80 protein-coding genes and 4 tRNA genes are annotated in these 84,013 nt (G+C 66.5%); 61 read left to right on the forward strand and 23 right to left on the reverse strand.

Annotated features, from left to right (window positions below; all coding sequences use genetic code 11):
- Positions 1-115: 115 nt before the first annotated feature.
- Positions 116-925 (reverse strand): IclR family transcriptional regulator, encoded by an 810-nt coding sequence (locus WT97_RS26195; RefSeq protein ID WP_060354662.1) that lies wholly within the window; start codon positions 923-925, stop codon positions 116-118.
- 183 nt (positions 926-1,108) lie between these two features.
- Here WT97_RS26195 and WT97_RS26200 point away from each other — a divergent pair, with 183 nt between their 5' ends.
- The 12 genes from WT97_RS26200 to iscX all read left to right on the forward strand — a co-directional run bounded on the left by WT97_RS26200 (position 1,109) and on the right by iscX (position 10,227).
- Positions 1,109-1,831: a (Fe-S)-binding protein gene (locus WT97_RS26200; RefSeq protein WP_060354663.1), complete on the forward strand. Its 723-nt coding sequence runs from the start codon at positions 1,109-1,111 to the stop codon at positions 1,829-1,831.
- A gap of 35 nt (positions 1,832-1,866) precedes the next feature.
- Entirely contained in the window at positions 1,867-3,279 is a 1,413-nt protein-coding gene (locus WT97_RS26205) for a lactate utilization protein B (protein ID WP_060354664.1), read from the forward strand.
- A 128-nt stretch (positions 3,280-3,407) separates the two neighbouring features.
- On the forward strand, positions 3,408-3,635 hold the full coding sequence (locus tag WT97_RS26210) for a hypothetical protein (protein ID WP_034207755.1): 228 nt from the start codon (positions 3,408-3,410) through the stop codon (positions 3,633-3,635).
- A 95-nt stretch (positions 3,636-3,730) separates the two neighbouring features.
- Positions 3,731-4,213, forward strand: coding sequence for a low molecular weight protein-tyrosine-phosphatase (locus WT97_RS26215; protein WP_059505757.1), 483 nt, complete (start codon positions 3,731-3,733; stop codon positions 4,211-4,213).
- Between the two features lie 114 nt (positions 4,214-4,327).
- Complete coding sequence (gene iscR / locus WT97_RS26220) at positions 4,328-4,867, forward strand: Fe-S cluster assembly transcriptional regulator IscR (protein WP_009691731.1); 540 nt, start codon at positions 4,328-4,330, stop codon at positions 4,865-4,867.
- A gap of 64 nt (positions 4,868-4,931) precedes the next feature.
- Positions 4,932-6,155 carry an IscS subfamily cysteine desulfurase gene (locus tag WT97_RS26225; RefSeq protein ID WP_059505759.1) on the forward strand — a complete coding sequence of 408 codons (1,224 nt, stop codon included), beginning with the start codon at positions 4,932-4,934 and terminating at the stop codon, positions 6,153-6,155.
- Between the two features lie 67 nt (positions 6,156-6,222).
- Positions 6,223-6,630, forward strand: coding sequence for a Fe-S cluster assembly scaffold IscU (gene iscU, locus WT97_RS26230; RefSeq protein WP_006478389.1), 408 nt, complete (start codon positions 6,223-6,225; stop codon positions 6,628-6,630).
- Between the two features lie 67 nt (positions 6,631-6,697).
- Complete coding sequence (iscA, locus tag WT97_RS26235; RefSeq protein WP_011885413.1) at positions 6,698-7,021, forward strand: iron-sulfur cluster assembly protein IscA; 324 nt, start codon at positions 6,698-6,700, stop codon at positions 7,019-7,021.
- A gap of 96 nt (positions 7,022-7,117) precedes the next feature.
- Positions 7,118-7,645 (forward strand): Fe-S protein assembly co-chaperone HscB, encoded by a 528-nt coding sequence (gene hscB / locus WT97_RS26240; protein ID WP_059506084.1) that lies wholly within the window; start codon positions 7,118-7,120, stop codon positions 7,643-7,645.
- A 54-nt stretch (positions 7,646-7,699) separates the two neighbouring features.
- A complete protein-coding gene (gene hscA / locus WT97_RS26245) occupies positions 7,700-9,568 on the forward strand; it encodes a Fe-S protein assembly chaperone HscA (protein ID WP_060354665.1) in 1,869 nt (622 codons plus the stop codon).
- A gap of 88 nt (positions 9,569-9,656) precedes the next feature.
- Positions 9,657-9,998: an ISC system 2Fe-2S type ferredoxin gene (fdx, locus tag WT97_RS26250; protein ID WP_059506086.1), complete on the forward strand. Its 342-nt coding sequence runs from the start codon at positions 9,657-9,659 to the stop codon at positions 9,996-9,998.
- A 19-nt stretch (positions 9,999-10,017) separates the two neighbouring features.
- Positions 10,018-10,227, forward strand: a complete 210-nt coding sequence (gene iscX, locus WT97_RS26255; RefSeq protein ID WP_059505763.1) for a Fe-S cluster assembly protein IscX — start codon at positions 10,018-10,020, stop codon at positions 10,225-10,227.
- Between the two features lie 153 nt (positions 10,228-10,380).
- Here the strand turns inward: iscX and WT97_RS26260 are convergent, their stop codons facing one another.
- The 5 genes from WT97_RS26260 to WT97_RS26275 all read right to left on the reverse strand — a co-directional run bounded on the left by WT97_RS26260 (position 10,381) and on the right by WT97_RS26275 (position 17,101).
- Entirely contained in the window at positions 10,381-11,109 is a 729-nt protein-coding gene (locus tag WT97_RS26260; protein WP_060034456.1) for a glycine zipper 2TM domain-containing protein, read from the reverse strand.
- Positions 11,110-11,454: 345 nt separating this feature from the next.
- A complete protein-coding gene (gene lysS, locus WT97_RS26265) occupies positions 11,455-12,981 on the reverse strand; it encodes a lysine--tRNA ligase (RefSeq protein WP_059790490.1) in 1,527 nt (508 codons plus the stop codon).
- A gap of 73 nt (positions 12,982-13,054) precedes the next feature.
- Positions 13,055-14,159 (reverse strand): peptide chain release factor 2 gene (gene prfB / locus WT97_RS33560; protein ID WP_108041952.1). Its coding sequence is split into 2 segments (ribosomal slippage): positions 13,055-14,077 and positions 14,079-14,159, totalling 1,104 coding nucleotides; the frame shifts between segments, so codons are not numbered across the junction.
- Between the two features lie 153 nt (positions 14,160-14,312).
- A complete protein-coding gene (gene recJ / locus WT97_RS26270; protein ID WP_059505768.1) occupies positions 14,313-16,010 on the reverse strand; it encodes a single-stranded-DNA-specific exonuclease RecJ in 1,698 nt (565 codons plus the stop codon).
- A 14-nt stretch (positions 16,011-16,024) separates the two neighbouring features.
- Positions 16,025-17,101 carry a hypothetical protein gene (locus WT97_RS26275; protein ID WP_060354666.1) on the reverse strand — a complete coding sequence of 359 codons (1,077 nt, stop codon included), beginning with the start codon at positions 17,099-17,101 and terminating at the stop codon, positions 16,025-16,027.
- A gap of 149 nt (positions 17,102-17,250) precedes the next feature.
- Between WT97_RS26275 and WT97_RS26280 the strand changes: the two genes are divergently transcribed.
- The 9 genes from WT97_RS26280 to ftsB all read left to right on the forward strand — a co-directional run bounded on the left by WT97_RS26280 (position 17,251) and on the right by ftsB (position 28,286).
- Positions 17,251-18,504 carry a lipoprotein-releasing ABC transporter permease subunit gene (locus WT97_RS26280; protein WP_059505772.1) on the forward strand — a complete coding sequence of 418 codons (1,254 nt, stop codon included), beginning with the start codon at positions 17,251-17,253 and terminating at the stop codon, positions 18,502-18,504.
- A complete protein-coding gene (lolD, locus tag WT97_RS26285; RefSeq protein ID WP_077175848.1) occupies positions 18,497-19,255 on the forward strand; it encodes a lipoprotein-releasing ABC transporter ATP-binding protein LolD in 759 nt (252 codons plus the stop codon). The genes WT97_RS26280 and lolD overlap by 8 nt, the downstream gene beginning before the upstream one ends.
- A gap of 66 nt (positions 19,256-19,321) precedes the next feature.
- Positions 19,322-20,110 (forward strand): TatD family hydrolase, encoded by a 789-nt coding sequence (locus WT97_RS26290; RefSeq protein ID WP_059505774.1) that lies wholly within the window; start codon positions 19,322-19,324, stop codon positions 20,108-20,110.
- Positions 20,111-20,167: 57 nt separating this feature from the next.
- Positions 20,168-22,666 (forward strand): DNA internalization-related competence protein ComEC/Rec2, encoded by a 2,499-nt coding sequence (locus WT97_RS26295; RefSeq protein ID WP_060354667.1) that lies wholly within the window; start codon positions 20,168-20,170, stop codon positions 22,664-22,666.
- A gap of 187 nt (positions 22,667-22,853) precedes the next feature.
- Positions 22,854-23,699 (forward strand): alpha/beta fold hydrolase, encoded by an 846-nt coding sequence (locus tag WT97_RS26300; protein WP_059505778.1) that lies wholly within the window; start codon positions 22,854-22,856, stop codon positions 23,697-23,699.
- A gap of 180 nt (positions 23,700-23,879) precedes the next feature.
- Positions 23,880-25,538, forward strand: coding sequence for a CTP synthase (locus WT97_RS26305; protein ID WP_059790498.1), 1,659 nt, complete (start codon positions 23,880-23,882; stop codon positions 25,536-25,538).
- Positions 25,535-26,389: a 3-deoxy-8-phosphooctulonate synthase gene (gene kdsA, locus WT97_RS26310; protein WP_047898480.1), complete on the forward strand. Its 855-nt coding sequence runs from the start codon at positions 25,535-25,537 to the stop codon at positions 26,387-26,389. Before WT97_RS26305 ends, kdsA begins: the two co-directional genes overlap by 4 nt.
- Before the next feature lie 106 nt (positions 26,390-26,495).
- Positions 26,496-27,779 carry a phosphopyruvate hydratase gene (gene eno / locus WT97_RS26315; protein ID WP_006478406.1) on the forward strand — a complete coding sequence of 428 codons (1,284 nt, stop codon included), beginning with the start codon at positions 26,496-26,498 and terminating at the stop codon, positions 27,777-27,779.
- 81 nt (positions 27,780-27,860) lie between these two features.
- Positions 27,861-28,286 (forward strand): cell division protein FtsB, encoded by a 426-nt coding sequence (ftsB, locus tag WT97_RS26320; protein ID WP_059505783.1) that lies wholly within the window; start codon positions 27,861-27,863, stop codon positions 28,284-28,286.
- 89 nt (positions 28,287-28,375) lie between these two features.
- Here ftsB and WT97_RS26325 read toward each other — a convergent pair whose 3' ends face one another.
- From WT97_RS26325 to WT97_RS26335, 3 genes are all read right to left on the reverse strand, one after another.
- Complete coding sequence (locus WT97_RS26325) at positions 28,376-28,741, reverse strand: hypothetical protein (protein WP_059790502.1); 366 nt, start codon at positions 28,739-28,741, stop codon at positions 28,376-28,378.
- Between the two features lie 137 nt (positions 28,742-28,878).
- Entirely contained in the window at positions 28,879-29,829 is a 951-nt protein-coding gene (gene hslO / locus WT97_RS26330) for an Hsp33 family molecular chaperone HslO (RefSeq protein WP_034207735.1), read from the reverse strand.
- Between the two features lie 25 nt (positions 29,830-29,854).
- Positions 29,855-30,379, reverse strand: a complete 525-nt coding sequence (locus WT97_RS26335) for a gamma carbonic anhydrase family protein (RefSeq protein WP_059505788.1) — start codon at positions 30,377-30,379, stop codon at positions 29,855-29,857.
- Positions 30,380-30,523: 144 nt separating this feature from the next.
- On the opposite strand from WT97_RS26335, the gene WT97_RS26340 reads away from it, so the two are divergent.
- The 11 genes from WT97_RS26340 (at position 30,524) to WT97_RS34680 (ending at position 39,898) form a co-directional block, all read left to right on the forward strand.
- A complete protein-coding gene (locus WT97_RS26340; protein WP_060354668.1) occupies positions 30,524-31,381 on the forward strand; it encodes a ferritin-like domain-containing protein in 858 nt (285 codons plus the stop codon).
- A 180-nt stretch (positions 31,382-31,561) separates the two neighbouring features.
- A complete protein-coding gene (locus WT97_RS26345; RefSeq protein ID WP_060354669.1) occupies positions 31,562-32,452 on the forward strand; it encodes an alpha/beta fold hydrolase in 891 nt (296 codons plus the stop codon).
- An 82-nt stretch (positions 32,453-32,534) separates the two neighbouring features.
- The gene (locus WT97_RS26350; RefSeq protein ID WP_034207938.1) at positions 32,535-33,365 is read left to right on the forward strand and encodes a 3',5'-nucleoside bisphosphate phosphatase; all 831 of its coding nucleotides are present in this window, start codon (positions 32,535-32,537) and stop codon (positions 33,363-33,365) included.
- Positions 33,366-33,437: 72 nt separating this feature from the next.
- Positions 33,438-34,070 carry an L-threonylcarbamoyladenylate synthase gene (locus WT97_RS26355; RefSeq protein WP_006478414.1) on the forward strand — a complete coding sequence of 211 codons (633 nt, stop codon included), beginning with the start codon at positions 33,438-33,440 and terminating at the stop codon, positions 34,068-34,070.
- A gap of 47 nt (positions 34,071-34,117) precedes the next feature.
- Positions 34,118-34,780, forward strand: coding sequence for a site-2 protease family protein (locus tag WT97_RS26360; protein ID WP_034207732.1), 663 nt, complete (start codon positions 34,118-34,120; stop codon positions 34,778-34,780).
- Positions 34,781-34,788: 8 nt separating this feature from the next.
- Positions 34,789-35,991 carry a tryptophan--tRNA ligase gene (locus WT97_RS26365; protein ID WP_006487046.1) on the forward strand — a complete coding sequence of 401 codons (1,203 nt, stop codon included), beginning with the start codon at positions 34,789-34,791 and terminating at the stop codon, positions 35,989-35,991.
- Positions 35,992-35,999: 8 nt separating this feature from the next.
- A complete protein-coding gene (locus WT97_RS26370) occupies positions 36,000-36,602 on the forward strand; it encodes a bifunctional 2-polyprenyl-6-hydroxyphenol methylase/3-demethylubiquinol 3-O-methyltransferase UbiG (RefSeq protein WP_059790507.1) in 603 nt (200 codons plus the stop codon).
- 46 nt (positions 36,603-36,648) lie between these two features.
- Positions 36,649-37,554: a 4-hydroxy-tetrahydrodipicolinate synthase gene (dapA, locus tag WT97_RS26375; RefSeq protein ID WP_060354670.1), complete on the forward strand. Its 906-nt coding sequence runs from the start codon at positions 36,649-36,651 to the stop codon at positions 37,552-37,554.
- A gap of 111 nt (positions 37,555-37,665) precedes the next feature.
- Entirely contained in the window at positions 37,666-38,811 is a 1,146-nt protein-coding gene (gene bamC, locus WT97_RS26380; RefSeq protein WP_059505797.1) for an outer membrane protein assembly factor BamC, read from the forward strand.
- Positions 38,812-38,815: 4 nt separating this feature from the next.
- On the forward strand, positions 38,816-39,592 hold the full coding sequence (locus WT97_RS26385; protein ID WP_060354671.1) for an MBL fold metallo-hydrolase: 777 nt from the start codon (positions 38,816-38,818) through the stop codon (positions 39,590-39,592).
- 102 nt (positions 39,593-39,694) lie between these two features.
- The gene (locus tag WT97_RS34680) at positions 39,695-39,898 is read left to right on the forward strand and encodes a hypothetical protein (protein ID WP_006487056.1); all 204 of its coding nucleotides are present in this window, start codon (positions 39,695-39,697) and stop codon (positions 39,896-39,898) included.
- On the opposite strand, the gene WT97_RS35230 is transcribed toward WT97_RS34680, so the two are convergent.
- Together WT97_RS35230 and WT97_RS26390 are read right to left on the reverse strand one after the other, a co-directional pair.
- On the reverse strand, positions 39,899-40,144 hold the full coding sequence (locus WT97_RS35230) for a hypothetical protein (RefSeq protein WP_011657350.1): 246 nt from the start codon (positions 40,142-40,144) through the stop codon (positions 39,899-39,901). It abuts the gene before it with no gap.
- A 56-nt stretch (positions 40,145-40,200) separates the two neighbouring features.
- Positions 40,201-41,421: a cupin domain-containing protein gene (locus WT97_RS26390; protein WP_059505800.1), complete on the reverse strand. Its 1,221-nt coding sequence runs from the start codon at positions 41,419-41,421 to the stop codon at positions 40,201-40,203.
- Positions 41,422-41,453: 32 nt separating this feature from the next.
- Between WT97_RS26390 and WT97_RS26395 the strand changes: the two genes are divergently transcribed.
- Entirely contained in the window at positions 41,454-41,996 is a 543-nt protein-coding gene (locus WT97_RS26395) for a peptidylprolyl isomerase (protein ID WP_034207726.1), read from the forward strand.
- Here the strand turns inward: WT97_RS26395 and WT97_RS26400 are convergent.
- From WT97_RS26400 to WT97_RS26410, 3 genes are all read right to left on the reverse strand, one after another.
- Complete coding sequence (locus tag WT97_RS26400; protein WP_179949813.1) at positions 41,976-43,247, reverse strand: hypothetical protein; 1,272 nt, start codon at positions 43,245-43,247, stop codon at positions 41,976-41,978. The two genes, WT97_RS26395 and WT97_RS26400, sit on opposite strands and share 21 nt — an antisense overlap.
- A complete protein-coding gene (gene mutS / locus WT97_RS26405; RefSeq protein WP_059790511.1) occupies positions 43,228-45,885 on the reverse strand; it encodes a DNA mismatch repair protein MutS in 2,658 nt (885 codons plus the stop codon). Before mutS ends, WT97_RS26400 begins: the two co-directional genes overlap by 20 nt.
- Positions 45,886-46,002: 117 nt before the next feature.
- Complete coding sequence (locus WT97_RS26410; RefSeq protein ID WP_156440326.1) at positions 46,003-46,494, reverse strand: hypothetical protein; 492 nt, start codon at positions 46,492-46,494, stop codon at positions 46,003-46,005.
- 378 nt (positions 46,495-46,872) lie between these two features.
- Here WT97_RS26410 and WT97_RS26415 point away from each other — a divergent pair, with 378 nt between their 5' ends.
- Together WT97_RS26415 and WT97_RS26420 are read left to right on the forward strand one after the other, a co-directional pair.
- Positions 46,873-47,199, forward strand: a complete 327-nt coding sequence (locus WT97_RS26415; RefSeq protein ID WP_034207723.1) for an EthD family reductase — start codon at positions 46,873-46,875, stop codon at positions 47,197-47,199.
- A 238-nt stretch (positions 47,200-47,437) separates the two neighbouring features.
- Positions 47,438-48,133, forward strand: a complete 696-nt coding sequence (locus WT97_RS26420) for an isoprenylcysteine carboxylmethyltransferase family protein (RefSeq protein WP_060354673.1) — start codon at positions 47,438-47,440, stop codon at positions 48,131-48,133.
- A gap of 117 nt (positions 48,134-48,250) precedes the next feature.
- Here the strand turns inward: WT97_RS26420 and WT97_RS26425 are convergent, their stop codons facing one another.
- Positions 48,251-49,873, reverse strand: coding sequence for an NAD(P)/FAD-dependent oxidoreductase (locus WT97_RS26425; RefSeq protein ID WP_059505806.1), 1,623 nt, complete (start codon positions 49,871-49,873; stop codon positions 48,251-48,253).
- Between the two features lie 304 nt (positions 49,874-50,177).
- Positions 50,178-50,981: an inositol monophosphatase family protein gene (locus tag WT97_RS26430; RefSeq protein WP_059505808.1), complete on the reverse strand. Its 804-nt coding sequence runs from the start codon at positions 50,979-50,981 to the stop codon at positions 50,178-50,180.
- A 281-nt stretch (positions 50,982-51,262) separates the two neighbouring features.
- Between WT97_RS26430 and WT97_RS26435 the strand changes: the two genes are divergently transcribed.
- Positions 51,263-52,087, forward strand: coding sequence for an RNA methyltransferase (locus WT97_RS26435; protein WP_060034479.1), 825 nt, complete (start codon positions 51,263-51,265; stop codon positions 52,085-52,087).
- A gap of 306 nt (positions 52,088-52,393) precedes the next feature.
- On the forward strand, positions 52,394-53,167 hold the full coding sequence (gene cysE, locus WT97_RS26440) for a serine O-acetyltransferase (protein ID WP_257127380.1): 774 nt from the start codon (positions 52,394-52,396) through the stop codon (positions 53,165-53,167).
- A 48-nt stretch (positions 53,168-53,215) separates the two neighbouring features.
- Here cysE and WT97_RS26445 read toward each other — a convergent pair whose 3' ends face one another.
- From WT97_RS26445 to WT97_RS26460, 4 genes are all read right to left on the reverse strand, one after another.
- A complete protein-coding gene (locus tag WT97_RS26445) occupies positions 53,216-54,016 on the reverse strand; it encodes a UDP-2,3-diacylglucosamine diphosphatase (protein ID WP_060354674.1) in 801 nt (266 codons plus the stop codon).
- A gap of 26 nt (positions 54,017-54,042) precedes the next feature.
- Positions 54,043-54,534 (reverse strand): peptidylprolyl isomerase, encoded by a 492-nt coding sequence (locus tag WT97_RS26450; RefSeq protein WP_006483987.1) that lies wholly within the window; start codon positions 54,532-54,534, stop codon positions 54,043-54,045.
- Positions 54,535-54,622: 88 nt separating this feature from the next.
- Positions 54,623-55,198: a peptidylprolyl isomerase gene (locus tag WT97_RS26455; protein ID WP_059505814.1), complete on the reverse strand. Its 576-nt coding sequence runs from the start codon at positions 55,196-55,198 to the stop codon at positions 54,623-54,625.
- A gap of 40 nt (positions 55,199-55,238) precedes the next feature.
- Positions 55,239-55,961 (reverse strand): tetratricopeptide repeat protein, encoded by a 723-nt coding sequence (locus tag WT97_RS26460; RefSeq protein ID WP_060034481.1) that lies wholly within the window; start codon positions 55,959-55,961, stop codon positions 55,239-55,241.
- Between the two features lie 234 nt (positions 55,962-56,195).
- Between WT97_RS26460 and cysS the strand changes: the two genes are divergently transcribed.
- From cysS to WT97_RS26490, 6 genes are all read left to right on the forward strand, one after another.
- Positions 56,196-57,593, forward strand: coding sequence for a cysteine--tRNA ligase (gene cysS, locus WT97_RS26465; protein ID WP_059505818.1), 1,398 nt, complete (start codon positions 56,196-56,198; stop codon positions 57,591-57,593).
- Between the two features lie 43 nt (positions 57,594-57,636).
- Positions 57,637-58,464: a DNA-3-methyladenine glycosylase gene (locus WT97_RS26470; protein WP_060354675.1), complete on the forward strand. Its 828-nt coding sequence runs from the start codon at positions 57,637-57,639 to the stop codon at positions 58,462-58,464.
- Positions 58,465-58,567: 103 nt separating this feature from the next.
- Positions 58,568-59,539, forward strand: coding sequence for an acetyl-CoA carboxylase carboxyltransferase subunit alpha (locus WT97_RS26475; RefSeq protein WP_006478433.1), 972 nt, complete (start codon positions 58,568-58,570; stop codon positions 59,537-59,539).
- 46 nt (positions 59,540-59,585) lie between these two features.
- Positions 59,586-61,007 (forward strand): tRNA lysidine(34) synthetase TilS, encoded by a 1,422-nt coding sequence (tilS, locus tag WT97_RS26480; protein ID WP_060354676.1) that lies wholly within the window; start codon positions 59,586-59,588, stop codon positions 61,005-61,007.
- A 342-nt stretch (positions 61,008-61,349) separates the two neighbouring features.
- Entirely contained in the window at positions 61,350-62,603 is a 1,254-nt protein-coding gene (locus WT97_RS26485; RefSeq protein ID WP_011549493.1) for an aspartate kinase, read from the forward strand.
- Between the two features lie 110 nt (positions 62,604-62,713).
- Positions 62,714-62,807: transfer RNA gene (locus tag WT97_RS26490), tRNA-Ser, on the forward strand.
- 127 nt (positions 62,808-62,934) lie between these two features.
- On the opposite strand, the gene WT97_RS26495 is transcribed toward WT97_RS26490, so the two are convergent.
- Positions 62,935-63,336 carry a cupin domain-containing protein gene (locus tag WT97_RS26495; protein WP_059506093.1) on the reverse strand — a complete coding sequence of 134 codons (402 nt, stop codon included), beginning with the start codon at positions 63,334-63,336 and terminating at the stop codon, positions 62,935-62,937.
- 911 nt (positions 63,337-64,247) lie between these two features.
- Here WT97_RS26495 and WT97_RS26500 point away from each other — a divergent pair.
- The 5 genes from WT97_RS26500 to cyoD all read left to right on the forward strand — a co-directional run bounded on the left by WT97_RS26500 (position 64,248) and on the right by cyoD (position 69,894).
- The gene (locus WT97_RS26500; RefSeq protein ID WP_059505824.1) at positions 64,248-65,777 is read left to right on the forward strand and encodes a NuoM family protein; all 1,530 of its coding nucleotides are present in this window, start codon (positions 64,248-64,250) and stop codon (positions 65,775-65,777) included.
- A gap of 278 nt (positions 65,778-66,055) precedes the next feature.
- Positions 66,056-66,943 (forward strand): ubiquinol oxidase subunit II, encoded by an 888-nt coding sequence (cyoA, locus tag WT97_RS26510; RefSeq protein ID WP_034207708.1) that lies wholly within the window; start codon positions 66,056-66,058, stop codon positions 66,941-66,943.
- 3 nt (positions 66,944-66,946) lie between these two features.
- The gene (cyoB, locus tag WT97_RS26515; RefSeq protein WP_059505828.1) at positions 66,947-68,953 is read left to right on the forward strand and encodes a cytochrome o ubiquinol oxidase subunit I; all 2,007 of its coding nucleotides are present in this window, start codon (positions 66,947-66,949) and stop codon (positions 68,951-68,953) included.
- Complete coding sequence (gene cyoC / locus WT97_RS26520) at positions 68,953-69,561, forward strand: cytochrome o ubiquinol oxidase subunit III (protein WP_059505830.1); 609 nt, start codon at positions 68,953-68,955, stop codon at positions 69,559-69,561. The genes cyoB and cyoC overlap by 1 nt, the downstream gene beginning before the upstream one ends.
- Complete coding sequence (gene cyoD / locus WT97_RS26525) at positions 69,562-69,894, forward strand: cytochrome o ubiquinol oxidase subunit IV (protein WP_034207706.1); 333 nt, start codon at positions 69,562-69,564, stop codon at positions 69,892-69,894. It begins immediately after the preceding gene.
- Positions 69,895-70,005: 111 nt separating this feature from the next.
- Here cyoD and WT97_RS26530 read toward each other — a convergent pair whose 3' ends face one another.
- Positions 70,006-70,305, reverse strand: coding sequence for a DUF4148 domain-containing protein (locus tag WT97_RS26530; RefSeq protein ID WP_059790524.1), 300 nt, complete (start codon positions 70,303-70,305; stop codon positions 70,006-70,008).
- 219 nt (positions 70,306-70,524) lie between these two features.
- On the opposite strand from WT97_RS26530, the gene WT97_RS26535 reads away from it, so the two are divergent.
- From WT97_RS26535 to WT97_RS26575, 9 genes are all read left to right on the forward strand, one after another.
- On the forward strand, positions 70,525-71,199 hold the full coding sequence (locus WT97_RS26535; protein WP_060354677.1) for a response regulator transcription factor: 675 nt from the start codon (positions 70,525-70,527) through the stop codon (positions 71,197-71,199).
- Between the two features lie 11 nt (positions 71,200-71,210).
- On the forward strand, positions 71,211-72,602 hold the full coding sequence (locus WT97_RS26540; RefSeq protein ID WP_060034487.1) for a HAMP domain-containing sensor histidine kinase: 1,392 nt from the start codon (positions 71,211-71,213) through the stop codon (positions 72,600-72,602).
- Between the two features lie 19 nt (positions 72,603-72,621).
- Positions 72,622-73,287, forward strand: coding sequence for a response regulator transcription factor (locus WT97_RS26545; RefSeq protein WP_059790529.1), 666 nt, complete (start codon positions 72,622-72,624; stop codon positions 73,285-73,287).
- A gap of 235 nt (positions 73,288-73,522) precedes the next feature.
- Positions 73,523-73,879, forward strand: coding sequence for a hypothetical protein (locus WT97_RS26550; protein WP_027808916.1), 357 nt, complete (start codon positions 73,523-73,525; stop codon positions 73,877-73,879).
- 143 nt (positions 73,880-74,022) lie between these two features.
- Positions 74,023-75,897: an extracellular solute-binding protein gene (locus tag WT97_RS26555; protein WP_060354678.1), complete on the forward strand. Its 1,875-nt coding sequence runs from the start codon at positions 74,023-74,025 to the stop codon at positions 75,895-75,897.
- A gap of 52 nt (positions 75,898-75,949) precedes the next feature.
- Entirely contained in the window at positions 75,950-76,993 is a 1,044-nt protein-coding gene (locus WT97_RS26560) for a microcin C ABC transporter permease YejB (protein WP_034207700.1), read from the forward strand.
- 48 nt (positions 76,994-77,041) lie between these two features.
- Entirely contained in the window at positions 77,042-78,139 is a 1,098-nt protein-coding gene (locus tag WT97_RS26565) for an ABC transporter permease (protein ID WP_059505839.1), read from the forward strand.
- The gene (locus tag WT97_RS26570) at positions 78,136-79,758 is read left to right on the forward strand and encodes an ABC transporter ATP-binding protein (protein ID WP_059505841.1); all 1,623 of its coding nucleotides are present in this window, start codon (positions 78,136-78,138) and stop codon (positions 79,756-79,758) included. Before WT97_RS26565 ends, WT97_RS26570 begins: the two co-directional genes overlap by 4 nt.
- Before the next feature lie 128 nt (positions 79,759-79,886).
- A complete protein-coding gene (locus tag WT97_RS26575; protein ID WP_059790537.1) occupies positions 79,887-80,561 on the forward strand; it encodes a C40 family peptidase in 675 nt (224 codons plus the stop codon).
- A gap of 153 nt (positions 80,562-80,714) precedes the next feature.
- On the opposite strand, the gene WT97_RS26580 is transcribed toward WT97_RS26575, so the two are convergent.
- Positions 80,715-81,632, reverse strand: coding sequence for a patatin-like phospholipase family protein (locus tag WT97_RS26580; RefSeq protein WP_059505844.1), 918 nt, complete (start codon positions 81,630-81,632; stop codon positions 80,715-80,717).
- Positions 81,633-81,910: 278 nt separating this feature from the next.
- Here WT97_RS26580 and gltX point away from each other — a divergent pair, with 278 nt between their 5' ends.
- From gltX to WT97_RS26600, 4 genes are all read left to right on the forward strand, one after another.
- Positions 81,911-83,320, forward strand: coding sequence for a glutamate--tRNA ligase (gltX, locus tag WT97_RS26585; RefSeq protein WP_060354679.1), 1,410 nt, complete (start codon positions 81,911-81,913; stop codon positions 83,318-83,320).
- Between the two features lie 127 nt (positions 83,321-83,447).
- A tRNA-Ala gene (locus WT97_RS26590) sits at positions 83,448-83,523 on the forward strand.
- 137 nt (positions 83,524-83,660) lie between these two features.
- Positions 83,661-83,736: transfer RNA gene (locus WT97_RS26595), tRNA-Glu, on the forward strand.
- A gap of 77 nt (positions 83,737-83,813) precedes the next feature.
- Positions 83,814-83,890 (forward strand) — tRNA-Asp (locus WT97_RS26600).
- Positions 83,891-84,013 lie beyond the last annotated feature (123 nt).

Below are 84,013 nucleotides of genomic sequence, written 5' to 3' on the forward strand. Positions count from 1 at the left end.
ACCGCCCGGTGCGGACCCGCATGCCGGGTGGTGTGGGAGGGGATCGGTCAGACTCTCTGACCGCCCCTATCCCGATCCGGTGAAACCGGAGTCGGAAGCGGGTCGATGGCGCCGCTTACGCCTGCCGCTGCAGCGCGTCCATGTCCTTCGCGGGCGCCGGCCGGTAGCCGAGCGATTCCGAGATGGTGAGCGCTGTCCGGCTCAACTGGCCGAGCCACGCATCCTGCAGGCGGTCGGCCGGTGCCGACAGCGACAGGCCCGCGACGAGCTTGCCCGAATCGTCGTAGATGCCGGCCGCGATACAGCGCACGCCGAGTTCGAGCTCCTCGTTGTCGCGTGCGCACGATTGCTGGCGGACGAGGGTCAGTTCGCGCTCGAGCTTCGCGATATCGGTGATGCTGTTCTGGGTATGGCCGGACAGCCCCGTGCGCGTCGCATAGGCACGCACGCGTGACGTTTCGTCGGCCGCGAGGAACAGCTTGCCGACCGACGTGAGGTGCAGCGGTGCGCGGCCGCCGATCGCGCGGACAACCTGCATCCCCGAGCGCTCCGAGTACGCGCGCTCGATGTAGACGATCTCGTCGCCCTGGCGTACCGACAGGTTCACGGTTTGCCCGGTGAGGCGGTGCAGCTCGCGCATCGGCATCAGCGCCGCGTCGCGCACCGACAGGCGCGCCTTCACGAGATTGCCGAGCTCGAGCAGCCGCATGCCGAGGCGGTAGGTGCCGGGATCGGAGCGGTCGACGAGGCGGCAAGTCACCATGTCGTTGAGGATGCGGTGCGCGGTCGACGGGTGCAGCTCGGTGCGCTGCGCGAGTTCCTTCAGGCTGACGGGGTCACTGTGCGCGGCGAGCGCGTCCAGCAGCCGCATCATGCGTTCGATCACCTGGATCGACGTTTTTGAATCCGGGGTGAGTTGGCTCATGTCGGGGGAGGAATCAGTTGACGCGTCAAGCGGTGTTGGATCGATTGTATCTCGTATCGTGAAAAAAGCGAACGCCGTTCGAGGAAGTCCTCGCTTCGCGCGCTGCGGGCTTGCGCGCAGGCCGGCGTTGGTCTTGCCGGCCAAACGTCGGATAATGAGGGCCGTTTTCTCGAAGGAGCACGTATGCGAGTCGGTTTGTTCGTGACCTGCCTGGTTGACCTGATGCGCCCCGAAATCGGTTTTTCGGCGCTCAAGCTGATTCGCGACGCCGGCTACGAAGTGATCGTGCCGCCCACGCAGACCTGCTGCGGTCAGCCGGCCTACAACTCGGGCGACCGCGCGCTCGCGCGCGACCTCGCGGAAAAGACGCTGCGCGAGTTCGAGCAGTTCGATTACGTCGTCGCGCCGTCGGGTTCGTGCGGCGGGATGATCCGTGCGCACTACGGCGGCCTGTTCCGCGACGATCCCGAGCTGATGGGGCGCTACGTGCGGTTCCAGCAGAAAGTCCACGAACTGACCGATTTCCTCGCGAACGTCGCGAAGGTGTCGCTCGCGCCGGGCGAATTCGCCGGCCCGGTCACCTATCACGACGCGTGCTCGGGCCTGCGCGAGCTCGGCGTGAAGGCGCAGCCGCGCGCGCTGCTCGCGCAGCGCGGCGTGACCGTCACCGAGATGAAGGACTGCGAGCATTGCTGCGGCTTCGGCGGTACGTTCGCGGTCAAGTACGGTGACATCTCGGCGGCCATCGCGGACGAGAAATGCGCGAACGTGCGCGCGTCCGGCGCGGGCGCTGTCGTGCTCGGCGATCTCGGCTGCATGCTGAACATCGAAGGGCGGTTGCGCCGCACCGGCGACCGCGACACGCGCGTGCTGCACGTCGCGCAGGTGCTGGCGGGCGACGTCTGACACCCGGCTCCGCTCACTTTTCCCCCGATACCGCGATGCAAGTCCAATCGATGCATTTCAAGGCGCGCGCCGGCCAGAAGCTGGCCGACCAGCGCCTGCAGCAGAACCTGAAGAAGCTGTCGACGAAGTTCGTGTCCGCACGCGCCGATGCGATGACCATGATCGACTTCCCGGCCACGCGCGCCGCGCTCAAGGCGCGCCGCGACCGTGCGCTGGAAAATCTCGACGTGTGGCTCGAGGCGTTCGAGCGCGAGGCGACGCGGCGCGGCACGACGGTGCTGTTCGCCGAAACGACCGCGGACGCCGCCCGGCTCGTGGCCGACATCGCACGCCGCCACGATGTGAAGAAGGTCATCAAGACCAAGTCGATGGTGTCCGAGGAAATGCGTCTGAACGCGGTGCTCGCCGAGATGGGCGTGCAGTCGATCGAGACGGACCTTGGCGAATACATCCTGCAGATCAACGACAACGAGCCGCCCAGCCACATCATTGCGCCCGTCGTGCACAAGGACAAGGACGAGATCGCCGATCTGTTCGCGCGTACGCATCAGCGCGAGCGACTCACCGAGATTCCGGACATGACGCGCGAGGCGCGCGAGGTGCTGCGTCCGCATTTCATGTCGGCCGACATGGGCGTGACCGGCGGCAACTTCGTGATCGCGGAAACGGGCTCGGTCGCGATCGTGACGAACGAAGGGAACGAAGGCATGTGCACGGTCATGCCGCGCGTGCACGTCGCGGTGACGGGCATCGAGAAGGTGTTGCCGACGCTCGAGGATCTCGCGACCGCGATGCGCTTGCTGCCGCGTTCCGCGACAGGGCAGAAGACGTCGAACTATTTCTCGCTGCTGACCGGGCCGCGCGCGCCGGGCGATGAGGACGGCCCCGAGCACAACTACGTGGTGCTTGTCGACGGCGGCCGCACCGGCCTGATCGGCGGCGAATTCCAGGAGATGCTGCGCTGCATCCGCTGCGGCGCGTGCATGAACCATTGCCCGGTGTACCAGAAGGTCGGCGGTCATGCGTACGGCTGGGTCTATCCGGGCCCGATGGGATCGGTGCTGACGCCGAGCTACGTCGGGCTCGACCGCGCGCTCGACCTGCCGCAGGCGGCGACGCTGTGCGGCGAATGCGACAGCGTATGCCCGGCCGGGATTCCGTTGTCGCACCTGTTGCGCACGCTGCGCGAGAAGCAGGTCGAGCGCCACCTGCGGCCGTGGCGCGAGCGGGCGGCGCTCGCCGCGTGGGGCTTCTTCGCACGGCGGCCGATGCTGTATGCGCTGACGACGAAGCTCGCGGTGCGCATTCTCGAGCGGCTGGGCGGCGATGCAGGCACGCTGCGACGCCTGCCGATGATGGGCGGCTGGATGAATACGCGCGATATGCCGACGCCGACCGGGCGCACGTTCCGCGAGTTGTACGCGGCGTCGCAAAGCCACCTCGGCTGACACTGTTCAGCGGGCGGCAACAGTGCGTTCGCTATTTGCATATTTATCTCGATAGATGCGATCTATAGAATCTCGTCTGTAGTCCCCGGAATCGGGTTTCGGGGTACGAGGTCAAGGAGGTCCGCATCATGAAAAAGACAATATCGATGTACTGGCCGCTGGCAATCGTGGTTCCGCTGGCAGCGGTTGCCTATCTGCATGCGATGGACGGTGCGCCGTCGCGCGGCCCGCTCGCGGTTCACCAGGCGTCCGCCGAGCTGGCGCGCGCGGTATCGTTCGGGCTGGTCGGCGACGCGGCGCAGCCGCTGCCGGCAGCGTCCGGCGACATTGCGCTCGCTGCGCCGAAGGCGCTGTAAGGCAGGGCGCCGTCGCTTCGCGCGACGGCGCGATTTCGGCCCCATAATGTCGCGTTCTTCACCCACGCGGTCCGCCGCGGCTTTCCGATAGTGCGATGACCCGCGTTGCGATCTGTTTCGTCTGTCTCGGCAATATCTGCCGTTCGCCCACTGCGGAGGGCGTGATGCGTCACCAGGTCGACGCGGCCGCGCTGGCCGATCGGATTGCAATCGATTCGGCCGGCACCGGCGACTGGCACGTGGGCGAGCCGCCCGATTCGCGTGCGCAGGCGGCCGCCCGGAGCCGCGGCTACGATCTGTCGGCGCTGCGCGCGCGACAGGTGAGCGCGGCGGATTTCGAGCGGTTCGACCTGCTGCTCGCGATGGACGAAGCGAATCTCGCCGAACTGCGCCGCCGTTGCCCGCCGCAGCATCGCGACAAGGTGCGCCTGCTGATGGAGTTCGCGCCGGGCGCGACCGAAACCGAAGTGGCGGATCCGTATTTCGGCGGCGCGCAGGGCTTCGAGCAGGTGCTCGATCAGGTCGAGCGCGCCTGCGCGGGCCTGCTGGAGACGCTCCGCGCACGTACGGCGCGCTGACCGCGCAATATTCAGCGGTTTGCGAATACCCTTTCAAAGGCATGGATACTTGACTAAAAACGTCAAATATTTATACTTGACCAAAATCGTCAAGATTGCAGTCCCCTAGACACCATGAGACTCACCACCAAAGGCCGTTTCGCCGTCACGGCGATGATTGACTTGGCGCTGCGCCAGGAGCAGGGCCCGGTGACGCTTGCAGGCATCAGCCAGCGCCAGCGGATTTCGCTCTCGTATCTCGAACAGCTGTTCGGCAAGCTGCGCAGGCATGAAATCGTCGAATCCGTGCGCGGCCCGGGCGGCGGCTACAACCTCGCGCGTCGCGCGCAGGACGTCACCGTTGCCGACATCATCATCGCGGTCGACGAACCGCTCGACGCCACGCAGTGCGGCGGCAAAGGCACGTGCGACGGCTCGAAGCAGCCCGACGGCCATTGCATGACGCACGAGCTGTGGTCGACGCTGAACCAGAAAATGGTCGAATACCTCGATTCGGTGTCGCTGCAGGATCTCGTCGATCAGCAGCGCGCACGCGAGGGCGCCCCGGCGGTGCTGCGCGACCGTCGCACGCCGGAGCCCGTCGCCGCACCGGCCGAGCCCGTGCGCACGATGCCGCTCGGCCCCAATTCGGTGTTCAACATCGCGAGTTCGTGAGCGCGAAGGCGCCGCCATACCCCATAACGCACATAGTCCCTGCACAGAATACCCGGAGCGACAGATGACCCAAGAGACTCTCCACCTGCCCATCTATATGGATTACAGCGCGACGACGCCGGTCGATCCGCGCGTGGTCGACAAGATGGTGCCGTACCTGCGCGAGCAGTTCGGCAACCCGGCGTCGCGTAGCCATGCCTATGGCTGGGACGCGGAGCGTGCAGTCGAGGAAGCGCGCGAGCAGGTGGCCGCACTCGTGAACGCCGATCCGCGCGAAATCATCTGGACGTCGGGCGCCACGGAGTCGGACAACCTCGCGATCAAGGGCGCCGCGAACTTCTACAAGGGCAAGGGCAAGCACATCGTCACGGTGAAGACCGAGCACAAGGCCGTGCTCGACACGTGCCGCGAGCTCGAGCGGGACGGTTTCGAAGTCACCTACCTCGACGTGAAGGAAGACGGGCTGATCGACCTCGACGTGTTCAAGGCTGCGCTGCGGCCGGACACGATCCTCGTGTCGGTGATGCACGTGAACAACGAGATCGGCGTGATCCAGGACATCGAGACGATCGGCGAGATCTGCCGCGAGAAGGGCATCGTGTTCCACGTCGATGCCGCGCAGTCGACCGGCAAGGTCGGGATCGACCTCGCGAAGCTGAAGGTCGACCTGATGTCGTTCTCGGCGCACAAGACGTACGGCCCGAAGGGTATCGGCGCGTTGTACGTGCGTCGCAAGCCGCGCGTGCGCATCGAAGCGCAGATGCACGGCGGCGGTCACGAGCGCGGCATGCGCTCGGGCACGCTGCCGACGCATCAGATCGTCGGCATGGGCGAAGCGTTCCGCATCGCGCGCGAGGAAATGGCGACCGAGAACGAGCGCATCCGCATGCTGCGCGACAAGCTGCTGCGCGGCCTGTCGCAGATCGAGGAAACCTACGTGAACGGCGACATGGATCACCGTGTCCCGCACAACCTGAACATCAGCTTCAACTTCGTCGAAGGCGAGTCGCTGATCATGGCGATCAAGGACGTCGCGGTGTCGTCGGGTTCCGCGTGCACGTCGGCGTCGCTGGAGCCGTCGTACGTGCTGCGTGCGCTCGGCCGCAACGACGAGCTCGCGCACAGCTCGATCCGCTTCACGGTCGGCCGCTTCACGACGGAGCAGGAAGTCGACTTCGTGATCGATCTGCTGAACAGCAAGATCGCGAAGCTGCGCGAACTGTCGCCGCTCTGGGAAATGCACCAGGAAGGCATCGATCTGTCGACGATCGAATGGGCCGCACACTGATACCGCATTGAATGCAACCGCGCGCGGATTGACGCACGCAGACGTAACGAGTCAAGGAGTCTGAGTCATGTCTTACAGCAACAAGGTTCTGGATCACTACGAAAACCCGCGCAACGTCGGTTCGTTCGCGAAGGACGACGACACGGTCGGCACGGGCATGGTCGGCGCGCCGGCTTGCGGCGACGTGATGAAGCTGCAGATCCGCGTCGGCGCGGACGGCGTGATCGAAGACGCGAAGTTCAAGACCTACGGTTGCGGTTCGGCGATCGCATCGAGCTCGCTCGTCACCGAATGGGTGAAGGGCAAGACGCTCGACGAGGCACTGTCGATCAAGAACACGCAGATCGCCGAGGAACTCGCGCTGCCGCCGGTGAAGATTCACTGCTCGATCCTCGCGGAAGACGCGATCAAGGCAGCCGTGGCCGACTACAAGAAGCGCCACGACACCAAGGAAAGCGATCAGGCAGCAGCCTGAGCGGCATCGAGAGCGGCTAGGGAAGGAAACGCGGCGGGCCTCGGCGGCACGCCGCGGCAAGGACATCATGGCAATTACACTGACCGAAAAAGCAGCACAGCACGTCCAGAAATACCTCGTCCGTCGCGGCAAGGGCGTGGGCCTGCGGCTTGGCGTTCGCACGACCGGGTGCTCGGGGCTCGCGTACAAGCTCGAGTATGTCGACGAGCTGGCTCCCGAGGATCAGGTGTTCGAGAGCCATGGCGTGAAGGTGGTCGTCGATCCGAAGAGCCTCGCCTATATCGACGGCACCGAGCTCGACTTCGCCCGCGAAGGCCTGAACGAAGGGTTCAAGTTCAACAACCCGAACGTGAAGGACGAGTGCGGGTGCGGGGAATCGTTCCGCGTGTGACGCGGCTTCCTCCGCGCGATGCGGGCAAGAGGCGGCACGGGCCGCCTTTTTAATGTGCGGCGTTTGCCGCGCGACGAACCGGAATTCAACGCGACGATGGTTTCGCTGAAAGACAGCCATTTCGACCTGTTTCACCTGCCGGCGCAATTCGCGCTCGACGAGACGGCGCTCGACGCCGCCTACCGGACGGTGCAGACGCAGGTGCATCCTGACCGCTTCGCGGCGGCCGGCGACGCGCAAAAGCGCATCGCGATGCAATGGGCCACCCGCGCGAACGAGGCGTACCGCACGCTGCGCGATCCGCTGAAGCGCGCGTCCTATCTGCTGTCGCTGCGCGGCGTCGACATCGGCGCGGAAAACAACACCGCGATGGAGCCTGCATTCCTGATGCAGCAGATGGAGTGGCGCGAGGGCATCGAGGATGCCGCGGCCGCCCGCAACGTCGACGCGCTCGATGCATTGCTAGCCGAGTTGCGCGACGAGAAGCGCGTGCGCGTCGAGCGCCTCGGCACGCTGCTCGACAGCGGGGCCGATCAGGCCGCCGCGGAAGCCGTGCGTCAGCTGATGTTCATCGAACGGGTCGCGTCGGAAGTGAGCGCGCAGATCGAGCGCCTCGAAACTTAACCGCGTGCCTGGCGGCACGCGCAGCAAACGGGCCGAGCGCCCGAACGAACCAAGATGGCTTTACTGCAAATTTCCGAACCGGGCATGGCGCCGGCGCCGCACCAGCGGCGGCTCGCCGTCGGGATCGATCTCGGCACGACGAACTCGCTCGTCGCCGCCGTGCGCAACAGCGTGCCTGAAGTACTGCCGGACGAAGCGGGCCGCGTGCTGCTGCCGTCGGTGGTCCGTTACCTGGAGAAGGGCGGCCGCCGCATCGGCCACGAAGCGAAGGAGCAGGCCGCGACCGATCCGCGCAACACGATCGTGTCGGTCAAGCGCTTCATGGGCCGCGGCAAGGCCGAAGTCGAAGGCGCGGCGAACGCGCCGTACGAATTCGTCGATGCGCCGGGCATGGTGCAGATCCGCACGATCGACGGCGTGAAGAGCCCGGTCGAAGTATCGGCCGAAATTCTCGCGACGCTGCGGTATCGCGCCGAGGATTCGCTCGGCGACGAGCTGGTCGGCGCGGTGATCACGGTGCCCGCGTACTTCGACGACGCGCAGCGCCAGGCGACCAAGGATGCCGCGCGTCTCGCGGGCCTCAACGTGCTGCGCCTGCTGAACGAACCGACCGCCGCGGCGATCGCCTATGGTCTCGACAACGCGGCCGAAGGCCTTTACGCGGTGTACGACCTCGGCGGCGGCACGTTCGACCTGTCGATCCTGAAGCTGACGAAGGGCGTGTTCGAAGTGCTGGCAGCGGGCGGCGATTCGGCGCTCGGCGGCGACGATTTCGACCATGCGCTGTTCGATCACGTGCTCGCGCAGGCCGGTATCGACGCGAAGACGCTCGCGCCCGAAGACGTGCGCCTGCTGCTCGATCGTGTGCGCGTGCTGAAGGAGGCGCTGTCGTCCGCGCCGCAGGCAGCGCTCGACGTGACGCTGTCGAGCGGTGCGCATCTGGTGCAGACGATTTCGCACGACACGTTCGCGTCGCTCGTCGAGCCGCTCGTGCAGCGCACGCTCGCGCCGACCCGCAAGGCGCTGCGCGATGCGCAGGTCACGCCGGCCGACATCAAGGGCGTCGTGCTCGTCGGCGGCGCGACGCGCATGCCGGTGATCCGCGACGCGGTCGCGAAGTATTTCGGCCAGCTGCCGCTCGTGAACCTCGATCCGGATCAGGTCGTCGCGCTCGGCGCGGCGATCCAGGCCGACCTGCTCGCGGGCAATCGCGGTACCGGCGACGACTGGCTGCTGCTCGACGTGATTCCGCTGTCGCTCGGTGTCGAGACGATGGGCGGCCTCGTCGAGAAGATCATTCCGCGCAACTCGACGATTCCGATCGCGCGTGCGCAGGAATTCACGACCTTCAAGGACGGCCAGACCGCGATGGCGATTCACGTCGTGCAGGGCGAGCGCGAGCTCGTCGCCGACTGCCGGTCGCTCGCGCGCTTCGAGCTGCGCGGCATTCCGCCGATGACGGCGGGCGCCGCACGCATTCGCGTGACCTATCAGGTCGACGCGGATGGCCTGCTGTCGGTGTTTGCACGCGAGCAGTTGTCCGGCGTCGAGGCATCGGTCGTCGTGAAACCGTCGTACGGCCTCGCCGACGACGACATCGCGAAGATGCTGGAAGACAGTTTCAAGACCGCCGAAATCGACATGCGTGCCCGCGCGCTGCGCGAAGCGCAGGTCGAGGCCGAGCGGATGCTCGAGGCGACGCAGGCCGCGCTGGCGGCCGACGGCGAACTGCTCGATGCCGGCGAGCGCGAGCGGGTCGATGCGCTGGCCGCGGCGTTGCGCGCGCTCGCGCAGGGCGACGACACGAATGCGATCGAAGCGGCGACCAAGGCGCTGGCCGACGGTACCGACGAATTCGCGGCGCGCCGGATGGACAAGAGCATCAAGCGTGCGCTGTCGGGCCGCCGGCTCGACGAGATCTGAACCCACGAACCGCGCATCGGCCGGCAACGGCCCGCGCGACGATGAACCGTGCGGCGCATGGCGCCGCACCCTGACTGACGGAACGGACATGCCTCAACTGGTGGTGCTGCCTCACGTCGAACTGTGCCCGGATGGCGCAGTGATCGACGCGACGCCCGGCAAGAGTATCTGCGACAACCTGCTCGATCACGGAATCGAGATCGAGCATGCATGCGAGAAGTCGTGCGCATGCACGACGTGCCACGTGGTGATCCGCGAAGGCTTCAACGAACTGACGCCGTCCGAGGAGGACGAGGACGATCTGCTGGACAAGGCATGGGGCCTCGAGCCGACGTCGCGCCTGTCGTGCCAGGCGATCGTGAAGGAAGATTCGGACCTGGTGGTCGAGATTCCGAAGTACTCGATCAACCACGCGAAGGAAAATCACTGACAGGAACCGGAGGCAGGCGATGAAATGGACCGATTCGCGTGAAATAGCCATTGCGCTGGCGGACAAGTATCCGGACATCGACCCGCAGCGGATCAACTTCGTCGATCTGCGCCAGTGGGTGCTCGAACTCGACGGCTTCGCCGACGATCCCGCGCACTCCGGCGAGAAGATCCTCGAGGCGATCCAGGCACACTGGATCGACGAATCGGATTTCGACGACGAAGACTGACCGACCGGTCACGGCGTGCGCCGCAACGGTGCACGCCGCGCGAATGAAAAACGGCTCGTGAGCGTTTGCTCGCGAGCCGTTTTCGTTTTCGGCGAGCCGCCCGCGCACGGTGTGCGGGCAGGGGCGCCGACGATGGCGCGATCAGGTAAGTACTTACACGCCGACCAGCGTGCCGTTCTCGATCCGCACGCGCTGGCCCTGGCCGAACGGCGGCGGGTTGTGGTACGTGAACGTGCGCGTCGCGCCGCTTTCCATCTGTACTTGCACCTGATAGTCGGTTTCCGCGCGGACCTGCTTCTCGACCTGGTTGCCGGCGAGACCGCCGCCCAGCGCGCCGATGATCGTCATCGCGGTGCGGCCGTTGCCGTGGCCGAACTGATTGCCGAGCAGGCCGCCCGCGGCCGCGCCGCCCACCGCGCCGATCCCCGAGCTCTGGCCCGGCGTGCGCGTCTGCGTGATCGCGACGACCGTGCCGCAGCTCTGGCAGTAGGTTTGCGCGGGCGCCGACGGCTGCTGCGCGTATTGCGGCGGTTGCGGGGCGGTCGCGTGACGGCGGTGCGGTGCAGCGGGGCGCGGCGCCGGCTTCGGTTCGGCCTGCGCGACGGCGGCCTTCTGCTGCGCGGCGGCCTGTTCTGCTGCCTGCCGCTGCGCTTGCGCAGCCAGTGCGGCGCTGGCGGCCGCGGCCGTGTCGACGGCCGGCTGCGACGCGATCAGCGCGGCCTGGGTCTGACCGTTCTGTTCGTTGCTGCTGCTCGCCTTCGGGAAGACGCCCGTGATCGCTGCGGTCGCCGCGAGGCTGGCGACGATGACGGCGCCGGCCGCGGTGGCGATGAGCGGGTGGAGGCGTTGCTTTTGCGGCGTGGTCTGATTCTGGTTGTCCATTTTGTTCTCCAATGTCGATCCGGATCGGCACACTGGCCGGAGCAGGATCCCACGCTCGGGAGCGAGCAGACTTGGCGTTCCGGCGCCTCGTTCTGGTCCCGTGGTCATGCGTGGTGACGCAACAGGAGTGTCGTCCACGGCCAAGCGGCGCGCCGTATCAAGGTGTAACGAATTGCAGCACGGGCGCGGCGGGCGCTATCGGGAAAACCCGGAGAAGGCCGGCGCGACGAGGGAATAAAACGGGGGAGGAGCGAAAGCCGGCGAACGCCGGCAGGCAGGATTTACGCGCGGTTACAAAGCCGATCCGTATGCACCGCGTAGCGCGGCGCATACGGGGGCACGGCGTCAGTCTTCGCGGCGCAGATGCGGGAACAGCAGCACGTCGCGAATCGTCGGGCTGTCGGTCAGCAGCATCACGAGACGGTCGATGCCGATCCCGCAGCCGCCCGTCGGAGGCATCCCGTATTCGAGCGCGCGGATGTAGTCGGCGTCGAAGAACATCGCTTCCTCGTCGCCCGCATCCTTTTGCTCGACCTGCTTCTTGAAGCGCGCGGCCTGGTCTTCCGGGTCGTTCAGCTCCGAGAAGCCGTTCGCGATCTCGCGGCCGGTCATGAACAGCTCGAAACGCTCGGTGATGCCCGGCACCGTATCCGATGCGCGCGCGAGCGGCGACACCTCGACCGGGTAGTCGATGATGAACGTCGGTTCCCACAGCTGCGCTTCGGCCGTTTCCTCGAACAGCGCGAGCTGCAATGCGCCGATGCCTGCGTTCAGGAACGCCGGCTGCGACACGTCGACGCCCAGGCGCTTCAGTTCGGTACGCAGGAACGCGTCATCCGACAGCTGGCCGTCGGTGTAGTTCGGTGCGTACTTCTGGATTGCCTGAGTGATCGTCAGGCGATGGAACGGCTTCGCGAGGTCGAGCTCGCGGCCCTGGTACTGGATCGTCGCGGTGCCGAGCGCATCGATCGCCGCCTGGCGGATCAGTTGCTCGGTGAAGTCCATCAGCCAGCGGTAGTCGGTGTACGCGGCGTAGAACTCCATCATCGTGAATTCCGGGTTGTGACGCGGCGACACGCCTTCATTCCGGAAATTGCGGTTGATCTCGAACACGCGCTCGAAGCCGCCGACGATCAGGCGCTTCAGGTACAGCTCCGGCGCGATGCGCAGGAACATCTGCATGTCGAGCGCATTGTGATGCGTGACGAACGGCTTCGCGGCCGCGCCGCCCGGGATCGGGTGCAGCATCGGCGTCTCGACTTCCATGAAGTCGGCGTTGTCCATGAACTTGCGGATCGACGCGATCGTCTTCGTGCGGGCGCGGAACGTGTCGCGCGTTTCCGGCGTGACGATCAGGTCGACGTAGCGCTGGCGGTAGCGCATTTCCTGGTCGGACAGGCCGTGGAACTTGTCCGGCAGCGGCCGCAGCGCCTTCGCCAGCAGGCGCAGCTCCTTGCACTGGACCGACAGCTCGCCCTTGTTGGTGCGGAACAGCACGCCGCGCGCGGCGACGATGTCGCCGAGGTCCCACTTCTTGAACGCGTCGTAGGTGTCGGCGCCGACGTCGTTCGGCGTCACGAAGAACTGGATCTGGCCCGACCCGTCCTGCACCGTCGCGAAGCTCGCCTTGCCCATCACGCGCTTGAGCATCATGCGGCCGGCCACCGACACCTCGACCGGGTTCGCTTCGAGCGCGGCCTTGTCCGAATCGGCGAATTTGGCCTGCAGGTCGGCTGCGTGGTGCTCGGGCCGGAAGTCGTTCGGATAGGCGACGCCTTGCTCGCGCAACGCGCGCAGCTTCTCGCGGCGCTCGGCGATGATCTGGTTGTCGTCCGCCGTGACGGCGGGCTGCGTTTGGGTCGATTCGGTCATGATGGTCGGAATTCGGAGTGGGGTGCGGCAACGCGAACGGAAAGGGCGGCGCGGGCAGGCCGCGCCGCGGCGCTTACACGCCCTGTTTCAGGCTCGCGCTGATGAAGTCGTCGAGGTCGCCGTCGAGCACCGCCCGCGTGTTGCTCATTTCGACGTTCGTGCGCAGGTCCTTCACGCGGCTCTGGTCGAGCACGTACGAGCGGATCTGGTGGCCCCAGCCCACATCGGTCTTGCTCGATTCGAGCTTGTCCTGCTCGGCCTGGCGCTTGCGCATTTCGACTTCGTACAGGCGCGACTTCAGCATCGCCATCGCTTCGGCGCGGTTGCGGTGCTGCGAGCGGTCGTTCTGGCACTGCACGACGATCCCCGTCGGCATGTGCGTGATCCGCACCGCCGAGTCGGTCTTGTTGATGTGCTGGCCGCCCGCGCCCGAGGCGCGGTACGTGTCGATGCGCAGGTCCGCCGGGTTGATCTCGACTTCGATGGAGTCGTCGATTTCCGGATAGACGAATACCGACGAGAACGACGTGTGGCGGCCGCCCGACGAGTCGAACGGCGACTTGCGCACGAGGCGGTGGATGCCCGTTTCGGTACGCAGGAAGCCGTATGCGTATTCGCCCGTGACCTTGACCGTCGCGTTCTTGATGCCGGCGACGTCGCCGTCGGATTCTTCGAGGACTTCGGCCTTGAAGCCCTTGCGTTCGCAGTAGCGCAGGTACTGGCGCAGCAGCATCGACGCCCAGTCGCATGCCTCGGTGCCGCCGGCGCCGGCCTGGATGTCGATGAAGCAGTTGTTCGGATCGGCCGGGTTCGAGAACATCCGGCGGAACTCGATGTCGCCGACGCGCGCTTCGAGCTTCGCGGCGTCTTCCTCCGACGCGAGCAGCGTATCCTCGTCGCCTTCCTCGCGTGCCAGCTCGAACAGGTCGAGCGCGTCGCGCAGGTCGCTATCGAGCGCGGTGAGCGTCATGACGACGCCTTCGAGCAGCTTCTTCTCGCGGCCGAGCGCCTGGGCGTTCTTCGAATCGTTCCAGACGTTCGGGTCTTCGAGTTCCTTGTTGACTTCGGTCAGACGCGCAGCTTTGGCGTCGTAGTCAAAGATACCCCCGAAGCTCGCCCGCGCGATTGCGCAGGTCGAGCAGGGAGCTTTCGATCGCGTTGAGACGTTCCGCTTCCATGATCGTTCGCTGTTCCGGCTTCGTAAAAAAGCGGAATTATAGCCGATCGGCAGGGTTGCCCGGTGACGCAAACGGTGCCTGCACGCGTGTCGACGGCCCCGTCCGACGCGGCGCGCACGCGTGCGGCGGCGCGTCGCGGGCCGGGTGGCGTGCTCAGCCGGCCGCGTGTTCGACGATCAACTGGACGCGCGTGACGCCGTTCCACGTATCGGCGACGAGCCGGTACGCGACCAGCGCGCTCGCCGGCAGCGGCTCGGTGTGGTTGAACCAGATCGCATTGAAGCGCTGGCGACCGCGCGCAAGCTGCAGCTTCAGGTGCTTTTCCTTCACGAGCGACTGCGACACGACGTCGAATTCGCCCGAGAAAAGCGGGGCCGGAAACCCTTGCCCCCAGACGGCCTCGTCGAGCAGGCCGACGAACTGCGGCGTGAAGTACGCGTCCTCGAGTTCGCCGTCGGTCTCGATCACGCGGGCGAGCGCGTCGTCGGACAGCCATTCGCGCGCGACGGCTTCGAACGCGGCCGCGAAGCGCGGCACGTTTTCGGTGTCGAGCGTGAGGCCGGCCGCCATCGCGTGGCCGCCGAACGCGACGATCAGGTCCGGTTCGCGTTTCGAGACGAGGTCGAGCGCGTCGCGCAAGTGGAAGCCCGCGATCGACCGGCCGGACCCCTTGACCCGCTTGCCTTCGTCGTCGGCGTGCGCGAACGTGAACGACGGGCGGTGGAATTTTTCCTTGAGCCGGCCGGCGACGATGCCGATCACGCCCTGGTGCCACTCGGGATTGAACAGCGTGATCGTGCATGCGTCGGCCGGGTCGACGTCGGCGAGATCGGCGAGCGCCTGCTGCTGCATGCCGGCCTCGATTTCGCGGCGCTCGCGGTTCATCGCGTCGAGCTGCTGCGCGAGATCCCACGCGCGGCCGATGTCGTCGGTGATCAGGCATTCGATGCCGAGCGACATGTCGGACAGCCGTCCGGCGGCGTTCAGGCGCGGGCCGAGGCCGAAGCCGAGGTCGAAGCCCGACGCGGTGCGCGCGTCGCGCGCGGCGGCGCGGAACAGCGCGGCGACGCCCGGCTGCATGCGGCCGTTGCGGATGCGCTGCAGCCCCTGCGCGACGAGCACGCGGTTGTTGCCGTCGAGCCGCACGACGTCGGCGACGGTGCCGAGCGCGACGAGGTCGAGCAGGCCGTCGAGGCGCGGCTCGGCTTCCTTGCTCGCGAACGCGCCGCGGCGGCGCAGCTCGGCGCGCAGCGCGAGCAGCACGTAGAACATCACGCCGACGCCGGCGAGGTGCTTGCTCGGGAACGCGCAGCCCGGCTGGTTCGGGTTGACGATCGCGCGCGCGGCGGGCAGCGCGTCGCCGGGCAGGTGGTGGTCGGTCACGAGCACGTCGATGCCGCGCGCGTTCGCGGCTTCGACGCCGGCGACGCTCGCGATCCCGTTGTCGACGGTGATCAGCAGGTCGGGCTTGCGTGCGGCCGCGAGCTCGACGATCTCGGGCGTGAGGCCGTAGCCGTATTCGAAGCGATTCGGCACCAGGTAGTCGATCTGCGCGCCGAACATCCGCAAGCCGCGCACCGCGACCGCGCAGGCGGTCGCGCCGTCGCAGTCGTAGTCGGCGACGACCAGCAGGCGCCGCTTGTCGGCGATCGCGTCGGCGAGCAGCACCGCCGCATCGGCGCAGCCTTTCAGCTCGGTGGGCGGCACGAGGCGCGCGAGCGCGGTCTCGATGTCCGCGGGCGACTGCACGCCGCGCGACGCGTACAGGCGTGCGAGGACGGGGTGCAGGCCGTGGCGCGCGAGCGCTTCGGCGTCGGCGGGCGCGACGGGGCGGGTAACGATCCGGGTCATACGGGTTGGCGTTGTTATTCGAACAGGGAGGCGAGCGCGCGGCGGCGCCAGAACTTGCGCAGGTCGCCGCGCGTCGCGTGCAGCGTCACGGAGCTCGTGTCGCCGCACAGCGTGAAATCGACGGCCGCCAACTCGCCGTTCTGCAGCGCGGCGAGCGCCGGCGCGAACCAGTCGCGTTCGAGCGTGGCGAGTCCGTCGTGCCAGCGCGCCCAGTCCTGCTCGATGAACGGGGCGGTCAGCGCCGGCAGCTCGACGAGCGTCGCGCCATCGGCGGCCGGCAGCGCGCCGAACGTCGCGGGCGGGCGGCCGGCTTCGGTTTGCGCGGCGCGTGCGAGGCCGAGTGCGGCGGGCGATGCGGACAGCACGCGCGAGAACGGCTTGCCGACCGGCTTCAGCGTGCCCTGTGCATGGAACCAGATCGAATTGACGGCCGGCAACCCACGGGCCTCGCGGGCTTCGTTCACCGGATGCTGGAACCACGCCATCTGCACTTCATTCTGCAGTTTTATCCACATCCGCGAGCGCTCGCCCGTATGTGCCTCGTGCGGCAACCAGATCTCGATGTTGCGGCCGCTGGCGCGCAGCGGCGCGGCGCCGGCGAGGCGCGCGAGCTGGTCGCTCGACAGATACCAGCGCGCCGGGTTCGGCGCTTCGAGCCGCACGCCCAGCTCCTCGATCAGCGGCCGCGCAACCGCGAGCAGCGCGGCTGCGTCGCCGTCGTCGAGCGCGAGGGCGGCCGGATCGACGAGCACCAGGTGATCGTGCGCGATTTCGACGTGCACGGGCTCGACGCACGCCCATGCGTGCGTGCCGGGATCGCCGCCGTCGGCCAGCAGCATGTAGGGCGCGAGCGGCGCCTCGTCCGCGGCGTTGCCCTGCGTGGCGCCGAACCGGCTTGCCAGCCAGCGCTCGTGCGGCAGCGTGCGCTGGAAGTCCTCGCCGGCCACGCGCTCGACGAGGCTCGCGCGGGCGAGCAACTTCCCGAGCGCGGGACTGTCCAGTGTGTGCAGGGACGAGGCCGCATCGGCCGCCGACGGCAGCGCGAACGGAACGAGAAAATGGAGGCGTCGGTCGTGCATGATGGTGCGCATTGTATGGCAAACTGCGCGCGTGATCGGGCCGGCTGACGGCCCGTTCGCGTCCGGCGACCGTTTTTTTCGATCGCGCCCGGGCGACCGCCGCCCGATGGCGGTCCGGCCGCGGGCCGCCATCCCCGCCGTAACCAGCAGAAAGGATTCGCTTGAAACTTCCGTACGAATGGCAAATCGGCTGGCGCTACACGCGCGCCGGCAAACGCACGACCGGCAACGGCTTCATTTCCTTCATCGCGCTCGTCTCGATGCTCGGGATCGCGCTCGGCGTCGCGGCGCTGATCGTCGTGCTGTCGGTGATGAACGGCTTCCAGAAGGAAGTGCGCGACCGCATGCTGTCGGTGCTCGCGCACGTCGAGGTGTTCTCGCCGACGGGTTCGATGCCCGACTGGCAGCTGACCGCGCAGGAAGCGCGCCGCAATCCGTCGGTGATCGGCGCGGCGCCGTACGTCGACGCGCAGGCGCTGCTCACGCGCCAGGACTCGGTGAGCGGCGTGATGCTGCGCGGCATCGAGCCGGCGCTCGAACCGCAGGTGTCCGACATCGGCAAGGACATGAAGGCCGGCCAGCTCGGCGCGCTCGTGCCCGGCCAGTTCGGCATCGTGCTCGGCGACGCGCTCGCCGGCAACCTCGGCGTGACGGTCGGCGACAAGATCACGCTCGTCGCGCCCGAAGGCTCGATCACGCCGGCCGGCATGATGCCGCGCCTGAAGCAGTTCACGGTCGTCGGCGTGTTCGAATCGGGCCACTACGAATACGACAGCACGCTCGCGATGATCAACATTCGCGACGCCGAGGCGTTGTTCCGGATGAGCGCGCCGACCGGCGTGCGGCTGCGGCTCACCGACATGCAGAAGGCGCCGCAGGTTGCGCTCGAGCTGTCGCGGACGCTGTCGGGCAGCCTGTACATCCGCGACTGGACCCAGCAGAACAAGACGTGGTTCTCGGCCGTGCAGATCGAGAAGCGGATGATGTTCATCATCCTCACGCTGATCATCGCGGTGGCCGCGTTCAACCTCGTGTCGTCGCTCGTGATGACGGTGACCAACAAGCAGGCCGACATCGCGATCCTGCGCACGCTTGGCGCGCAGCCGGGGTCGATCATGAAGATCTTCGTCGTGCAGGGCGTGACGATCGGCTTCGTCGGCACCGCGTCCGGCGTCGCGCTCGGCTGCCTGATCGCATGGAGCATCCCGTGGCTGATCCCGATGATCGAGCACCTGTTCGGCGTGCAGTTCCTGCCGCCGTCGGTGTACTTCATCAGCGAACTGCCGTCCGAGCTCGTCGCGAGCGACGTGATCCGGATCGGGTTGATCGCGTTCGCGCTGTCGGCCGTCGCCACGCTCTATCCGAGCTGGCGCGGCGCGAAGGTGAAACCCGCGGAGGCGCTCCGCTATGAATGACCGCGCGACCGCATTCGCGGATTCACGACAACACAACAGACAGGATTCGGCAGGTATGCAGGAATACGTGCTTCAGGCGCGCGGGATCACGAAGGCGTTCGTGCAGGGCGGCTTCAACGTGCAGGTGCTCAACAACACCGAGCTGACGGTGCGGCGCGGCGAGAAGCTCGCGGTCGTCGGCGCGTCGGGCTCCGGCAAGAGCACGCTGCTGCACGTGCTGGGCGGGCTCGACGAGCCGAGCGCCGGCGAGGTGTCGCTGCTCGGCAAGCCGTTTACGCAACTCGCCGAGCGCGAGCGCAACGAGCTGCGCAACCGCGCGCTGGGCTTCGTCTACCAGTTCCATCACCTGCTGCCCGAGTTCACGGCGCTCGACAACGTCGCGATGCCGCTGCGCATCCGCCGGATGACGACCGAGGACGCGCGCGCACAGGCACAGGCGATGCTCGAACGCGTCGGTCTCGGCCCGCGTGCGAAGCACCGGCCGGGCGAGCTGTCGGGCGGCGAACGGCAGCGTGTCGCGATCGCGCGCGCGCTGGTCACGAAGCCGGCGTGCGTGCTCGCCGACGAGCCGACCGGCAACCTCGACGGCACGACGGCCGACACGGTGTTCAACCTGATGCTCGAGCTGTCCGAGACGCTCGAAACGAGTTTCGTGATCGTCACGCACGATCCCGATCTCGCCGCGCGCTGCGACCGCATCATGCGGTTGCGCGACGGGGTGCTGCACGAGGAGCCGGCGCTGCCGGTGTAAGAAGCCACGCGCCTTTGGCCGGCCGCCGGCTCGTCCGGCACGGCGCAACGGCGCAGGACCGCTGCCATGTGGATCGACACGCACTGCCATCTCGATGCCGCCGAGTTCGACGCCGACCGCGACGCGGTCGCGCAGGCTGCGCGCGCGGCCGGCGTGTCGCGCGTCGTGATCCCGAGCATCGGGCGCGACAACTTCACGACGGTGCGCGAACTCGCGCATCGCACGCCGGGCGCGGTGTACGCGCTCGGCATCCATCCGATGTATACGCCGCAAGCGCGCGACGCGGATCTCGATCGGCTGCGCATGGAGATCGAGGCGAGCCTCGACGATCCGCGTTTCGTCGCGATCGGCGAGATCGGGCTCGACTATTTCGTGCCGGGCCTCGACGAAGACCGGCAGCAGCTCTTCTACCAGGGCCAGCTCAGGCTGGCGCGGGAATTCGATCTGCCGGTGCTGTGCCACGTGCGCAAGTCGCAGGACCGCGTGCTGGCCGGGCTGCGCCGTTTCGGCGTACGGCGCGGCATCGCGCATGCGTTCAACGGCAGCTTCCAGCAGGCCGACGCGTATCTTGCGCAGGGGCTGCATCTCGGCTTCGGCGGCAACGTGACCTTCACGCGCGCGCGGCAGATCCGCCGGCTCGCCGCCGAATTGCCGCTCGACGCGCTCGTCGTCGAGACCGATGCGCCCGACATCGCGCCCGAATGGGCATACAAATCCCGCAATACGCCCGACCAGGTGCCGCGCATCGGCGGTGTGCTCGCCGAACTGCGCGGGCTCGATGCCGGCGAATTGTCCCTATGCACTTCGGCTAACGCGCTCGCCGCGCTGCCGCGACTCGCACTTTCGTCCGCATAATCGTTGCCGGAAGGCGCCGCATGGGCAGGGGCGGCGCCGGGTCGACGAGGAGGCGGAATGCGCGTGTGGTGGATCGCGTTCGCGCTCGGCGTCGTCGTGCTGCAGCGGCAGGCGGCGTTGCCGGGGGCGATCGCTTGGACGATCGGAGCAGCGGTGCTCGCGGGCTGCGCGGCGCTGGGCGCGTGGTGCGTGCGTCGCCGGCGCACGCGTGCGGTCGTCGTATGCGGATGGATGTTGTGCGCGGTCGCGGCTTGCGTCGTGGGATTCGGCTATGCGGCCGCGCGAGCCGAATGGCGGCTGCGCGACAGTCTGCCTGTCGAGTGGGAAGGGCGCGACATCGTCGTCACGGGCGTGATCCGCGGGCTGCCCGTCGTCGACGAGACAGGTGCGCGGCTGCTGTTCGCGGTCGAATCGAATGATGCGGGGCTCACCCGTTTCCCGCCGTTGATCCGGTTGTCGTGGCGCGCGTATGGCGCATCCGCGACACGCGATGCGCTGCCCGATTTGCGTGCGGCCCAGCGCTGGCGTTTCGTCGTACGCCTCAAGCGTCCGCATGCCGAGGCCAATCCCGGCGTGCGCGACAGCGAGGCGGCGTGGCTCGCCGCGGGCATTCGTGCGATCGGCTATGTCAGCGCGCCGCGTCGGGCGGTATTGCTCGATGGGCGCGCATCGGGATGGCGCGCATCGATCGATCGTGTGCGCGACATGCTGCGGGCACGCATCGGCGAGGGGCTCGGCGCCGATGCGGCGCATCGCGGCATCGTCGCCGCGCTGGCGATCGGCGACCAGTCGGGTATCGGCGACGACGATTGGCGCGTGCTGCGCAACACGGGCACGAGCCATCTGGTCGCGATTTCAGGTCTCCATGTCGGGCTGGTCGGTGCGCTCGCCGGCTGGCTCGTTTCGATGGTCTGGCGCCGCGTGCGCTGGCGCGGACGGGCCGCGACGCTCGTGCTGCCGGCGCCGTACGCGGCCGCGCTTGCCGCGCTGGTCGCTGCGGCGGGCTATGCGGCGCTCGCCGGCTTCAACGTGCCGGCGCAGCGCGCGTGGTCGATGATCGCGGCCGGCGGCATCGCGTATCTGGCTGGCCGCAGCGTGCCGACGTCGGCGGTGCTGTGCGTGGCGCTCGGCGGCGTGCTGCTCGCCGACCCGTGGGCCGTGCTGTCGGCCGGGTTCTGGCTGTCGTTCGGTGCGGTCGCGGTGATCCTGCTGGCCGTCGCCGGCTGGCGCGCGGTGCGCGAGGCTGATGAGATCGACGAGATCGACGAAGCGGGCGCGGAAAGCGGCACGGCCGGCTTGCGGAGCCGGTTGCGTGCGTGGGCTATGCGTTGCGGGCGGCGCTTCGCCGAGGCGACGCGCGTGCAGTACGCGGCGACGATCGGGCTCGCGCCGCTCACCGCCGCATGGTTCGCGCAGGTTTCGCTGTCGGGGCCGTTCGGCAATGCGTTCGCGATTCCGTGGGTCAGCTCGGTCGTGACGCCGGTCGTGCTGGCCGGCATCGCGTTGCCGCCGCCGCTCGATACGGTTGCTTTTCGGCTAGCGCACGCGGCGCTCGCACCGATGATGACGTTGCTCGGGCACCTGGCCGATTGGCCGGCCGGCGTGTTCTGGCTGCGCATGCCCGACTGGCCGGTGCTGGTGCTGGCATGCGTGGGTGTCGCGTGGGCACTGATGCCGCGCGGCTGGCCGCTGCGCTGGGCGGCGCCGCTGACGTGGCTGCCGCTCGTCGCGCCGGCGCCGGATGCGCCGCCGGCGGGCGGCTTCCGGCTGACCGTGCTCGACGTCGGGCAGGGCGCGGCGGTACTGGTCGAAACCGCGCGGCGGACCTTGCTGTTCGATGCGGGGCCGGGTGCGGAGTCGTCCCACGCCGGTACGCGGATCGTCGCGCCGGCGTTGCGGGCGCGCGGCATCGCGACGATCGATTCGCTGGTACTCAGTCATGCGGATGCCGATCATGCGGGCGGCGCAGCGGCCGTTTATGCGGCCGCCGACGTGCGCCAGTTGCTGGCCGGCATTGCGCCGCGGCACCGGCTGTGGCGCGATGCGCAGGCGGCGGGCGTGGCCGATCGGCTGCCGTGCGCGGCCGGGCAGCGGTGGACCTGGGACGGCGTCGTCTTCACGGTGCTGTGGCCGCCGGGCGGGGTGGGCACGGGTTCGTCGAACGGCCAATCGTGTGTGTTGCGCATCGATGCGGGCGGCACGTCGGCACTGCTGACGGGCGACATCGAGGCCGCCGCCGAGCGCCGGCTGGTCGCCGATGCGCGCGACGCGCTCGCCGCGCAGATCCTGGTCGTTCCGCACCACGGCAGCCGCACGTCGTCGGTCGAGCCTTTCCTCGATTCGGTCGGGCCGCGCGTCGCGGTATTTCCTGTAGGCTATCGCAATCGTTTCGGGCATCCGCACCGGACCGTGCTCGCCCGCTACGAGGCGCGCGGGATTCCGCTGCCGCGCACCGATCGCGACGGCGCCGTGCGGTTCGACGTCGCGCCGGCGGGCGCCGGGTTTGCATTCGCGCGCTATCGCGACGAACGGCGCCGGTACTGGATGGACCGGTAAGCGCGGCGAAGGCCGGCATCGGGACGGAAGCTCGGGGCTGGCGTAGCGTGCCGAAGCACGGTTCCGACAGAATACGAAGCATGGGATCGGCGCAAGAGCTGAAGCGCCCACTTCCGTCGGCCGCGAAGCATGGGACGGGAGCACGTGCCGAAGCACCCGCTCCCGTCGACAAAGGAGACATCGGCATTTGAAGGACATCCTCCACTTCTCGCATGCGAACGGCTTCCCGGCGTCGACATACCGGACGATCTTCGCCGAACTGGCCGACGACTACGAGCTGCGCTACATCGAACGGATCGGTCACGACCGCCGCTACCCGGTGACGCGCGACTGGCCGCATCTCGTCGAGCAACTGCTCGACGACATCGGCAGCCGCTACGAGCGCCCGGTCTGGCTCGTCGGCCATTCGCTCGGCGGCTACCTGTCGTTGATGGCCGCGCTGAAGAAGCCGCAGTGGGTGCGCGGCGTCGTGATGATCGATTCGCCGATCATCGCGGGCTGGCGTGCCGGCGCGCTGCGCGCGAGCCAGTGGGCGGGGCTCGACGAGCGGCTGTCGCCGGCCGCGGCCACGCGCAACCGGCGCACGCGCTGGATGAGCCGCGACGAAGTCTGGCGGCACTTTCGCGAGAAGCCCGCGTTCGCGCGCTGGGACGAACGGATGCTCGCCGACTATATCGACCACGGGATCCCGCAGGCCGGCGCCGACGGCGAGCGCGCGCTGGCGTTCGACCGGCAGGTCGAATACCTGATTTACCGGACGCTGCCGCACACGCTCGGCCCGCGGCTCGCGCACGGCGCGCCGGTGCCGCTCGGCTTTCTCGCCGGCACGCGCTCGCGCGAGGTCCGGCAGGTCGGGCTCGACGCGACGCGCCGTGCGACGCGCGGGCGCATCGAATGGATCGAAGGGAGCCACCTGTTCCCGATGGAGCGGCCGATCGAGACCGCCCGCGCATTGCAGCGGATGCTGAATTCGCTGAAGGCGGAAGAGGGCAGCGCTTCGCTGGCCGGTGCGCCGATCGCGAGGCGCGCCTGACGCTTCGTCCGGCGGCAGGAACGCCCGCCGGCGCATGCGCGCGGCGCCGACCGGCCGGCCGGTTCGCACCGGCGCGCACGGTTGGTGCGGCTCGGCACGAAAGGGCGCGATCATCGCGTCAATTGCTGAGAGAAGGGCGGGCTTTACGGTATAATCCGTTTTTCCCGCGAGCATCCAGCGATGACCAAATATGTTTTCGTCACCGGCGGCGTAGTTTCTTCCCTCGGCAAGGGTATTGCCGCCGCCTCTCTCGCCGCGATCCTCGAATCGCGCGGTCTGAAAGTCACCCTCCTCAAACTCGATCCCTACATCAACGTCGACCCCGGCACGATGAGCCCGTTTCAGCACGGCGAAGTATTCGTGACGGAAGACGGAGCGGAGACCGACCTCGACCTCGGCCACTATGAGCGCTTCATCAGCACGAAGATGCGCAAGGCCAACAACTTCACGACCGGCCAGATCTACGAATCGGTGATCCGCAAGGAACGCCGCGGCGACTATCTCGGCAAGACCGTGCAGGTGATTCCGCACATCACGAACGAAATCCAGGCGTTCATCGAGCGCGGGGCGGCATCGGCCACCTGCGGCGAGCCGGACGTCGCGATCGTCGAGATCGGCGGCACGGTCGGCGACATCGAATCGCTGCCGTTCCTCGAGGCCGCGCGCCAGATGAGCCTGCGCCTCGGCCGCAACAGCGCGTGCTTCGTGCACCTGACGCTCGTGCCGTACGTCGCGACGGCCGGCGAGCTGAAGACGAAGCCGACCCAGCACAGCGTGCAGAAGCTGCGCGAGATCGGCATCTTGCCGCACGTGCTGCTGTGCCGTGCGGATCGCCGCATCCCCGACGACGAATCGAAGAAGATCTCGATGTTCTCGAACGTGCCCGAAGACGCCGTGATCTCGGTGTGGGACGCCGACAGCATCTACAAGATTCCGCAGATGCTGCACGACCAGGGCCTCGACCGGATCATCTGCGAAGAGCTGAAGCTGTCGCCGAAGGACGCCGACCTGAGCATGTGGTCGACGCTCGTCGAAAAGCTCGAGAACCCGAAGCACGAAGTGACGATCGGCATGGTCGGCAAGTACGTCGACCTGACCGAGTCGTACAAGTCGCTGATCGAGGCGCTGCGCCATGCGTCGATCCACACGTCGACCAAGGTCAACATCGAGTACATCGATTCGGAAGAGCTCGAGGCGAACGGTGTCGACAGCCTGAAGCATCTCGACGCCGTGCTGGTGCCGGGCGGTTTCGGCCGTCGCGGCACGGAAGGCAAGATCGCGGCGGTCCGCTATGCGCGCGAGTCGAAGGTGCCGTACCTCGGCATCTGCCTCGGCATGCAGCTCGCGGTGATCGAATTCGCGCGCGACGTCGTCGGCCTGAAGCAGGCGAACAGCACGGAATTCGATCCGGACACGCCGGAGCGTGTGGTCGCGCTGATCACCGAATGGTACGACCGCGAAGGCAAGGTCGAGACGCGCACCGAGGAATCCGACCTCGGCGGCACGATGCGCCTGGGTTCGCAGCGCTGCCCGATCAAGCCGGGCACGATGGCGGAAGAAATCTACGGCAAGGACGTGAACGAGCGCCATCGCCACCGTTATGAAGTCAATAACCGCTTCGTGCCCCAGCTCGAAGCCGGCGGCCTTATCATCAGCGCCCGTACCCCGAGCGAGGATCTGCCGGAAATGATGGAGCTGCCGCGCTCGATGCACCCGTGGTTCGTCGGCGTCCAGTTCCACCCGGAATTCACGTCCACGCCGCGTGACGGTCATCCGCTGTTCAAGTCGTTCGTCGAAGCCGCGCTCGCCAACAAGCAAGCGCGCGGAGTGCAAGCATGAAGCTGTGCGATTTCGAGGTCGGTCTCGACAAGCCTTTCTTCCTGATCGCGGGTACCTGCGTCGTCGAATCGGAGCAAATGACGATCGACACGGCCGGCCGCCTGAAGGAGATCTGCGAGAAGCTGAACGTTCCGTTCATCTACAAGTCGTCCTACGACAAGGCAAACCGCAGCTCGGGCAAATCGTTTCGCGGCCTCGGAATGGACGAGGGCCTGCGGATCCTGTCCGAGGTGAAGCGCCAGCTCGGCCTGCCGGTGCTGACGGACGTGCATTCGATCGACGAGATCGAGCAGGTCGCGTCGGTCGTCGACGTGCTGCAGACGCCCGCGTTCCTGTGCCGTCAGACCGATTTCATCCATGCATGCGCGCGCTCGGGCAAGCCCGTCAACATCAAGAAGGGCCAGTTCCTCGCGCCGCACGACATGAAGAACGTGATCGACAAGGCGCGCGACGCAGCACGTGAAGCCGGTCTGTCGGAAGACCGTTTCATGGCGTGCGAGCGCGGCGTCTCGTTCGGCTACAACAATCTCGTGTCGGACATGCGTTCGCTCGCGATCATGCGCGAGACGAACGCGCCGGTCGTGTTCGATGCGACCCACTCGGTGCAGTTGCCGGGCGGCCAGGGCACGAGCTCGGGCGGCCAGCGCGAATTCGTGCCGGTGCTCGCACGTGCGGCGGTCGCGACGGGCGTCGCGGGCCTTTTCATGGAAACGCATCCGAATCCGGCCGAGGCGAAGTCGGACGGCCCGAACGCGGTGCCGCTGAACCGGATGGGTGCGTTGCTGGAGACGCTCGTCACACTCGACCAGGCGGTGAAGCGCAACCCGTTCCTGGAAAACGATTTCAATTAAAGATCGAATGAACCTTGCGACGGCTTTGCGCGTCTGTAGCGAAAGCGGTTCCGGCCCGCACGCCGTCGCAGTTTGAAGAATCCATCGTCATTCTCAGAGGAAACCCATGAGTGCAATCGTAGATATCATCGGCCGCGAGATTCTGGATTCGCGCGGCAACCCCACCGTCGAATGCGACGTGCTGCTCGAATCGGGCACGATGGGCCGCGCGGCGGTGCCGTCGGGCGCGTCCACCGGCTCGCGTGAAGCGATCGAACTGCGCGACGGCGAAGCCGGCCGCTACAACGGCAAGGGCGTGCTGAAGGCGGTCGAGCACATCAACACCGAAATCTCCGAAGCCATCATGGGCCTCGACGCGTCGGAACAGGCGTTCCTCGACAAGACGCTGCTCGAACTGGACGGCACCGACAACAAGTCGCGCCTCGGCGCGAACGCGATGCTGGCCGTGTCGATGGCCGTCGCGAAGGCAGCAGCCGAAGAAGCCGGCCTGCCGCTGTACCGCTACTTCGGCGGCTCGGGCGCGATGCAACTGCCGGTGCCGATGATGAACATCGTCAACGGCGGCGCGCACGCGAACAACAGCCTGGACATCCAGGAATTCATGATCGTCCCGGTCAGCCAGCCGACGTTCCGTGAAGCGCTGCGTTGCGGCGCGGAAGTGTTCCACGCGCTGAAGAAGATCCTGAGCGACCGCGGCATGAGCACGGCCGTCGGCGACGAAGGCGGTTTCGCACCGAACTTCGGCAGCAACGACGAGTGCCTGTCGACGATCCTGCAGGCAATCGAGAAGGCCGGCTACCGTGCGGGCGAAGACGTGCTGCTCGCGCTCGACTGCGCGGCATCCGAGTTCTACCACGACGGCAAGTACCAGCTCGCGGGCGAAGGCCTGCAACTGTCGTCGGCCGAATTCACCGACTACCTCGCGACGCTCGCCGACAAGTTCCCGATCGTGTCGATCGAGGACGGCATGCATGAAAGCGACTGGGACGGCTGGAAGCTCTTGACCGACCGCCTCGGCAAGAAGGTGCAGCTCGTCGGCGACGACCTGTTCGTCACGAACACGCGCATCCTGAAGGAAGGCATCGAGAAGGGCATCGCGAACTCGATCCTCATCAAGATCAACCAGATCGGTACGCTGACCGAAACGTTCGCGGCGATCGAAATGGCGAAGCGCGCGGGCTACACGGCCGTGATCTCGCACCGCTCGGGCGAAACGGAAGATTCGACGATCGCGGACATCGCGGTCGGCCTGAACGCCGGTCAGATCAAGACGGGTTCGCTGTCGCGCAGCGACCGCATCTCGAAGTACAACCAGTTGCTGCGCATCGAGGAAGATCTCGGCGACATCGCGAGCTACCCGGGCAAATCGGCTTTCTATAACCTGCGCTAACGCGCTACTATCGGGTTCGTCATCTCGACGCCGCTCTGTGCCTGTGCGCGGAGCGGCGCTTCTTATATCTGCGTCTCTTACATGCGGCTTGTCACTGTCGTCCTGATTGCCTTGCTGGCGCTCATTCAGTACCCCCTATGGTGGGGACACGGCGGCTGGCTGCGGGTGCACGAACTGCGTCAGCAGCTCGACGACCAACTTCAGAAGAACGCGGACGAGAAGCTGCGCAACGAGCGCACCGCCGGCGAAGTGCAGGACCTGCAGAGCGGCACTGCGGCGATCGAGGAGCGTGCGCGCTACGAGATGGGCATGGTGAAGGACGGCGAAGTATTCGTGCAGTTCGTGTCGCCGAATGCGCCTGCCGGGCCGCCGAACAACACACCGTCGAATACGTCGACGCGCGGTACCGTGTCCGCGGCGCCCGTGCGGGTCGTGCCGAATCCGCAGTCGATCGCGAAGCCGTCGCGCCATCATGGCGGCGACAAGGGCAAGGCGGCGCATCACTGAGCGCGATACGTCGAATCCATTGAAAAAGCGCGGGAAATGCCGCGCTTTTTTATTTCCTGCCAGTGATCAATCGGTCGGGCGATGCGAGCTCACCACCACCAGCCCGGGTAGCCGTAACTGATGCCCGTGCCCCAGCGATTGCCCCAACCGCCGTAATACCCGCCGTAGACCGTCACGGGCGGCGGCGAGTAATAGGCCCACGCGCGCGCGGCCGCTTCGGCTGCCATCGCGCTGTTCTGCTCGCGCAGGACCTGTTGATCGATCTCGTCGTAGCGCTTGCGTTCGGCGCTCGACAGCACGGGCGGCTGGCCACCCGACGCGCCCGGTTCGGGCAGGCGGCTCAGAATCGTTGAAGTCGGCGGCGGCATCGCGCAGCCGGCAAGCGCGAGCGTGCCGGCGGCCATGCCCGTCAGGACGATGGTGCGGATGGTGCAAAAGCGGCGGGGGCGATTCATGTGTTTCTCCTGCGGCGCGCCGACCGTGGAAAGCGGCTGGCACGAAAGGCCGGGCCTCCGGCGCCCGAGCCGCGCATGCGGCGCTCGTGCGTCATTATGCGCCCGTGCCGCGCCGGTGGCGGGCACGGGCGCGCGGCTCAGTGACGCTGGTCGGTCGCCGGCGCGATGCCGGTTTCGACACCGGGCGCCGCGAACAGTTGCGCGACGTCGACCGGATCGAACTCGTAGCGCTGGTTGCAGAACTCGCAGTGGATCTCGACGTGGCCGCGCTCGACGATCACGCTGTCGACTTCTTCGCGACCGAGCATGCGCAGCATCGCACCGACCTTCTCGCGCGAGCACGAACACTGGAAGCGCGTGCCGGCCGGTTCGAAGTGCTGCACGTTTTCCTGCCAGAACAGCCGGCGGAACACGACTTCCGGTTCGACCTCGAGCAGTTCCTTCGCGGACAGCGTGCCGCCGAGCGTGCACACGCGCTCCCACGTGTCGATATCGGTTTCGGCGTTGCGCGGCACGATGCCGCCGTCGCCCGGCAGCTTCTGCAGCAGCATGCCGACTGCGCGGTCGCGATCGGCCGCGAGCCACAGCCGCGTGTCGAGCTGCTCCGAGTGATGCATGTAGTGCTCGAGTACCTGCGACACCGATTCGAGCGGGCCGTCGACGCCGTTCAGCGGCACGATGCCCTGATACGGCTGCTGGCCCGGCAGCTTGTCGGCCGGGTCGAGCGTGATCACGCAGCGGCCGTGGCCGCTCGCATTGACGAGCGCCGCGAAACGCGTGTCGTCGCCGATCGTCTGCGCGGCGTCACCCGAGAACTTCGCGGTGGCCCGCATCGACAGATCGGACCCGCACTGGACGACCAGCATCTGGACCGGCCCGTCGCCGAAGATCTGCATGATCAGGGTGCCGTGAAATTTCAGGTTCGCGGACAGCAGCGCGCACGCGGCCATCATTTCGCCGAGTACCGTGCGCACGGGGGCAGGGTAGTCGCGGCGGGCGAGTACTTCCTGCCACGTGTTGCGCAGCGAAACGATCTCGCCGCGCACGGGCGCCGCATTGAACATGAATTTCTGTAACTGGTCGCTCACTCTTCTTCCTTGAAATCCGTGCGAATCACCCGATCCGCACGAGTTGCTCCTTGAAATGCGCGCGTCGCTCGACATACGTCTTCGCGTTCGCGCGCAGCCGCGCGACGTCTTCGTCCGACAGCTCGCGCACGACTTTCGCCGGTGCGCCGAGAATCAGCGAGTTGTCCGGGAACGTCTTGCCTTCCGTCACGACCGCGCCGGCACCGACCAGACAGTTGCGGCCGATGACCGCTCCATTCAAGACCACCGCCTGAATCCCGATCAGCGAGCCTTCACCGATCGTGCAGCCGTGCAGCATGGCCTGGTGCCCGATCGTCACGTTCTCGGCAATCGTCAGCGGAAAGCCCGGGTCGGTATGCAGGACCGCCCCTTCCTGGACGTTGCTGCCGACGCCGACCGTAATCGTCTCGTTGTCGCCGCGAATCGTCGCGCCGAACCACACGCTCGCGTTTTCCTCGAGCACGACCTTGCCGATGATGGCCGCCGTATCGGCGACGAATACGCTTTCGTGGATCGTCGGGGCCGTCTCGCCCAGCTTGTAGATCGTCACGGAGTCTCCTTGTCTCTTCGATGACGGGCGCCGGTAGAATGGCGCGTCCGGTTTGCCCGGCGCATGGCGCCGCGGAACAAACGCATATTGTAAACCGTCGCGTGCTTGTGCTCCCGCGATGCGTACGCAAGGTGTCCCCGTTTTATGAGCATCGTGTCTTCTTCTTTCGGCCAGGTGCCGACCTGTGTGCGCAGCGTGGCGCTCGATGCGCTGCGTGTTGCCGAGCCGACGGCCAAGGCCGCGCAGGTGCGCGCGCTGCACGATGCGCTGCGGGCCGGGCAGGCCGCGATCGCGCCGGCGCTTCGACTGCGCGAACCGGCCGGTCTGCCCGGCCGTCCGGCGCGGCCGCCGCTCGTCGAGCCGCGCCAGCTCGAGCGGCGCAGCATGCGGTCGCCGGAAGGGCGCGCCGTGCTGCTGCACGCGCTCGCCCACATCGAGTTCAATGCGATCAACCTCGCGCTCGACGCGGTCTGGCGCTTCGCGGGCCTGCCGGACGCGTTCTACGCGGATTGGCTGAAGGTCGCGGCCGAGGAGGCCTACCACTTCACGCTGCTGTCCGACCGGCTCGCGGCATTCGGGCACGCATACGGCGATTTTCCCGCGCACAACGGGCTGTGGGAGATGTGCGAGCGGACCCGGGACGACGTGCTGGCGCGCATGGCGCTCGTGCCGCGGACGCTCGAGGCCCGCGGGCTCGACGCGTCGCCGCCGATCCGCGCACGGCTCGTGCAGGCCGGCGACGATGCGTCGGCCGCGATCCTCGACGTGATCCTGCGCGACGAAATCGGCCACGTAGCGATCGGCAACCGCTGGTTCCGGCATTTGTGCGACGCAGCCGGCCGCGATCCCGTGCCGACTTATCGGCAGCTCGCCGCGCAATACCACGCGCCGCGGCTGCGTGGCCCGTTCAATTTCGATGCGCGACGCGACGCGGGCTTCGAGCAAGCCGAACTCGACGAACTGGCCGCGCAGGACGCGGCGGACGGACGCCCCGCGCCTTAGCCGGATCACGCTCGGTTGCGTCCTCGGTGGCCGCCCGCCGGCTCGCGCGCCTGATCGACGGCGTGCTGCCCGCGGGCCCTGGGACGACCTTGCCGCTAGAGCGATACCTCGATTGCCGGCGGCCGGAACCGGAGTGTCGCCGCTATAATCGAACGATCATTCTTTTTTCGGGCGGCTGCAATGAGTGCGTCGAATTCTGTTTCCGATTTCGTCACGGTGCGCGGCGTCCAGCTGCATGTGCGGCGCTGGGGCCGGCCCGATGCGCCGACGCTGTTCATGCTGCACGGCTGGATGGACGTCGCTGCGTCGTTCCAGTTCGTCGTCGATGCGCTCGCGGGCGATTGGCAGGTGATCGCGCCCGACGCGCGCGGCTTCGGGCTGTCCGACTGGCCGGTCGCGCGGCAGGGCGGCGGTCACTACTGGTTCCACGAGTACCTGGGCGACCTCGATGCGCTCGTCGACTGCTATGCGCCGAGCGGCGAGGTCAATCTGGTCGGCCACAGCATGGGCGCGAACGTCGTGTGCCTGTATGCCGGCGCGCGGCCGGAACGGGTGCGGCGCGTGGTCGACCTCGAAGGGTTCGGGCTCGCGCCGGCCCGCGCCGAACAGGCGCCGCGCCGGCTGCGCGGCTGGCTCGACGAGCTGCGCGAGCCGCCCGCGCTACGGCCGTACGCGTGCCTCGACGACGTGGCGGCGCGCCTGATCAAGACCAATCCGCGACTCGACCCGCGCCGCGCCGCGTTTCTCGCCGAACACTGGTCGAAACGCGGCGACGACGGCCTCTACCACCTGCTGGCCGACCCGGCGCACAAGATCCCGGGCCCGCTGCTGTACCGGCTCGACGAAGTGATGGCCATCTGGAAGCAGGTGCGCGCGAAGGTGCTGCACGTCGAGGCCGTCAATTCGCCGACGCTCGCGCACCTCGCAGGCGACATCCCGCTGCCCGAATTCAAGGCACGCTTCGACGCATTCCCCGACTGGCGCGAGAAGCTCGTCGAGGATGCCGGCCACATGGTGCATCACGACCAGCCCGAGCAGATCGCGTCGCTGATCGAGGCGTTCTGCGCGTAGGCGCGTGGCGCCGCCGGCACGGCAGGCGGGCGGCGCAATTGCCGCGTTGCAGTAGAATGAGGCCTTACCTGCCATGCCGACAATGAACGCCGATCTCCACTGCCATTCCAATGTTTCCGACGGGTTGCTGTCGCCTGCCGACGTCGCGCGCCGCGCGCATGCGGGCGGCGTGACCCTGTGGGCGCTGACCGACCACGACGAGATCGGCGGCCAGGCGGCGGCGCGCAGCGAGGCGGAAGCGCTCGGCATGCGCTATCTGAGCGGCGTGGAGATTTCGGTCACGTGGGCTTCGCGCACCGTACACATCGTCGGTCTGCACATCGATCCTGCCCATCCGGCGCTGGTCGACGGCCTGTACCGCACCCGCCACGGCCGCGCGGCGCGCGCGCTGGCGATCGCGGAGCAGCTTGCGACGCTCGGCATACCCGGCGCGTACGAAGGCGCGCTGAAATACGTATCGAATCCCGACCTGATCTCGCGCACGCACTTCGCGCGCTTTCTCGTCGAGAACGGCCACGCCGAATCGACGACCGACGTGTTCGACCGCCTGCTCGGCGACGGCAAGCCCGGCTTCGTCCCGCATCGCTGGGCGTCCCTGTCCGACGCGGTCGGCTGGATCCGCGCTGCCGGCGGCGAAGCGGTGGTCGCGCATCCGGGCCGTTATCGCTATACGCCGGTCGAATTCGACGCGTTCTTCGGCGAGTTCATCGATCTCGGCGGTCGCGCGATCGAGGTCGTCACGGGCAGTCACACGCCCGACCAGTACCGCGAATACGCGGACGTCGCGCGCCGCTTCGGCTTCGAAGTGTCGCGCGGCTCGGATTTCCATGCGCCGGGCGAGGGCCGCATCGAGCTCGGCGGCCTGCCGCCGTTGCCGCCCGACCTGACGCCGGTCTGGGAGCGCTGGCTCTGACGCCGGGCGGCTTCGGGCCGCCCGCGTTGTCGCCGATACGCGCATCCGACTTCTCCCTCTTTACGTGTCCCCATGTCCCAGTTCTTCAGGATTCATCCGGATAATCCGCAGCCGCGCCTGATCAAGCAGGCGGTGGAGATCGTCAGCAAGGGCGGCGTGATCGCGATGCCGACCGATTCGAGCTATGCGCTCGCGTGCCATCTCGACGACAAGGATGCGGTCGAGCGCGTGCGCCGGATTCGCGGCCTCGACGAGAAGCAGCATCTGTCGCTGCTCGTGCGCGACCTGTCGGAGCTTGCCAACTTCGCGATGGTCGACAACCGCCAGTACCGGCAGATCAAGTCGGTGACGCCGGGCCCGTACGTGTTCATTCTGCAGGCGACGAAGGAGGTGCCGCGCCGGCTGTCGCACCCGTCGCGCAAGACGATCGGGTTGCGCGTGCCCGATCACGCGATCACGCTCGCGCTGCTGGAGTCGCTTGGCCAGCCGCTGCTCGGCACGACGCTGATCCTGCCGCCGGACGACGAACCGCTGAACGATCCCGAGGAAATCCGCACGCGGCTGGAGAAGCAGGTCGACCTCGTGATCGACGGCGGTGCGTGTCCGCGCGAACCGTCGACGGTGATCGACTTGACCGGCGATGCGCCCGAACTCGTCCGCGCGGGGCGCGGCGCGCTCGAACCGTTCGGGCTTTCGGCCGCATGACGCGCCGTGCCATTTTTGCGCGAGTGCGCTTGTTACAATAACGCGATATGGATGCTTCCCTGATACAGACCATCGCCGTCTACGCGCTGCCCGTGATCTTCGCGATCACGCTGCACGAGGCCGCGCATGGTTACGCCGCGCGGCTGCTCGGCGACAACACCGCCTACGCGATGGGGCGCGTGTCGTTCAATCCGATGCGCCACATCGACCCGCTCGGCACGATCGCGATTCCGCTCGCGATGTACTTCCTGACCGGCGGCGCGTTCCTGTTCGGCTATGCGAAGCCGGTGCCGGTGTCGTTCGGCAACCTGCGCAATCCGCGCTGGGGCAGCCTGTGGGTCGCGCTCGCGGGGCCGGCCTGCAACTTCGTGCAGGCGCTGGTCTGGGGCCTGCTGACCCTCGTGCTGCCGGCCGTCGGCATCGACGAGCCGTTCTTCACGCGGATGGCGTTCGCGGGCGTCAGCGCGAACCTCGTGCTCGGCGTGCTGAACCTGTTTCCGCTGCCGCCGCTCGACGGCGGCCGCATCCTGGCGGCGCTGCTGCCGACCAGGCAATCGATCGCGCTGTCGCGCATCGAGCCGTACGGTTTCATCATCGTCCTCGTGCTCGTCACGACGGGCGTGCTGACGAACTTCTGGCTGCGTCCGCTCGTCAATGTCGGCTACGCCGTGCTGAGCGCCGTCCTGTCTCCCTTCGCCTCGCTTTTCTAACGACAATCATGTTCCCAGAACGTATTTTCTCCGGCATGCGACCCACCGGGTCGCTGCACCTCGGTCATTACCACGGCGTGCTGAAAAACTGGGTGAAGCTGCAGTCCGAGTACCCGTGCTTCTTCTGCGTCGTCGACTGGCATGCGCTGACGACGCACTACGAGACGCCCGAGGTCATCGAGAAGAACGTGTGGGACGTGCTGATCGACTGGCTCGCGTCCGGCATCGACCCGGCGCAGGCGACGCTGTTCATCCAGAGCAAGGTGCCCGAGCATGCGGAACTCGCGTTGCTGCTCGGCATGAGCACGCCGCTCGGCTGGCTCGAACGCGTGCCGACCTACAAGGAGCAGATGGAGAAGCTGAAGGACAAGGATCTGTCCACCTACGGCTTCCTCGGCTACCCGGTGCTGATGGCCGCCGACATCCTGCTGTATCGCGGCTCGCTCGTGCCGGTCGGCGAAGATCAGGTGCCGCACGTCGAGATGACGCGCGAGATCGCGCGTCGCTTCAACTACCTGTACGGCCGCGAGCCCGGTTTCGAGGAGAAGGCGCTCGAAGCCGCGAAGAAGCTCGGCGGCAAGCGCGCGAAGCTCTATCACGAGTTGCGTAACGCGTATCAGCAGGAAGGCGACGACGAGGCGCTCGAACAGGCGCGCGCGATGCTGCAGGAATCGCAAAGCCTGTCGATGAGCGACCGCGAGCGCCTGTTCGGCTATCTCGAAGGCGCACGCAAGATCATCCTGGTCGAGCCGCAGGCGCTGCTGACCGAAGCGTCGCGGATGCCGGGCCTCGACGGGCAGAAGATGTCCAAGTCGTACGGCAACACGATCGGCCTGCGTGAAGACGCCGAGACGATCACGAAGAAGGTGCGCACGATGCCGACCGATCCCGCACGCGTGCGCCGCACCGATCCGGGCGATCCCGACAAGTGCCCGGTGTGGCAGCTTCACCAGGTCTATACGGACGAAGCGACGCACGAATGGGTGCAGAAGGGCTGCCGCTCGGCGGGTATCGGCTGTCTCGACTGCAAGCAGCCGGTCGTCGAAGGCATCCTGCGCGAACAGCAGCCGATGCTCGAGCGTGCGCAGAAGTACATGGACGACCCGTCGCTGTTGCGTGCGATCGTCGCGGACGGTTGCGACAAGGCGCGCAAGTACGCGACGGAAACGATGCGCGACGTGCGCGACGCGATGGGCCTGTCGTACAACTGATCCGGCGCATGAGCGAGTCCGTCATCGCCGCCGCGGGCGGCCACGTCGGCCAGGCCGAGCCGTCACGCTGGGTTGCGCAATGGGCGCGGCTCGTGCCGGTCGGCGGGGCGGTGCTCGACGTCGCGGCGGGCGGCGGCCGCCACGCGCGCTGGTTCGCGTCGCGCGGGCATCCGGTCGTCGCGCTCGACCGCGATCCGGCCGCGCTGGCCGCGTTGCGCGCGATTCCCGGTGTCGCCGCCCGCGCGGCCGATCTCGAAGGCGCGCCATGGCCGCTGCCGGCCAGCGAGCGGTTTGCGGCCGTGATCGTCACGAACTATCTGCATCGCCCGCTCTGGCCCCATCTGCTCGCTGCCGTGGCGCCGGGCGGCGTGCTGATCTACGAAACCTTCGCGCAAGGAAACGAAACGGTCGGAAAGCCGTCCAATCCCGCGTTCCTGCTCGCCCCGGGCGAGCTGCTGGATGCCGTGCGCGGCCATCTGCGGGTGGTCGCGTACGAGGACGGTTTCGTCGCCGCGCCGCGCGAGGCGTTCGTCCAGCGTCTTTGCGCAGTACGCGAGGGCGCGACCCCGACGGCGGGGGCGGGAATTCCACGTTACGAACTGCCCGGCTAATCCGCTACAATCTCAATGTTTACCGGTACACAATCAATCGCGTTTCATGGCTAACGGCACCCAAGACGGCATTCAAATCCGCGGCAGCATCCCCGCGATCGTCACCCCGATGCTCGAAGACGGCAGTCTCGACCTGCCGGCGTTTCGCAAACTGATCGACTGGCACATCGCGGAAGGCACCGATGCGCTCGTCGTCGTCGGTACGAGCGGCGAGTCGGCAACGCTCAGCGTCGAAGAGCACATCCTGATGATTCGTACGGCGGTCGAGCATGCGGCCAAACGCATCCCGATCATCGCGGGCGCGGGCGGCAATTCGACCGCGGAGGCGATCGAGCTGACGAAGCACGCGAAAGCGGTCGGCGCGGACGCGACGCTGCAGGTCGTGCCGTACTACAACAAGCCGACGCAGGAAGGCATGTACCGCCATTTCCGGACGATCGCCGAAGCGGTCGACCTGCCGGTGATCCTGTACAACGTGCCGGGCCGTACGGTCGCGGACATGGCGCACGAGACGACGCTGCGCCTCGCGCAGGTGCCGGGCATCATCGGCGTGAAGGAAGCGACCGGCAACATCGATCGCGCAGCCCACCTGATCAAGGCCGCGCCGAAGCATTTCGCGATCTACAGCGGCGACGATCCGACCGCGATCGCGCTGATGCTGCTCGGCGGCCACGGCAACATCTCGGTGACCGCGAACGTCGCGCCGCGCGCGATGAGCGGGCTGTGCCGCGCGGCGCTGGCCGGCGACGTGCAGACGGCCCGCACGCTGCACATGAAGCTGCTGTCGCTGCACAAGAACCTGTTCATCGAAGCGAACCCGATCCCGGTGAAGTGGGCGCTGCAGGCGATGGGCAAGATGCAGGGCGGCATCCGGCTGCCGCTCACGGCGCTCGACGAGCGCTGCCACGATGCCGTGCGTTCGGCCCTCGTCGAGGCCGGCGTTCTCGCCTGATGCCGAGGTGGCCGCGTCCTGCGGCCGCCGGCTCGACCCCTGATCAACCCGCACCGGCCGGCTCCGTCCGGCGCCGCTCCTGACGAGCGTTCTAGCAAGACGAAGGATTTCATGAAACGTTTCGCCTTTTCCTCTCGTGCCATCCAGTTGTCGGTGATGGCGCTGGCGCTGGGCGCGCTCGCTGGCTGCGATACGCTGAACGACTACCTGGCCCCTGACCGGGTCAACTACAAGAACACCGGCTCGGCGCCGCCGCTCGCGGTGCCGAGCGACCTGAAGCCGGTGCCGACGACGCAGCAGTTCGTCGCGCCGCCGACCAATGCCGGGCTCGGCACGCTGCCGCCGCGAGCCACGACGCAGGCCGGCAACGCGACCGACGGCATCCCGAGCGCGCAGGATCCGCTCGGCATGCACATCGAGCGCGACGGCGATCGCCGCTGGCTCGTCGTCGACGGCCGGACGCCCGAGCAACTGTGGCCGATCCTGAAGGAGTTCTGGCAGGAGAACGGCTTCTCGCTGAAGACCGATGCGCCGTCGACGGGCATCATGGCCACCGACTGGGCCGAGAACCGCGCGAACATTCCGGACGACTGGTTCCGCCGCACGATCGGCAAGGTCATCGATTTCGCCTATTCGTCGGGTACGCGCGACCGCTTCCGCACGCTCGTGAACCGTACGCCGGACGGCAACACCGACATCTCGATCACGCATAGCGCGATGGAAGAAATGATGGTCGGCCCGCAGGGCGGTACGTCGTCGCGCTGGGAAGAGCGTCCGCGCAACCCGGTGCTCGAAGCCGTGTTCCTGTCGAAGCTGATGCAGAAGTTCGGCCTGACCGACGCGCAGGCGAAGCAGTTGCTGACCGATGCGCGCCCCGCGACGGCGCCGGCGCAGGTCGCCGACACGAGCGGCGGTGCGGCGACGCTGCAACTGGCCGAGTCGTTCGACCGCGCGTGGCTGCGCGTGGGCCTGGCGCTCGACCGGACCAACTTCACGGTCGACAATCGCGACCGCGAGAAGGGGGTATATACCGTGCGCTACGCGAACTCGATGGAAGAGCTCAAGCGTGACGGCCTGTTCGGCAAGCTGTTCTACGGCGGCCCGTCGGCGGCCAAGCCCGGCAAGGAATATCTGATCAACGTGCGCGCGCAGGGCAATGGCGGTACGCAGGTCGCCGTGGTCGGCGCGGACGGCCAGGTCGACAACTCGTCGGACGCGCAGCGGCTCATCTCGCTGTTGCACGCACAACTGAACTGAGCGCGTGCGATTCGCCAGCCTCGGAAGCGGCAGCGAGGGCAACGCGCTGGTCGTCGAGGCCACGAGCGGCACGACGACCACCCGCGTGCTGCTCGACTGCGGCTTTTCCGCCAAGGAGGTCGAGCGCCGGCTCGGCCGACTGAATCTCTGCATCGCCGATCTCGATGCGATCTTCATTACCCACGAACATAGCGACCATGTCGGCAGTGCGCTGACGCTCGCACGCCGTGCGTCGCTGCCGCTCTACATGAGCTGGGGCACCGCGCGCGCGGTCGGCGCGGACGAGGCCGATGTCGATCTCCACGTGCTGTGGGGCGACGAGACGGCCGCGATACGCGATCTGGCCGTGATGCCCTATACGGTCCCCCACGATGCGCGGGAACCGCTCCAGTTCGTCTTCACGGACGGAAACCGCCGGCTCGGCGTGCTGACGGACGTCGGGATGGCCACGCCGCACATCACGGCCGTCCTGAGCGGCTGTGACGCGCTGGTGCTCGAATCCAACCACGATACCGCGATGCTGGCTGCCAGCCGCTATCCGCAGTCGCTGAAGGCGCGGATCGGCGGCAACCACGGCCACCTGAGCAACGACGCGGCGGCCGACATCCTCGCGTCGCTCGAACGTAGCCGTCTCCAGCATCTGGTCGCGGCCCATCTGAGCCAGCAGAACAACCTGCCGGAACTGGCCCGCCAGGCGTTCGGCGGCGTACTCGGGACGGACGGGGAAGACGTGATCGTGGCCTCGCAGGACGCGGGCTTCGACTGGCTGATGCTCGGATGAGCGGGGCGGGGCCGCTGCGGCGGCTCCAGGCGGCTGCCGGGCGCTCGATTCGAAAGCGGCAGACGTAAAAAAACCGGCCCTCGGGCCGGTTTTTTTCAGCTGATGCTGAAGGCTTACTGGCTTGCGCCCGAAGCCGGAGCAGCCGTCGCTGCCGAAGCAGCCGACGCCACTGCAGCAGCAGCGTCGCTCGCAGCAGCCGTTGCCGACGAAGCAGCAGCCGAAGCGTCGCTCGCAGCACCAGCAACTGCCGAAGCAGCCGACGAAGCAGCAGCAGCCGCGTCGCTTGCAGCCGACGAAGCAGCTTGATCAGCGCTCTTGTTGCAAGCAGCCAGTGCAACAGCAGCCAACAGGGAAGCTACGAGGAGGGATTTCTTCATGATCACGTCCTTTTATGGTTAAAGGTAAGCAACAGCGCGAAACAATACCGGTAATGTGCTCCAACACCGACCTGGGCCGCTGGTGGAGACGCACTTCTAGAGCGTGAATCTTCCCTACGGCTTGGGCGGAAATTATATGCACTTTCCTATCGACCGTCGACAAATGCGGGGTCAATACGTTGTCTTTCCCATACAGAATTTGATCTGTACGGGCATACGGGGCGACTCACACTAATTCCGGCTTCCGACCCGTATCCAGCCCGCACGATACCACTCGTGCAACAAAGCTGTCATCGACGGAACCCGGGATAGTGTTACAAACCGTTTCGCCTCCATCTGGCGTTGATTGGCCAGTTCGGGCAGCCATTCATCGGCTTGCTCGAGCGACCCTTCTTCGCCATTAATGAAGTACGAGCGCGCGTTATACATCAATGCGGCCCTTCTGTCGAGACGCACGCCACGGCGTGACGCTTGCGTGACGAACGCGGCCTCGGACAGCGGACGCTCGGGCGGGTCGAAAACGACGTTCGGTTTGGGCTCGCTCAGATAGCAGCCGAGGAATTCGGCGACGTCGCGCTTGCGCCAGCGGATCGCGTCGACGATCTCGGCGACACGTTCGACCATGGCCGGTGGCAGTTGCGCGGGTACGTCGACGGCCGGCTGCTTCGGATCGCGGTAGAGGTCGTCGCCGCCCGCGTCGCGCAGGCCGCCGCGCTCCGCGAGGTAGTACAGGAACTGGGCGCCCAGCTCGCCGGCGGACGGGGCCCGGAAGCCGATCGAGCAGGTCATGCACTCGCCTTCGGCGACGCCGTCGTGCGCGATGTGCGGCGGCAGGTACAGCATGTCGCCGGGCTCCAGCACCCATTCGTCGCTCGGCTCGAAGTTCTCGAGAATCTTCAGCGGCACGTCCGGCTGCAGCGACAGATCCTTCTGCGCGCCGACCCGCCAGCGGCGCCGGCCTTCGACCTGCAGCAGGAATACGTCGTATGAATCGAAGTGCGGGCCGACACCGCCGCCGTCCGTCGCATACGAGATCATCAGGTCGTCCAGTCGCGCATCGGGGATGAAGCGGAAGCGGTCGAGCAACGCGCGGGCCGCGTCGACGTGCAGGTCGAGCCCCTGCACGAGCAAGGTCCAGGATTTGCGCGTCACCGCAGGCAGCGAGTCGGGCTCGAACGGACCGTGCGCCAGTTGCCACTTGTTACGAAAATGGGTGATCAATCGCGATTCCGCGTCATAGTCGGCGGCGAGCTCGAACAATGCGTCGCGCGTGACCGGCGACGCGACGCCGGGAATCGCCTGGCGGATCAGCAGCGGTTTTTTCTGCCAGTAGCCGCGCATGAATTGCGCCGGCGTGAGGCCGCCGAGCAGCGGCGTGGGAAGATCGGAGGGCGGCGCGCCGAGCGGGGCGGCGGCGGCATCCCGCGGTTCGGCTTGAGACCGGTTGCGCATCGTATAATGGGACTTGTACTTGGGAGAATTGGATGAAAATCGCAAAAAACACCGTCGTATCGGTCACTTACAAGCTGTCGGACGCACAGGGCAATCTGATCGAGGAAAGCGACGAGCCGATGGTCTATCTGCACGGCGGCTATGATGGCACGTTCCCCAAGATCGAGGAACAGCTCGACGGCCACGAGGCGGGCTACCAGGCGCAGATCCAGCTCGAGCCGGAGGACGCGTTCGGCGACTACGATCCCGAACTCGTGAAGATCGAGCCGCGCGATCGTTTTCCCGAGCCGCTCGAAGTGGGCATGCAGTTCGAAGGCACGCCGGAAGACGCCGACGAGGAAGTCGATTCGCTGATCTATACGGTCACCGATATCGCCGAAGACAAGGTCGTGCTCGACGGCAATCACCCGCTGGCGGGCATGGCGCTGCGTTTCGCGCTGACCGTGAAGGACGTTCGCGAAGCCACCGAAGACGAAATCGAGCACGAGCACGCGCATGGCGCGGAAGGGCTCGAGATCGTCGACGAGGATGACGACGAGGACGGCGAAGCGCCGTCAGGGCGTACGCTGCACTGAGCTTGCCGGCAGGCCCGGCGCCGGCCCTGATCCGGGGGGCGGTGCCGGCGACGACGCGCCGCCCGGTGCGGCGCCGTCGCCCTGCAACGGCGGCGCGACCGACGACGCGTCGGGCAGCGCCGGCAGCGCAGGGATTTCCGGCATCTGTGGCAGCGGCACGTCGTCGCGCGGCACGAGCGGCAGCGTGGGCGGCACCGGCAGGTTCTTCGGCACCTCCTGCAGGCTCACGTTGAAGATCGTCTGCCGCGCGGGCGATACGGTCACCTTGACCCACTGGTTCGCCGGGTGGCGCGGTCCGATCGCGACGCGCGTCACGTTTCCTACCAACTCACCGTCGTCGGCATGCAGCGGACGGTCGATCAGAAAGCCGTTCGCCAGCGGTTCGCCGCTCGCGTGCATCACCAGTATCGGGCCGCGGAACGTCGCCGCCGCCTTCACCAGCGTTCGTTTCAGTTCACGGAAGCCGTCGCGCACGCGCGGCCGATTGAAACGCAGCCACGCGAAGCGCTCCGAGCGTTCGTAGCGTTCGAACTGCGGATCGCCCTCGAAAATCACCACCATCGCGCGGGCTTCGCGCCGCTTCGCATATTCGGCGGCGTGGTCGACCCAGAAGCCGTTTGCGATGATGCGGTCCTCGAATTCGCCGTTGCGGCCGCCCGCCGTCAAATAATGGTTGTTCGGTGCCGGCGCATTGAGTGCGACGTAGACGATGTCGTCGCGCATCCAGCGTGCGTTCTCGCGATATGGCCGGAACCGCGCGACTTCGCTCTCCCGCGTAATCTGCAGCGCACCGGGGTCGGGCAGCGCCGACTCGGCGAGCAGGGTCTGTCGCAGGAAATCGAGCCGCTCGACCGGATCGTAACCGCCGCCGGCCGCGGTGTTGCATGCGATCCAGTCGTCGTGGCCGGGAATGAACACGAGCGGGATGCGCGCCGAATCCAGGATCGCGCCGCGCTGCGAATACAGCGTGTCGCGGCATGCTTCCTTCGGGCCTTTGAGGTCGCCCGCGTAGACCGCGAACGCGAGATTGCGCTCGCGTGCGATCGCATCGAGCAGCCGCTGCGCGGCCGGTTCGTCCGCCGGCCCGTTGATGACGCCCGACACGACCGCGAACGAGTAGGGCGCGGCGCTGCGCTTGGGCGGCGCGGCCAGCGCACCGGCCTGCGCCAGCGCAAGCAGTGTCGCGGCGAGCGCGGCGGCGGCGCGGGCCGGCAGGCGCCGCGAGATGCGCTTACGCGTGCCCGTCGGCATCGTGCGACCGGACCAGCGTGCGCAGCTCGTACAGCAGGTCGAGCGCCTCGCGCGGCTTGAGATCGTCAGGATCGATGTCGCGCAGCTTTTCGAGCGCCGGGTGCGGCGCGTCGGGCAGCGCCGGCGCGTCCGCGCATTCGAGATCGTCGATGGCCGCCGGCGGCGCGCTGAAGAGGTCGAGCTGCGGCGTGTGCTGGGAGGCCGACTGCTGTTCGAGATATGCGAGGTGCTTGCGCGCGGCGCGGATCACGGGCGCCGGGACGCCCGCGAGCTGTGCGACCTGAAGGCCGTAGCTCTGGTTCGCCGGGCCTTCGTTGACCGCGTGCAGGAATACGATTCCGTGGCCGTGCTCGACCGCCGACAGGTGGACGTTGGCCGCCTGCGGGAATTCGGCCGGCAGTTGCGTCAGCTCGAAGTAGTGCGTCGCGAACAGCGTGTAGCACGCGTTGTGCGCCAGCAGGTGGCGCGCGATGGCCCAGGCGAGCGCGAGGCCGTCGAAGGTCGACGTGCCGCGGCCGATCTCGTCCATCAGCACGAGGCTTTGCGGCGTCGCGTCGTTGAGGATCGCCGCGGCTTCGGTCATCTCGACCATGAACGTCGAGCGGCCGCCCGCGAGATCGTCGGCCGCGCCGATGCGCGTGAAGATCCGGTCGATCGGGCCGAAGCACGCCGATTTCGCCGGCACGTAGCTGCCGACGTACGCCATCAGCGCGATCAGCGCGGTCTGCCGCATGAACGTGGACTTACCGCCCATGTTCGGCCCGGTGATCAGCAGCAGCTTGCGATCGACGCCGAACCGGCAGTCGTTCGCGATGAACTGCTCGACCTGCGCTTCGACGACCGGATGGCGCCCCTGCTCGATTTCGATGCCGATCTCGTCGGTGAAGGTCGGCGCGACCCAGTCGAGCGCGCGCGCACGTTCGGCGAACGCGGCCAGCAGGTCGAGTTCGGCGAGGGCCGATGCGACGCGCTGGCACTCGGGGATGAACGGCAGCAGCGCCTGCAACACCGAGTCGTACAGCGCGCGCTCGCGTGCCAACGCGCGCTCCTGTGCGGACAGCGCCTTGTCCTCGAAGGTTTTCAGTTCCGGCGTGATGTAGCGCTCGGCGTTCTTCAGCGTCTGGCGGCGGCGGTAATCGTCGGGCACCTTGTCGGTCTGGCCGCGCGTGACCTCGATGTAGAAGCCGTGCACCTTGTTGTATTCGACGCGCAGGTTCGCGATGCCGGTGCGCGCTCGCTCGCGCGCTTCGAGATCGATCAGGAACTGCCCGCAGTTCTCGGAAATGTCGCGCAGCTCGTCGAGCTCGGCATCGTAGCCGCGCGCGATCACGCCGCCGTCGCGCACCATCGCGGCCGGCTCGGTGGCGATCGCGCTCGTCAGCAGGTCGAGGCATTCGGCGGGCGGCGCGAGCGCCGCGTCGACGCGCGCGAGCGCATCCGCGTTCGCGACGATCGCGCCGATGCGCTCGCGCAGCGCCGGCAGCGCGGCGAACGTGTCGCGCAGGCTCGACAGGTCGCGAGGGCGCGCGGACAGCAGCGCGAGACGACCGGTGATCCGTTCGACGTCGGCGATCTGGCGCAGCGCGCTGCGCAACGCATCGAGGCTCGCGTTGGCCGGTGCATCGAGCAGCGCGCCGATCGCCTGCTGGCGCGACTGCGCGGCAACCGAGGCGCGCGGCGGATGATGCAGCCAGTGGCGCAGCAGGCGGCTGCCCATCGTCGTGCAGCAGGTGTCGAGCAGCGAATACAGCGTAGGCGACTCGGTGCCGCGCAGCGTCTCGGTCAGTTCGAGGTTGCGGCGCGTGGCCGGATCGAGGCCGATGTATTCGGTTTCGTTCTCGACCTTCAGGCTGCGCACGTGCCGCAGTTGCTGGCCTTGTGTGGCCGCTGCGTAGAGCAGCAGCGCGCCGGCCGCGCCGCATGCGCTCGTCAGCGAATGCGCGCCGAAACCGTCGAGGCTCGCGACGTCGAGCTGGTCGCACAGGCGCTGCGTGCCCGACGCAATGTCGAAGTGCCAGGCCGGCACGCGCTTGCTTGCGCCCGCGCCGGCGGGAATGGCGTCGGTTGCACCGTCCGGCGTCAGGATTTCGGCTGGCCGGATGCGTTCGAGCGCGGCGGCAAGCTGTTCGGGCTCGATTTCGGCGAGCCGCAATGCGCCGCTTGCGAGGTTCAGCCACGCGAGGCCGATATTGACCGCGACGCCGCGCTTGTTGTGGCCGGTGCACATCGCGAGCAGGTAGACGTCGTTCTTGTCGGACAGCAGCGCGGCATCGGTCAGCGTGCCGGGTGTGACGACGCGTACGACCTTGCGCTCGACCGGGCCTTTCGACGTGGCCGGATCGCCGATCTGCTCGCAGATCGCGACCGATTCGCCCATCTTCACGAGCTTCGCCAGATACTGCTCGACCGCGTGATGCGGGACGCCGGCCATCTTGATCGGCGTGCCGGCCGACGCGCCGCGCTGCGTGAGGGTCAGGTCGAGCAGGCGTGCCGCTTTTTCCGCATCCTCGAAGAACAGTTCGTAGAAGTCGCCCATCCGGTAGAAGACGAGCGTGTCCGGATGATCGGCCTTGATGCGCAGGTACTGCTGCATCATCGGGGTATGGCCGGCAAAGGCCTCGGGCGACAGCGTGGTCATAGGTCAGGCATGAAGTTGTTGCTTGGGTTGCCCGAGTTTACCAGTGGCTTCGACGTCCACGCGCGAAGTTCGCCGTTTGGCCAGGTGCGGGGGATGGCGAGCGGCAGCGGGCGATGCCTACTTGCTCTCGTCCAGCGCGTCGTTCCAGACCTTCGCGCCCCGCTCGTGCGAGGCAACGCCGTTGAAGAACGACTCGATGGCGGCGCTCATATCGAAGTCGCCACACTTGTCCCACAAGACGAGTTTGGGCTTGTGTACACGGAAGTTGCCGGTGCTCTTCGGCGTGTATGCGACCGCAATGGCTGCCCTTGCCGACGGGAAAGCGTAGGACCGCGCTTCCAGAACGATCGCATCGAGCTTTTTGCCATCGGGAGTCGCGAGCCGGCCGTCGTACGCCAGCACGCCGTCGCTTGCGTTGGACGGATTGCTCTCGAGACGCTTTCGGCCTTGCTCGACTGCTTCGCCTGCATCGTCGAACACCAGCCGCTCGATTTTCCGCTGACCGTCGTCCGTCTGAAATGCTGCGATAGGGACAAGGCCATCTGCGTCGGAGACACACCAGACGGCATGCGCCGCAATAAAACCAGCGAGTTCGAAGGCAGTGAGCATGATGGTGGGGGCGGATAGGTCAGAGTCGAGCGCTCATGTGGCCGGGAAAGTTGCTTTCGGTTGCACGAGTTTACCAGCGGTCCAAACGGGACCGCTCGCAGTTCGCCATTCGGGCGGTCGTCGGCGATGGCGATCGGCTGCCTTGTGAAAGACGTGCTCACGCGACTGCCGACCCACACAGCGTCCGACGTCGCCGGACTGCTTCCGCATCGTTGGATACCCCGCGCCACCAAACTGGCAAGACGGGTTCACCGGTGCCTACAATCAGATCAATGCGTGCGCCGATTCCGAAGGACTTTCCCCGCGCCTGTATCGGCGACTCGATTTCGTCTTGCGCGCGCCGCCGCGTCGATTACCTTGGAGCAACAGGAGAACCCGATGATCAAAGTCAGTGTCATGTACCCGTACGCCGCAGGCGCGCGATTCGATCATGCTTACTATCGCGAGCGGCATATGCCAATGGTGAAACAGCGCCTCGGCGCCGCATGCCTGTACTACACGGTGGACAAGGGAATCGCCGGTGGTGCGCCGGGCATGGATCCCGTGTACGTGGCCAAGTGCGACTTCGTCTGCACTTCCTTCGAAGCTTTCCAGGCAGCCCGCGATCCGCATGCGCAGGAGATCATGGCCGACATCGCCAATTACACGGATATACGACCCGTGCTGCAAATCAGCGAGGTGGTCGTGGAGCGTTCGGAAACCTGACCCACGTTCCGATCATTGGGGGCGAGCGGGCAGAATCAGATCCGTCCAGAAAACGCCATGACCTGTGAAACGATTGGCAGACTGCGTCATCCGGTCCATCGGTCTTTCTACTGGCCGATACGCTCGGGACTTACACCAATTCGCGTCGCAAAACTGAAACTCGGGCCAGTGTCGACGAGATCGGTGTGCTACGCTGAGACGTCGATATATAAATACAATAGATTAACGGGGCACGAACATGAAGCAGGCCATGCAGGATGTTGGGGGAGCGTCCGCGCAAAGTACGCCAGTGTCGCCCATGACCGCGGTCGCGGCCAAGTCGGAGCGGATCGATCCGATCGAGCTTGGCGCTCGCGTGTCTTCAGTGACCGTGCTGGGCGCATTCGCTTATCTGATTTATATGCAGTGGCGATTGAACCCGAGCCGGATCACGCTGATCCTGCTGTTGATGTCCGCGGGACTGACCGTCGGAATGTCGGCTTTTGCGAAATTGCCGACGCGGCGGGACTGGCATCCCGTCGCGGTGTGCTTTTCTCTTGGCGGGTCGTTCTATTACCTGGCCTATCAATTGACCGCCAGTACGCAACTGATTCCGGAATGGGCAGGGGGCGTCTGGCAAATTGCCGGGATTGCGTGGCAACTGTTCGCGAAGCTGTCGCTGGGGCGCTCGTTCGGCCTGCTGCCGGCCAATCGCGGGGTCGTTTCGACGGGGGCATACCGGTTCATGCGTCATCCGATCTATGCCGGTTACCTGCTGTCCGAAATCGGTTTTCTGCTCTCCAACTTCAGTATCCGAAACCTGCTCGCGATCGGCATCTGGATGCTGCTGCAGATCGGGCGAATCGTCATGGAGGAGAGGGTGTTGTCGGAAGACGCGGATTATCGTGAGTACAGGACGAAGGTGCGGTACCGGTTGATGCCAGGCGTGTTTTGACGGGAAGGCCGAAAGCGCGCAACGGCCGGGCGCCGATCGCGCGCATGGGCGCGGCGGACACGCGAAAGCCGGCGCGCTCGGGTCACGGACCTTCGCGCGCCGGCCCCGTATCGCAAATCAGGACGCGTGCGCCGACGTCAGGCTGAGCGCCACCGCCTGCGCGACCTCGATCCCGTCGATCGCTGCCGAATAGATGCCGCCCGCATAGCCGGCGCCTTCGCCGGCCGGATACAGGCCTTCGACGTTCAAACTCTGGTAGTCGTCCTTGCGCCGAATCCGGATCGGCGACGACGTGCGCGTTTCCACGCCGGTGAGCACGGCATCGTGCATCGCGAAGCCGGCGATTTTCTTGTCGATCTCGGGCAGCGCTTCGCGGATCGCTTCGATCGCATAGTCCGGCAGCGCGGTGCTGAGATCGGTCGGATTCACGCCGGGCTTGTACGACGGTTCCACGGTGCCCAGCGACGTCGACGGCCGGCCCGCGATGAAATCGCCGACCAGTTGGCCCGGCGCGCGGTAATCGCCGCCGCCGAGTTCGAATGCGCGTTCTTCCCATTTGCGCTGGAACGCGATGCCGGCGAGCGGGCCGCCCGGATAGTCGTCCGGCGTGATGCCGACGACGATGCCCGCATTCGCATTGCGCTCGGCGCGGGAATACTGGCTCATTCCGTTGGTGACCACGCGGCCGGGCTCCGAGGTCGCGGCGACCACCGTGCCGCCCGGGCACATGCAGAAGCTGTAGACGGCGCGCCCGTTGCTTGCGTGGTGGACCACCTTGTAGTCGGCCGCGCCGAGTTGCTTGTGGCCCGCGAACTTGCCGAAGCGGCTGCGATCGATCAGCCCCTGCGGATGTTCGATGCGAAAACCCAGCGAGAACGGCTTGGCTTCGATGTAGACGCCGCGGTCGTGCAGCATCTGGAACGTGTCGCGCGCGCTGTGGCCCACGGCCAGCACCACGCGGTCGCACCGCAGCGTTTCCCCGTTCGACAGCTTGAGTGCGCGCACCTTGCCCTGGTCGATTTCGATATCGTCGACGCGGGTTTCGAAACGCACTTCGCCGCCGAGTTCGTGGATCGACGCGCGCATTTTTTCCACCATGCTGACGAGTCGGAACGTGCCGATGTGCGGCCGGCTCAGATACAGGATGTCCTCGGGGGCGCCGGCCTTGACGAATTCGTCCAGCACCTTGCGGCCATAGTGGTTCGGATCCTTGATCTGGCTGTACAGCTTGCCGTCGGAAAACGTCCCCGCGCCGCCTTCGCCGAACTGCACGTTGGATTCCGGGTTGAGCACGCTCTTGCGCCACAGGCCGAAGGTGTCCTTGGTGCGCTCGCGCACGGCCTTGCCGCGTTCGAGAATGATGGGACGGAAGCCCATCTGCGCGAGGATCAGCCCTGCGAACAGCCCGCACGGCCCCATGCCGATGACGACGGGGCGCAGGAAGTCGGCGTGCTCGGGCGCCTTCGTGACGAAGTGATACGTCATGTCGGGCGTCACGCCGCAATGCGGCTTGCCGGCGATGCGCTTGAGCGCGGCTGCCTCGTCGGTGACTTCGACATCGACGATGTACGTGAGCTTGATGTCGGCGCGCTTGCGTGCGTCGTGCGCGCGGCGGAACACGGTGTAACGGAGCAGCCCGTCTGCCGCCACGCCTAGCTCGGCGAGGCGCGCGCGAATCGCGGCCTCGAGCGCGCTGTCGGGGTGGTCGAGGGGAAGTTTGATTTCGCTTAGCCGTAACATGGGGACTCGGATGCGATTGCCACGGCGCCGTGGCGGTGTTGATACAGGCGGGGCCGGCATGCCGGCGGCGTTGTTCGCCGTGCGGGCATGCCGGACGCAAACCATGCGCTGTCGTTGCGGGACAAGCGGCGCGAGCGGCAGTACGCCGACCCGTGCGGGCAACTCGAGCAACTTCAGGATAGGCGCACGAAGCGACCCGTGTGCACGGAAGATTGTCCCGCGTGTCGGGCGATCGGCGCGCCATCGTGGCGATGCCGCGCGCGCGGTTTGCGCAAAAGCCGCGCCACGCGGGCGCGGCCCGGGCTTATTCCGCTGCCGGATGCACGCGGCTGTAGCGGTTCAGGATCGGGATCATCTGCGCGTAGATCTTCGGGTTCGCGGCGACGATCTCGTGGCGATGCAGGAAATCGGCGTCGCCCGTGTAGTTGCCGACGAGGCCGCCGGCCTCGGTGATCAGCAGGCTGCCCGCCGCCATGTCCCACACGTTGATGCCTTGCTCGAAGAATGCGTCGAGGCGGCCGGCCGCGACGTTCGCGAGGTCGAGGGCCGCCGCGCCCGGGCGGCGCAGGCCCGTGCAGGCCTGCGTCATCTCGGTGAAGAGGCGCGCGTATGCGTCGAGGCCGTCCTTCTCGCGGAACGGGAAGCCCGTGCCGACCAGCGCGTCCGACAGGCGATCGCGGCGGCCGACGCGGATGCGGCGGTCGTTCAGGTACGCGCCGCGGCCGCGGGTGGCCGTGAACAGGTCGTTCTTGTTCGGATCGTAGACGACGGCCTGCGTGACGATGCCCTTGTGCTCGAGCGCGATCGATACGCAGTAGTACGGGAAGCCGTGGATGAAGTTGGTCGTGCCGTCGAGCGGATCGATGATCCACTTGAATTCGGATTCGTTCTCCGATTCGCCCGATTCCTCCGCGAGGATCGCGTGGTCGGGGTAGGCGGTCTTCAGCGTCTCGATGATCGCGTCTTCGGCGGCCTTGTCCACTTCGGTGACGAAGTCGTTCTGCTGCTTCTTGCGGATCTCGATCAGGTCGAGATCGAGGGACGCGCGATTGATGATCTGTCCGGCGCGGCGCGCAGCCTTGACAGCAATATTGAGCATGGGATGCATGAGCCTAGATCCTGTAGCCGGCGGCACGGGCCGCCACGAAGTGGGACAACCGCCCGGTACGGCGCAAGCGTGCCGGGACGAGGTGAGACGCGAATTGACAAAGAGCGGGGTACGACCCGCGCTGCGCGGAGCGCAACGCGTAAAGGCATGATTTTACCCGATTTTCGGCGGTTTCAGGCGAGCGGCATGCGGGGAAACCCCCACTGGCCATCCGGACGAGTGGGTTTGCGGGAGCGATGGCGATACCATACGGCCATTCTGATGAACCGAGTCGTATCGTAGTGGAAACCTCGCAGAACCCCGCCGCGCCGTCCGAATCGGGCGCGGCCTCGTCCTTGCCGCCGTCCGGCGGCTTCACGTCCACCCGTTTCGTGCTCGTCGAGCCGAGCCATCCCGGCAACGTCGGGGCGGCCGCCCGCGCGCTGAAGACGATGGGCTTCTCGCGCCTCGTGCTGGTCGCGCCGCGCGTGCCGCACGTGCAGAGCGACCCCGAAGCGATCGCGATGGCCAGCGGCGCGGACGACGTCCTCGCGTCCGCGCACGTCGTGCCGACGCTCGGCGAAGCGCTGTCCGGCGTTCACTGGTCGATCGCGCTGACTGCGCGCACGCGCGAATACGGGCCGCCGCGCCTCGCGCCGCGCGCGGCCGCCGCGCAGGCGAGCGCGCAGGTCGGCACGGGCGACATCGCGCTCGTGTTCGGCAACGAGCGCACCGGCCTCGCGAACGAGCATGTCGAGCAGTGCAGCGCGCTCGCGCACATTCCGGCCAACCCGGCCTACAGTTCGCTGAATCTCGCGCAGGCCGTGCAGGTGCTCGCATACGAGTTGCGTGTCGCGTTTCTCGAGCAGGCGAGCGAGCCGCCGGCGCAGCCGCAGGCCGAAGCGGGCACGCTCGCGCAGAGCGACGAAATCGAGCGGATGTACGTGCACCTCGAGAACGCACTGATCGCGCTCGACTTCCTCGATCCGCGCAATCCGAAGAAGCTGATGCCGCGGCTGCGGCGCCTGTTCGCGCGCACGGGCCTCGAGCGCGAGGAGGTCAACATCCTGCGCGGCGTCGCCAAGCATATCCTGCTGAAATCGGGCAAGCCGGGCGGCGACGCGTAAGGGGCCGGCGCTCCGATTGCCGGGCGCGGGGGCGTTCGCCGGCGAATGCGGCGTGTGGCCGAACAGGCCATGCAGCGACCGACAGGCAACGCCGAACCCGCTGTTTCTCCCGATCGCCCCGCCGCGGAAACCCCGCCGCAGCAAGTGTCCCGGCCGAATACCCGTGCCGGCCGCGGGGTGAACGCGCGGCCGCGTGCGGCCCGCCGCGACTGGCCCTACAATCGCCGAACCTCATAAGCAAATGACCCGGCGCGATAACGGCCGGCATTGCCGGCGATGCGCGCCGGCCTTTTCCCGGATCACATCATGTTCACGAGACTGCGCGAAGACATTGCAACGATTCGCGAGCGGGATCCCGCCGCTCGCAGTGCGTGGGAAGTGCTGACCTGTTATCCGGGGCTGCATGCGCTCGTGCTGCACCGTTTCGCGCATGCATGCTGGCGTGCGAAACGCTACTGGCTCGCGCGGTTCGCGTCGCAGGCAGGCCGGTTCCTGACCGGGATCGAGATCCACCCCGGCGCGACGATCGGCCGGCGCGTGTTCATCGATCACGGCATGGGTGTCGTGATCGGCGAGACGGCGATCGTCGGCGACGACTGCACGATCTATCAGGGTGTGACGCTGGGCGGCACGTCGCTCACGCGCGGCGCGAAACGCCACCCGACGCTCGAGGCCGGCGTGATCGTCGGCGCGGGCGCGAAGGTGCTCGGCGGGTTCACGGTCGGCGCGGGCGCGAAGATCGGCTCGAACGCGGTGGTCGTCAAGCCGGTGCCGGCGGGCGGCACGGCGGTCGGCAATCCTGCGCGCATCGTGATGCCGGCGCAGCCGAAGCCGCAACCCGAACGCGCGGCATTTTGCGCATACGGGATCACGCCGAACGCCGACGATCCGATGTCGCTCGCGATTCACGGGCTGATCGATCACGCGGCGAAGGAAAGCCGCCGCGTCGACGAGATCGTCGCGGCGCTCGAGCGGCTCGGCACGCATCTGGAAACGCTGCAGGGCGCCGACGCGGCGGGCCTCGACCTGCGCAGGCTATCCGCGGTGCTGGAAGGCAAGACGGTCGAACGCCAGATGTAACGAACGGGAAGCGCGCCGACGGCTGCTGTCGGCGCGGCAGCGGCGGCGTCAGTCGAGCGGCATCGCGTGGATGCCTTCCGCATCGACGCGCAGGTAGCCGCCGCGCGGCGTGCCGTGATCGAGATCCCAGTCGGGCAGCACCCAGCGGATTCCGCCCGGTTCCGTGTGGCGCGCGGGGCGGTGCGTGTGGCCGTGAATGATCACGCTCGCGCGGCTTTTCCGGAACAGCGCGGCCACGCCTTCCCGCGTGACGTCGTAGAGGGCCGAAGCGGGGCGCATGCGGCCCGCTTCGCTGGTCGAGCGCATGCGTTGCGCGAGCGCGCGGCGCCAGCGGAACGGCCACGCGAGAAACAACCATTGCGCGACGCGGTTGCGCGCGAAGCGACGGAACATCTGGTAGCCGCGGTCGGCCGTGCATTGCGCGTCGCCGTGCGCGAGCACGATGCGCTGGCCGAACGCGACGATCAGCGAAGGATCGGGCAGCAGCATCGCGCCGGCGGCCTTCATGAAGCGCCGGCCGAGCAGGAAATCGCGGTTGCCGTGCATCACGTAGAGCGCGATGCCGCGTTCCGAGAACGTGTGCATCAGCGCGGCCATGCGCGCGGCGAACGGATCGTCGTCGAGGATGTCGTCGCCGATCCAGTATTCGAACAGGTCGCCGAGGATGAACACCGAATCGGCGCTGTCGGCGGTGTATCTCACGAAATGCTCGAACGCGGCGACCGTCTTCGGAATCGCTTCGCTCAGGTGCAGATCGGAGAGAAACAGGAACGGGCGTGCGGCTTGCGCGTACTCGCGCTCGCCCGGCACGCCCGCGGAGACGCTTCGCGGCGGACTCTCCTGCAACATCGAAGTGCCTCCGTAACGACTGCGCGTCAGACCACCACGGCCTTCTCGATCACGACGTCGTCGGTCGGCACGTCCTGGTGGAAGCCGGCGTTGCCCGTCTTGACGCCCTTGATCTTGTCGACCACGTCCTGGCCTTCGACGACCTTGCCGAACACCGCGTAGCCCCAGCCCTGCGGCGTCGGCGACGAGTGGTTCAGGAAGTCGTTGTCGTTCACGTTGATGAAGAACTGGGCGGTCGCCGAATGCGGATCGTTCGTGCGCGCCATCGCGATCGTGTAGTTGTCGTTCTTCAGGCCGTTGTTCGCTTCGTTGTCGATCGGCGCATCGGTCGGCTTCTGCTTCAGGCCCGGCTCGAAGCCGCCGCCCTGGATCATGAAGCCGTTGATCACGCGATGGAACACGGTGCCGTCGTAATGGCCCTTCTTCACGTAGTTCAGGAAGTTCTCGACCGTCTTCGGTGCCTTCGCGGCGTCGAGTTCGAGCTTGATCACGCCGTGGTTCGTATGCAGTTCAACCATGATGAATTCCTTCGGTGAGGCGGTTTAAATGGCACGCGGCCGGTCGTGCGACGCGGCCGCGTGAGGCGCCGGACGTGCCGGCAGGTCACTACTTCGAGACGATGCTCGCGGATTCGATCACGATCGGCTGGGCCGGCACGTCCTGCATCGGGCCGCGCGAGGTCGTCGCCACGCCTTCGATCTTCTTCACGACGTCGAGACCCGACACGACCTTGCCGAACACCGCATAGCCGTTGCCGTCCGGGTTCGGGTAGTCGAGGCCGCTGTTGTCGACCGTATTGATGAAGAATTGCGCGGTAGCCGAATTCGGGTCGCTGGTGCGCGCCATCGCGATCGTGCCCGTCAGGTTCTTCAGACCATTGCGGCTCTCCAGCGGGATCGGCGCGCGGGTCGGCTTCTCCTCGAAGTTGGTCTTGTAGCCGCCGCCCTGGATCATGAAGCCCTTGATCACGCGATGGAAGATCGTGCCGTTGTACTGGCCGGACTTCACGTAATCGAGGAAGTTGGCGACGGATTTCGGCGCCTTCTCCGGATAGAGCTCGACGCGGATGTCGCCCTGCGAGGTCTTCAGCTGCACGACGGGGTGCGCGGTGGCCGTTTGCGCGAACGCGGGTGCGGTCGCGAGAAGGGCGGCGCCGCCAAGCGCCAGCAACAGACGTTTCATTGCGATCCTCAGGTTGGGAGGGGAAGGAAGGTCGCGCCGCTTATTTCGACGGCGCGACGTACGGCGCCGCCAAGGCGCCCGACGGACCGCTGAACTGGAACGTCGGCGACATCGGCAGCGTGGTGGTGCTCACGTTCGCGGCGGCGCGCTCGGTGTAGTCGCGCGTGGTCGGCGTCGTCGCGCGGGCGTTCGGCGCGGCCTTCGACGGCGACACGATCTTCTGGAGATCGGCGAGGCGCTGCGCGGTCGCGCCGCTCGTGCGACCGAGCGATTGCGCGCGCTTGTACGATTCGGCCGCGAGCCGCAGGTACAGATCGCCGAGGTTCTCGTACGCGAGCGAGTAGCTCGGGTTCGATTGCGTCGCGGTGACGAGCGCGGTGCGCGCTTCGTCGTAGCGGCCGTGCTTCGCGTAGAGCGCCGCGAGGTTGTTGTACGGCTCGGGCAGTTCGGGGTACGCCTGCGTGATCGCGACGAATTGCTGGATCGCGTCGTCGTCGCGGTTCAGGCGGGCCAGCACGGTGCCGCGCTTGAACTGCGCCTGCACGTCGTGCGGGTTCGACGCGATGCGTGCGTCGAGCTGCGCGAGCGCCTGCTTCCACTGCTTGCCGGCGATCGACGCGTCGATTTCGGGGGTGCCGTCGGCGACGGCCGGGGCCTTTTGCGCATGCGCCGCGGGAGCCGCGAAAAGCGTCAGCGCGACGCCCATGACGGTGGTCGCAACGAGGGTCGCAGCGCTCGGCGCGCGGCCGCGATGAGGTTTCATAGGCGTAAATCGGAATGTTATACTCCGAGCCATTCTAACAAAACGTCTGCGCGTTCCGGCGAGCGTCAGACAGTCTTTCTTAGCCTCTCGTGGCCGTCACCGCTGTGCTTGCAGCCTGACCGCCCCATGTGATATCGAGGACGCGCGGCCTGGCGCCGCGGCAGATGGTCCGTCCGTTTCGCATGCTGGGCGAGCTTCGCCAGGGCGGTTTCCTTCGGCTCACGGTTCATCTCTATGGAATCACTGCGCATCTACAACACGCTCGCGCGTGACAAGCAAGTTTTCGTGCCGCGCCAGTCCGGCGAAGTGCGGATGTACGTATGCGGGATCACCGTCTACGACTATTGTCACGTGGGCCACGCGCGCATGCTGGTCGTGTTCGACCTCGTCCAGCGCTGGTTGCGTGCGATCGGCTATCGGGTCACGTATGTGCGTAACATCACCGACATCGACGACAAGATCATCCGCCGCGCGGTCGAGAACGGCGAGACGATCAAGTCGCTGACCGACCGCTTCATCGGTGCGATGCACGAGGACGAAGCCGCGCTCGGCATCCAGCGGCCCGACATCGAGCCGCGCGCGACGCAGTTCATCCCGCAGATGCTCGGCATGATCGAGACGCTCGAGACGAACGGCTATGCATACCAGGCGACCGACGGCGACGTCAATTACTCGGTGCGCAAGTTCACGAACTACGGGAAGCTGTCGGGCAAGTCGCTCGACGATCTGCGTGCGGGCGAGCGCGTCGCCGCGAACGACGCGAAGGAAGATCCGCTCGACTTCGTGCTGTGGAAGCGCGCGAAGCCGGAAGATCCGGAAGGCGCGTCGTGGGCGTCGAAGTACGGGATGGGTCGCCCGGGCTGGCACATCGAGTGCTCGGCGATGGGTTGCACGCTGCTCGGCAATCATTTCGACATCCACGGCGGCGGGCAGGATCTGCAATTCCCGCACCACGAGAACGAGATCGCGCAGAGCGAAGGCGCGACCGGCGAGACGTTCGTCAATTACTGGATGCACAACGGCTTCGTGCAGGTCGACAACGAGAAGATGTCGAAATCGCTCGGCAACTTCTTCACGATCCGCGAAGTGCTCGAGCGTTACGATGCGGAAGTCATGCGCTTCTTCATCGTGCGCACGCACTACCGTTCGCCGCTCAATTACAGCGACGTGCACCTCGACGATGCGCGCGCATCGCTCACGCGTCTGTACACCGCGCTGAAGGACGTCGACGCCGATACGCTCGCGCTCGACTGGAACGAGCCGCACGCGCAGCGTTTCGCGGCCGCGATGAACGACGATTTCAACACGCCGGTCGCGGTGGCGACGCTGTTCGAGCTGGCGGGTGAAGTCAACCGCACGCGCGATGCGTCGCTCGCGCGGCAACTGAAACAGTTGGCGGGCCTGCTCGGCCTGCTGGGCCGCGAACCGCGCGCGTTCCTGCAGCAGGCGTCGGGCGCCGCGCAGGCGGGCGGGCTCGCTGCCGACGAGATCGAAGCGAAGATCGCCGCGCGCGTCGCGGCGAAGCAAGCGAAGGACTATGCCGAAGCGGACCGGATCCGGGCGGAATTGCTCGAAGCCGGCATCGCACTTGAAGACAAACCGGGCGGATCGACCGAATGGCGTCGCGTATGAGCGCGGCGCGTTCCACTGACCGATCCGTCAGGTAGGAGGCAAGATGGCAACGGCCAGAAAAGCGCCGGTCAGGCGCGCGACCCCGGTCGCCGCGCGTCCGGCAGCCAAGCGCGTACCGGCGACGAAGGCGGACGCGACGCGCGCCGTGCCGAACGGCGCGCTGAACGGTCATGCGCAGCCCGCGGCCGCGCCGCCGGCCGCCGACACGGCCCGCAAGACACGTACGTCCGAAGCGGACGGCGAGGAGGTCGTCGTGCGTCCTGCCTATTGGGACAAGGCGTGCGCGGACCTTGTCAAGCGCGACCGGATCCTGAAGAAGCTGATTCCGAAGTTCGGCCCCGCGCATCTCGTGAAGCGTGGCGACCCGTTCGTCACGCTCGCGCGCTCGGTCGTCGGCCAGCAGATTTCGGTGCCGTCCGCCCAGTCGCTGTGGGCGCGCATCGAGGACGCCTGTCCGAAACTCGCGCCGCAACCGGTGATCCGGCTCGGCGCGGACAAGCTGATCGCGTGCGGGTTGTCGAAGCGCAAGACGGAATACATCCTCGATCTCGCGCAGCATTTCGTGTCGGGGGCGCTGCACGTCGACAAATGGACGTCGATGGACGACGAGGACGTGATCGCGGAACTCACGCAGATCCGCGGCATCAGCCGCTGGACGGCCGAGATGTTCCTGATCTTCAACCTGTCGCGGCCGGACGTGCTGCCGCTCGACGACCCGGGCCTGATCCGTGCGATCAGCGTCAATTACTTCAGCGGGGAACCCGTCACGCGCAGCGAGGCGCGCGAGGTGGCAGCCAACTGGGAGCCGTGGCGCACCGTCGCGACCTGGTACATGTGGCGCAGCCTCGATGCGCCCGACGCCGACGCCTGAGCGTCGGCTATCGGGTTTTAAACATCAATAGTTGAGAGCCGGTTTTGAGCGTCGCCCGCGCGGGTAGAATACGCGCTGCCGCAAGACCCAAGGATTCGAACACATGAAGACCACGTTTCTGGATTTCGAACAGCCGATCGCCGAACTCGAGGCCAAGATCGAAGAGCTGCGATTCGTGCAGGACGACTCGGCTGTCGATATTTCGGAAGAAATCGAGCGGCTGTCGAAGAAAAGCCAGCAACTGACGAAAGACCTCTATGCGAACCTGTCGCCGTGGCAGGTTTCGCAGATCGCGCGGCACCCGCAGCGTCCGTACACGCTCGATTACGTTGCGGAGCTGTTTACCGATTTTCACGAGCTGCATGGCGACCGCGCGTTCGCGGACGATCTGTCGATCGTTGGCGGTCTCGCACGCTTCGGCGGCCATCCGTGCATGGTGATCGGTCACCAGAAGGGCCGCGACACGAAGGAGCGCGCCGCGCGCAACTTCGGGATGCCGCGCCCGGAAGGCTATCGCAAGGCCGAACGCCTGATGCGTCTGGCCGAGAAGTTCGGGCTGCCGATCTTCACGTTCGTCGACACGCCGGGCGCGTACCCGGGCATCGGCGCGGAAGAGCGCGGCCAGTCGGAGGCGATCGGCCGCAACCTGTACGTGATGGCCGAGCTGAAGACGCCGATCATCACGACGGTGATCGGCGAGGGCGGCTCGGGCGGCGCGCTCGCGATCGCGGTGGCCGACACCGTGATGATGCTGCAGTTCTCGACCTACTCGGTCATCTCGCCGGAAGGCTGCGCGTCGATCCTGTGGAAGAGCGCCGCGAAGGCGCCGGAAGCGGCGGAAGCGCTGGGTCTGACCGCGCACCGCCTGAAGGCGCTCGGCCTGATCGACAAGATCATCAACGAGCCGCTCGGCGGCGCGCATCGCGATCCGAAGGGCATGGCCGCGCTGCTGCGCCGTGCGCTGGCCGATTCGCTGCGCCAGTTCCAGGGCATGAGCATCGATGCGCTGCGCGAGCGCCGCTTCGAGCGCCTGATGGCCTACGGCAAGTTCAAGGAAACCACGCCCGGCGCATGACCGGCTGCGTATTCCATTCGCGCGCCGCTGCGCGCGCGTCCCGCTCGTGATCCCGCCCACCGAATTCTCCGCCGACCGTGTCGTACTCGACGCGGTCGGCGTTGCGCTTTCCGGCCTGCCGCCGGATGCGCGCATCGCGATTGCCTACAGCGGCGGCCTCGATTCGACGGTGCTGCTCGATGCGGCCGTGCGTGTCGCGGGTGCATCGCGCTGCGTCGCGCTGCACGTGCATCACGGCCTGAGCGCGAACGCCGATGCATGGGTCGCGCATGCCGAAGCGGAGGCGGCACGGCTCGGTGTCGCATTCGAATCGATGCGCGTCGACGTGCCGCGCGACAGCGGGCTCGGTATCGAGGCGACGGCGCGCGAGCGTCGCTACGCGGCGCTCGACGAGATGGGCGAGCGCCACGGCGTGGCGGCGCTGTGGCTCGCGCAACACGCGGACGACCAGGCCGAGACGGTGCTGCTGCAACTGTTGCGCGGGGCGGGAATCGCGGGGCTTGCCGCGATGGCGCCGCGATATCGCCCCGACGGCACGCGCATCGAGCGTGTGCGTCCATTGCTGCGACTGTTGCGCGCACAACTCGAGCGCTATGCGGAGCAGCACGCGCTCGCGTGGATCGACGACGAATCGAACGGCGATACGCGCTATGCGCGCAATGCGCTGCGCATCGACGTACTGCCGGCGCTGGCCGTGCATTTCCCGGGCTTTCGCGACGCGCTCGGTCGCGCCGCCCAGCATGCGGCGGCCGCTCAGCGGCTGCTCGACGATCTGGCCGAGCTGGATTTCGCCGTCGCCGCGCGCGATGACGGTCGGGCGCTGTCGCGCGATGCGCTGGTCGCGTTCGACGACACGCGAGGTGCGAACCTGCTGCGCTTCTGGATGCGTCGGCTCGGTTTGCCGGGCGCGTCGGCTGCCCGGCTTGCCAACATGATGCGGCAACTGCGCGCGGCACACGACGCGCATGCGCTGCGCGTCGATCACGCGGGGCAGTGCCTGCGGCTCTATCGCGACGTCGTCTACTGGGAAGCGGGCGACAGCAGCGAACCGGCCGACGATGGCGCGGGGACGTCGCAACCGGAGGCGGCGCTCGCATGGGACGGACAGGAAGTGTGGCGCCTGCCGGGATGGCGCGGCACGTTCGTGTTCGCGCCGGCCGACGCAGGCAGTGCCGACGCGGTGCCGGAAGGATTGCTGCGCGGCGCGCGATTGGCGGCGCGCGCCCGGGCCGGCGGCGAACGGATGCGTACGTCGCCGGGCGGGCCGGGCCGGACGCTGAAGAACCTGTTCCAGGAGCGCGGCGTGCCGGCGTGGCAGCGCGACGTGCCGCTGCTGTTCGCGGGCGACCGACTGATCTACGTGCCGCGGCTGGGCATCAATCGCGACATCGACGTGCCTGAGGACGCGGCGCCCGGCGCCCCCGCATGGCGCCGGATCGAATGGCGCCCTGACCTGTTGATCGCCTAGCGGCGGCGGGCTGCCGGCGGCGCGATGGCGTGCCCTTTTTCACCATTCGGTAAACAGCACCGGAACGGCCGCCGACACGGCGCGCGGCTTGTCAAGCGGGCTTCTATCGGGTACGCTCAGTCGTTTGCTCGGCTCGATTTTTGAGCGTTTTGTGCAGGTTTTCCGCGTGACGTACCCGGTTTGCGCGGCCTGATCGGCCTTCCGGGCAAAATCCGTCACGCTTGCGTGTTGCGTCCCAGCCGTCCCCCTCGTCGTCCGTCCACAGCCACAAGCCGCGTGACCGAACGGCTCCGCGGCCTGCCCAGCGCGCCCGTGCGGTTTCTCCTCCAGTTCAGAACGACAATGGCACTCATCGTACACAAATACGGCGGCACTTCGATGGGCTCGGTCGAGCGCATCAAGAACGTCGCGAAACGCGTCGCAAAATGGCATCAAGCCGGGCACCAGATGGTGGTCGTGCCTTCGGCGATGTCCGGCGAAACCAACCGTCTGCTCGGTCTTGCGAAAGAGATTTCGAGCCAGCCGAGCCCGCGTGAGCTCGACATGATCGCGTCGACCGGCGAGCAGGTCAGCGTCGGCCTGCTGTCGATCGCGCTGCAGGAAATCGGCGTCGAGGCCGTGAGCTATGCCGGCTGGCAAGTGCCGATCAAGACCGACAGCGCATTTACGAAAGCACGCATTCACTCGATCGACGACGAGCGCGTGAAGGACGATCTGAACGCGGGCAAGGTCGTGATCATCACGGGTTTCCAGGGCGTCGACCCGGACGGTCACATCACGACGCTGGGCCGTGGCGGCTCGGATACGTCGGCGGTGGCGGTGGCGGCTGCGCTGGGTGCCGAAGAGTGCCTGATCTATACCGACGTCGACGGCGTCTACACGACCGATCCGCGTGTCGTCGAAGAGGCGCGCCGCCTCGATCGCGTCACGTTCGAGGAGATGCTGGAAATGGCGAGCCTCGGCTCGAAGGTCCTGCAGATCCGCTCGGTCGAATTCGCCGGCAAATACCAGGTGAAGACGCGTGTGCTGTCGAGCCTGACCGATCCGCTGATTGCGCTCGACGAGGAAATGCGCTCGGGCACCCTGATTACTTTTGAAGAAGACGAGACCATGGAAAAGGCAGTCATTTCCGGCATCGCGTTCCAGCGCGACGAAGCACGCATTGCGGTGATGGGCGTGCCCGACAAGCCGGGTATCGCATATCAGATCCTCGGCCCGGTGGCCGATGCGAACGTCGACGTCGACATGATCATTCAGAACCAGAGCGTCGAAGGCAAGACCGACTTCACGTTCACGGTCGGCCGCGGCGACTACCAGAAGGCGATGGACATCCTCACCAACCAGGTGCAGGGCCATGTGAGCGCCGAGCGCGTGCAGGGCGACCCGAAGGTGTCGAAGGTGTCGGTCGTCGGCGTCGGCATGCGTTCGCACGTGGGCGTCGCGAGCAAGATGTTCCGCACGCTGTCGGAAGAGGGCATCAACATCCAGATGATCTCGACGTCCGAAATCAAGATTTCGGTGCTGATCGACGAGAAATATATGGAGCTGGCCGTCCGCGCGCTGCACAAGGTATTCGAACTCGACCAGGCATCGTGAATTTTTCGTGATGCATTGAAGAAAATGCATCATGGAAATTGACGTACGGTTCGAAACCCTTTATTATCTCGTTCTCGTCGCACTGCCTCCCTGGTGCGAGCGAAAGTTTGGGAGACGTGGCCGAGAGGTCGAAGGCACTCCCCTGCTAAGGGAGCATCTGGGCCAAAACCTGGATCGAGGGTTCGAATCCCTCCGTCTCCGCCAAAAGCGGTGACAAAGCCCCGCAAGTTCTCGGACTTGCGGGGCTTTTTCTTTTTCAGCTTGAGGCTCGCCCAATTTCGCGAACCCGCCTCGACGCAGCGGACAGGTTGCCGCCGTCGATCGGCGCCTGCTAGTCCGGCACACGGATGTTGAACGGCTTGCCGGGTATCCAGGCCCACGTGGCAAGAACCTTCGCCCCTGCCGGCCCGGCAGTCGTCACGTGGACGACACCCGCCGGCATCCGATAACTCTCGCCCGCGTGAACGACCCGCGTGGGTTGACCGTCGACCTGCACCGTGACCTCGCCAGACAACACGTATGCAACCTCGGGCCCAGTCGCCTTGTGCCGCGGCTTCGAGGCGTTCGGGGGAAACTCGGCAATGCCCATGCCCATCTCGTGATCCGATCCCGGGACGGGAACGCGTTGCAAGACGACGGTGTCCTTGGCCGCGGGTGCCCGATCGGCGGCTTCGGCGAGCCGAGTGCTCGCCAGGGTCAACAAGATGAGAGGAAGGCAGCGATAGATTTTCATGGGACAGTCTCTGGCTAGCATTCGCCGTTGGCGCGTGACGGGAGAATCCGGTATGCGGAGGTCGCTCATTGATCGACCGCGTGCTCGCCGGCAAGGACGATCCCGACCGCTGGCCGGGGAACGAAGGAACGCAGCGAACGTACCGAAGCCACCGGTCGAGCCGGCTTTGCTGCGATCTGCACGGCGAGCGAGGAACTATGCCCACCGTCCGGCCCGTCGACAATCGAGAACATCTTGTCCAAGCCGAAAGAAAATCTTTCGGGAGAATGGAGCAGGTGACGCGTAGGGATATGACGTGGGAATCGTCCGCGAGCGACTTTGTCCGGCTAACCCGGGTCTATCGGCATGCAATGGTCGACGGCTCCCTCACCGCGCGATCACTATCGTGCGATGACCCTGCGCGTAGGGAATTGCTCGAGATATCGGCGTTAGCGGGGCGGACCACGTGAAACCGGCAGGCGAGGGCAACGCTTTGCCTGGCTTGCGCTACGCGAAATAGATTGAAATAAAAATGAAAGTATCCGTGTAAGACGGAGAAGGCGGAGCGACCGCTGCACCGCGGAACGTCAGTCATGTCGTTCCAACCCTTTGAAATGATCGGTTGACGTCAAAAATGCGGCGCCGCGTCGATATGCGTCGCGTAGCGCATCGAGCAATACGAAAAATTACTCATAAAAATCAGAGAACTACGCCGGCACCCAAAAATAACGCTCTGCTGCGCTGCAGAAAATAATCAATCGTCTTATGCTGGTTAACCCGATCGCGTTTGAGTGACATCAAGTTTTCCAGTGATGCCGCTTTACATTTAGCCAACATTGGCGATTCACGAAATCTACCTGTCGATTTGATTTCGTTCCTTTCGTCGCGCCTGTCCCCGATGCAACGCGCGACCTCCTCAAGGCCTTGTTGACATGCATGATTTTCCCTTCCTGAGCCTGGCCATCTGGGTTCCGATACTGTTCGGCGCGGGATTGCTGCGCGCCGGTTCCGACCGGCATTCACACCGGATACGATTGATCGCGCTGGTCGGCGCGATTGCCGGGCTTGCGGCCGTCGTCCCGCTGATTGCCGGCTTCGACGCGCATTCGGCGACGATGCAGTTCGTCGAAAGACGCGACTGGCTGGCGGCGTTCAATGCCGGATGGCGGGTCGGCATCGACGGCGCATCGCTGTGGCTCGTCGTGCTGACTGCGTTCACGACGCTCGTGGTGGTGGTGGCGTCGTGGGAGTCGGTCACGGTGCGCGTCGCGCAGTACTACGCGTCGTTCCTGATCCTGTCGGGGCTGATGGTCGGCGTGTTCGTCGCGCAGGACGGGCTCCTGTTCTTCATCTTCTTCGAGGCGACGCTGATCCCGCTGTATCTGCTGATCGGCACGTGGGGGCGCGAGCGCCGCGTGTATGCGGCCGTGAAGTTCTTCTTCATCTCGTTCGCCGGCTCGCTGTTGCTGCTGATGGCGATGCTGTACCTGTACGCGCAGTCGCATACGTTCGACATGGCCGTGTGGCGCACGCTGCAGCTCGGCTTCGCGCCGCAGTTGCTGGTGTTCCTCGGTTTCTTCGCCGCGTTCGCGGTCAAGGTGCCGATGTGGCCGGTCCACACGTGGCTGAGCGACGTGTACACGGACGGTCCGACCGGTGCCGCGCTGATGCTCGCGATGCTCAAGCTCGGCGGTTACGGATTCCTGCGCTTCGCGCTGCCGATCACGCCCGACGCGAGCCACTTCTTCGCGCCGGCCGTGATCGCGCTGTCGCTGTTCGCGATCGTCTACGCGAGCCTGATCGCACTCGCGCAGACCGATCTCGGCAAGCTGCTCGCGTATTCGACGGTCGCGCACATGGGGATCGTCACGCTCGGGCTGTTCCTGTTCAACCGGATCGGCGTCGAAGGCGCGATCGTACAGCTCGTGTCGTACGGCTTCGTGGCGGGCGCGATGCTGTTGTGCGTGAACGTGCTCGTGGATCGCACCCGGCAGCGTGAGATAGCGGCGTACGGCGGCGTGGCGGGCGTGATGCCGCGTTTCGCGACCTTCACGCTGCTGTTCGCGATGGCCAACGTCGGCCTGCCGGGCACGTCGGGGTTCGTCGGCGAGTTCATGGTGATCATGGGCGCGATCCGCTTCAACTTCTGGATCGGCGCGATCGCGGCGCTCACGCTGATCCTCAGCGCGTCGTACACGCTATGGATGCTCAAGCGCGTGGTTTTCGGCAAGGTATCGAGCCAGCGGATCGCGAAGCTCGCCGACTTGAATCGTCGCGAGATCGTGATGTTCGCGTCGCTCGCACTGATCGTGCTGGCAGTCGGCATCGATCCGAAGCCCTTCACCGATGCGATCGATCCGACCGTCGGCAAGCTGATCCAGGAAGCGAGCCGTTCGAAAGTGCCGGCAGGGGACGGCCCCGCGCAGGCGCTGCCGTCGTACATGGCATCGACGCACGACTGATCGCGGCGCACCGAGCCGCGCCGCTCGAGCGGGCCGCATCGCGCGGCGAGCATCGTTGCGCACGCATCGATCGAGGCCCGGCACGGGGCGTGCCGGGCTCGCTCCCGGCTGCGTGAAATTGCCCCGCGACAATGTGACTCACGGCAGATTTTGCAATGATGATTTGCCGCATGCACCGGTTTTTCATCGCACCCGCGCGACGTATGATTCGGCCAATTTCGTGAATCGAATGCGCATCGGGCATACGCAAACGGATTCAATGACCCTCGGGCGGTGTGATGAAAAGAAGCGTTTCAAGGGGCTGGACGGCGCTGATGTCAAGCGGCGCGGCGTTGAGCCTGTCAGGTTGTAATTTAGATGTACTAAATCCGAAAGGAAGCGTCGGCGCCGCCGAAAAGGCGCTGATCGCCACCTCGACGTGGGCGATGCTGATCGTCGTCGTGCCGGTGATCCTGCTCACGCTGTGGTTCGCGTGGCGTTATCGCGCGTCCAATCGCAGTGCCACCTACGCGCCGAACTGGTCGCACTCGACCGCGATCGAGGTCGTGATCTGGACGGTGCCGACGCTGATCATCCTGTTCCTCGGCGTGCTCACGTGGAAGACCACGCACGAGCTCGATCCGTACAAGCCGCTCGAATCGGCGGTGAAGCCGATCGACGTCGAGGTGGTCGCGCTCGACTGGAAGTGGCTGTTCATCTATCCGGAACTCGGCATCGCGTCGGTGAACCAGCTCGCGATTCCGGTCGGCACGCCGGTGAACTTCCGCATCACGTCGGATTCGGTGATGAATTCGTTCTTCATCCCGCAGCTCGGCGGCCAGGTCTACGCGATGGCCGGCATGCAGACGCGCCTTCACCTGATCGCCGACGAGCCCGGCAACTACGCGGGCACGTCCGCCAACTTCAGCGGCCGCGGTTTTTCCGACATGAAGTTCCGCACGCTCGCCGAGCCGCGCGAGCAGTTCGATGCGTGGGTGCAGAAGGTGAAGGCGTCGCCGGACCGGCTCGACGCGACGATGTACGGCGGCGTCGCGCAGCCGAGCGAGAAGGCGCCGGTGCGCTACTTCTCGTCGGTCGACCCGCGGCTCTTCCACAACATCATCGCGAAATACAACGATGGCCACGTCCTCGACCTGAAGGACGCCGCCTGCGGCACGAAGGGGTAACGCATGTTCGGCAAACTCACACTTTCGGCGATCCCGTTCGATCAGCCCATCATCATGGGGGCCGGCGCCTTCATGGGGCTGGTCGTGCTGGGCATTCTCGCTGCGCTGACGATCACCGGCCGATGGAAATGGCTGTGGACGGAATGGCTGACCACGGTCGACCACAAGAGACTCGGCGTGATGTACATCATCGTCGCGCTGATCATGCTGCTGCGCGGCTTCGCCGACGCGATCATGATGCGCATGCAGCTCGCGCTCGCGTACAACGCGCCCGGCTACCTGCCGCCGCACCACTATGACCAGATCTTCACGGCACACGGCGTGATCATGATCTTCTTCATGGCGATGGTGTTCATGGTCGGCCTGATGAACTTGGTCGTGCCGCTGCAGATCGGTGCGCGCGACGTCGCGTTCCCGTTCATCAACTCGCTGTCGTTCTGGATGACGGCGGTCAGCGCGATCCTGATCAACGTGTCGCTCGTGATCGGCGAGTTCGCTCAGACGGGCTGGCTCGCGTACCCGCCGCTGTCGGAGCTGCAGTTCAGTCCGGGGGTAGGGGTCGACTATTACCTGTGGGCGCTGCAGATCTCCGGCGTCGGCACGCTGCTGACCGGCGTGAATTTCTTCGTGACGATCATCAAGATGCGCGCGCCCGGCATGACGCTGATGAAGATGCCGGTGTTCACGTGGACGGCGCTCTGCACGAACGTGCTGATCATGGCGTCGTTCCCGATCCTGACCGCGACGCTCGCGCTGCTCGGCCTCGATCGTTACCTCGGCATGCACTTCTTCACGAACGACGCCGGCGGCAACGCGATGCTGTATCTGAACCTGATCTGGGCATGGGGTCATCCGGAGGTATACATCCTGATCCTGCCGGCGTTCGGGATCTTCTCGGAAGTCATCGCGACGTTCGCGAAGAAGCCGCTGTTCGGCTACAAGACGATGGTGTACGCGACCTGCGCGATCATGGTGCTGTCGTTCCTCGTGTGGCTGCATCACTTCTTCACGATGGGCTCGGGCGCGAACGTGAATGCGTTCTTCGGGATCATGACGATGATCATCGCGATTCCGACCGGCGTGAAGGTGTTCAACTGGCTGTTCACGATGTACCGCGGCCGGATCGAATTCACGACGCCCGTGCTGTGGACGATCGGCTTCATGGTCACGTTCACGCTCGGCGGCATGACCGGCGTGATGATGGCGATTCCCGGCGCGGACTTCGTGCTGCACAACAGCCTGTTCCTGATCGCGCACTTCCACAACGTGATCATTGGCGGTGTGTTGTTCGGCTATCTCGCGGGCTTCAACTACTGGTTCCCGAAGGCGTTCGGCTTCAAGTTGAACGAGAAGCTCGGCAAGGCCGCGTTCTGGTTCTGGCAGGTCGGCTTCTACGTCGCGTTCGTGCCGCTCTACGTACTCGGCTTCATGGGCATGACGCGTCGCCTGAACCACTACGACAATCCGGCGTGGCATCCGTGGCTGCTGGTTGCCGCGTTCGGCGCCGTGCTGATCGCGGTCGGCATCGCGTGCCAGCTGCTGCAACTGGTGGTCAGTATCCGCAACCGCCATCTGCCCGAGTACCGCGACACGACGGGCGACCCGTGGGGCGGTCGTACGCTGGAGTGGGCGACCTCGTCGCCGCCGGCCGACTACAACTTCGCGGTGATCCCACAGGTGCGCACGCTCGACGCGTATGCGGACATGAAGGCGCGCGGCGAAGGCCGGCCGAACCCGGCGGCGATTCGCGACATCCACATGCCGTCGAATACCTGTGCGGGCCTCGTGATCGCGATCTTCAGCCTGGTGCTCGGCTTCGCGCTGGTATGGCACATCTGGTGGATGGCGATCGGCGGGCTCGTCGGGATCGTCGCGACGCTCGTGATCTACAGCTCGCGCGATAACGACGGCTATTACATCCCTGCGTCGACGGTGCGCAAGACCGAAGACAAGCAGCCGACGAAGCGCCCGGCTGCGCGCGTCGACGACGTGGAACTGGAGGCCAACTGATGTTGCAGAAAACCTTGAGCGCAACCCTGCTCGAGCACGACGACCATCCGCCGTCGCATTCGGTGTTCGGTTTCTGGCTGTACCTGATGACCGACTGCGTGATCTTCGCGGCGCTGTTCGCGACGTTCGCGGTGCTCGGCCACCAGTACGCGGGCGGGCAGACCGCGAAAGAGCTGTTCGACATTCCGGGTGTGGCGGTCGAAACCGCCGCGCTGCTGCTGTCGAGCATCACGTACGGTTTCGCGATGCTGGCGGCGTACAAGCAGCGGCGCGGTGCGCTGCTCGCGTGGCTCGCAGTGACGTTCGTGCTCGGCGCGGCGTTTCTCGCGATGGAACTGCGCGAGTTCTCGCACCTGATCGCGGAGGGCGCCGGCCCGCAGCGCAGCGCGTTCCTGTCGGCGTTCTTCACGCTGGTCGGCACGCACGGGCTGCACGTGACGGCCGGCCTCTTGTGGATGATCGTGCTGGCCGCGCAGATCGTATCGCGCGGCGGCGACCTGACCGATCGCGACCTGCGACGCCTGACGTGCCTGAGCCTGTTCTGGCACTTCCTCGACATCGTGTGGATCTGCGTGTTTTCCTTTGTCTATCTCGCGAGCGTGATCTAAATGGCCCATTCGCATTCGTCTCAACTCGAAGAAGGGCACGGCAGTGTCGGCGGCTACGTCGCCGGTTTCATCCTGTCGGTGCTGCTCACGGCCGCGTCGTTCGGCCTCGTGATGGGCGGCGTGCTGTCGCCGCATGCGTCGCTGGTCGGGCTGGCCGTGCTCGCGTTCGTGCAGATCGTCGTGCACCTCGTGTACTTCCTGCACATGAACGGCTCGTCGGGCCAGCGCTGGAACGTGATGGCGTTCAGCTATACGGTGCTGACCGCGGCGATCCTGATCGTCGGCACGCTTTGGGTGATGCACAACGTCAGCATGAACATGATGTCGCGTTGAGCGGCAGCGTGGCGCGGCGGATCCATATCCGTGCGGATTCGCGAAACAAAGGCGGCACGCACGTGCCGCCTTTTTGTTTTTCCGGCTGTTGCGTTGCGCCGGACGGTGCAGTCAGTGCCGCGCGCCCGCGTCGGCCGTCAGCGCATGCGTGCAGTCGGCGCGGTACTCGGCGGCGAGCCGATGCTTCGCGCCGTCGAGATCGTCGGGGTAGTACGGGCTCGCATGGGCGGGATCGTAGCCGACCTGTTCGAGCTCGGTCAGCTCACGCACGAGGTCCGCACGCGTGACGCCGCGACCCGTGTGCACGAACGGGTACGCGTTGCATTCCTGCGGAGTGAGGTGCGGCCCCGCGAACGCGGCGGTGCTGGCGCATGCGAGCAGCATGCAGGCGACGGTGGTCGACAGTTTCATCCGATGGCTCCTGGTTTCGCGGCCCGATGCCGCATGAAGGTCAGCGTAGGCGGACCCTGCCGCAGGGCGGCCGACGCACGGATGAAACATGTTTCATGCGCGCGCGGTGCGATGCAGGATGAAGCTATTTTCATCTGACGTCGCACGGCGACCGCAGCGCTTACGATAGTGGCGGGCGCATCGTGCGCGCCCGTCTTGAAATTGATGGCGAGGGCAACCATGCGAGTACTGACGGTCGAGGACGATGCGGTGACCGCGAACGAAATCGTCGGCGAACTGACCGCACGCGGGTTCGAGGTCGACTGGATCGACAACGGCCGCGAAGGGATGATGCGTGCGATGAGCGCGTCGTACGACGCGATCACGCTCGACCGGATGCTGCCGGGCGCGGACGGCCTCGCGATCGTGACCGCGATGCGCACGGTCGGCATCGATACGCCGGTGCTGATGCTGAGCGCGCTGGGCGACGTCGACGAGCGCATCCGCGGATTGCGCGCGGGCGGCGACGATTACCTGACGAAGCCGTTCGATTCCGGCGAACTGAGCGCGCGCATCGAAGTGCTGCTGCGTCGCCGGCAGGCATCGGGCGTGCCGCAGCAGACGCTGCTGAAGGTCGGCGCGCTCGAGCTCGACCTCATTTCGCGCTGCGCGCGCCGCGACGCCGACGAGATTCCGCTGCTGCCGACCGAGTTCCGCGTGCTCGAATTCATGATGCGCAACGCGGGCCAGACGATCACGCGCACGATGCTGTTCGAGGCCGTGTGGGGCTATCACTTCGATCCCGGCACCAATCTGATCGACGTTCACATGGGCCGGTTGCGCAAGAAGATCGACCCGCCCGGCGCGGACCCGATGATCCAGACGGTGCGCGGGTCGGGCTACATGCTCGCTTGACGGAGGCGCGAATGGACGCAGCCCGCGCGGCGAACTTCACGCGCCGCTGGCATACGACGACGTTTCGCTGGCTGTGCGCGTACGCGGCGATCTTTTCGGTGTCGCTGCTGCTGCTCGCGGGCGTGATCAGCGTGGCCGCGACGCACACGATGACACGCGATACCGACGAGGTGCTCGCGTGGCAACTGATCTATTTCGATTCGATTCCCGATGCCGCGCTGCCGCTAGCAATCCATCGGCGGCTCGAGCACGAGCACATGCATACGAATTTCTACGGGCTGTTCGATGCGAACGGGCGCCGCGTGGCCGGCGACATCGCGACGCCGCCCACGCTGCGCACGGATCGCCACGGCCGTACGCTGGACCGCACGCTCGCGCTGCTCGACGGCCAATCGGCGCCGATCGCGCGCGCGATGGCCGTGCGCCGCGACAACGGGATGACGTTGGTCGTTGCGCGCGACCTGTCGCACTTCATCCAGATCCGCGACGTCGCGATCCGCGGGCTCGTGGTCGGCGGCGTGATGATCCTGATCGCGGGCATCGCGGGCGGCAGCATGCTCGGCATGCGGCAGATGCGCCGTGTCGCCGCGATCCGGCGCGTCACGCGACAGATCGCCGAAGGCGATCTCGGCAAGCGGCTGCCGGTCGGCCGCTACGACGAACTCGATCTGCTCGCGCATCTCGTGAATCACATGCTCGACGAAGTCGAGCGGCTGATGGGCGAGGTGCGGCATACCTGCGACGGGATCGCGCACGACCTGCGCACGCCGCTCGCACGCGTGCATACGATGCTGGCGCGGCTTGCCGACCAGCCGTTCTGCGCACACGATCCCGCGTCGGCGGCGCTGCTGGCGTCGGCGCGCGACGAAACCGACCGCCTGCTCGAACGTTTTCGCGCGATGCTGCGCATCTCCGAGATCGGGACGCTGAGCCGGCGCGGCGGTTTTGCCGCGGTCGACGTCGCGGCGTTGCTGTGCGACGTGTGCGAGCTTTACGAGCCGTTGGCCGAGGCCGTCGACGTGTCGTTCGAGCTCGATGCGGCCGCGGTCGACGGCATCCATGGCGATCGTGCGCTGCTGTTCGAGGCGTTCAGCAATCTCGCGGACAACGCGATCAAGTTCACGCCGCCGGGCGGCCGCGTACGCGTCGTGCTCCAGACGACACCGCATGGCCCGCTCGTCCGGTTCGAGGACACCGGGCCGGGCATTGCGCCCGGCGAGCGCAACGCGGTGCTCGAACGCTTCTATCGCGGCGAGCGCACGCGCCATGTGAACGGCTCGGGGCTCGGGTTGAGCATCGTGTCGGCGGTGATGCGCGTGCACGGTTTCGCGTTGCGGATCGGCGATGCCCAGCCGGCCGGTGCGGCGATCACGGTCGAATGCTGGCCGCGTTCGCTCGCGTGACGCGGGAGGGGGCCGATCCATGCGCATCCTGCTGATTGCGCCGCCGACGCCGGACGCGTTGCGGCTCGACAAGGCGTTTCGAGAGAGCATGCACGGCGTCGAGCGCATCGGCGACTGGCGCGACGGCTGTTTCGCGGCGACGCAGGAGCGGTTCGACGCGATCGTGATCGTTGCGACCGACGGTGCCGCCGTGCCGGCGATTCTCGACGGATTGCCGCCGCTCGCCGCGTCGGCCGGCAGCGCGACGATTGCCGCGATCGTCGCCGGCACGACGTCCGCCGAGCGTGCGCAGATCCTCAAGGCCGGCTGCGACGTATGCCTCGCCCATCCGTGCTCGTTCGTCGAATTGCACGAGCGGTTGCACGCGCTGTGGCGCCGCGCGGGCATCGTCGCGATGCGTGAATCGATCCGGCTCGACACGGCGACGCGCGCACTCGACGAGCGTGGCCGGCGGCTCGCGCTCAGCGCACGGGAATTTCGCGTGATCGAATGCCTGCTGCGCGAAGCAGGGCGGCCGGTCGGGCGCGACGCCGTGCTGCGTTACGCGTGGGGCGATGCCGACATCGAACCCGAAACGGTCAATGCGCTGGTCGTCCGGTTGCGGCGCAAGCTGGCCGCGCATGCGTTTTCCGCGCGGATCGAAACGGTCGCGCGATTCGGCTTCCGGTTCGACACGGGCGGATGATGGCTGCGGATATCGCCGCTGGGCTGGAAGAAGATCTTGACTACCCCGAAGCTGCGGAGCGAGCTCGACTCGATGCGCGCGGGCTCGGCGGCCAAATCGGCGTCGATTGTTACAAGACGTTAGCGCCGGCTTCCCGTTGCGATGCCGCGCATCAGTTCTTACAAACTTGAAATATGCGGGGACGGCGCTTGCCGTTATAGTCGAATCACACATGACACAACCAGAAGAGGAATCCATGAAGACTTTGCGTGTTGCCTCGCTCCTGACCGGTATGACGGCCTTGCTCGTGTCGGGCGCAGCAATGGCGGGAGTCAATGTCGGGATCAACGTCGGCGTGCCGGCACCGGTCTACGTCGCGCCCGCGCCCGTGTATGCGCCGCCGCCTCCGCCGGTCGTCTATCAGCCGGCGCCTGTCTATGCACCGGCGCCCGTGTACGCGCCGGCGCCGGCGATCGTGATCGGCTGGCACGGCGACCGCTACTGGGACGGCCGCCGCTACTGGGGCCGCGACGAGTGGTATCGTCACCATGGGCGCGGCTGGGGCGGCGATCGCGGCCACTGGGATCACGGCCGCCACAACGGCTGGCGCTGATCGACGACCGGTCGCGCATGCGTGCCGCGTGCGCGACAGTTGTTCGCGAGAAAACCGCCCGTGTGGCGGTTTTCTTTTGGCTCGACGGATTGAATGGGTAGAATCGCTCCACGTTACTACCCTCATTCGACGACAGGGCCTCTATGACGAAGGGTTCGCCCCGGACCGCCGCGGCCCGCGCCTGCGTCGGCGCGCTGCGGGCCGCCGGCCGCGCGGCCGCGGTGCTGGCGTTGCACGCGGCGCTCGCCGCGCCGTCCGCGCACGCGGCCTACGCCATTGCGCAGTACGGCGAGCCGAAGTATCCGCCGGGCTTCAAGCATTTCGACTACGTGAACCCCGACGCACCGAAGGGCGGCACGCTCGTGCTCGCGAACCCGAACCGGATGACGTCGTTCGACAAGTTCAATCCGTTCACGATGCGCGGCAACTCCGCACCCGGAATCGACATGCTGTTCGAGAGCCTCGCGACCGGCAGCTCCGACGAACCGGCGTCCGCATACGGGCTGCTGGCCGACGACATCGACGTCGCGCCGGACCGCCGCTCGGTCACGTTTCACCTGAATCCGCGCGCGCGCTTCTCGAACGGCGAGCGCGTCACGGCCGACGACGTCAAGTTTTCGTTCGACACGCTGAAGAGCAAGCAGGCCGCACCGCAGTTCGGCGCGTATTTCGCGGAGATCGCGAAGGCCGTCGTCGTCGATCCGGCGACCGTGCGGTTCGAGTTCCGTAGCGCGAATCGCGAGTTGCCGCTGATCGCCGGCGGCGTGCCCGTGTTCTCGCGCAAGTGGGGATTGCGTGCGGACGGCTCGCGCGTCCCGTTCGACCAGCTCGCGTTCGAGCAGCCGATCGGCAGCGGCCCGTACCTGATCGAGCGCTACGACAACGGCCGCACGATCACCTACCGGCGCAATCCCGCGTACTGGGGCGCCGATCTGCCGGTACGGATCGGCACCAACAACTTCGAGCGGATCGTCTACAAGCTGTACGGCGACGGCGTCGCGCGGCTCGAGGCGTTCAAGGCCGGCGAATACGACGTGCTCGTCGAGTACGTCGCGCGCAACTGGACGCGGCGCGACGTCGGCAAGCGCTTCGACAGCGGCGAGCTCGTCAAGCGCGAATTCCGCCAACATAACGGCGCCGGCATGCAGGGCTTCTTCATGAACCTGCGCCGGCCGCTGTTTCGCGACGTGCGCGTGCGCCGGGCGCTCGATCTCGCGTTCGACTTCGAATGGCTGAACCGCCAGTTGTTCTACAGCGCATACACGCGCCTCGACAGCTATTTCGCCGACACCGACCTGCAGGCGACCGGTACGCCGGGCGCCGGCGAGCTGAAGCTGCTGGAGCCGCTGCGCGCGCAGCTCGATCCGGCCGTGTTCGGCCCGATGGTCACGCAGCCGGACACGAATCCGCCAGGCTCGCTGCGCGCGAACCTGCTGAAGGCACGCGCACTGCTCGAACAGGCCGGCTGGACCTACCGCGACGGCGCGCTGCGCAATGCGAAGGGCGAGCCGTTCGCGTTCGAGATCCTCGACGATGCGGGCGGCGCGATGGAAGGCGTCGTGACCGCCTACCGGCGCAACCTCGCGAAGCTCGGCATCGACGTGCGCTTTCGCACGGCCGATTACGCGCTGCTGCAAAAGCGCCTCGATGCGTTCGACTACGACATGACGACGATCCGACTGCCGGGCGTGCAGGTGCCGGGCGCCGAGCAATACTCGCGTTACGCGAGCAAGTTCGCCGACGAGCCGGGCTCCGACAACTTCATCGGGCTGAAATCGCCGGCCGTCGACGCATTGCTGCAAGCGCTCGGCACCGCGCAGACGCGCGAGGAACTGCTCGACGCGACGCACGCGCTCGACCGTGTGCTGATGCACGGCTACTACGCGGTTCCGCAGTGGTACAGCACGACGCACCGCATCGCGTACAAGCGCACACTGGCCTATCCGCAGACGCTGCCGCTGTACTATTCGGCCGAGGGCTGGGTCGTGTCGACCTGGTGGGCGAAGCCCGATCACTGACCCGCGCCGGCCCTTCGTCCAACCCCGCCACCCGATCACGAGTCGACGCCCTATGTGGAGCTACATCCTCAAACGCCTGCTGCTGATGATCCCGACGCTCGTCGGCGTGCTGACGCTCACGTTCGCGGTGATCCAGTTCGTGCCGGGCGGCCCGGTCGAGCAGGCCGTGCAGGAGTTGCGCAAGGGCGCGACGGAACAGGGCGCGACGCCGTTCGGGATGCGCGCGCACACCGGCGTCGACGCGCAGCAGCTCGCGCAGCTCAAGGCGCTGTACGGTTTCGACAAGCCGCCGCTCGAACGCTACTGGCTGATGCTGAAGCGCTTCGCACGCTTCGATCTCGGCGACAGCTATTTTCGCCACCAGAGCGTGTGGTCGCTGGTCGTGCAGAAGCTGCCCGTGTCGATCAGCATCGGGCTGTGGACGTTCTTCCTCACGTACCTGATCTCGGTGCCGCTCGGCATCGCGAAGGCGGTGCGCAACGGTTCGCCGTTCGACGTCGCGACGAGCCTCGTCGTGCTCGTCGGCTATGCGATCCCGGGCTTCGTGCTCGGCGTGCTGCTGCTCGTGCTGTTCGGCGGCGGCTCGTTCTGGCAGCTCTTCCCGTTGCGCGGCCTCACGTCGGACAACTTCGCGCAGTTGTCGCTCGTCGGCAAGGTGCTCGACTACCTGTGGCACATCGCGCTGCCGATCACCGCGTCGGTCGTCGGCAGCTTCGCGGTCGTCACGATGCTCACGAAGAACGCGTTCCTCGACCAGATCCGCCGGCAATACGTGCTGACCGCGCGCGCGAAGGGGCTCTCCGAGCGCAGCGTGCTGTGGAAGCACGTGTTCCGCAATGCGATGCTGCCGCTGATCGTCGGCTTCCCGGCCGCGTTCATCGGTGCGTTCTTCACGGGCAGCCTGCTGATCGAGACGCTGTTCTCGCTCGACGGCCTCGGGCTGCTATCGTACGAGTCGGTCGTGCGGCGCGACTACCCGGTCGTGCTCGGCACGCTGTACCTGTTCACGCTGATCGGGCTCGCGACCAAGCTGGTCTCCGATCTTTGCTATGTGTGGGTCGATCCGCGCATTCAATTCGACAACCTGGAGCGCTGACATGAAACGAGCCATTCGCATGCCCGGCGCCGGCGGGCGAGGTGCGCGATGAACCGGGCCGTCGCTTCTTCCCGCATCGACGCCGCGCGGGCGCGCGTGTCGCCGTCGCCCGCCCGTCGCGTGTGGCAGCGCTTCAGGCAGCAGCGCCTCGGCTACTGGAGCTTCGTGATCTTCGTCGTGGCCTTTGCCGCGAGCCTCGCGGCACCGCTGTGGTCGAACGACAAGCCGCTCGTCGTGCGCTACGACGGCCAGACCTATTTCCCGATGTTCCATGCGTACCCGGAGACGACCTTCGGCGGCGATTTCCCGACGCCGGCCGACTATCTCGATCCGTATGTGCGCAAGCGGCTCGAGGCGCCCGGCAACTTCGTCGTCTACCCGCCGAATCGCTACTACTACGACACGCTGAACTACTTCTCGACCGTGCCGAACCCGGCGCCGCCGTCGCGCGAGAACTGGCTCGGCACCGATGCGCAGGGCCGCGATCTGCTCGCGCGGCTCGTGTACGGGTTCCGCGTGTCGGTCGAATTCGGGCTGATCCTGACCGTGATCGGCACGCTGCTCGGCATCGCCGCGGGCGCCGTGCAAGGCTTCTTCGGCGGGCGCATCGACATCGTCGGGCAGCGGCTGATCGAGATCTGGAGCTCGCTGCCCGAGCTGTACCTGCTGATCATCTTCGCGTCGATCTTCGAGCCGAGCTTCCTGCTGCTGATCGTGCTGCTGTCGCTGTTCGGCTGGATCGGCCTCGCTGACTACGTGCGCGCGGAATTCCTGCGCAACCGCACGCAGGACTACGTGCGCGCGGCCCGCGCGATGGGTCTCACGAACGGGCAGATCATCTGGCGCCACGTGCTGCCGAACAGTCTCACGCCGGTGATCACGTTCCTGCCGTTCCGGATGAGCGGCTCGATCCTCGCGCTGACGAGCCTCGACTTCCTCGGGCTCGGCGTGCCGCCGCCGACGCCGAGCCTCGGCGAGCTGCTCGCGCAGGGCAAGGGCAACCTCGACGCGTGGTGGATCTCGCTGTCGACGTTCGGCGTGCTGGTCGCGACGCTGCTGCTGCTGACCTTCATGGGCGATGCACTGCGCAACGCGCTCGACACGCGGATCGCCGATTCGATGCGCGCCGCGGGAGGCCAGCGATGAGCGATGCGGTCGTATCGAACGCGGACGAACCGCTGCTGTCGCTCGAGCATCTGCACGTGCGCTTCGGCGACACGGTGGCCGTCGACGACGTGACGCTCGCGATCGGGCGCGGCGAGCGGGTCGCGCTCGTCGGCGAGTCGGGGTCGGGCAAGAGCGTGACCGCGTTGTCGATCCTGCGGTTGCTGCGCGATGCCGAAGTCGGCGGTGCGATCCGCTTCGCGGGGCAGGATCTGGCAAGCAAGAGCGAGCGCGAGATGCGCGGGCTGCGCGGTTCGGACATCGCGATGATCTTCCAGGAGCCGATGACGGCGCTTAACCCGCTGTATACGATCGGCGTGCAGATCGGGGAAACGATCGTGCTGCACGACGGCGTATCGGCGGTGGAGGCCCGCAAGCGCGCGATCGCGTTGCTCGCGCGCACCGGCATCGCGGAGCCCGAGAAGCGCGTCGACAGCTACCCGCATCAGTTGTCGGGCGGCCAGCGGCAGCGCGCGATGATCGCGATGGCGCTCGCGTGCCGGCCGCGCCTGCTGCTGGCCGACGAGCCGACCACCGCGCTCGACGTGACGATCCGCGCGCAGATCGTCGACCTGCTGCTGGAGTTGCAGCGCGACGAAGCGGAAAAACGTGGGATGTCGATCCTGCTGATCACGCACGACCTGAATCTCGTGCGGCACTTCGCGCAGCGCGTCGCGGTGATGGAGCGCGGCCGGCTCGTCGAGAGCGGGCCCGTCGAGCGGATCTTCGCGGCGCCCGAGCATCCGTATACGCAGCGGCTGCTGAACAGTCGGCCGCAACGCGCGGTCACGCCGGTGATGCCGATCGCGCCCGTCGTGCTCGACGCGCGCCACGTGAGCGTACGGTTCGCGCGCAAGCGGCCGGGCTTCGCGGGCTGGTTCGGCACGGTGCCGGTGACGGCCGTCGCGGACGTGTCGGTGTCGGTGCGGCAGGGCGAAACGCTCGGCATCGTCGGCGAATCGGGATCGGGGAAATCGACGCTCGCGATGGCGCTGCTCGGGCTGCAGAAAACGGCTGGCGGCGAGATCGAATTCCAGGGGCGCGCGCTGTCGACCTATCGCGGCCGCGAACAGGCCGCGCTGCGCTCGAACATGCAGGTGGTCTTTCAGGATCCGTTCAGTTCGCTTTCGCCGCGTCACACGATCGAGCGGATCGTCGGCGAGGGGCTCGCGCTGCATCGTCCGGACATGACGCCCGACGCACGCCGCGCGAAGTCGCTCGCGGTGCTGCGCGAAGTCGGCCTCGACCGTACGGTGCTGCACCGTTATCCGCACGAATTCTCGGGCGGCCAGCGCCAGCGGATCGCGATCGCGCGCGCGCTCGTGCTGGAGCCGCGCATCCTGATCCTCGACGAGCCGACGTCGGCGCTCGACGTGTCGATCCAGCAGCAGGTGCTGAAGCTGCTCGCGAATTTGCAACAGAAATACAACCTCGGCTATGTGTTCATCAGCCACGACCTGGAGGTGATCGGCGCGATGGCGCACCGCGTCGCGGTGATGCAGGACGGCGCCGTCGTGGAGTCGGGGGAGGTGTCCGAGATCTTCACCAGACCGTCACATCCTTACACACAAAAGCTGTTGAAAGCGGTCTGGAAAGCGTGATAGGCGTCCAATGGTCTGACCATCTCGATTGTATTTATTAATTTGTTTTGACAAACGATTACGCGCTGGCTAGTATCGACCGAAATTTTCCGCCAATCAGCTGATTTTTAAGCATATTCCATCGACCAATGCAGCATCGATCCCTGACCCAGGCATGCGCGCGCACCATCGCCGGGCTATTCATCGGCGCCCTGTTCGCAGCAGCTCCCGGCGCGTTCGCCGACGAAGTCAGCAGTTTTAACCAGAATGCCACCAATTCGACTCAGTTCGGGTCGGGTGCCTCCCTCCAGCAGGCCAGCGCACAGCCGTCGAGCGGCGGCGCGAAGTCGTTCCTTGCCGGCATGGCGGGCAAGGCGGGCGACGTGGTGGTCGGCGCGCTGAACATGATCGGCGTGCGGTATCGCTGGGGCGGCAACTCGCCGGATTCGGGCCTCGACTGCAGCGGTTTCGTGCGCTACGTGTTCCAGGACACGCTCGGCATGTCGCTGCCGCGTCGCGCGGAAGAAATGAGCCGCGTCGGCGAGAAGGTGAGCATGAGCAACCTGAAGCCGGGCGATCTCGTGTTCTTCAACACGATGCGCCGCACGTTCTCGCACGTCGGCATCTATATCGGCGACAACAAGTTCGTGCATTCGCCGTCGACGGGCAGCACTGTCCGCGTCGACGATCTCGACAGCGGCTACTGGGAAAAGCGTTTCACCGGCGCGCGCCGGATCGAATCGGAATTCCCGATGAAGCCCGAAGACCTGCGTCAGCGCGTGCGCGCGACGATCGGCGACGATTCGGCGAACGGCAACAACTGACGTTTGCCGGGTAGTCGGGCCGGACAATAAAAACCCCTGTCACCGAAAGGCGGCAGGGGTTTTTTGTTTTTGGGGCCGGCGCGGACGTCGAGCGCAAGTCGTTGCGCCGGCTATCGGGAAGCGGTGTGCGCCGCCGCTTCCCGGAGTTGCGGCTTACGCGACGGCGGCCACGCCGCGCGCCGCCGCGAGCTTGCGCTGCAGTTCCGGCATGATGCGCGCGACCGCTTCCTCGCCCGCGAGGATCGCCGCGTTGCGCTGGTTGAAGTCGCTGCCGCCCATCGCCGCGAGGTTCGGGCGAATCACGACGTCCGCATACTTGTCGAGCTCGTAGGTCTTGATCGTCTGGCCCATGATCGTGAAGGTCTGCAGCAGCATCTCGATCGGGTTGTTGGTCGCCGCGCCGTCCGGCCGGGCCGAGATGTCGACCGCGATCACGAAGCTCGCCCCCATCTTGCGTGCGAACGACGCCGGCACCGGGCTCACCAGGCCGCCGTCCACATATTCGCGATTGCCGATCTTCACCGGCTCGAACACCGACGGCACGCTGCACGATGCACGTACCGCGAGCCCGGTATTGCCTTGCTGGAACAGGATCGGCTGGCCGCTTTGCAGGTCCGTCGCGACGATGCCGAGCGGCTTCGCCATCTTCTCGATCGGCCGGTTGTTGAGCGTCTTGTTCAGGAAGTTCTGCAGCGCGACGCCTTGCAGCAGGCCGCGCGAGCGAAACGGCAGCGCCCAGTCGCTGATCGACGCCTGGTCCATGTCGAGCGCGATCTTGTTGATCTGCAGCGCGCTCATGCCGGACGCGTAGAGCGCGCCGACCACCGAGCCCGCGCTCGTCCCGGCGACGATTTCGACCGGAATGCCGCGCGCCTCGAGCGCCTTCAGCACGCCGATGTGCGAGAAGCCGCGCGCGGCGCCGCCGCCGAGCGCGATGCCGATCTTGACGGGCTTCTCCTGCGGCAGGGCCGTGCCGGGGCGGGACTTGTCGCCGAAGGACGTGCAGGCGGCGAGGCTGGCGGACGCGCACGCGATCGTGAAGTGGCGGCGCGACAGGCGAGGGGACGACATCGAATGGTTCTCCGGCGGCTTGGCGGCGGGTTACACGGCCCGCGGCGGCGATAGGTTGCGAGCGGCCGCGCAGCGGGTTCTGTGCGGCCGGCGCCGGGCCGGCTGGCGGCCGCGGCGCGCACATCATAAAGCAAGCGGTGCGCTTGGCGCGATGTCCGGCACGGGTATAATTCCGGCTTCTTTCCCGTTCCGGGCGTCGCCGGCTCCGTTGCTGTCGGGCAGCCGTCGTCTTCCCGCGTCGAATCATTCATGCGCCCCAGGCGTTCGAGTTACCGTTTATGACCCGTCCTGTCCGTACCCGCTTCGCGCCGAGTCCCACCGGCTTCATCCACCTCGGCAACATCCGCTCCGCACTCTATCCGTGGGCGTTCGCCCGCAAGATGAAAGGCACGTTCGTGCTGCGCATCGAGGATACCGACGTCGAGCGTTCGTCGCAGGAAGCGGTCGATGCGATCCTCGAGGGGATGCAATGGCTCGGGCTGGATTTCGACGAAGGCCCGATCTACCAGATGCAGCGGATGGACCGCTATCGCGAAGTGCTCGCGCAGATGCTCGAGAAGGGCCTCGCGTACCCGTGCTACATGTCGGCCGAGGAACTCGACGCGCTGCGCGAACGCCAGCGCGAAGCCGGCCTGAAGCCGCGCTACGACGGCACGTGGCGTCCGGAGCCCGGCAAGGTGCTGCCGGAGCCGCCGGCCGGCGTGAAGCCGGTGCTGCGCTTTCGCAATCCGCTGACGGGCACGGTCGTGTGGGACGACGCGGTGAAGGGGCGTGTCGAGATTTCGAACGAGGAGCTCGACGATCTCGTGATCGCGCGCCCGGACGGCACGCCGATCTACAACTTCTGCGTGGTGGTGGACGACATGGACATGGGCATCACGCACGTGATCCGTGGCGACGACCACGTGAACAACACGCCGCGCCAGATCAACATCCTGAATGCGCTCGGCGGCGAGCCGCCCGTCTATGCGCACTTGCCGACCGTGCTGAACGAGCAGGGCGAGAAGATGAGCAAGCGGCATGGCGCGATGAGCGTGATGGCGTACCGCGACGCGGGCTTCCTGCCGGAGGCCGTCGTCAACTATCTCGCGCGGCTCGGCTGGTCGCACGGCGACGCCGAGATCTTCTCGCGCGAGCAGTTCGTCGAATGGTTCGATCTCGAGCATCTCGGCAAGTCGCCCGCGCAGTACGACCACAGCAAGCTGAGCTGGCTGAACGCGCATTACATCAAGGAAGCCGACAACGCACGCCTCGCCGAACTCGCGAAGCCGTTCCTCGACGCGCTCGGCATCGACGACGCGGCGATCGCGACGGGCCCCGCGCTCGACGCGGTGGTCGGCCTGATGAAGGATCGTGCGACGACGGTCAAGGAAATCGCGGAAGGCGCGACGATGTTCTACCGCGTGCCGGCGCCCGACGCCGATGCGCTCGCGCAGCACGTGACCGATGCGGTGCGGCCGGCGCTGTCCGATCTCGTCGCCGCGCTGAAGGCGGCCGACTGGACGAAGGAAGCGGTGTCCGCCGCGTTGAAGGCGACGCTCGCCACGCACAAGCTGAAGATGCCGCAGCTCGCGATGCCGGTGCGTCTGCTGGTGGCGGGCACGACGCACACGCCGTCGATCGACGCGGTGCTCGTGCTGTTCGGTCGCGACGTCGTGGTGTCGCGCATCGAGGCCGCGCTGGGCTGACGTTGGCGCGCGCGAAGCGGTCCGCGCATGAGCGAGCGGACCGCTTCGCAAAAAATTTCGCGCGAATCGTAAAAAGGGTATTTACAAGTTCGAAATCGGTCCATATAATCTCATTTCTGTTCTGCAAGGGGGTATAGCTCAGCTGGGAGAGCGCTTGCATGGCATGCAAGAGGTCAGCGGTTCGATCCCGCTTACCTCCACCAACAGAACAAGCTGGATTGATTTGCGAAGCGGCGGTAGTAATAAATGCTTCACAAAATGATTCAAAGCAGTTAGAATTTCGGCCTTCGCTGTTGAATGAAAGTAAATAGCGAAAGTCAGACGAATCTGAAAAGATTTTGTCCCCTTCGTCTAGAGGCCTAGGACATCACCCTTTCACGGTGAGTACAGGGGTTCGAATCCCCTAGGGGACGCCAAATTCAGCGGCGTTTCGTAGAAGTGTCGCAGGCTTGCAGGAACGTAACCGACGTCCTGCAGGTTGGGTAAGAAAGCTGGAGCGGTAGTTCAGTCGGTTAGAATACCGGCCTGTCACGCCGGGGGTCGCGGGTTCGAGTCCCGTCCGCTCCGCCAGAACGAAGCCCGTTCAAGACGTTTTTGAGCGGGCTTTTGTATTAAAGATGTAAGCAGTACGTTGTCCCCTTCGTCTAGAGGCCTAGGACATCACCCTTTCACGGTGAGTACAGGGGTTCGAAT

The sequence above is a fragment of the Burkholderia sp. MSMB1459WGS genome, assembly GCF_001534535.1.
Classification (GTDB): Bacteria; Pseudomonadota; Gammaproteobacteria; order Burkholderiales; family Burkholderiaceae; genus Burkholderia.

Bases quoted from the DNA above. Each gene is read 5' to 3' on its own strand.
- WT97_RS26470 (WP_060354675.1), top strand. From the start codon at position 57,637: ATGGCAACGGCCAGAAAAGCGCCGGTCAGGCGCGCGACCCCGGTCGCC.
- WT97_RS26575 (WP_059790537.1), top strand. From the start codon at position 79,887: ATGCAGCATCGATCCCTGACCCAGGCATGCGCGCGCACCATCGCCGGG.
- WT97_RS26495 (WP_059506093.1), bottom strand. From the start codon at position 63,336: ATGAAAATCTATCGCTGCCTTCCTCTCATCTTGTTGACCCTGGCGAGC.
- WT97_RS26215 (WP_059505757.1), top strand. From the start codon at position 3,731: ATGACCCGCGTTGCGATCTGTTTCGTCTGTCTCGGCAATATCTGCCGT.
- WT97_RS26545 (WP_059790529.1), top strand. From the start codon at position 72,622: ATGCGCATCCTGCTGATTGCGCCGCCGACGCCGGACGCGTTGCGGCTC.
- WT97_RS26295 (WP_060354667.1), top strand. From the start codon at position 20,168: ATGCGCGTGTGGTGGATCGCGTTCGCGCTCGGCGTCGTCGTGCTGCAG.
- WT97_RS34680 (WP_006487056.1), top strand. From the start codon at position 39,695: ATGCTGAAGGCTTACTGGCTTGCGCCCGAAGCCGGAGCAGCCGTCGCT.
- WT97_RS26550 (WP_027808916.1), top strand. From the start codon at position 73,523: ATGAAGACTTTGCGTGTTGCCTCGCTCCTGACCGGTATGACGGCCTTG.
- WT97_RS26560 (WP_034207700.1), top strand. From the start codon at position 75,950: ATGTGGAGCTACATCCTCAAACGCCTGCTGCTGATGATCCCGACGCTC.
- WT97_RS26455 (WP_059505814.1), bottom strand. From the start codon at position 55,198: ATGAAACGTCTGTTGCTGGCGCTTGGCGGCGCCGCCCTTCTCGCGACC.
- WT97_RS26200 (WP_060354663.1), top strand. From the start codon at position 1,109: ATGCGAGTCGGTTTGTTCGTGACCTGCCTGGTTGACCTGATGCGCCCC.
- WT97_RS26430 (WP_059505808.1), bottom strand. From the start codon at position 50,981: ATGCATCCCATGCTCAATATTGCTGTCAAGGCTGCGCGCCGCGCCGGA.
- gltX (WP_060354679.1), top strand. From the start codon at position 81,911: ATGACCCGTCCTGTCCGTACCCGCTTCGCGCCGAGTCCCACCGGCTTC.
- cysE (WP_257127380.1), top strand. From the start codon at position 52,394: ATGTTCACGAGACTGCGCGAAGACATTGCAACGATTCGCGAGCGGGAT.
- WT97_RS26485 (WP_011549493.1), top strand. From the start codon at position 61,350: ATGGCACTCATCGTACACAAATACGGCGGCACTTCGATGGGCTCGGTC.
- WT97_RS26540 (WP_060034487.1), top strand. From the start codon at position 71,211: ATGGACGCAGCCCGCGCGGCGAACTTCACGCGCCGCTGGCATACGACG.
- WT97_RS26445 (WP_060354674.1), bottom strand. From the start codon at position 54,016: ATGTTGCAGGAGAGTCCGCCGCGAAGCGTCTCCGCGGGCGTGCCGGGC.
- WT97_RS26365 (WP_006487046.1), top strand. From the start codon at position 34,789: ATGTTCCCAGAACGTATTTTCTCCGGCATGCGACCCACCGGGTCGCTG.
- WT97_RS26395 (WP_034207726.1), top strand. From the start codon at position 41,454: ATGAAAATCGCAAAAAACACCGTCGTATCGGTCACTTACAAGCTGTCG.
- kdsA (WP_047898480.1), top strand. From the start codon at position 25,535: ATGAAGCTGTGCGATTTCGAGGTCGGTCTCGACAAGCCTTTCTTCCTG.
- WT97_RS26345 (WP_060354669.1), top strand. From the start codon at position 31,562: ATGAGTGCGTCGAATTCTGTTTCCGATTTCGTCACGGTGCGCGGCGTC.
- recJ (WP_059505768.1), bottom strand. From the start codon at position 16,010: ATGACCCGGATCGTTACCCGCCCCGTCGCGCCCGCCGACGCCGAAGCG.
- iscX (WP_059505763.1), top strand. From the start codon at position 10,018: ATGAAATGGACCGATTCGCGTGAAATAGCCATTGCGCTGGCGGACAAG.
- WT97_RS26555 (WP_060354678.1), top strand. From the start codon at position 74,023: ATGACGAAGGGTTCGCCCCGGACCGCCGCGGCCCGCGCCTGCGTCGGC.
- WT97_RS26460 (WP_060034481.1), bottom strand. From the start codon at position 55,961: ATGAAACCTCATCGCGGCCGCGCGCCGAGCGCTGCGACCCTCGTTGCG.
- cyoA (WP_034207708.1), top strand. From the start codon at position 66,056: ATGAAAAGAAGCGTTTCAAGGGGCTGGACGGCGCTGATGTCAAGCGGC.
- WT97_RS26410 (WP_156440326.1), bottom strand. From the start codon at position 46,494: ATGCTCACTGCCTTCGAACTCGCTGGTTTTATTGCGGCGCATGCCGTC.
- WT97_RS26205 (WP_060354664.1), top strand. From the start codon at position 1,867: ATGCAAGTCCAATCGATGCATTTCAAGGCGCGCGCCGGCCAGAAGCTG.
- WT97_RS26340 (WP_060354668.1), top strand. From the start codon at position 30,524: ATGAGCATCGTGTCTTCTTCTTTCGGCCAGGTGCCGACCTGTGTGCGC.
- ftsB (WP_059505783.1), top strand. From the start codon at position 27,861: ATGCGGCTTGTCACTGTCGTCCTGATTGCCTTGCTGGCGCTCATTCAG.
- dapA (WP_060354670.1), top strand. From the start codon at position 36,649: ATGGCTAACGGCACCCAAGACGGCATTCAAATCCGCGGCAGCATCCCC.
- WT97_RS26425 (WP_059505806.1), bottom strand. From the start codon at position 49,873: ATGTTACGGCTAAGCGAAATCAAACTTCCCCTCGACCACCCCGACAGC.
- WT97_RS26305 (WP_059790498.1), top strand. From the start codon at position 23,880: ATGACCAAATATGTTTTCGTCACCGGCGGCGTAGTTTCTTCCCTCGGC.
- WT97_RS26195 (WP_060354662.1), bottom strand. From the start codon at position 925: ATGAGCCAACTCACCCCGGATTCAAAAACGTCGATCCAGGTGATCGAA.
- WT97_RS26400 (WP_179949813.1), bottom strand. From the start codon at position 43,247: ATGCCGACGGGCACGCGTAAGCGCATCTCGCGGCGCCTGCCGGCCCGC.
- WT97_RS26275 (WP_060354666.1), bottom strand. From the start codon at position 17,101: ATGCGCACCATCATGCACGACCGACGCCTCCATTTTCTCGTTCCGTTC.
- WT97_RS26360 (WP_034207732.1), top strand. From the start codon at position 34,118: ATGGATGCTTCCCTGATACAGACCATCGCCGTCTACGCGCTGCCCGTG.
- lolD (WP_077175848.1), top strand. From the start codon at position 18,497: ATGAATGACCGCGCGACCGCATTCGCGGATTCACGACAACACAACAGA.
- WT97_RS26415 (WP_034207723.1), top strand. From the start codon at position 46,873: ATGATCAAAGTCAGTGTCATGTACCCGTACGCCGCAGGCGCGCGATTC.
- WT97_RS26580 (WP_059505844.1), bottom strand. From the start codon at position 81,632: ATGTCGTCCCCTCGCCTGTCGCGCCGCCACTTCACGATCGCGTGCGCG.
- cyoD (WP_034207706.1), top strand. From the start codon at position 69,562: ATGGCCCATTCGCATTCGTCTCAACTCGAAGAAGGGCACGGCAGTGTC.
- lysS (WP_059790490.1), bottom strand. From the start codon at position 12,981: ATGACCGAATCGACCCAAACGCAGCCCGCCGTCACGGCGGACGACAAC.
- WT97_RS26390 (WP_059505800.1), bottom strand. From the start codon at position 41,421: ATGCGCAACCGGTCTCAAGCCGAACCGCGGGATGCCGCCGCCGCCCCG.
- WT97_RS26325 (WP_059790502.1), bottom strand. From the start codon at position 28,741: ATGAATCGCCCCCGCCGCTTTTGCACCATCCGCACCATCGTCCTGACG.
- mutS (WP_059790511.1), bottom strand. From the start codon at position 45,885: ATGACCACGCTGTCGCCCGAGGCCTTTGCCGGCCATACCCCGATGATG.
- WT97_RS26420 (WP_060354673.1), top strand. From the start codon at position 47,438: ATGAAGCAGGCCATGCAGGATGTTGGGGGAGCGTCCGCGCAAAGTACG.
- bamC (WP_059505797.1), top strand. From the start codon at position 37,666: ATGAAACGTTTCGCCTTTTCCTCTCGTGCCATCCAGTTGTCGGTGATG.
- iscA (WP_011885413.1), top strand. From the start codon at position 6,698: ATGGCAATTACACTGACCGAAAAAGCAGCACAGCACGTCCAGAAATAC.
- WT97_RS26565 (WP_059505839.1), top strand. From the start codon at position 77,042: ATGAACCGGGCCGTCGCTTCTTCCCGCATCGACGCCGCGCGGGCGCGC.
- WT97_RS26535 (WP_060354677.1), top strand. From the start codon at position 70,525: ATGCGAGTACTGACGGTCGAGGACGATGCGGTGACCGCGAACGAAATC.
- eno (WP_006478406.1), top strand. From the start codon at position 26,496: ATGAGTGCAATCGTAGATATCATCGGCCGCGAGATTCTGGATTCGCGC.
- fdx (WP_059506086.1), top strand. From the start codon at position 9,657: ATGCCTCAACTGGTGGTGCTGCCTCACGTCGAACTGTGCCCGGATGGC.
- WT97_RS26475 (WP_006478433.1), top strand. From the start codon at position 58,568: ATGAAGACCACGTTTCTGGATTTCGAACAGCCGATCGCCGAACTCGAG.
- WT97_RS26450 (WP_006483987.1), bottom strand. From the start codon at position 54,534: ATGGTTGAACTGCATACGAACCACGGCGTGATCAAGCTCGAACTCGAC.
- hscA (WP_060354665.1), top strand. From the start codon at position 7,700: ATGGCTTTACTGCAAATTTCCGAACCGGGCATGGCGCCGGCGCCGCAC.
- WT97_RS26260 (WP_060034456.1), bottom strand. From the start codon at position 11,109: ATGGACAACCAGAATCAGACCACGCCGCAAAAGCAACGCCTCCACCCG.
- WT97_RS26210 (WP_034207755.1), top strand. From the start codon at position 3,408: ATGAAAAAGACAATATCGATGTACTGGCCGCTGGCAATCGTGGTTCCG.
- cyoB (WP_059505828.1), top strand. From the start codon at position 66,947: ATGTTCGGCAAACTCACACTTTCGGCGATCCCGTTCGATCAGCCCATC.
- WT97_RS26290 (WP_059505774.1), top strand. From the start codon at position 19,322: ATGTGGATCGACACGCACTGCCATCTCGATGCCGCCGAGTTCGACGCC.
- cysS (WP_059505818.1), top strand. From the start codon at position 56,196: ATGGAATCACTGCGCATCTACAACACGCTCGCGCGTGACAAGCAAGTT.
- iscR (WP_009691731.1), top strand. From the start codon at position 4,328: ATGAGACTCACCACCAAAGGCCGTTTCGCCGTCACGGCGATGATTGAC.
- WT97_RS26500 (WP_059505824.1), top strand. From the start codon at position 64,248: ATGCATGATTTTCCCTTCCTGAGCCTGGCCATCTGGGTTCCGATACTG.
- WT97_RS26350 (WP_034207938.1), top strand. From the start codon at position 32,535: ATGAACGCCGATCTCCACTGCCATTCCAATGTTTCCGACGGGTTGCTG.
- iscU (WP_006478389.1), top strand. From the start codon at position 6,223: ATGTCTTACAGCAACAAGGTTCTGGATCACTACGAAAACCCGCGCAAC.
- WT97_RS26370 (WP_059790507.1), top strand. From the start codon at position 36,000: ATGAGCGAGTCCGTCATCGCCGCCGCGGGCGGCCACGTCGGCCAGGCC.
- WT97_RS26530 (WP_059790524.1), bottom strand. From the start codon at position 70,305: ATGAAACTGTCGACCACCGTCGCCTGCATGCTGCTCGCATGCGCCAGC.
- WT97_RS26355 (WP_006478414.1), top strand. From the start codon at position 33,438: ATGTCCCAGTTCTTCAGGATTCATCCGGATAATCCGCAGCCGCGCCTG.
- WT97_RS26225 (WP_059505759.1), top strand. From the start codon at position 4,932: ATGACCCAAGAGACTCTCCACCTGCCCATCTATATGGATTACAGCGCG.
- WT97_RS26570 (WP_059505841.1), top strand. From the start codon at position 78,136: ATGAGCGATGCGGTCGTATCGAACGCGGACGAACCGCTGCTGTCGCTC.
- cyoC (WP_059505830.1), top strand. From the start codon at position 68,953: ATGTTGCAGAAAACCTTGAGCGCAACCCTGCTCGAGCACGACGACCAT.
- hscB (WP_059506084.1), top strand. From the start codon at position 7,118: ATGGTTTCGCTGAAAGACAGCCATTTCGACCTGTTTCACCTGCCGGCG.